The sequence below is a fragment of the Cupriavidus yeoncheonensis genome, assembly GCF_905397275.1.
In the GTDB taxonomy this organism is placed as follows: Bacteria; Pseudomonadota; Gammaproteobacteria; order Burkholderiales; family Burkholderiaceae; genus Cupriavidus; species Cupriavidus yeoncheonensis.
In genome coordinates this window covers 1-113,438 of sequence record NZ_CAJPUY010000018.1, presented here as the reverse complement: position 1 = coordinate 113,438, position 113,438 = coordinate 1, and the positions used below count along the sequence as shown (strand labels likewise).

The window sequence follows — 113,438 nt, the reverse complement described above, 5'->3', positions numbered from 1 at the left end:
GGCGCAGCCCGAGCAGGCGCGGCGCATCGCCTTCGCGGCGCCGGTAATGGACCAGCACGGTGCGCGTGCTGGTGCGCTGCGCCGACGCAACACCCGTGGCCAGCGCGCACAGGTCGATCACCGGTACCGGCTGCCCGCGCCGCGGCAGTACGCCGGCCACCCATGCGGGGCTGCCCGGAATCTGCTTGAGCGCGGTCAGCGGCAGGACCTCGGCTACCTCGGTGGCATCGAGCGCATAGTGGTCATTGCCGAGCCGGAACAGCAGGAACAGTTTCATCGGCGCGCGGCCTCCCGCCCCACGGCGCTATACCTTGAAGCGTGAGACGCCGCTGCGCAGCTCGTTGGCCACCAGCGTCAGCTCGTCGATGGCCTGGCCCGACTGGCGCAGCGATTCGACCGTCTGCTGCGCGGCTTCGGACAACTGCATCAGCGCCTGGTTGATCTGCTCGGCGCCGCCGGCCTGCGCCTGCATGCCTTCATTGACCATCTGCACGCGCGGCGCGAGCGACTGCACCTGGCCGATGATCTGCGACAGCTGGTCGCCCACCTGGGTCACGTCGGACATGCCGCGGCGCACTTCTTCCGAGAACTTGTCCATGCCCATCACGCCGGCGGCAACGGCGGACTGGATCTCGCGCACCATCTGCTCGATGTCGTAGGTGGCGACGGCGGTCTGGTCGGCCAGGCGGCGGATCTCGGTGGCGACCACCGAGAAGCCGCGTCCGTACTCGCCGGCTTTCTCGGCCTCGATCGCGGCATTGAGCGACAGCAGGTTGGTCTGGTCCGCCACCTTGGCGATGGTGGTGACCACCTGGTTGATATTGCCGGCCCGTTCGTTGAGCGTGGCAAGCTTGGCATTGACCGAGCCGGCCGCGTCCATCACGTGCTGCATGGTGGCTTCCATGCGCGACAGCCCGACCTGGCCCGTGCCCGCGAGCCCGGCGGTCTGCTCGGCCGCGTTCGAGACTTCGTTGATGGTGCGGACCAGGTCGCGCGCGGTGGCGGAAATCTCGCGCGACGTGGCGCCGATCTGCGTCGTGGTCGCGGCGGTTTCCGTGGCGGTGGCCTGTTGCTGCCGCGCCGTCGCGGCGATCTCGTTGACCGAGGTGGTGACCTGGATCGCGGAACGCTGCGCCTGGCCGACCAGCGAGGTCAGCTCGCCCGTCATCTGGTTGAAGCCTTCCTCGACATCCTGGAATTCGTCGCCGCGCCCCAGCGCCATGCGCTGGCGTAGATCGCCGCCGCGGATCCCGGCCAGCAGGCCGACGATCGAGCGCATCGGCACGGTGATGGCGCGCAGCAGCAGGTAGCCGCAGATGACCGCCGCCGCGAGCGCCACCAGCAGCGCCACCTCGATGCCGATCTTGGCCGAGCTGACCGCCGCATTGATGCCGTGCGCGGCACGCTCATTGACGGCATTGTTGTCGTCCACCATGGACTGCGCGAGCTTGCGTACATCCTGCCATGCCTGATTGGCATCGCCGCGCAGCAGCGTTTCCGCCGAGTCGTTGCCCTTCCAGCTTGCCGCCTGCAGCAGCGGCAGTGCCACCTGGTCATACCTGGCCTTGGCCGCCTTGTACTGGCTGAAGGTGGCGCGATCGTTGTCGCGGGTGATGGTGGTCTCGTACTGCTGCTCGAACCGGTCCAGCCGCTGGCGGACTTCGGCGACTTGCTGCTGGTAGCCGTGGCGCTGGCCGTCACTGGTGGCCTTGACGGTTTCCCAGGCCAGCACATAGATCTCGCCCCAGGCGCCGCGGATGCTGGTGCTGTGGTTGAGGCCAGGCAAGGCGTCCTTGAGCATCAGGGTGGTTTCCCGCTCGATCGACGACAGCCGGTTGTAGGCCACCACCCCCATCAGTGCCATGACCAGCAGGATGAAGGTAAAGCTTGCCAGGATGCGCTTGCGGATGGTCCAGTGGTTCAAGGCTCGGTTCCCGTTTCCGTTCTTCTTCAGGGGCAGCCGCGGCGCCCGGCGCCGGGCCGGCTGCGCGGCAATGCGCGGTAGGGTACTGTAACCCCGGAGCTGTTTCAACGCTGCGCGACGCTCAGGCGCCGGCCGTTGCTACGCCGCATTGGCGCGTTGGCCGGAATTCCGTAAGCGCTTGCTTTTTTCATGGTTTTCGTCACACTTCCAGAATTGCAGATCTGGTAACAATGTCGATAATTGCAAAAGAGGCAGGGATGGTGGCCAAGTCGGGGGCGAAAGCGGCTGGCGCTTCGCCAGACGGGGAGACCGATCCGCTGACCGGGGTCGGGAATCGCGGGGGATTCCTAAAGCGGCTGGAGGCGCGCCTGCATAGCGAGGCTGTGCCCCGTTGCGCATTGCTGCTGATCGGCATTGACGATTTCCGCGCCTTCAATGACATGCACGGCCATGCCGAGGGCGACCTGATCCTGCAGGGCGTGGCGCGCCGGCTGCGCGACGCATCGCCGCGCGATGCCGTGATCGGCCGCATCGGCAGCGACGAGTTCTCGGTGCTGCTGCCATCCATTTCGGATCCGACGCTGGTACGGCACGTCGGCGCGGCCATCCTTTCCATGCTTTCCGCCCCGCACGAATACAGCGGGCGCCGCCACCACGTGCTCGCCAGCGTCGGCGCCTGCGTGCTGCCCGCCGCCGGCGATCTCGCGTCGGACGCGCTCGCGGCGGCCAGCCTGGCGCTGGCCCGCGCCAAGCACGATGGCGGGCGCACCATCCGGTTCTTCAAGCCACAGATGCGGCAGGACGTGACTACACGGCTGTCGCTGGTCCAGGCACTGCACGAGGCGTACGCGCAGCGCCAGTTCGAACTGCACTACCAGCCCCAGGTCGACCTGCGCGACGGCCGCATCATGGGGGCCGAGGCGCTGCTGCGCTGGCGCCATCCGACGCGCGGCCTGCTCGCGCCAGCCAGCTTCATCGATGCGCTGGCGTCCAGCAGCGTGGCCAGCGACGTGGGCATGTGGCTGCTGCAGACCGCCTGCGCGCAGGCGCGGACCTGGGCGCTGACATTGCCGCAGGCGCCGCGCGTGGCCATCAACCTGTTCGCGGCGCAGCTGGCCGAAAGCCGCCTGGTGACCGAGGTGCGCCACGTCCTGCGCGCCCTGGAACTGCCGCCGTCCAGCCTGGAGATCGAGATCACCGAGACCATCGCCCTGCAGCAGGGCGACGAGGTGTCCGACCAGCTCCAGGCACTGCGCCGCGACGGCGTGACCCTGACCTGTGACGACTTCGGTACGGGCTATGCCTCGCTGAGCTTCCTCAAGTCGTTCCCGGTGGACCGGCTGAAGATCGACCAGTCCTTCGTGCGCAACGTGACCCAGGATCCGGTGGATGCCGCCATCGTCCGCTCGGTCATCAACGTGGGGCAGAGCCTGCGGATCGGTGTCGTGGCCGAAGGCGTCGAAACGGTCGAGCAGCGCGACTTCCTGCTGGCCAATGGCTGCTGGGAAGCGCAAGGCTACCTGTATAGCCGGCCGGTGCCCGCTGAGCGGCTTACGGAGCACTTGCGTCAGAAGTCGGGTGGCTGACGCCGGCCCCGCCGGCGCGCGTTGCTAAAAGGAAGCCGGCGGTACAGGAAGACGGCGCCGCCGGTGGAGTTGTTTCCACCTTTGACGGCCAGTTGCTCCGCCACGGGCATCTGTACCCCCATTTCCCGCCTCCATCGTGCTTCGCCAGCGCGAACCCTCCGGCCGTGCCGCGGCCAGAGGAAATAACCACTTACAAAGTCTTGTCCGCGCCCGACTCCCTGGGACGTTGCTCCATGTATGGTGACATCAGGGCGGCCGCCGGCCGCTCCGGGCCTTGCTCTCCCAGTTCCTCGAATCCATGTTTACCTCGCCTCCGCCTGACCGCAATCCCGTCATCCGCCATCGCCGACTGAAGGCCAGCGTCGTGCCCTGGCTGCCCATGCTGGCCGTGACGGCGGGCCTGGTCCTGACCTTCGCGCCATGGCCGGGGCACGCCCAGCCTTCGCCGCTTGGCGAGCCGGGCGCGCAGGTGGAGCAGACCGATCCGCCGTCGCGCGTCGCGACCTTGACCGAGGCAAAGGGCAACCTCAGCTTTGCCCCGGCCGGCTCTGACGAGTGGGCCGCGGCCGGCCTGAACCGGCCGATCACCACCGGCGACCGCCTGTGGGTCGACAATGGCGGCCGCGCCGAGATGCATGCCGGCGCCGTGGCCATCCGCCTCGGCAGCGCAACGGCCGTCAGCGTGCTCAACCTGGACGACAACGCCACGCAGGTCAAGCTCACGCAGGGCACGCTGCAGTTGCGGGTGCGCGCCTTGCCGCCGGACCAGCCGGTGGAAATCGATACGCCCAACCTGGCCTTCGTGCCGAGCGAGCCGGGCGACTACCGGCTGGACGTGTCGCCCGATGGCAGCATCACGACGGTGACGATGCGCCATGGCCACGCCGCCATTTACGGCGATAACCGCTCGCTCGAGATGAGCCGCGGCGAGCGCATGAGCTTCGCGGGGACCGACCTCGCCGATGCCGGCCCCGGCAATCTGCCGCCGGAGGACGATTTCGACCGCTGGACCGCTTCGCGCGATGCGCGCGAAGACGCTTCGCCCACGGCCCGCTATGTGCCGCGCGACATGCCCGGCTATGCCGCGCTGGACGGCTATGGCGACTGGCAGGAAGACGCCGGCTACGGCGCGGTGTGGTTCCCGCGCGCGGTGGACACAGGCTGGGCGCCATACAGCACCGGGCACTGGGCCTGGGTCGCGCCGTGGGGCTGGACCTGGATCGACGACGAGCCCTGGGGGTTTGCGCCGTTCCACTACGGGCGCTGGGCCTATATCGGCAACCGCTGGGGCTGGGTGCCGGGCCCGCGCGTGCCGCGGCCGTGCTACGCACCGGCGCTGGTCGGTTTTGTTGGGGCAGCCGGCCCGAACTGGAGCGTGCGCGTGGGCGGCGGCCCTGGCGTGGCCTGGTATCCGCTGGGCCCGCGCGACGCCTACCGGCCCGTGTACCGTGCGAGCCCTGCCTATGTCACGCGGATCAACCGCGTGAACGTCAATAACATCGCCATCGACAACCGCTTCCGGGGCGATCAGCGCCCGAACCGCGACGTGCCGGGCGCGATCCGCGGCATGCCGGCGCGCAATTTCGTCGAAGGCCGGCCGGTACCGCGCAATATGCGCGCCAACGAATGGCGCAACCTGCCGCAGGGCGAGGCCCGTGGCGCGCCGCCGGTGGCGCCGGTCAAGGGCAGCCTGCTGGGCGCGGCGCCAGCCCGGCAGCTTCCGCCGCAGGCGCGCCAGGGGTTCGACCGACAGGCGATTGCGGCACGCCCGCCCGGACAACCTGCACATGATGACCTGGCCCGCCGCTTCGCCCGCGAAGGCGGCGTGGTGTCGGGCGCCGGTCCCGTATGGCGCGGTGGCGACACGCGGCCTCGCGGCATGGACGCGCATGGCGCGCCGAACGTGCGCATGAGCCAGGCTGCCGTTTCCGCGCGGCCGGGCATGCCGCCGCAGCGCCACGACGACGATGCCGGGCGCCGCCCGCCCGCCGGCGGCGAGCGCGGCGCCCCGGCCATGAGTGGTGGCGATCCTTGGCGCGGCAATGGCCGCGGCTTCACCACGCGCCCCGACCAGGTCCAGGGGCTGGTTCAGATGCCCGACGCACAGCGCCAGGGGCAGGAACTCCAGCGCCAGCAGCAACAGGTGATGCGCCAGCAGATGGAGCAGCAACGTCAGCAACAGGAACAGCAACGGCAGGGCGCCGACAGCCGCCGCCAGCAGCAACCGGCGCAGGACCGCCAGCAATGGGAACAGCAGCGCCAGGGCCACGAAGCGCAAGACCAGGCGCAGGCGATGCAGCGCCAGCAGCAACAAGGCATGCAGCGCCAACAAATGGACCAACAGCGCCAGATGCAGGACCAGCAGCGGCAGCAGTCGGAGCAGCGCCACATGATGGAGTCGCAGCGCCAGCAGGCCGACCAGCAACGCCAGCAGGCCGACCAGCAGCGGCAGCAGTCAGAGCAGCGCCACATGATGGAGTCGCAGCGCCAGCAGGCCGACCAGCAACGCCAGCAGGCCGACCAGCAGCGGCAGCAGTCGGAGCAGCGCCACATGATGGAGTCGCAGCGCCAGCAGGCCGACCAGCAACGCCAGCAGGCCGACCAGCAGCGCCAGCAGTCAGAGCAGCGCCACATGCTGGAGTCTCAGCGCCAACAGGCCGACCAGCAGCGGCAGATGGCTGACCAGCAGCGCCAGCAGCAGGCTGCCCAGCGCCAGCAGATGGACCAACAGCGGCAGCAACAGGAGCAGCAGCGGCAGATGGCCGACCAGCAGCGCCAGCAGCAGGCTGCCCAGCGCCAGCAGATGGAGCAACAGCGGCAACAACAGGAGCAGCAACGGCAGATGGCCGACCAGCAGCGCCAGCAGCAGGCTGTCCAGCGCCAGCAGATGGAACAGCAGCGGCAGCAACAGGAGCAGCAGCGGCAGATGGCCGACCAGCAGCGCCAGGTGCAGGAGCAACAGCGGCGGGCACAGGACCAGCAACGTGCCGCGCAGGAACAGCAGCGCGCGATGCAGGAACAGCAGCGTGCCATGCAGGAGCAGCAGCGCCACCAGCAGGACCAGCAGCGGCAGATGCAGGAACGCCAGCGGCAACAGCAACAGCAGCAACAGCAGCAGATGGATCAGCAGCGCCAGCAGCAGCGCGCACACCATGATCGCGGGCAGATGGAAGCCCGCAACGGCCAGCGCGACGGCGACGGCCGCTAGTAGATCCGCGAAGGCGCAAGGCAATGCGGGCCGTCAAGGGGGGGCACCCCTGACGGCCCGCATGCTATGTCAGCTGCCTTACTTGGCCAGTTCCGACAGGCGCACCGGCGAGATCTTGCCGTTCTGCACCCAGCCCACCACGGTATCGGCGACCGACCCGCCCTTGGCATCGATGCCTTCGACCTCATTTGGATTGGCGTCCTTCGGCAGCGCCTTGACGGCGTCAGGCATCTTCGCGCGGATGGCGACGGCATCGCTGGTGGTGCCGGCCAGCTTCATCGCACCGGCCAGCGCATACACCATGGTGTAGTTCAGCGACATCTCGGTGGTGGCATCGCGTCCCTCATGCAGCTTCTTGTACCTGGCATTGAAGCTCTGCGCGGCCGGGCGGCCGTCGTTGACCAGCGGCAGCACGCCGATCGAGCCTTCCAGCATGGCCAGGCCGTTGGTGACCTTGGCCATTTCGTCCATCTTGGCCTGGTCCATGATGATGAAGCCGCCCTTGAAGCCGAGCTCGCGGGCTTGCTTGACCACCAGCGCGGTCGGCTCGGACGGGCCGCCGACGAACATCACGTCCGGCTTGTCGGTGATCGCGCGCGACACGCCGCTGTAGAAGTCGGTGGCCTTGGTGTAGGACATCGGGTTGTTGCCGACAACCTTGCCGCCGGCGCCTTCCCAGGCCGGGACAAAGGCCTGCACCCAGGCCTTGGCGTAGTCGTGGTCGGCCGGCGCGAGCGCCACGTTCTTGCCGTAGCGCTTCATCTGCGCCTTGACGAAGGGCTCGATGTAGCCGGTGTAGGCGGGCGGGATGCGGATGGTCAGCTTGTTGCCGGCGTCGGTGATGCGCGGCACGCTCGAATAGGCCATGACCAGGAACTTCTCCTGCTCGTTGAAGGCCTGCAGCGCGAAGATGCCGCCCGAGTGCGGCACGAACACGGCGGTCGTCTTGTGCTGCTGCACCAGCCGGCGCGCGTTGATGGCGGCCTCGGCGGGCGAGTACTTGTCATCGAGCGCCACGACTTCCAGCTTCACCTTCTTGCCCTTGACCTCCAGGCCGGCGGCGTTGATCTCGTCCACGGCCATCTGCACGCCGGACAGCACGTTCTTGCCATACAGCGCGGCGCCGCCCGAGAGCGGGCCGGTGTAGCCGATCTTGACGACTTCCTGCGCCAGCGCGGCGCCAGAGGCCAGCATGGCGGCGACGGCGGTGGCGGCCAGCGGGAAGAGTCGGCGGAAGGTATTGCTCTGCATGTCTGTCTCCTTGATGGATTCTTACTGCGCTTGTCCAGGTCGATAGAAGCGCGGCTCCTAGCCGCCGATATATGCCTTGCGAATGCCCTCATCCTTCAGCAGCGCATCGCGGTCGCCCTCCATCACGATGCGTCCGCTCTCGATCACATACGCGCGGTGCGCGATGCCCAGCGCCGCATAGGCGTTCTGTTCGGCCAGCAGCACCGTGGTGCCGGCGCGGTTGATGCGCTGGATGATCTCGAACATCTGCTTGACCACCAGCGGCGCCAGACCCAGCGAAGGCTCGTCGAGCAGCAGCGCGCGCGGACGGCTCATCAGCGCGCGGCCGAGCGCGACCATCTGCTGCTGTCCGCCGGACAGTGAACCCGCGAGGTCGTCCTGCTTCTGCCGCAGGATCGGGAACATCTCGTACACCTCTTCGAGCGTCTTGCGGATGCCAGCCGAATCGCGCCGATGCACGTAGGCGCCCAGCGTCAGGTTCTTCTCCACGCTCAAGGCGGGGAACAGCTTGCGGCCTTCCGGGCAATGCACAAGTCCCGCCTGCACGATCTGCGACGGCTTCATGCCCGACAGCTCGCGGCCGTCGAAGCGCATGCTGCCGCCGCTGATGCGGTGGATGGCGCTCAGCGCCAGGAAGATCGAGCTCTTGCCCGCACCGTTGGCCCCCAGCAGCACCACCAGCTCGCCGGCGCCGGCATGCAGGGTGATGTTGTCCAGGGCACGGAAGCTGCCGTACGACAGCGAGACGCGTTCAAGCTGCAACATGGTCGGCTCCCAGGTAGGCCTCGATGACATGCGGATCCTGCTGGATCTGCGCCGGCGTGCCTTCGGCGATCTTCTCGCCGTAGTTCAGCACCATGATCTTGTCGGCCAGGCGCATGATCATGTCCATCTTGTGTTCGATCAGGCAGACCGTCTTGCCGTGGCGGACCATCTTGCGGATCAGTTCGGCCAGGCCGACGGTTTCCTCCGGGTTGACGCCGCCCGCGGGCTCGTCAAGCAGCAGCAGTTCGGGGTCGGTCGCCAGCGCCAGCGCAAAGGCCACGCGCTTGCGCGCTTCCTGCGTGATGTCGGCGGCAATCTCGTGGGCCAGGTGCGTGAGGCCGACGAAGTCGAGCGCGGCTTCGGCCTTCTCGCGGCACAGTCGCTCTTCTTCGCGCAGCCGGCGCGTGTTGAACAGCACGTCGCCAAGTCCCGAGCGCGTGCGCAAACGGTGGCCGACGATCAGGTTGTCCAGCACCGTGGCGCGGTCGAACAGCGCCGTGGCCTGGAACGTGCGCGCCACGCCGAGCCGCGCGATCTGGTCGGCGCGCAGGCCGGCCACGTCCTGCCCCTTGAACAGGACCTGTCCCGAACTCGGCGCGTGCGTGCCGGCGATCAGGTTGAAGAACGTAGTCTTGCCGGCCCCGTTGGGGCCGATGATGGCGTTGATATGTCCCTGCTCGAAGGTCACGGACACATCGTTGACCGCGGTCAGGCCGCCGAATGTCTTGGTCAGGTTGCGGATTTCAAGCACGGTCGGCTCCGGCGGGGGTGGCTACGGGGGCGGTAGTGGCGGACGGGGCCGGCTGGCGGTTGCCGCGGCGCGCGGCTGCGGCCTTGCGCGCCTGCTTCTTCAGCCAGGAGCCGACGATGCCGTCCGGGAAGAAGATGATCAGCAGGATCAGCACCGGGCCGAACACCAGCATGCGGTAGTCCTGCAGGAACTGCAGCGTCTGCGTGACCCACGGCACCAGCACCGCGCCCAGCAGCGGACCGAACAGCGTGCCGGTGCCGCCGACCAGCATCGCCATCACCATGTCGAAGGTCAGGTCGGTGCGCGCGATATCGGGACCAAGGAAGCGCACCTGGCCGGCATAGAGCGCGCCCGCGAAACCGGCATAGCCGACCGACAGCACGAACGACAGCACCTTGGTGCGCATCAGGTTGATGCCGAGTGCCTCGGCCAGCGCGTCGCTGTTGCGCACGGCCATGAAGCTGCGGCCCAGCAGCGAGGTGACGATGCGGTGCATCAGGAAGGTGCCGATCACCAGGAAGGCCAGCACCAGGTAGTACTGCGCCGGTACGCTGTCGAACGTGACCGGGCCGATCGCTGCCGGCACCGGAATGCCGATCAGGCCCACTGTGCCGTGCGTCAGGCTTTCCCACTTCTCGATCAACAGGTAAATGATGTAGCCGATGCACATCGTGAAGATCGAGAAGTAATGGCCCTTCAGGCGCAGCGATACCAGGCCCACGACATAACCAACCGCCATGGACACCACGCCCGACAGCGCGAAGGCCAGCCAGAACGGCACCTGGTGGTCCACGGTCAGGATGCCCAGCGTGTAGGCGCCGATGGCCATGAAGCCGCCGTGCGCGAGGTTGAGCTGGCCCGTGTAGCCGGTGATGAGGTTGAGCCCGAGCGTGGCGATGGCGTAGATGAATGCCAGCGTCATCACGGTCAGGTAATAGCTGTTGGGGGCGATCAGCGGGAACGCAATCGCCAATGCCAGCAGCAGGATCCAGCCGGTCTTTCCTTGCAGTGCTTTCATGGTCGTATTCCTCAGGCCGCCTTGCCGGCGAACAGGCCTTGCGGCCGGATCGACAGGATCACCACCAGCAGCACGAAGGCGATGATGTCCTTGTAGTCGGTCGAAACATAGAAGCCGCCGAAACTCTCGGCCATGCCGATGATCAGCCCGCCGGCAATGGCCCCCGGTATGCTGCCCATGCCGCCCAGGATGATGATGACGAAGGCCTTGGTGATGACCAGGTTGCCCATGCTCGGGTAGACCAGGTTGATCGGCGCGTAGAGGGTGGCGGCGATGGCGGCGAGCGCGCCCGAGATGGCGAACACCAGCAGCGTCACGCGTGTCGCGTCGATGCCGACCAGCGCGGCGCCTTCGCGGTTCTGCGCCATGGCCATGATGGTGGCGCCGGTCATGGTGCGCGTGAGGAACAGGTGCAGCAGCACCATCAGTGCGAACGCGGCGACGATGATCAGCAAGCGCTGCAGCGGCGCGGTCAGGCCGAACAAGTCCACGACCTGCCCATAAGGCGTTGGCATGCGGTGGAAGTCCGCGCCCCACAGCGCCTGTGCGCCGGCTTCCAGGAATAGCAGGATGCCGATGGCCGCGATCATGTCGTGCAGCTCGGGCGCATTGCGCAGCGGATGGAACACCAGCCGGTCGGCCAGCATGGACAGCATGGCGACCACCACGGCCGCGCCGAGCATCGCCAGCCAGTAGTTCATGCCTAGCGTCGTCATCAGGTAGTACGAGACGTAGGCGCCGGCCATGTAGAACGCGCCGTGCGCGAAGTTCGGCACGTGCAGGATGCCGTAGACCAGCGTCAGGCCAAGGGCCACCAGGCTGTACACGCCGCCCAGCGTCAGGCCGTTCAGGATCTGTTGAAGGAACAATGCCACAGGCTTACCTCGCGCGGTTCACGAAACAGGGCACGCGCCGGCCGCAAGCGGGCGCGCGGATTCATGGCGACAGCCTTGGGGCCGCCGCCATGCGGAAGTGGGGATCAGTCGAGGGCGTGGAGCGCGGCGCGCGGTGCCGCGTCCGGGTTGGCGCATTGCGCCGGTCGAGCGCCGTGCTCGCGGACAGGTGCGTACTGCTGGTGTTGCATGGTTTGTCTCCTATGCGATGCGGTCTGCGCTGTAGCGCCGCGGTTCCGGTCGTGGCCGGCGACGCCGTTGCGTGGAAGTGACAATTCCCGCACGGTCGTTCGTTTTCAGCGACTTTTGCATGAGGCCAAAGGGTAGTCAAGGAAACCGGTTCAGTATTCCGCACAGCGGAATAGCGGTGCCCTGAGAGATCGACGGAAGGCGTGTGGTCTAGAGGAAATCCCTGACTGCCCTGCCCGGGGCGGGATGCGCGGGTCACAACCGGCTAACCGGGGGACGCGACCGCCCTCCATGGCGCCTAGGATTCCTATCCACTGACCGCCGGGGCTGATCATGTTCCTTGCCTATGCCTTCCTTGCTCTGCTGTCGCTGACATTCGCGGCTATGACAATGCTGCTTGCCCCGGTGTTGTCATTGACCGCCAACAGCACCGCCAACCTGCCGCACTGGCTGTCATGGTTCCAGACCTTCGATGCGGATCTGAATCAGGGTTGGCGGCAGGGCAGCTTCGATGCGCCGCGAAATGCTCTCGAACTCTGGCGGTGCGCACGTGCTGGCTATGGGGGAACTCTGGCTACACCTTTGATTGGGTGTACCTTCCGGCCCGATCAACGGCGGGTGCTCGCCTACAGGTCTGACGGCTCGCTTTTCAGGGCGGAAGATTTAACGCGTTCGGGAAGATCGGCGCCAGGTTCAAGTTCGGCTGGAAAGCCTCCAACTACTGGTTTGGCGACCATTTCAGCAATGAGGCGTGGGGGCAGGCAATGCGGGCCCCGATCTGCTGCACCCTATCTTGGCGAAGATGCAGCCGACATATCGACGCCGAGTTTTCTTTCCCTGTTCAGCCAGCCACGAACCTTCACCCTGAAGGGTTCCTCAATGAGGTAATACCCGGCCGCCGATATTGCCATGAGCGGTAGGAACAGAGATAGCGTCCACCATACGTCGTCCTTCAACAGGGGGAACCTTGCGATGATCGCGTCCCGATAGTCGACGGCGGAAAAGAGGATCAACACCTGGAAGGAGTAAAAGCAGTAGCTGATCTTTCCAGCCCACACGGCCGGCCTGACGGACAGAATCCTTGCAAGAAACGAGTCGCTGCGAGTCAGCGTTAGCAACGCTAGTCCAATGACCGGCACATTAATCCAGTTGTGACTGACATAGAGAGGGAAGCGGGGACCATACAGGGCCAAGTACCATACCCAGAACGCGCTAGCCGCCACAAGTCCAACTTCGAGAATGGCAGTCCGGATACGGACGGATCGTCCAAGATGGAACGCAGCCATGCCGGCAACAAATTCCGGAAATCGGTAGATCGGAACCGAGTAGTATGTCGCGCTTGGTCCCATCGGATCGAACAGGATATACATCGCCGCTGGCAGGAAGGAGAGCAGGTAGGCGGCGACCAGCCATCTGATCTTGTCCCGTGTGCAGGCTTTGGCAATGATTGGGGTCAGAATAGGAAACATTGCATAGAAGAACGCTTCCGCTGAGATAGACCAGCTCGCACCGTTATTCCAATACTTGAACATGGGCGGGAACCAGGCCTGAATGGCTGTCGCATCTGCCAATATCAGAGCCATCCAAGAGGCTGCAGGCAGTGACCAATCTTGGGCTGTCAGAGGCGTCAACGACATCGACGGCAACGTGACAAGCGCCGCTGCAACGTAGACCGGATAAATCCGAGCGAATCGGTTCCCAAAGTAGCTTCGCCAATCCAGGCGTTCGCCGTCGTATCTGTGAGCAAGGATATAGCCGGACAGCATGAAGAACAGCGTCATGCCAACTGCACCCTGCGACAGAAAGTTGGCTGCCAGCGGTGAGTCTTTTGCTAACGGCCACCGGATGTGAAGGTGGAACACGAAGACATAAAATGCCGCGAGAAAGCGCAGGGATGTGAGCGCGCGAATTTCAGTCATTCTTCTATATCCTGTTTGTGGCTAGTACGTCGCCCATGGCCTCTTTTTAGGCCGCCATGATGCCACACAGTATCCACGTCCCTAATCTCCCCACTCGCCAAGATTCCGCTCAGTGGTGGCCAAAACAGAGCTAAGGCATTGATTCCGAACTAGAAGCGGTGCTTCTGGCGCACATGTTTTCCCTGCATAGCCGGCTTCCGCGGTGCCGGAACTGGTATCTAGTGAAGTTCGACCATCCTCATCCCTGCATGAAGCGCTCGACCTCCATCCCGGCACCACCGCCCGACGCCGCTCACGTGAAGCCCGCCATGCCATGCGGTGCCGCGGAGCCGGCGGAAGACCGGAACTTCGTCACCGCGCTGGCGCGCGGCATGGAGCTGCTGCGCGCGTTCGGGCCGCATGACGACTACCTGGGCAATGCCGAGCTGTCCCGCCGTACCGGCATTCCGCGGCCTACCGTGTCGCGCCTGACCTTTACGCTGGCCTCGCTGGGCTACCTCGCCTATATCGAGTCGCTGGAGAAGTACCGGCTCGGGCAGGGCGCGATGGTGCTGGGGCATCGCTACATTTCCGGCGCGGGCATCCGCGAGATCGCGCAGCCGCTGATGCAGTCGCTCGCGTTCGCGACCGACTGCACCGTCGCGCTCGCCATGCCGGACCGCCATGCGATGGTCTACCTGGAATCCTGCCAGCCGCGCGGCGCGCTGGTGATCCGGCTCGCGCCCGGCGCGCGGCTGCCGATGGCCACCTCGGCCATGGGGCGCGCATGGCTGGCGGGGCTCGACGATGCGCACCGCGAAGCCGCGCTGGCCGAACTGGAGCGCCACTACGGTACGCGCTGGGCGCCGGTGCGCGGCAAGATCGACCGATCGCTGCGCGACCACGCGCGGCGCGGCTTTTGCGTGGCCCATGCCGAGTGGGACCGCACCGTCAGCGGCGCCGCGGCGCCGCTGCGGCTGGAAGGCAGCGGCGAGGTGCTGGCGCTGAATATCGGCGGTGCCGCGGCGCGGTTGTCGCCCGAAATCCTGGAAGGCAACCTGGGCCCACGCATCCGCGAACTGGCCCAGACGCTGCAGGCGCGGTTGTGGCAGGCCGGTGCCGGGCAGCAAGGATCGACACGTACCGCGCCGGCAACGCCCGACGCGCGTGAAGCCAACTGAAAAACGACTCAGACGAGGAGACAGACGCATGCAAGTCAAAGACAAGACGGTCGTCGTGACCGGCGCCGCCACAGGCATCGGCCGGGCGCTGGCCATGGCATTTGCCCGGGCCGGCGCGCGCGGCGTGGCCATCGCCGACCTCAACGCCGCCGGCGCCGCCACGGTGGCGGCCGAAGTGCAGGCGGCCGTGCCGGACTGCGCGGTGTTCGGGCAGGCGGTGGACGTGGCCGATGCCAGCGCGGTGCAGGCCCTGACGGACGAGGCGACGCGCCGCTTCGGCCAGGTCGATGTGTTCTGTTCCAACGCCGGCATCATCCTGCGCAAGGGCCTCGACGCCAGCGCCGAGGAATGGCAGCGCATCTGGGACATCAACGTCATGGCGCACATCCATGCGGCCAAGGCCGTGCTGCCGCAGATGCTGGAGCGTGGCGATGGCTACTTCGTCAATACCGTGTCGGCCGCGGGCCTGCTGTCGCAGATCGGTTCGGCGCCGTATGCGGTGACCAAGCATGCGGCCATCGGCTTCGCGGAATGGCTGTCGATCACCTACGGTGACCGCGGCATCAAGGTGAGCTGCATCTGCCCGCAGGGCGTGCAGACCAATATGCTGTTTGGCGAGAAGGGCGAGCGCAAGGGCTTCCTGCAGGAGGGATCGGTCACGCCCGAGCACGTTGCCGACGCCACGCTCGCAGGCATGGCCGACGAACGCTTCCTGATCCTGCCGCACCCCGAGGTATTGGAATACTATCGCCGCAAGGGACAGGACTACGACCGCTGGCTGCGCGGCATGCGCCGCCTGCACGAGAAGGTCATGCAGGAGTTCGGCGGTATCGCAATGTAGTCCCGGATTTTCCGACCAGAACAGCCGGCGCCCACGCAGGCGCCGGCCCGCCAGGAGACAACCGATGCGAGTCAGTTCCCTTGCCGTGGCCGCGCTTGCCGCTGCCGCCGTGTTCAGCGCACCCGCCGCGCAGGCGCAGGCGTATCCGAACAAGCCGATCCGGATGGTGGTCGGGTTTCCGAGCGGCGGCGCGCCCGACACGCTGGCGCGCATCGTTTCCGAAAAGATCTCGCCCTCGTGGGGGCAACCGGTCGTGGTGGACAACAAGCCCGGTGCCGGCGGCAATATCGGCGCCGAGGCCGTGGCCCATGCACCGGCCGACGGCTACACGCTGGCGATGGGCACCGTGGGCACGCACTCGATCAACGGCTCGCTCTACAGCAAGATGCCGTATGACATGGTCAAGGACTTCGCGCCCGTGATCCTGGTCGCGACGACGCCCAATGTGCTGGTCGTGCATCCGGACGTGCCGGCGAAGAATGTGGCCGAACTGATCGCGCTGGCCAGGACGAAGCCCGGAGGTCTGACGTTCGGTACGCCGGGCGTCGGGACCTCGCCGCATGTGGCCGGCGAGATGTTCAACGCCATGGCCGGCGTGAAGCTCACCCACGTCCCCTACAAGGGCCGGGCCATGGCGATCCCCGACCTGCTTGGCGGCCACATCACGATGATGTTCGACAACCTGCCATCGGCGCTGCCCGTGGTGAAGGAAGGCAAGCTGCGCGCGCTGGGCATCACCAGTGCGAAGCGGTCGCCTTCGGCGCCGGACATTCCCACGCTGGCCGAACAGGGCCTGCCCGGCTTCGAGGCGGATTCCTGGTTCGCGATCTTCGCGCCGGCCAATACGCCGAAGGACGTGGTGGCGAAGCTCAATGCGGAACTGAACCGCATCTATTCACTGCCGGACGTGCAGGCAAAGCTCAGGACGCTGGGGCTTGAACCGGTCCTTGGCACGTCCGAGCGGCTGGCGAACTACCAGCGCGCGGAAATTGCCAAGTGGGCGAAGGTGGTGAGGGAGTCGGGCGCGAAGGCGGAGTGAGCGATTGGCTTCGCCTCGGGCGCGCCTACTTGAGAGCGCCCACGGTGAAGCCGGCCACGAAGCGGTCAAGGAACAGGTTGTAGAGCACGGCCACCGGCACGCTGACGATCAGGCACGCCCCCATCAGCGAGCCCCAGAAATAGACGTCGCCGCGTACCAGGAAAGTCGGCACGCCTACGCTGACCGTGTACTGCGAAGAGCTGGTGATGAAGGTGAGCGCATAGACAAACTCCTGCATCACCAGCGTCAGCGTGAAGATGACCACGGTCAGGATGCCCGCGGAGGACAGCGGCACCACCACTTTCAGGAAGGCGCCGAAGCGGCTCAGTCCGTCCATCATCGCCGCCTCTTCGATGTCGCGCGGTACGGCCTTGAAGAATCCCATCATCAGCCAGGTGCAGAACGGCACGGTGAAGCCGGGATAGACCAGCACCAGCGACCATAGCGAATCCTGCAGCCCGAGCGTGCCGATGATGCGCGAGAACGGGATAAACAGGATCGTCGGCGGAATCAGGTAGGTCAGGAAGATGGCGATGGCCAGTTGCCGGCCGTGCCTGCCGGAAAGGCGTGCCAGGCTGTAGCCTGCCGGCACCGCCAGCACCAGCGTGATCAGGACGACCAGCACCCCCACCAGCAGCGTATTGAGCAGCCAGCGCAGGTACAGCGTGTCGTGGAACAGTACACGCAGGTTTTCCAGCGTGGGCGGCTGGTTGAACAGGAAGGGGTTGTTGGCGGTGTTGATCAGGTCGTGCACGTCCTTGAAGGTGGTCACCAGCATCCAGTAGAACGGGAACGCGCAGAACACGGCAAAGGCGGCCAGCGTCACGAAGGCGAGCATGCGTGCGCCGCGCGCGCGCCAGTTCGGCCCGAACCATCTGCCCGGTGCGCGGCCGGCGACGCTGTCGGGGACGCCGTTGGGGATTGAAGTGGCCATGTCAGGTCACCTCCACGCGGTGGGCCACGGTCAGCAGCAGGATCACCACGGCCACCAGCAGGGGGAACAGGAACAGCGAGATGGCGGCGCCCTCGGCCAGGTCGCCACCCTGGATGCCGGTGAAGAACGCCAGGCTCGCCAGCACCTGGGTGGTGTCATAGGGGCCGCCCCGCGTCAGCACGTAGATGATGATCATGTCGGTCAGCGTGAAGACGATGCCGAACAGCAGCGCGACCAGCATGACGGGCATCAGCAGCGGCAGGTCGATGCGGAACAGGCGCCGCCAGAAGCCGGCACCATCCATGGCCGCGGCATCGTGCAGGTCTTGCGGGATGCCCTGCATGCCGGCCAGGATGATCACGGTGGCCAGCGGCAGCAGGCGCCAGACGTCGACCACGATCACCGATGCCATGGCCAGCCCGGGCTGGCCCAGCCATACCGGCCAGACGCCGGGGCCGAACACGCCAAGCGCGCGCATGGTCCAGTTGATGATGCTGTAGACCGGGTCGAAGATCCACAGCCAGCCGATCGAGCCCAGCGAGATCGGCGCCACCCACGGCAGCAGGATCAGCAGGCGCACCAGCCATTTGCCGGGAAAGTCATGGGCCAGCGCCAGCGCCAGGATCTTGGCCAGCACGACTACCAGCGCCTGCGACACCAGCGTGAAGACCAGCGCGTTGCGCAGCGAGCGCCAGAAGGTCGCGTTGTGCACGACGCGGCGGAAATTCTCCAGTCCGACGAATTGCAGGGCGTGGCTGCCGACGGTGGCATCGGACAGGCTGTACCAGATCGACAGCAGGAACGGGAAGCCCAGCAGCAGCGCAATGTACAGCAGCGCAGGCGCCAGCATCAGTGCTCCCAGCCAGTGCTCCTCGCGCGCGGCGCGCACGGTGCTGCCATGGCCATGGGCCAGCGCGGCGGGTAGTCGGGCGTTCATGGCGTAGCAGCCTCCAGGCTCGCACCGGAGCCGGCATCGAAATGGCGCAGGTCCGCGCGCCGCACGGCGAACGGGTGGCGCGTGCCGGCCTGCAGCGCCAGGTTCACGGTGCAGGGAATCCGCGCAATGACCTTCACCGGCGGCTGCGGCGGCTCCAGCAGCCCGTACACCAGGCGGTCGGAGCCCAGGTTCTCGATGCGGACGATGTTCAACGGGTAGTCCTGCAGCGGCTCGCCCGGCGCAAAGGCCTCGCGCGGCAGGAAATGCTCGGGCCGGAAGCCGGTTTCCAGCTTGCCGTCGGCCACCAGGTTCATCGGCGGCGAGCCGATGAACGTGGCGACGAAGCGGTCGGCCGGCCATTGGTAGACCTCGGCCGGTGTGCCGAGCTGATGCATGTGCCCGCGGTCGAGCACGGCAATGCGGTCGCCCAGTGCGAGGGCCTCGATCTGGTCGTGGGTCACGTAGATGGTGGTGGTGGCCAGGCGGCGCTGGATCTGCTGGAGTTCCTCGCGCGCCGAGGTGCGCAGTTTGGCGTCGAGGTTCGAGAGCGGCTCATCCAGCAGGAAGGCCACCGGGTCGCGCACCACGGCCCGGGCCAGTGCCACGCGCTGCCGCTCGCCGCCGGACAGCTGGCGCGGCTTGCGTGCCAGCAGGTGGTCAATGCCGAACAGCGCGGCCGCCCAGCTGACCTTTTCGTCTACCTGCCTGCGCGGCATGCGCCGGGCCTCGAGCGGAAAGGCGATGTTGGCAGCCACCGTGAGGTGCGGGTAGAGCGCGTAGCTCTGGAACACCATGGCCATGTTGTGCAGGCGCGGCGGCAGGCCGGTGACGACGCTGCCGTTCACCAGCACGTCGCCGGAGGTGGGCGTCTCCAGCCCGGCGATCATGCGCAGCAGGGTGGTCTTGCCGGAGCCGGACGGTCCCAGCAGCACCAGGAACTCGCCCTCGCGCACGGCCAGGTCGATGCCGTCGACGGCGTTGTCGCCGTCAAAGCGCTTGGTGAGAGCGCGCGTTTCGACCGTAGCCATGGTGCGCTGGCGCAGAGGCGGTGCCGGCGCTCATACCAGCCCCCTGGCCCGCCATTTGGCAAAGATCCGCTTGCAGGCGGCTTCGGCATCGCGGATGGCGTCCTCCGGCGAGGCATCGCCGGTCGCGGCCCTGGCGAACATGGTGTTGAGCACCCAGGTGTTGAAGATCTCGTCGATGGCGGCGTTCGCATGGCCCGGATAGCCGACATTGGTGGCCTGCTCCATCAGCGTGCCCAGTACCCGGTACTTGTCGCGCGGCTTCGCCTTGGCATCGTCGTTGATCAGCGCCTTCAGGTCTGGCACGGTGCTGGCGAAGCACGGGAAGTTGTAGAACTCGCTGGCCAGGAAGCCCTTGCGGAAGTTGTCGATATAGTCGACCAGGAACTGTTTCGCGCCCGCGATGTTCTCGGCGAATTTCCAGATGACGTAGCAGTCCATCACGTGTTCCAGGCAAATGCGCTGCGCCGGCCCGCGCAGGGCCTGCGTCAGCCAGATGTCCGGCGTGACGGGCAGGCTCTTGTTCTCGCCCTCGCGCGTGATCGAGATGGCGTTCAGGCATAGCGCGATCTTGCCCGCCAGCATGGCGCGGTTGTTCGAGGAGGGATCCCAGGCCAGGACTTCCGGCGTCATGGTGTCGCGGTACAGCGCTCGCACGAACTTGACGGCTTCGAGCGTATGGCGCGAGTTCAGCACCACGTTGCCGCGCTCGTCCTGCTCCGAGCCGCCATACGCAAAGAGGATGGTTCGCATGGCCATGGCCGTGTCCAGTTCGGCGGACAGTCCGATGCCGACCGGAACGCCTTTCGACTGCTTGATCTTGCGCCCGGCCGCCAGCACGTCTTCCCAGCTGTCAGGCGCTGCCATGCCGGCCTCATCCCAAAGATCCTTGCGGTAGTTGACAGGATCGGGCACGAAGCTGTCGGAGAAGGCGAAGTACTTGCGTGTCTTGGGGTTGAGCGTGCTGCGGACCGCCAGTTCTACCGGCTTGCCATGCTTGCGCTGGCATTCCTCGTAGATCTCGCGGTGGTCGATGACCTGCTCCTCGTACACCGGCGGCGGCGACAGGAACATGAAGAGGTCGTGCCCTTTCTGGGCCGAGACCTCGGCCGCGGCGCGCGTCGCCAGCGCCGGGATGCCGACATGGTCGACGATGACCTCGGTGTCGTGGCGCTGTCCCCATTCCTTGACATAGGTGCCGTCGAACCAGGCGTCGTAGCCCGGCACGAAATGGTTCCATTGCAGGATCTTCAGGGTCCGCTTGCCGGCGGCGTGCACGGGGCGCGGGCTGGCCAGCGTGCCAAGTTCGGCGGCCAGGGCCGCCGCTGCCGCCGCGTGCAGGACGCGGCGCCGTGCCGGGCTGGCGAGGGTGCGGGTGCGGGCGCTAGTGGACACGGGCCGGCGCAGATAGCGGGTGGTGGCCAGGCTTGCCTCGTTCTTCATGGCTGCCTCCGTGTAATGGAAAAGAGATTCCGTGCGTCGGGTCCGTTCGGCTGCACCCGGACCACGCAAGTGCCTGCCCCGCCCGGTGAGGATGGAGACTGACAGGCCAGCGCGTTCCGTCGGCCGGCAAGGGCACGTGCCGCCGGATGCTGCGCGCATCGGAACGACGCCGGGCGCGCGATTGGTGCCGTCAGCGGTACCGTCAGCGATACACCAGCACAGGGATGCGGCTGTGCGTGAGTACCTTCTGCGTCTCGCTGCCGATCAGCACCGCTTGCAGGCCGCGCCGCCCGTGCGATGCCATCACGATCAGGTCGCAGCCCTTGTTCGCCGCGGTGTCGATGATGGCCTCGTAGGGATGGTCGTGGATGACCGCTACCGTCTCGCAGGCGACTTGCGCCGCCGCTGCCTCGTCGGCCATCGTGTCGAGGTAGTCCTCGACAGCCTTGGTGGCATCGCGCGCGTACCGGTCGCGTGTACCGCCCAGCATCTCGACCTGGTAGGTGTAGGTGTGGAAATCGGGGATCACCCGGAGCGCCGTGACACGGGCCCCGGCGTCGCGGGCGAAGGCAATGCCCTGGCGGAACGCGGATTCGGAAAGGGGCGAACCGTCAACAGGGAGCAGCAGGTGCTGGAACATAGCGGCCTCCAGTCAAGCAAGGCGGCACTCCTCCCGGTCTGGTGCCGGGCGCCGAGGTGACATAACCGGCGCCCTTGCTCCAGTATAGGGCACCTATCGGGGACGTCAGGGGGACGTCAGGGGGACGTCAGGGGGACGTCAGGCGTCAGGTTCGGCGGTTGCCTGTGTGCGCTGTGAGTGGCTGGCATCGCGCAGCCGGCTCAGGCTGATCGCCGCCCCCAGCGTAGCCATGGCCACCGCCACATAGAGCGCGAGGCGCGCGCCGCCGCTCTCGTCCAGGCTGAACAGCAGCGCCACCACGGCCGTGCCGGTGGTCTGCCCGAGCAGCCGCGTGGTGGCCTGCGCGCCGCTGGCGCCGCCGCTGCGCTCGGGCGGCGTGGCGCCGATCATGGCGCGATTGTTGGGCGACTGGAACAGGCCGAAGCCAAGCCCGCATATCGCCATGCGCCAGACGATATCGAGGCTGCCGGCATCACGCCCGAGCAACGCCAGGCCAAGCAGGCCGGCCGCAAGCAGCGCCAGCCCGATGCCCGCCAGGATGCTGGCCGGATAGCGGTCCGAGAGCCGGCCCGACAGCGCCGCCATCAGTGCCACCGTCAACGGCCAGGGCGTGATCAGCAGCCCGGTTTCGTGCAGCGAGCGGCCCAGCTGGTATTCGAAATAGAACGGCAGCGCCACGAACGCCAGCATCTGCGTCATGAACGAGCAGAACGACGTGCCGACCGCCAGCGTGAAGGCCCGGCTGGCAAACAGGTCCACGGGCACGAGCGGGGCCAGGCGGCCGTGCTGGCGCCGCACCAGGAGCCAGCCCAGCACGACCGTGACGCCTACCGCGGCGGCACCGGCGTAGCGCAGGCCGTCATGGCCGAGGCCGTCGACGCCGAGGATGAACAGGCCGAACACCAGCGCGGACAGCACGGCGCTCGGATAGTCGAAATCGCGCGGCTGCGGCGCTGTTTCCGGCAGTGCGCTGCGGCTGAGCGCCAGCGCGAAGATCGCCACGGGCACGTTCACGGCGAACAGCCACTGCCAGCTCGCCAGCGACAGGATCAGTGCCCCCAGCGAGGGACCCACCGCCGTGGTCACGCCGACCACCAGCGCATTCAGCCCGATGCCGCGGCCCAGCCGCGTCGGCGGATAGATGAAGCGCACCAGCGCCGTATTCACGCTCATGATGCCGGCCCCGCCCAGGCCCTGCAGCACGCGCGCCGCCACCAGCATGGGCAGGTTGACCGCCAGCGCGCACAGCAGCGATCCGACCAGGAAGGTGGCCAGCCCGGCGCGGTACACACGCTTGTATCCCAGGATGTCACCCAGCGATGACAGCGGCAGCAGGCATACCGTGACCGTGAGCTGATAGGCGTTCACCACCCAGATGGTGTTCGACGGCTCGGACTGCAACTGGCGAGAAATCGACGGCAGCGCGATATTGGCGATGGAACCGTCCAGCACGGCCATGACCAGGCCGCAGAAGACGGTGAGGATGGCCCAGGTGCGCTGTGGCTGGGGAAGGCCTTGATGTAACGACATGCGGAAGACATTGGCGGCTAGGGCGCGCCCGCGAGGCCGGGTGCGGCGAGTCATTATCGGCCCCCGGGGCGTTGCCCGCAAATGTGCGGAATGTGGTAGGCGCGCTCGCCCGCCGCTCGGATTCAGGGGCTGTCGGGCGCGGCGGCCGCCGGGCCTTCGCTGGCGTAGCGCAGCGCCAGCGCCTGCAAGGCTTCGCCGGCTTCGGCAATGGCCGGACTCCAGTGGGGCGAGCCGAGACAGAGCCGCTCGACTTCGCGGCAGTGGGCGTGCAGCGTCCTCTGCCGGACGATCCCGAAGCCGCTCGCGGCGCGATGCGCCCATGCCTGGAGTGCGCGCGTGTCCCTTGCGGCCAGGATTTGCGCAAGCCGGGGCAGGTCGGCTTGCAGCTGCTCGCGCAGCAGGCGCGTGTAGCGCTCGCGGTCGGCACACGCGGTCTGCCTCTTGCACGCGTGCTTGCCGCGCAGTGCCTGCAGCGCGTCGCCCAGTTCGCGCAATGACGCGGGTTTGGTGATGTAGCCGCTGAAGCCGCGCTGTTGCCAGTCATCGGCCTGCTCCTGCTGGGCAAGCGCACTGAACGCCAGCACCGGCAGGTCGGGATGCAAGGCGCGCAGGGCATCCAGCAGGGCGTAGCCGTTCATCAGCGGCATGTGGATGTCGGTCAGGACGGCATCCACATGGGTCGATTCCGCGACCGCCAGCGCCTGCTTGCCGTTGTCGGTGATGATGGGCCGGCAACCCAGGGCACGTAGCTGCTCGCCGATCAGCGTCTGGTTCAGCGGATTGTCCTCGGCCACAAGGATGGCCGGTCCGGCGGTGTCGGGCAATGGCAGCCACGCCGGCGCGACAGGCCGGTCCGCGTCGCCGGCGGTCGGTGACAGCGCAGGGTCGTCTCGCGGGCTGGCCGCGGCGGACGCCACGCAGGCGAGCAGGGCGTCGTGGCTGAAGCTCGTCACTTCGAAGATGCCGGGCGCGCGTTGCCGGGGGCGGTGGGGACCGTCCGGCGTCAGCCAGATCACCGGCGCGGAACTCAGCGCATGCAGCGCCGCGAATGCATCCGGGGGGTATTCCTCCGTGATCACGATCACCTGCGGATGGTGGCTTTCCAGGTGTTCGCGCGCGGCGGCCAGCGACGCCAGCATGTGGGTTCGCCAGCCCACCGTGGCCAGCCAGGCTTCCAGGCATTCGCCGGTCCTGGCGTCATGGCACAGAACCATCACGCTGCCGCGCCGTGCGGGCATGGCATCGGGTCCGGTGGCCATCGCCGCGTCGTCGCCGGCGGGTGGCAAGGGCACGGCAACGGTGAAGGCGCTGCCCACGTCCTGCACGCTCTTCACGCTGATGCTGCCGCCCATCAGCTCGCACAGGCGCGCGCAGATCGACAGGCCCAGGCCGGTGCCGCCGTGGCGGCTGGTCGCGACGGCATCGCCTTGCACGAAAGGCTGGAAGACGCGCTCGCTCAGCGCGGGCGGCATGCCGATTCCCGAATCGCTGACGCGGCAGGTCAGCGCAGGGCGGCCCTGTTCGTCCGGTCCGTAGCTGGCGCTGAGCGTGATGCGGCCGCTCGTGGTGAACTTGAAAGCGTTGCTCAGCAGGTTATTGACGACCTGCGTCAGGCGTATGCGGTCCCCGCACACTTCGCGGTCCAGTTCGGGTTTCAGTTGCAGGCTAAGCCGGATACCGCGTTCCATGGCCATGGGTGCGTAAGTCAGCGCCAGGCCTTCGAGCGCATGCGCGAGCCGGAATGGCTTGTTGAACAGTTGCAGCTTGCCCGCATCGATCTTCGAGAAATCCAGGATGTCGTTGACGATGCGCAGCAGCCCGTCCGCGGCGGTGCCCAGCGCCTGCAACCGTGGCGCGTGGCCTTCGAGCCCGGGGCTGCGCGCGAGCAGTTCGAGGTTGCCGATCAGGGCATTGAGTGGTGTGCGGATCTCGTGGCTCATGGACGCGAAGAAGCTCGAACGGGCGCGCATCATGGCCTCGGTGGCCTGCTGTGCCGAGCGCAGCTGCTGTTCCAGCGCCTGCTGCGTGGTGACGTCCTGCACGGCGCAGAACAGTACCTTGTCGTCGCCGTAGCGCGCGGGCGCATACGTGATCTGCAGGTAGCGCTGCCCGGCGTCGTCACCGCCGCCTGGCGTCGCAACGATGAAGCGAGCGATCGGTGCGGGCTGGCCGGCTTCCGCGGCCGGTGGCTGGCGTTCGAAGCCCTCTGTCACCGACGCGGGCAAGGTGGCGCCCTGGTCCAGCCGCAGCAGTGACTGGGCAAGCTGGTTCGATGTCAGCACGAGGTAGTCGCGCTGCCGGACGATGCACAGTCCGACAGGCGTGGCGCTGACGAGAATCTGGTTCAGGATTTCGTTTTCCAGCGCGCGCTCGGCCTCCGCATGGGTCCGGCGCAGCAGCTGGCGGTCCCAGTAGCGCGCACTCAGGACGATGGCGCCAATCAGCAGCAGCCCCACGCCGAGGATCACGGCCAGCTCCGGGGCGAGCGCCGGCACCAGCAAGCCGTACGGCAGGAAGCAGACCAGCGTGCCGAAGCCAGGCTTCAGCGGCTGCACCATCAGCACGCCGTGGCGCGTGTAGTGCGACAGGTTGCGCGGCTGGCGCCGCGCCTGCGACATGACGACGCTGACCACCGACGCTTCGACCGGCAAGGCCGGGGCGGCCACGTCGATGGCCTCGTCGGCCGGATTGAGCAAGGCCAGCGGCGCGGTGTCTGCGGGCCTCTCGAGATGCGCCAGGAAGTCCCCGACCGGCACGCACGCGGCGAGCAGGACGGTCGGTGTATCCCCCGAATATGCCGCTCCGACGCTCAGCATGACCATCGTGCCGGTCAGCGGGTCGCGGATCGGGCCGGCCCAGACCTGCTCGTTGCCAGGCGGCACCGCATGGCCGGTGCGATCCAGCATGGCCTGCGTGATGGTGTCGCGCAGGATGTCGATCAGCTCGGGCCGGATCGGCACCGTGGCTTGCGCGTCAGGGCGCTGGCGCGCGAGGATGGCGGCGCTGTCGTTCTCGAGCGACAGGACATAGACCCAGTGGTCCAGGCCAAAGGCCTGCTGCGTGGCCAGCGTGCCGAGCGCAATCTGCTGCAGGCGTGCAAGCTGCGCGGGCAGTGAAGGCCCCCAGGCGTGCCGCGTCGCGGCCGTGGCCATCAGGTAGTAGTCATGCCCGACAAGCTGCCCGGCAATGCGGGCAACGCCAGTCGCGCGGACGGACGCTACCGTGGCCGGGTCCGGCACCTGCGTGGGACCCGCTTCGCGGAAATGGCGCACGCTCAGGACGCTGCGTTTCACGAAGGCCGCCTCGCTCTCCAGGCGCTCCGAGATCGTGGCGGCATAGCGGGCAACCTGGCTTTGCTGCTGGCTCAGGTGCTTGTCTGTTTCCAGCGCCGCCAGCACGATGGCGGTGAATACCACCAGCGCGATCAGCACGGCGATGGTTGCCGAGTAAAGATGTTGCTGCCGGCGGGCATTGTCCGCGAGCGTGTCGAAGGCACTCGCCAGCGACACGCGGGTACTGTCCAGAAGCTGCTGCATGGCCGCTCAGATCAGTCCGTTCTCGTAGGCGTACCGGATCAGGCCGGTATTCGTGTGCACGCCGAGCTTGCGCATGGCAACCGTCTTCTGGCTGGATATGGTGCTGACCGAACGCCCGAGCTTGGCGGCGATTTCATTGAGCTGCATGCCCTGGGCATAGAGCCTGATCACTTCCAGTTCGCGCATCGTGAGCTCGGTCGCGGGGGCGTCTGCCATGGCCGCATTGTCGAGCGTCGCGCGTACGGAAGGCGAGTAGTAGCAGCTGTCGCTGCTCATCACATGGACGCAGGCGCGCAAGGTTTCTTCGAGCTCGTCTTCCTTGCTGACAAAGGCGCGCGCGCCAAGCCTGATGGCCCGCCGGATGATCGCCGCATTCGATTGCGCGCTGACCACGACGATGCGCGTGCCGCGATGGCGCCGCGCCAGCCGGTTGAGCAGGTTGAAGCCGTCGAGCGTGGCATTGCCGTGGCCCATGCAGAAATCGGTGATCGCGATGTCGGCCGGTTGCCTGTCGAGCGCATGGACCAGTTCGGAGCCACTCGTGCATTCGCAGGCGATCTGGAAGCGTGCGGATCGCTGCAGGCAGTCACGCAGCGCGGCGACGACCAGCGGGTGGTCATCGGCAACGGCGACGCGTATGAGCGGTTCGTTCATGGCAGGCCTCCGGCGCCTGCGCGCGGTTCATGGCGGCGCGCGCTGTTCGTGGCAAGGGGGAGGGCGGAGCAGGGGAGAACGGTGCCGCGTCGGGGCCGGCAGACAAACGCCGGCAGATGCCTACAGTCAAGAAACATTTGACGATGACCTCGGTAATTGTGGACGTCAACTGGCAATGGCCGATTGAGACGAGCTATTGCATCACCACAATCCCCGAGATTCTGGCTATCTTATATGCGCCGTTGAATCGTATTTCGGCTAGTTTATTTCGCGCTTTGCGTGTCGCCCGAGGCCGGCGCGCATGAATGCTGAGGCAGCGCAATCTTGAGGTGCCGTGGCAGGCGCTGCCGTGGTATCGGGCTTGCCACCTTGCCGCGTACGCCTAGAATGAATTCGGCAACACGAAGGATGCCTGCCGGCACGTGTTTTGCCGCCTGGAGGTGCGCCATGCCTGTCTATCAGTACCGTTGTGAAAAGTGCGGGCATATGTTCGAGCATACCGAGCATGTGGCCGAGCACGCGAGCGCACATCCCAGTTGTCCCAAGTGCGGCAGCCAGACGGTGCAGCATGCGCCCACGCCTTTCGTGGCGAAGACCATGCGCAAGAGCTGAACCCCCCGCAACAACAACTCACAGTGGGTCGATGCGTGCCACCGGCATGCACTCCTTTTTTGCGTCGCGCCTCCTGTGTGACGCACGCTCCCGCTGCGCGCATGCGGCGATCTCATGACCTGACGGAGGATGCCATGGCTACGAGACCGTTTTCCGAATTTTCCCCGGAGGAACAGCAACAGTTCGCGCAGGCTTGCAGGCAGATGGGGATGGTCCCGGACGACTTCGACATTACCGACGACATGAACGGCAACGCGCTGCGCCGCATCAGCGTGCGCCGGCTGAGCACCGAGGCCAGCAGCGCCTATGAAGCCGGCGCGGGCGGTGAATGGGTCGAGGAATTCGAGAGCGATCTCGAATGCGGCCTGTTCGGCCGGGTGACCGTATAGCGGAACGCGCTGACGCTCAGGCGGCGGAGCCCGCCGCCTTGCGGTCCAGTTCGCGGTGATACATGGTGTGGCGGTACAGGCCGTAGCAGCTGGTCGCCGTGAAGCCGAGCTGCTGCACGAACAGGCCATAGGTGCCCGTCACCAGCGCAAAGGCGCTCCAGACCAGGTTGGAGCACAGATACGCGATCCATCCCCAGCGCGACGCGCGGTTATGCAGGGCCACCAGCAGCGACCCGCTCATCGCCAGGGCGCAACCCGACCATTCGAGTCCGTTGAGCAGATTGGGAACCATTTGGGGCGCGAAGTCCATGCCGCGTGTCTCCTTATTTTGTGTTCATTTTTTGCATACAATCTGACGCGACTTTAGCCGGGAACGCAGGCGTGTGCAAGTGTTTTCAGGTTTGCATGGAAAGTTGGAATCGGCGGCCAGAGGGCTGTATCCGGCCGCGGGACCGGCTATTCGCGAACAGTCCGGTACGAAGCCGGAAGTCAGGGCCGGCCGCGTTCGGTAGCGCGTGCCACGACCGATGCGCCGGCGCTCAATTCCTTGAGCAGCGCAAGCGATGCCTGGCCGGACGTGATGAACGGGTCCAGCTCCGCGCGCGCGGAGAATTTCAGCAGGGTGGCGGTGTTGATGCGTGCAGCGTTGACGTGGCCCATGGCCCAGCCGGCGAAGTCGCGCTGGCAGATGTCTTCGAAGTGCAGCAGTACCACGTCATGGTGGCGCGGATCGCGCGTGATCGCCTGGAACAGGCCGGACACTTCCTGGCGCTCGCCCTCCAGCGCCTGCAGGAAGACGCCATTGCCATGGCACAGCACGCCGGTGATGCCGTGGCGCGGATTTCGTTCCAGGCTGGTGGCCAGGATAGCGTCGAGCATGGCGGCGTCCAGGGTCTGGCGGGCGCGGCTGGCATAAAGCAGGCGGACGAGCATGCTGCGGCTCCGGAGGGTGGCGCTATTTGCCGTTTCGGTTGAGCAGCGCGAGGAATTCCCGGCGCAGGCTGCCGTCCTTCAGGAAGGAGCCGCGCATCACGCTGTTGGTCATCTTGGCGTCGGTATCGCGCACGCCGCGCCAGTGCATGCAGAAGTGCTCGGCCTCCATCACGATGGCCAGGCCGTCCGGGTTCATCTTCTCCTGCAGCAAGTCGGCCACCTGAGCCACGGCCTCTTCCTGGATCTGCGGCCGGCACATGATCCACTCGGCCAGGCGCGCGTACTTGGACAGGCCGATCAGGTTGGAATGCTGGTTCGGCATCACGCCGACCCACAGCTTGCCGATGATCGGGCACAGGTGATGAGAACACGCGCTGCGCACGCGGATGGGCCCGACGATCATCAGCTCGCTGAGCTGCTCCACGTTGGGAAACTCCGTCACCGGGGGTGGCTTGGCGTAGCGGCCCGCGAAGATTTCCTTCAGGTACATCTTGGCCACGCGGCGCGCGGTTTCGCGCGTGTTGTGGTCCTGGTCCACGTCGATCACCAGCGCGCGCAACACGTCTTCGAGGCGGGCCTGCACTTCTTCCTGTAGCGCGTCGAGTTCGCCCGGCTCGATAAAACGGGCGATGTTGTCATTGGCGTGGAACCGTTCCCGGGCGGACAGCAGGCGGGAACGGATACGGTCCGATACGCTGGACTCGCCCCGCGTCGGATCGGCGTCGCCAGGAGTTTTCTTCGCGCCGTGATGCGCCGCGTCCTTGTCTGTCATGGAGAGCCGCTTCGGTTGAAAAAGGGGCGGACGATGCCGCCGTCCTTGCCGGACGGAGTGGTGCACCGTGCTTCACTATATGGCAGATATCAGGCCCCCACAACCTGCCGCGCAACTGGACAAGCGATGCACGGTGCACACCGCGCAAGGCCTCCGTGAATTGTTGATGACAACGCTAAAGTCCGGCACGCAAGCCGCCGACAAGCACACATAATGCCCGAACCGCCGCGCCTGACAGGCAGCGGTTCTTCCGCCCGACGGGGTATCTTCCAGGGACCACCCAGTGATCTTGCCGATTGCGTTTCCGTGCAGCAGCCTGATGTTGCTTCATGTCGCCACGGTGCCGCTGCCCCAGCCAACGATGGAAGCGGGCGTCGTAGAGCATCATAGCCGCGCCGTGCGCGTCAGCGCGCCGCGCCTGCGCTGGCAGGGCGCGCTGTCGCAGCGCGCTGGCAACCCGGTCCAGGTTGACCGCTGAAGCCGGGCAGCCGGCGGCGCTCAGCGCGCCAGTGCGAGTATCGCGAGGGTCGGCACGATGGCTGCCGGCATGACAATGGCGCCGAGCCGCAGGAACTGGCCGGCACTGACCATATGTCCGTCCCGGCGCAGGGCAGTCAGCCAGAGCAGCGTGGCCAGGGAGCCGGTCGCCGACAGGTTCGGCCCGAGGTCGATGCCCACCAGCACCGCGCCGGTCACCGCATGGGACGCATGGCCGGCCGCCAGGGCCGATGAGGCGATCAGCCCCGCCGGAAGGTTATTGGCGACGTTGCCCACCAGCGCCACCGCAGTGCCGATGCCCAGGAGTCCGGCCAGGCTGTCGCGCTGCGACGCCGCCTGGATGATTCCCGCCAGCCAGTGGATGACGCCGGTATGCTCCAGCGCCGCCACCAGCACGAACAGCCCGGCCACCATCGGCAGCACACCCCAGGAGATTTCGCGCAAGGCCGGACCCAGCAGGTCGCGCCGCGTCGCGCACACGATCAGCAGCGTGGCCATGCCTGCCGCGCACGTGGGCCAGCCAAGGTCGCTGCCACGCAGCGAGGCAATCAGCAGCGCCAGCCCGGTCAGCACGATGCCAAGCGCCGTCAGCCACGCCTGCAGGCTCAGCGGCGGCACCGGCACGTCGGAGTCGATGCGCTCGGCCAGCGCCGTGCGCTGCGTCCAGTACAGCGCTGCCAGCGTGGCCACCACGGCCACCAGCGATGGCAGCGCAAAGTGGGCCAGCCAGCCGGCCAGCGGCGGCATGCGCGTGCCGAAGATCACGAGGTTGGCCGGATTGGAGATCGGCAGCACGAAGCTGGCTGCGTTGGCGATGAAGGCGCAGGCGAACAGGTGCGGCAGCGGGTGCTTCACCCTGGCCGCGCGCGTGGCGGCCAGCACCGCGGGTGTCAGCACCACGGCGGTGGCATCGTTGGACATGAACGCGGTGACCAGCGTGCCGAAGCCATAGACCAGCAGGAACAGCCTGCGCGCCGAACCGCGCGCCCGCCGCACGGCCAGCGCCGCCACGTGGTCGAACAATCCCGTTTTGCGGGCCAGTTCCGAGATCACCATCATGCCGGCCAGGAACAGGTAGACATCCAGGCCACGCGCGACCGCGGCCAGTGCGTCGGGCACGGCCAGCAACCCGCTCAGGCACAGGAGCGCGGCGCCGGCAACGGCCCAGAACGCCTCGGGCAGGCGAAGCGGGCGTATCAGCACGCCGGCCGTGGTGAGGGCGGCGATCGACCAGATCCATAGCGCGCTGACGCTCGACATTGTGTTTCTTCTTGTTGGAGGGGTTGGAGAGGACGGGGGGCGGCGCGGCGGCCGCGGGGCTACAGGCTGGTCCGGTCGTCGCCGTGCGCGGCAGGCTGGCCAGGCAGGCCCACGGCTTCACTGGTCACCGGGGCGGAATCCTCCTGAGCCGACGCGGGCACGGGCGGTGGTGCCGGGAAGCCGAGCGAGGCGATCCCCTGATTGCCCTGGGCGTACTCGGCATACATCCAGTCACCCGCGCTGCGCACGACCCCGGACGGCGGCGCCGCGTCGACCATCGGCATGCCTGCGAGCCGGCCTTCCATATATGACGCCCAGATCGGCAGCGCGGTGGTCGCGCCGAACTCGCGGGCGCCCAGGGTGTGGTTGTCGTCAAAGCCCATCCACGCCACCGTGACCACGTTGCCGGCGTAGCCGGCGAACCAGCCGTCGGCGGCATCGTTGGTGGTGCCGGTCTTGCCCGCGACATCCTCCCGGTGCAGGTAGCGTCGCACGCCGGCGCCGGTGCCGTCGTCGACCACGCTGCGCAACAGGCTGTCCATCACGAAGGCATTGCGTTCACTGATGACGCGCGGCGCTTTCGCGTCGGCGTCGGCGTCGGCGTCCGCGGCGAACAGCACCTTGCCGTCGCTGTCGGTAATGCGCGAGATCAGGTACGGCTCGACGCGATGGCCGTGGTTGGCGAACACCGAGTAGGCGGCCGCCAGCCGCAGCGGCGATGTCGTGCCGGCGCCCAGCGCCAGCGGCAGGAAGCGCGGCAGCCGCTTGGGCGAAAAGCCGAAGCGGCTGGCGAACTCCACCGCATAAGGGATACCGATGGCCTGCAGCGTGCGGATGGCCGGCAGGTTGCGCGAGTCCGCGAGCGCCTGGCGCACCGTGACCGCGCCCAGGAAGCGGCCGTCGTCATTGGACGGCTGCCAGCGCGAGCCGTTGTCCAGCGGTGCGTCATTGATCAGCGTGCCCGGTGACACGCCGCGCTCCAGCGCCGCCGCATAGATGAACGGCTTGAAGGTCGAGCCCGGCTGGCGCAGCGCCTGCGTCGCATGGTTGAAGCGATTCGCGCCGAAGTCGGCGCCGCCGACCAGGGCTTCGATCGCCCCTGTGTCGCCCTCCAGCGAAACCAGCGCTGCCTGAGGCCCGCCGTCCGGACCGGCGAGGCGATGGCGCCGCCCGTAGCCGTCCAGCCCGCGCTGCACGGCGTCGTAGGCCATGGTCTGCCGCGCCGACGACACCGTGGTGTAGACATTGAGGCCGCGCGTGTACGCTTCATCGCCGAAACGCTCGCGTGCAAGCTGGCGCGCGAGTTCGGCGACATATTCGGCGTGTCCGGCGAACTGGCCGGCACTGTCGGTGGCAATCGCGAGCCGGGCGGACCGCGCTTCGCGGTACTGGTCCTGGCTGATCATGCCGAGCGCCAGCATCCGCCCGAGCACGTACTCCTGCCGGCGCTTGGCGCGCGTGAAATTCACCACCGGGTTCATGGTGGAAGGCGCCTTGGGCAGTCCCGCCAGCATGGCGGTCTCGGCCAGTGAAAGCCCGTCCAGCGGCTTGCCGAAATAGGCGTGGGCGGCGCTGCCAAAGCCATAGGCATGTTCGCCCAGGTAGACCTGGTTCATGTACACCTCAAGGATGCGGTCCTTGGAGAGCGTACGGTCGATCTTCCAGGCGAGCAGGATCTCGTACCATTTGCGCGCGAGCGTCTTCTCGCGCGACAAGTAGAAATTGCGCGCCACCTGCATGGTGATGGTGGAAGCGCCCTGCGCATAGCCCCGGCCCAGGTTGGCCAGCGCCGCACGGAAGATGCCCGGGACATCGATGCCGTCGTGCTGGTAGAACTGGTCGTCCTCGGCGGCAAGCAGTGCCTGCGTCATCTGGCGCGGCATCTTTTCGAACGGGATGAATTCGCGGTGCTCGCTGCCGAATTCGCCGATCTGCACGTTGTCGCTGGTGAAGATCCGCAGCGGCACGTCGGGGCGGTACTCGCGCAGGGCATCGACGGAGGGGAGTTGCCGCAGGCTGACCACCGCGGCGAAACCGGCGAGCAGCATGCCGGCAGCAGCCAGCGCCAGCGCGGCGCCACCTGCCTTGACTGCGAATTTTTTCATGCGCGCATTTTAGCGGAACCGGGCCAGCGGAAGCGGCACACCGGCCTCGTCATGGTCCGGCGGCGGCGTGCGCGGGGTATCCGGGAGCGGGGCATGCTGCACCTGGCGCGCAAAGTCGCACAGCGTCAGCCAGGTTTCCTCGCGCTCGACAATGGTGAAGTGATCCGTACCGTGCATGGTCTGCAGCGTCACCGGACCGGGCCACGCGGCGACCAGCCGTTCGGAGCAGGCATGCGGCACGACATCATCGGACTCGGCCAGCAGCACCTTGGTGCTCTGGACCACTTTCTTGCAATGTGAAATGGAATCGAAATGGTGGCGCATCAGCTGCCGCAAAGGCACGAGCGGAAAGCGCTGGCGCACCAGCTCCAGCATCGAGTCATAGGGCGTGATGAGCTGCAGGCTTTCGAAGTCCTGCAGGTCGGCCAGCTGGATGGCCACGCCGGTGCCCAGGCTGCGGCCCACGACGTGGGCCCGCGTGCCGGGAAAGACGCGGCGCAGGTGCAGCAGGAACTGGCTGGCGTCGGCGACCGCGGCGGCTTCGGAGGGCTGGCCGTCGGAATGCCCGAGTCCGCGATAGTCGAAGGTCGCAAAGCCCATGCCCGACGGCAGCCAGCGGGCGAATTGGAGGGTTTCGAGCACATCCTCGCCGCGGCCCGGCAGGTAGAACAGGAGGTCCCGCACCGTGTCGCCGGGCGCATGGTAGATGTAGCCGCGCAGCACGCCGCCAGGCACCAGGTGCGAATAGCCGACAATGCCGTCGGGCAGGTCCCGCGGAGGGCGGCGGCGCGCGTCGAACAGCAGGCGCGCCTGGTTGACCGTGAGGTAGGTCCAGTAGCAGGCAAAGCCGCTCGCGGTCACCAGTGTGGCGGCCAGCGCGCGGCGCATGAGGGATGACATGTCTGGGTTCCGAATCTGTGGCTCTCGGCGTGGCTCTCGGGGACGCAGCGGAGCCGGCCCCCGAAGGTGGAGCCTAACCGATTTTCGCGCAAGTCGAGACGCGTTCCCATGCCAGCCGGTTCAGTTCTTGTACGATACGGCTCATAACGCCGCGCCACCACGGAGCGCCGGCAGGAGCCCACGGCATGAGTGAACAGAAGCACGAACAATTGCGCGCCGAAGAGGCGCAGGCGATGCAGCGCGTGGTCGATGCGACCCGCCAGGTCCAGGTCGCCTTTGCGGCCCTGCAGTCCCAGTATCCCCCGCAAGGCAGCGGCAAGCCCTCCAAGCTGGCGCTGCAGACGTTCGACGCGGCGCTGCAGGCGCTTGAAGACGCCCAGGCGACCTTCGACGAAATCCTGAACGACCTGCTTGACGAGGAAAGATAGACCCATGCCGTGAAGGCGCAATCCCCGGGCAGCGTGTGCTATGGTTGCCGGACAACGCCGCCGCGGCCGCCGCCGGGTTATTCCGGCAACGCGCGCGCCCTGAGACGGCATGGCCCCGGCCGCACGGCACGGGCGCTGCTACCGGAGACCCGTCGCCATGCATCGTGCCGACAGCCAGGGCGCTGCCCGTTCTGTCCTTTCCCATGCCGCATCGCCGGCCGATGCCGGCGCGGCCGACGCCGACCGCTCCGGGCTGATCGCACGCGCCCACGCCCGCTCTGCGGAGTTCGGCCTGGACGAGCGCTTGCTGCCCGAATACCAGCCACTCGGCGCGCGTGCGCTGCACGCATTGGTCGACGGCAATCGCGCCCTGTACCGCCACGCCTTGCCGGTCATGGAGACGCTGCACGCGCAGATTGCCAATACCGACAGCATGGTGCTGCTCACGGACCGCGCCGGCGTGATCCTGCATAGCCTTGGCGACAGCGAGTTCGCCGCGCAGGCGCGGCGCGTGGCGCTGGCGCCGGGCGAATCCTGGTCCGAACTGAGCAAGGGCACCAATGCCATCGGCACGGCGCTGGCCGAGGCGCGTCCCACCGTCATCCATGCCGGCGAGCATTTCCTGCGTGCCAACCACCAGCTCACCTGTTCGTGCGCGCCGATCCTCGGGCCCGGCGGCGAAACCCTGGGCGCGCTCGACGTGAGCGGCGACCAGCGCGGCTTCCACAAGCACACCATGGCGCTCGTGCGCATGTCCGCGCAGATGATCGAGAACCACCTGTTCGCCAACCACTACACCGACGCCGTGCTGGTGCGTTTCCATACGCGCCCGGAATTTGTCGGCACGCTGTTCGAGGGGATGGCTGCCTTCGCGCCGGATGGCAGCTTCCTCGGCGCCAACCGCAGTGCGCTGTTCCAGTTCGGCCTGCCCCCCGACCAACTGATGGCCGGCGGCTTCGGCGGGCTGTTCGGGCAGCCGGTGGCGCGTGCCATGCAGGCGCGCGGGCTGGCTGCCGGACACCTGCAGACGCTGGCGCTGCCGAGCCGCGTGCAAGTGTTTGCCCGTATCGAGTACCTGGCATCGGCTGCGCCCGCGCCGTCGGCGGCGGCACAGGAGGCCCCGGCCGCATTGCCGCCCGCGCTGGCCAGGCTCGACACCGGCGACGCGCGCGTGGCCGCCGTCCTGCGCCGCGTGCACAAGGTCAGCGGGCGCGATATCCCGATCCTCGTGCAGGGCCGTACCGGGACCGGCAAGGAGTGGCTCGCGCGGGCCATCCATGCGGCGTCTCCGCGCAACCGGGGCCCGTTCGTGGCGGTGAACTGCGCGGCGATTCCGGAATCGCTGATCGAGGCCGAGCTGTTCGGCTACGAAGACGGCGCCTTTACCGGCGCACGCCGGCAAGGCAGCACGGGCAAGGTGACGCAGGCCGACGGCGGCACGCTGTTCCTGGATGAAATCGGCGACATGCCGCTGGCGCAGCAGGTGCGCCTGATGCGCGTGCTGCAGGAACGCGCGGTCACGCCGCTCGGCGGGTCGCGCGCGGTCGCGGTGGATGTCCGGATCGTATGCGCCACGCACCGCGACCTGCGCGCGATGATTGATGCCGGTACCTTCCGCGAAGACCTCTACTACCGCATCAACGCGCTCACGGTCACGCTGCCGGCGCTGAGCGAGCGCAGCGACCTGCCGGTGCTGGTCGCGCGCATCCTGTCGATGCAGCAGGCCGAGGCCGGGCCGCTGTGTCCGCAGCGGGTGTCCGACGAAGTCGTGGCGCGCCTGCGCGCGCATGCATGGCCCGGCAACCTGCGCCAGATGGCCAACGTGCTGCGCACGGCGGCGATCATGGCGGAGGGCGAGGAGGAAATCCGCTGCGAGCACCTGCCCGAGGAATTCGCCAGCGATGCCGCAGCACCCATGCAGGCCGCGGGCGCGGTGCCGTTGCCACAGACTCTGGCGGACGGGCGCATGCGCGACTGGGAGGCCGGCCTGATCCGCCAGGCGCTGGAACGCCATCGCGGCAACATCAGCCTGGTGGCGCGCGAACTGGGCGTGTCGCGCAACACCATCTACCGGCGCCTGCGAGGCGCGCAGTAGCCCGGTACTGCCGGGCAGTCCTACAGCGCAGGCTGCATGGCCAGTCGCGCGGCCTCTTCGTCGCTGAACAGTTCCGAGCGCGTCAGGAAACGCTGCCCGGTCCCGCTCTCCAGCGAGAACATGCCGCCCGCGCCTGCCACGACATCGATCACCAGCCGCGTGTGCTGCCAGTATTCGAACTGCGCGCGCGTCATGTAGAACGGCGCGCCGCCGATCTCGCCGAGGCGGACGTCGGCATCGCCGACGATCAGGTCGCCGGCGGCGAAGCACATCGGCGCACTGCCGTCGCAGCAGCCGCCGGACTGGTGGAACATCAGCGGACCATGACGCGCGCGCAGCTCGCCGATCAGCGCCAGCGCGGCCGGGGTGGCGACCACGCGCGGCACGGGCCCCCGGATGTCAGCGCGGGTTTGCGGCATGGTCGCTGCCTCAGTGCGAGAGGTCGAGCACCACGCGGCCCTCGACCTTGCCTTCGCGCAGGCGGCCGAGCACATCGTTGACGTCTTCCAGCTTCGCGGTCGAGACCGTGGCCTTCACGTCGCCGTGCGCGGCGAAGTCGAGCGATTCCTGCAGGTCGCTGCGCGTGCCGACGATCGAGCCCCGGATGGTGATGCCCTTGAGCACCACGTCGAAGATCGGCGTGGCGAAGTCGCCCGGCGGCAGCCCATTGAGCGCGATGGTGCCGCCGCGCCGAACCATGCCGATCGCCTGCGAGAACGCCTTGGGCGAGACCGCTGTCACCAGCACGCCGTGCGCGCCGCCGATTTCCTTCTGCAGCCACGCGGCCGGGTCCGTGTCGCGCGCGTTGACCGCCACCTCGGCACCGAGCCGCCGGGCCAGGTCGAGCTTGGTATCGTCGATGTCGACGGCGGCCACGCGCAAGCCCATGGCCCTTGCATACTGCACGGCCACATGGCCCAGCCCGCCGATGCCGGAGATCACCACCCACTGGCCGGGACGCGTGTCGGTGACCTTCAGGCCCTTGTACACGGTGACGCCGGCGCACAGGATCGGCGCGATCTCGACGAAGCCGACCTTGTCAGGCAGCAGGCCCACGTAGTTGGGATCGGCCACCACGTACTCGCCATAGCCGCCGTTGACGGAGTAGCCGGTGTTCTGCTGTTTCTCGCACAGGGTTTCCCAGCCTTGCAGGCAGTGCTCGCAATAGCCGCAGGCGCTGTACAGCCACGGAATGCCGACGCGGTCGCCTTCCTTCACGCGGCTGACGCCGCTGCCCACGGCGGATACGTAGCCCACGCCTTCATGGCCGGGGATAAAGGGCAGGGTGGGTTTGACCGGCCAGTCGCCGTCGGCGGCGTGCAGGTCAGTATGGCAGACGCCGGAGGCCTCGATCTTCACCTGGACCTGGCCCGGACCGGGTTGCGGCACGGGCACTTCATCGATCGTGAGCGGCGCGCCGAATGCGCGCACCACCGCAGCTTTCATCATCGCTGGCATATCGACTCCTTGTTGGATGCGGTGCCCGGGGAGGCGGGCACCGTTACGATCATGGCACGCGCTGCGCGGTACGAGGCGGCAAATTCACCGGCAATACGCAATGCCTTGTCCGTCGTCAGAAGAATCCGAGTGCGTTCGGGCTGTAGCTGACCAGCAGGTTCTTGGTCTGCTGGTAGTGGTCGAGCATCATGCGGTGGTTCTCGCGGCCAATGCCAGACTGCTTGTATCCCCCGAATGCGGCATGCGCGGGGTAGGCGTGGTAGCAGTTGGTCCACACACGGCCGGCCTGGATGCCGCGGCCCATGCGGAACGCGCGCGCGCCATCGCGCGTCCATACGCCCGCGCCCAGGCCATAGAGCGTGTCATTGGCAATGGCCAGCGCTTCCTCTTCATCCTTGAAGGTGGTGACCGACACCACCGGCCCGAAGATTTCCTCCTGGAAGATGCGCATCTTGTTGTGGCCCTTGAACACGGTCGGCTTCACGTAGTAGCCGCCGGCCAGGTCGCCGTCGAACTGGTTGCGTTCGCCGCCCGCCAGGCATTGCGCGCCTTCCTTGCGGCCCAGGTCGATGTAGGACAGGATCTTCTCGAGTTGCTCGGCCGATGCCTGCGCGCCGATCATGGTGCCTCGGTCGAGCGGATGCCCCTGCCGGATCGCCGCGACGCGCTTGAGCGCGCGTTCCATGAAGCGGTCGTAGATCGATTCCTGGATCAGCGCGCGCGACGGGCACGTGCACACCTCGCCCTGGTTCAGCGCGAACATGGCAAAGCCTTCCAGCGCCTTGTCGAAGTAGGCGTCGTCGGCGGCCAGCACGTCCTCGAAGAAGATATTGGGCGACTTGCCGCCCAGCTCCAGCGTGACCGGGATCAGGTTCTGCGACGCGTACTGCATGATCAGCCGGCCCGTGGTGGTCTCGCCGGTGAAGGCAACCTTGCTGATGCGCGGGCTCGAGGCCAGCGGCTTGCCCGCTTCCAGGCCAAAGCCGTTGATGACGTTGAGCACGCCCGGAGGCAGCAGGTCACCGATCACCTCCATCAGCACGAGGATGGACGCGGGCGTCTGTTCGGCGGGCTTGAGCACCACGCAGTTGCCTGCAGCGAGTGCCGGTGCGAGCTTCCATGTCGCCATCAGCAGCGGGAAGTTCCACGGAATGATCTGGCCCACCACGCCCAGCGGCTCATGGAAATGGTAGGCAATGGTCTCGGCGTCGATCTCCGAGATGCCGCCTTCCTGCGCGCGGATGCAGCCGGCAAAGTAGCGGAAATGGTCGACGGCCAGCGGCAGGTCCGCCGCGGTGGTCTCGCGCACCGGCTTGCCATTGTCGATGGATTCGGCCACGGCCAGCAGCGTCAGGTTGGCCTCGATGCGGTCGGCGATGCGGTTCAGGATATTGGCACGCTCGGTGGTCGAGGTGCGGCCCCACGCCGCCTTGGCGGCATGCGCGGCGTCGAGGGCGGCGTCAACGTCTTCCTGCTTCGAGCGCGGCACGCGCGTGAACGGCTTGCCCGTGATCGGAGTGATGGCCTCGAAGTACTCGCCGCCTGCCGGCGGCACCCAGGCGCCACCGATGTAGTTCTCGTACTGCTGCTTGTAGGGGTTGCTGACGCCCAGCTGGGCGATCTCGGCCATGTTCATGTCTCGCTCCGTCTTGTGAAGTCGTTTGTCGGCGCGGCGGTGCGCCGCGCGCCAGGCAGACATTGCAAGAGGTGTGCCGGTGCCGGGACCGGCGGCGAGACTGGCGTGGATGCGGGGCTTCGGAGGTTTCAGGCGCCGCTGCTGCGGCGCCGGCTGTGTCGGTCCGGCGGCACTGCTGTTGCGCGCTGGCGCAGCTGTTCCAAAACGGAACAGTGGTCCCGTGGCTGCGTCAGCGCGGCTGGAACACGATGATGGCCATGCCGGCAAATGCCACGCCGACGCCGGCCAGGTCCCACGCGCTGGGACGCAGGCCATCGACCAGCCACAGCCAGAGCACGGCCACGCCGATATAGACGCCGCCATAGGCCGCATACACGCGCCCGGATGCATCGGGGTGCAGCGACAGCAGCCATGAAAACAGTGCCAGCGACAGCGCGCCAGGCAGCAGCACCCACGCGCCGGCACCCTGGCGCAGCCACAGGTAGGGCAGGTAGCAGCCGACGATCTCAGCGAGAGCGGTGAGCAGGTACAGGGCGATGGTTCTCATGCGGCTGTCCGCGAACGGCCTCGTGCCAGGAGTCGGGCAAGGGAATGGCGGGGGGGCTGGACGATCATTCGCGCAGTATACGGGCGTCGCCCGCCAATCCCTCCGGCCCTGGCTCCCTGTTCTGCTCGCTTCGGCCGTCCTTGGCCTATGCTTGGATCGAAGCGGGACCGGCGCTCCCGCGCAGCTCAGACAAGGAGGCAGCATGTCGGTGAATGCTCGGGCCGCACGCCCATTGGCCATCTCCATGCCCGTTGTTGCGTGCCTGCTGGCTTCCTGTGCAACAGGCCGCGACGCGCCACCGCCCGAGTTGCGGCCAGCCGACGGGGGCCGCGTGATTGCCACACTGCGCGCCGCCGGCGTTCAGGTCTATCAATGCAAGCGCGACCAGGGCGGCCAGCTGGTGTGGACATTCAGGGCACCCGAGGCCGCTTTGTATGATGCGTATGGCCGGCCTGCCGGCAAGCATTACGCCGGGCCGACCTGGGAAGCGAGCGATGGCAGCAAGGTGACAGGCAAGGTCCTGCGGCAGGCGGCCAACGCGCGCGAGGCGGACAGCATTCCGCTGTTGCTGCTGCAGGCGACCAGCTCGGGCGGCCCCGGCCTGCTTTCGACCGCACGCTATGTCCAGCGACTCAATACGCAAGGCGGCGTGGCCCTGCCGCAGGCGTGCAGTCAGGAAGGCATCGAGAATCGCATGCCCTACCGGGCCGATTACGTCTTCATCGACTGACAAGGAGACCGTGATGCGCCTGCCTTTGCTCGGGGCGGTACTGGCTGCCGGCGTCGTGGCGGCCGCTGCCACCGTAGTCGGTGCCGAAGGCACGATGCCGCCGCGCATCCAGAGCTACCCGGTTCCGGCGGGGTCGCATCCCCACGACATCGCGCCCGCGCCCGACGGCACGGTGTGGTTCACGGCCCAGTCCACCGGCGAACTCGGGCGGCTGGATCCGGCAACCGGCAAGACCACCCGAGTGCCGCTCGGTCCGGGCGCTGCGCCGCATGGCGTGATCGTCGGGCCGGATGGCGCCGCTTGGGTCACGGACGGTGGACAGAATGCAATCCTGCGCGTCGACCCCGGGACGCATGAAGCGAAGCGTTTCCCGCTTCCGTCCGGGCAGGGCAATGCCAACCTGAACACCGCCGTGTTCGATACGCGGGGACACCTCTGGTTCACCGGACAGAACGGCGTCTACGGCGAGCTCGATCCGGTCAGCGGCCGCATGCGCATGTTCGACGCGCCTCGCGGACGGGGTCCATACGGCATTGCCGTGACGCCGGGTGGCGAGATCTATTTTGCTTCGCTGGCCGGTGATTACATTGCCCGCATCGATGCCGCCTCCGGTGCCGCGCATGTCATTGCGCCTCCCGCGCCAAGGTCCGGGCCACGCCGCATCTGGTCGGATTCGCAGGGGGTGCTCTGGGTCAGCGAATGGACCGCCGGCAAGCTTGGTGCCTACGATCCCCGCACCGGCCGCTGGCGCGAATGGACCCTGCCGGGAGAGAGTCCTCATGCCTACGCAATGTATGTGGATGAGCAGGACAAGGTATGGCTGAGCGACTGGGGCAAGAACGCCGTCCTGCGCTTCGACCCGCAGACCGGCAGGTTCGAGACCTTCGCCAGTCCGCGACCGGATGCCAATGTGCGTCAGATGCTGGGTCGTCCAGGCGAGGCCTGGGCGGCGGAATCCGGCACGGACCATCTGGTTGTGTATCGCTTCGGCGCGGGCGGGCCACTCACCGGCGCCGGCGGTCGCCGCCGTACGAATCCACAATGATCATCGTGCGATCCAGCACGCCCTGGTCGTCGAAGTAGACGCTGAAGTGGGCCGGCTGGTAGCCGGCCGCATAGAGCCGGTACGACCAGGCCTCGCGCTTCATCAGCGGGTAGTACTGGACCGGCTCGCGCGGCAGGCCGAAGCGCTCGGCCACGTCGCGCTTGGTCCATACCCCGGGCCTGGCCTCGTAGATCTCCTTCTCGGTCAACATCTGGCGGAAGTTGACGAGCCTCCCGTTCCCGTCAAAATCGGCGGCGTAGACCTCGTATCCCAGGGGCTGGTGCGAATAGATCCAGCGGGTGGTGCCATCGGCGAGCTTGTAGACCTCCGTGGGCGCGCCAAAGGTCTCGCGCACGGAGCTTTCGGGGCTACCTGCCATTTTCTGCGCGGTCTGGACGGGTTGCAGGGACGCACATGCGGACAACGCGACCGCAGTGCCTGCTACCCAACTGGCTAAGCGATATGACATGGCTGTTCTCCACTGCCGAAGCGTGCCGGTTCTTTCGGCTGGTATTCAATCCAGGCATGGTCCGCCCGCTACATTCCGGACCCGGCACCTGCTCCGCCGGTCCCGCCCGCGCTGCCCGCGCCGCCGCCGCCGCCACCAGTCCCGCCCGTGCCAGGCGTCGGCTGGAATCCGGGTGAGCTTGCGCCGACCACCGCGCCGGCCCCGGATCCGGACGCGGTGCCGGAGTCGTCCCCGTCCCCGCCGCAAGCGGCGAGCATGAATGCGGCAAGCAGTGCCGCAAGAAATCGACTCGACATGATGTTCTCCCAGCGTCGCATCGATGAAATGGCCCCGGCATTTCCAGGGCCTCAAGGACCATGCACGAACTCCACCTGGATACTCATGTGCACGGCGTCGCCCACGGCGGAAGACCATGCCGACAGGCCGAACTCCCGCCGGCTGACTTCGCCGACCGCGGTGAAGGCCAGGATGCCGCCATGCCATGGGTCTTCCTCGGCACCGCTTGGCGTCACGAGCAGGCGGACCGGGCGCGTGACGCCGTGGATGGTCAGGTCGCCGAACAGCCAACCGCTGCCTTCCCCGGTTCGGACCAGGTGGGTACTGACGAAACGTATCTCCGGGTAGCGCGCGACATCGAGCATCCCGCCGCCCCGGATGATCGCGGACAGGAAGCGCGGGTGCGCCTCGACGCTTGCCGCATCGATCGTTACCGTGACGCGTCCCGGATCCGGGTCGCCATGCGCCCGTTCCAGCTGCGCGTTCATGCGGTGAAAGCGCATCCGGATCTGCGAGTGCGAGAAAGCGTCGACAGCGAAGGTGACACTCGAGCGTTGCGGCTGCAGCACATACTGATCGGCCTGCTCGTTCGCTTCGGCAGGCTGGGCCCGGCTGACGAATCCCGCCAGCGACGCGAACGTGGCGAATAGCAAGCCGGCAATCGCGTGCCTGCGGGGTGCTCCGGCCCAGAGTGGCGAATCGCGCACGAGGCTTCCTCGACAGAAGAACTTTGGTACGTCTGACTAAACGCGTGGCGTCCGGCATTTATTCCATACGGGCTGCCGCAAATGACGAAAGGCATGACTGTGCCCTTGCTCGTCGGCATGGGTGCCGACGATGCCCGTGCCAAAAAGAAATACCCCGCACATGGCGGGGTATTCAGTTCATGTCCCGTGCGCCGGGACGACCTTACTGCGGGCCGAGCTTGCGGATCAGCGCGTCGAGCTGGGCCAGCTCTTCTTCGTTCAGGTCTGTCAGCGGCGCGCGCACCGGGCCTGCGTCGTGGCCGACCAGGCGGGCGCCGGCCTTGACGATGCTCACCGCATAGCCCTGGCGGCGGTTGCGGATGTCCAGGTAGGGCAGGAAGAAGTCGTCGATCAGGCGGCCGATGGTGGCATGGTCATCCGCGGCAACGGCGCGGTAGAAGTCCATCGCGGTGCGCGGAATGAAGTTGAACACGGCCGAGGAGTACACCGGCACGCCCAGCGCCTTGTAGGCGGCGGCATAGACTTCGGCGGTCGGCAGGCCGCCCAGGTAGGCCAGGCGGTCGCCCAGCTTGCGGCGCACGCGGACCATGGCTTCGATCTCGCCAACGCCGTCCTTGAAGCCGATCAGGTTGGGGCAGCGGTCCACCACGCGCTCCAGCAGGTCGGCGCCGATGCGCGAGTTGGCGCGGTTGTAGACGATCACGCCGATCTTGACGGCCTTGCAGACCTCTTCGATGTGGTTGGCAATGCCTTCCTCGCAAGCTTCGGTCAGGTAGTGCGGCATCAGCAGCACGCCCTTGGCGCCCAGGCGCTGGGCTTCCTGTGCGTAGGCGATGGCCATGCGGGTCGGGCCGCCGGCGCCGGCCAGGATGGGCACCTTGCCTGCGCAGGTTTCCACCGCGGTGCGGATCACGTTGGAATAGTCGTCCGGCGTCAGCGAGAAGAACTCGCCGGTGCCGCCCGCAGCGAACAGTGCCGATGCGCCGTAGGGCGCCAGCCATTCCAGGCGCTTGACATAGGTCTCAGGGCGGAAGTTGCCCTGCGCGTCGAAGTCGGTGACCGGGAAGGACAGCAGGCCTTCGGAAATAATCTGCTTCAGTTCTTGCGGTGTCGTCATGTCTCTCATCCTGGGCCGGGGTCGGCGAATGGTGATGGATCGGGCAGGGCGCTGTTCCGCGTTCCTGCAGTGGCGTTGTCAATGTACGTCATCGTACAACTAGGGATTGGAATAGACAAGGGGGAAAGTGAAGATGTCCGGGAAAACCCCGCCCTTGGACGGCAGTACAATGGCGCCCGTGGTGGCAATCATTCCCCGGAATCCTAGTAACTGTAAGGAAGACGAAAGCCCGTAGCAAAAAATTCCCGGCAATTTCAGGGTAAACGCGCACTACGTCCGGAAGGTGCTCTCCTTATAATCTCAGTCATACGACGACATATCTCAATCCGGTCATGCCAGCATCCTGGCGCCCGGCCACGAGGAGACCCGATGAACGCAAGTCCCACTCCCGCCGCCTCGGCGGCCGCTGCCGGCAGCGCTGCCACTGCGCGCCGCACCAATGTCCGCTACTGGATCCTGGCGATGATCTTCATCGTCACCACGGTCAACTATGCCGACCGTGCCACGCTGTCGATCACGGGCCCCGCCATGCGCGAGGCCTTCGGCTTCAGTGCCGTGCAGATGGGCTATATCTTCTCCGCCTTCAGCTGGGCCTACGTCATGGCGCAGATTCCGGGTGGCTGGCTGCTTGACCGCTTTGGCGCGCGCCGCATCTATGCCGCGAGCATCTGCCTGTGGTCGGTGTTCACGCTGCTGCAGGCCTGGGTGGGCGTGTTCGCCTCGATGGGTGCGGTGATGACGGTGCTGTTCATGCTGCGCTTTGCGGTGGGCCTGGCCGAGTCGCCGGCGTTCCCGGCCAACGCCAAGGTGGTGGCGAGCTGGTTCCCCACGTCGGAACGCGGCACGGCCTCGGCCATCTTCAACGCGGCCCAGTACTTTGCCGCGGTGGTGTTCACGCCGCTGATGGCGTGGGTGACGCACAGCTGGGGCTGGCACCACGTCTACATGTGGATGGGCGTGTTCGGCATGGCGCTGGCCATCGTGTGGCTGAAGGTCATGCGCAGTCCGGCCGACCATCCGGCGGTCAGCCGCGCGGAGCTGGAGCACATCGAGCAGGGCGGCGGCCTGATCCATATGAATGAAGGCGCCGCGCGCGCCAGCGGCAAGGCCGCGGCGCCGGCGGGCTGGTTCTATGCGCGCCAGCTTCTGAGCAACCGCATGCTGGCTGGCGTGTACCTGGGCCAGTACTGCATCAACGTGCTCACCTACTTCTTCCTGACCTGGTTCCCCGTGTACCTGGTGCAGGCGCGCGGCATGTCCATCCTCAAGGCGGGTTTCGTGGCGTCGCTGCCGGCGATCTGCGGTTTCCTTGGCGGCGTGCTGGGCGGCATGATCTCGGACGCGCTGCTGCGCCGCGGCCATTCGCTGACCATGGCGCGCAAGGTGCCCATCGTGGCCGGCATGCTGCTTTCGGTCAGCATGATTGCCTGCAACTATGTCGATGCCGAATGGCTGGTGGTCGGCTTCATGGCGCTGGCCTTCTTCGGCAAGGGCATCGGCGCGCTGGGCTGGGCCGTGGTGGCGGACACCGCGCCCAAGGAAGTGATCGGCCTGGCGGGCAGCATCTTCAATACGTTCGGCAATATCGCCGGCATCGTCACGCCGATCGCGATCGGCTATATCCTGAGCGTCACCGGCTCCTTCACTGGCGCCCTGGTGTTCGTCGGGGTCCACGCACTGGTCACGGTGCTGAGCTACCTGGTGATCGTCAAGGACATTCGCCGCGTGGAACTCAGGCACCCGCAATAACCGCAGGAAGCACAGCATGTCAGAACACGATTCGCGCGGCCAGGCCGCCCAGCCGGTCCAGGCTCCGCTCTATATCCGCATCCATCCGGAAGACAATGTGGCCATCGTCGCCAACGATGGCGGCCTGCCGGCCGGCACCGGGTTCCCGTGCGGGCTGGTCCTGCGCGAGGCCGTGCCCCAGGGGCACAAGGTCGCGCTGTCGGACCTGAAACAGGGCGATGCGGTGGTGCGCTACAACGTGGTGATCGGCTACGCGCTGAAGGACCTGCCGCGCGGCAGCTGGGTCAACGAGCGCGTCATCGAGATGCCCGTGGCGCCTGGCCTCACCGATCTGCCGATCGGCACGCGCGTCCCGGCGCCGCTGCCGCCGCTGGAAGGCTATACCTTCGAGGGCTTCCGCAATCCGGACGGCTCGGTCGGCACGCGCAATATCCTGGCCATCACCACGACCGTGCAGTGCGTGTCGGGCGTGGTCGAGCACGCCGTGCGGCGCATCCGCGAAGAACTGCTGCCGCGCTACCCCAACGTCGATGACGTGGTCGGACTGGAGCACACGTATGGCTGCGGCGTGGCCATCGACGCGCCCGATGCCGTCATCCCGATCCGCACGCTGCGCAATATCGCGCTCAACCCCAACTTCGGCGGCATCGCGATGATGGTCAGCCTCGGCTGCGAGAAGCTGCAGCCGGACCGCCTGATGCCGGCGGGCACCATCCCGATCCAGACCGGCGCGGGCGAAGTGCAGGTCGGCGTGGTCTGCCTGCAGGATGAGCAGCACGTCGGCTTTGCATCGATGATCGCGTCGATCATGACGATGGCCGAGGCGCACCTGGAGCGCCTGAACGCGCGCCGCCGCGAAACGTGCCCGGTATCGGACCTGGTGGTCGGCGTGCAGTGCGGCGGCAGCGATGCGTTCTCCGGCGTGACGGCGAACCCCGCCGTCGGCTTTGCCACCGACCTGCTGGTGCGTGCCGGCGCCAGCGTGATGTTCTCGGAGGTCACCGAAGTGCGCGACGGCATCGACCAGCTCACCGCGCGCGCCGCCACGCCCGAAGTGGCCGAGGCGATGATCCGCGAGATGGCCTGGTACGACCGCTACCTCGAACGCGGCCGCGTGGACCGCAGCGCCAATACCACGCCCGGCAACAAGAAGGGCGGCTTGTCGAATATCGTGGAAAAGGCGATGGGCTCGATCATCAAGTCGGGCAGTGCGCCGATCACCGGCGTGCTGTCGCCGGGCGAGAAACTCAAGCAGAAGGGGCTGATCTACGCGGCCACGCCGGCGAGCGATTTCATCTGCGGCACGCTGCAGCTTGCCGCCGGCATGAACCTGCACGTGTTCACGACCGGTCGCGGCACGCCGTACGGCCTGGCCGAGGTGCCGGTCATCAAGGTCGCGACGCGCAGCGACCTGGCTCGGCGCTGGCATGACCTGATGGACGTCAACGCGGGCCGCATCGCCACGGGCGAAGCCACCATCGAGGACGTGGGCTGGGAACTGTTCCACCTGATGATCGACGTGGCCAGCGGCCGCCGGAAGACCTGGGCCGAGCACCACAGGCTGCACAACGCGCTGGCGTTATTCAATCCGGCGCCCGTGACCTGAGGCTGTTCCCGTCTTTCATGGAGCGCCGCTGTCAGCTTTAGTTTTTCGCTGGGCAGTTCGATTATTTGTCTTTATTGCGCTCAGTCCAGCGAATTACTTTATTTTTTGTAGTGCTCAACGCACGAGCCCTTTCGAGGGCTACCTCCTGGCTCCCGGAAGATCCTCCCCGCGCAGCGTGCAGGTCGCGCGCGGGCATGAAGCGGCGGTCGGGAAGCAGCGGCTTTACCGCCAGTTAGCCGTTCAACCAGGCGTCTTAACCAGATGCTCGACGAGAAGGGCAGCTGAGCCCGACAGAGCGCGGGAGGCGCTCGTGGCAATCAGCAGTCTTCGCTCTGCCCAGCTATCCACGAGCCGGATAGCTTTCAAGCCCAGGGGCTCGAGCTTTCGAAAGCATGCTCCGAGGGGGAGTACGCCAATCCCCAGATTGGAAGCAATCATTTCGGACATGGCATCAAAGCTTCTAACTTGAACGCGCAGCCGCAAAGGGAAGCCTATGTCATGTGCCGCAGTCGAAATGGTATTGAGCAGCGAGCTTCCGCGATTCAGGCCCACGAAGTCATAAGAAAGGCAGCTTCGGAATTCGATTTCGTCTACTTCGCTCAAAGGGTGAGTCTTTGAGCAAAGTACGACTAGGCGGTCGGTCCGATAGGGAAGCACGTTCAGGCCGTGCGTCGTCGCGCCTTCGACGAAAATGCCCACGTCGGCCACCCCTTCCACCACCGCACGGACAATGTCACCGCTGAGTTGCTCCTCGACCTCGACACGTGTATCGGGGTAAAAGTGCAAGAAGCTCTCAAGTGCAGAAGGCAGAAATTCAACCAGGGCGGACATGTTCGCCCACAGCCGAACATGTCCCCGAGAGCCATTCGAGTACTCGCTGAGCTCATTGCTAAAAAGCTCGAACCCCTGGAAAAGGCGCATCGCATGCTGAAGCGCAACGTGACCAGCAGGCGTCAGCCGAATGCCGTGGACAGTCCTCTCCATGAGTACCGCCCTCGAAGCGGCCTCAAAGTCAGAAATCCGCCTGCTTGCGGCTGAAAGTGCCAAGTTACACCGCTCCGCGCCCTTGGTAATGCTGCCCATCTGCGCCACCGCGCAGAATAGGCGGAGTGTGACGAAATCAACACGTGCGGGATTGATGAGTTCCTGTGACATAGCCACATCTTAGCAGTCCCGTCAGGCCGCGGCTTCGCAAAATGCGAAGGATGTGTGCGAAATTAGGAATTCCACCCTTGCTTTCTGCGCGCATACATTCGGTTCATTCGCAAAATTGCAAGAAGGAGGCGCTGGTGATTCATCACTTGGACCATCTTGTCCTGACGACCAGCAACGAGGAAGCGTGTGTCGACTTCTACGTTGGGCTGCTCGGAATGACCCTCGAGACATTCGGCGAAGGCCGCAAAGCCTTCAAGTTCGGCGAGCAGAAAATCAATCTGCATGTGAAGGGCAAGGAGTTTGAGCCGAAAGCCCATCTGCCTGTACCAGGCGCTCTGGACCTCTGCTTCATTGCGGCGATTCCGCTGGATGAAGTCATCGCGCGACTTAATGGCCGCGGCGCTCACATCATCGAGGGGCCGGTCGCCCGCACCGGCGCCAACTACCGCATTCGTTCGATTTACCTGCGCGACCCCGACCTGAATCTGATTGAAATCTCCGAGAGGGCCGACGCATGACCGCCGCAAAATCCGACCGCACCATCGTGGGCTTCGTTGGCCTTGGCCAGATGGGCAAGCCGATGGCGCTCAATCTGATTCACGCTGACACGGACCTGCGCGTCACGTCGAAGGTACAGGACGCCTATTCCGAAATGCTGGCAGCCGGCGCCACGACGTCCGACTCTCTGGCTGGCCTGGCAGACGCCCGGATTGTGTTTCTGAGTCTGCCGGGTACCGCTGCAGTGATCGACGTGCTGTTTGGTGACGGCGGGCTGACAAGCCTGCTTCGTCCTGGCTCCATCGTTGTCGATACCAGCACCATGGAGCATGGCGCCACGCTGGATATTCATTCGCGTCTGGCCGCGGCCAATCTTGCGTTCCTGGATGCTCCGGTGTCGGGAATGCAATCGCGCGCGGAAGCCGGCACGCTCACCGTCATGTGTGGCGGCGCGAAGGAGACGTTCGAGACGGTGAGGCCATGGCTTGAGCGCATGGGTAACAACATCCTCTTCATGGGAGACGCCGGCAGTGGACAGCTGACGAAGCTCGTGAACCAGCTGCTCTTTGACATCAACTGCGCGGCGCTTGCAGAGATTCTGCCGATGGCGCGGCGAATGGGGCTTGATGCGGAGAAGATTGCGTCGGTCATCAACAGTGGAACGGGACGCAGCTATGCGTCGGAGTTCTTCCTCCCTCGCATCCTGGCGCGCCACTTCAGCGATGGCTATCCGCTCCAGGCCGCTTACAAGGACCTGGTCAGCGCCGCCGAGCTAGGCGCTCGCCATTGCATCCCGATGCCGGTGCTTGCTGCAGCCACCGCCACCTACCAAATGAGCCTTTTGGCTGGCCACGGAGCCAGCGACAAGGGCTCGATGACTCGATTCTTTGAAGACATGCTAGCCGTGCAGTTCAGCGCCGCGGCACCCCACACGGAGAAGTAACATGGCTGAACCCCTTGGCCTCGACAATGGATTGACCAACTATGGTGACCGCGACTTTGCGCGTTACCTGCGCCGCTCGATGGCGCATTCGATGGGCATTTCAAGTGAACTGCTGTCCCGACCGGTAATCGGTATTGCTGCGTCACCCAGCGATTTCAACAACTGTCATCGCTACATGCCGCAACTCGTGGAGGCCGTATCCCGTGGCGTGCTGGCTGCAGGCGGCCTGCCGCGCATGTTCCCCACGGTTTCGCTGGGTGAAGTGTTCCTCAACCCGACCAGCATGGTGTACCGCAACCTGATGTCCATGGACGTCGAGGAGATGGTTCGCGCGCAACCGATGGACGCGGTCGTGCTCATTGGTGGCTGCGACAAGACTGTGCCGGCCCAACTGATGGGCGCTGCTTCTGCCAATCGCCCCGCCATCCAACTGGTCACCGGCCCGATGTCGACAGGGCGGCACAAAGGTGAGCGACTGGGCGCATGTACGGATTGCCGCCGGTTTTGGGGCAAGTTCCGCGCTGGGGAAATCGACCAGTGCGAAATCCAGACCGTAGAGACACGTCTGGCTACTACCGCGGGCACCTGTGCTGTCATGGGCACCGCAAGCACGATGGCATGCATCGCCGAGACCCTGGGCATGTCGCTGCCGGGTACGGCTGCAATTCCTGCAGTGGATTCCCAACGCCTGGTGGCCGCTGAGGAGACCGGCAAGGCAGCCGTACGGCTTGCACATTCGCCCATCCTGCCTTCACAAATCATGACGGAACAGTCGGTCGAAAATGCCTTTCGCATCCTGATGGCGCTGGGAGGTTCGACCAACGCAATTATTCACCTGACTGCCGTCGCTGGTCGCCTCGGCATTCGCATCAGCCCGGAACGTCTCAACGAGATTTCCGATGAAACTCCGGTACTGGTCGACCTTAAACCGGTGGGTGAGGGCTACATGGAGGACTTCCATGCCGCAGGCGGTATGGGAGCGGTGCTCCGCGAACTGCGCCCCTTGCTGAACCTGGACTGCCTGAGCGTTGACGGCCGAACGCTCCGCGAACGCCTTGACGAACCAGCTGGCTGGGTTGACCGAAAAGTCATCCGGTCCTTCGACGAACCGGTAAGCAATGTGGGCGGCCTGATTGCGCTGCATGGCAGTCTTGCACCCGACGGCGCAATCTTCAAGCGCGCTGCCGCAACGCCTGCTCTTTTTGAGAAGGAAGGTCGTGCCGTGGTGTTCGAGGGTCTGGAAGACCTGGCAAACCGGGTGGATTCGCCCGACCTCGACGTCACCGCTGACGACATCCTGGTGCTGAAGAACGCTGGTCCGCTGGCCGCGGGGATGCCGGAAGCCGGCTACCTTCCCATTCCCTCGAAGCTCGCAAAGGCTGGCGTGAAGGACATGGTGCGTATCTCGGATGCACGCATGAGCGGTACCGCCTACGGAACCATCGTTCTGCACGTGTCTCCTGAAGCGGCGGCCGGTGGCCCCCTGGAAGCGGTGCGCAATGGCGACCGGATTCGCTTGTCGGTGTCTCAAAAGAGCATCGAGTTGCTGGTCGAACCTGAAGTAATCGCGCGCCGCCTTGCCGAGCGCAAGCCACTGCCTCAGAAACGCGGTGGCTATCAGGAGCTCTATCAGCGCACCGTACTGCAAGCCCCTGAAGGCTGCGACCTGGACTTCCTCGCCCAGTCCCGTAGCTGACGCATTTAGTTTCCACCTTACTGGATTGGACCATGAATTTCTATCCTCAGTTGCTCGCGCGTGCCGAGCAAGGAAAGCCCGTGCGCGTTGGCCTCATTGGCGCAGGGAAGTTTGGCTCGATGTACCTGGCGCAGGTACCTCGCACTCCAGGCGTGCACATGGTCGGGATTGCCGACCTTGTGCCGGCAAACGCCCACGCCAGCCTTGAGCGAGTTGGTTGGGAACCTGGTCGCGCTAAGGCAGCGTCGCTGGACGACGCGGTACGCACAGGCTCGACGCACGTCGGCGATGATTGGGAAGCGCTTGTGGCGCATCCTGGCGTTGACATCATCATTGAATGTACGGGTAACCCCATTGCTGCGGTCGACCACTGTCTCGCAGCGTTCAAGCACGGCAAGCACGTCATCAATGTAACGGTCGAAGCCGATGCATTTTGCGGCCCGCTGCTGGCCCACCGTGCCCGCGAGGCTGGAGTGGTGTACTCCTTGGCCTATGGTGACCAACCAGGCTTGGCTTGCGAACTGGTGGATTGGGCTCGCACTTGTGGGTTCCCTATCGTCGCCGCGGGGCGTGGCCACAAGTGGCTGCCCAAGTTCCGCGAATCGACGCCCGATACCGTCTGGGACCACTGGGGCGTGACGGCCGAGCAGGCGCGCATCGGTGGCATGAACCCGAAGATGTTCAATGCTTTCCTCGATGGCTCCAAGCCGGCTATCGAAAGCACTGCCATTGCGAATGCCACCGGTCTTCAGGTGCAGGCGGAAGGTATCACCTTTGCACCGGCTTCCGTCGAGCAGATTCCCACGGTCATGCGGCTCAAGTCGGATGGCGGTGTGCTGTCGGAGAAGGGGGTAGTCGACGTGGTGTCATCGCTGAACACCGATGGTACGTCCGTGGGCTACGACATCCGTAAGGGTGTCTGGGTCTGCATTGAGGCACCGACCGAGTACATTCGCCGCTGCTTCAAGGAATACCAGGTCTTCACCGACCCCAACGGCCAGTGCATGGTGCAGTACAAGAAATGGCACCTCATCGGCCTGGAGCTCGGCGTCTCCGTGGCGAGCGTGGGACTGCGCCGCGAGCCCACCGGCGTAGGCCAGCACTTCAATGCAGATGTTGTCGCAACCGCAAAGCGGGACTTGAAGGCAGGGGAGATGCTCGATGGCGAAGGCGGCTACACGGTATTTGGCAAGCTCTTCCCTGCAAAGGAGTCGCTCCGTGTCGGCAGTCTGCCTTTGGGTCTGGCCCATCACCTGAAGCTGCGTCGCGATGTACCCAAGGACCAGTCCCTAACGTGGGAGGACGTGTTCATCGACGCTGAGCAACCGGCGTACCGCGTTCGGAAAGAGATGGAAGCGCTGTTCCGGAAGTGACGGACAACCGGTGACACGGCCGGGATGGCAATGCCTTCCGGCATATACATCAATAGGAGACAAAAAATGAAATGGAGCGTTAAGGCCGCTGTGACGGCTCTCATACTGGCGGCTGTATGGCCGGTGTTCGCTGCGGACGCCTATCCCGGCAAGCCTGTCACGATGATTGTCCCGAGCGCACCCGCCGGGTCGACCGATATCGTTGCGCGGCTCATCGGCGAGCAGCTCGCCAAGGACTTGGGGCAGCCCATCGTGATTGAGAACCGGCCGGGCGCCAGCGGCAACATTGGCACGGAAGCTGTCGCACGAGCCAAGCCAGATGGCTACACGCTCCTGATGCAGTATTCCGGCTATCACGTGGGAAATCCGGCGCTCTTTCCCCAGGCGCGTTGGAAACCTAAGGACTTCGCATCTGTAGCGCTGGTGATGCGTGCCCCGCATGTCATCGCTGTCAGCGGCAAGATTCCAGCGCAGAACCTGCGCGACCTGATTTCCTTTGGCAAGAAGGACAATCGAGGCTTGTTCTTCGCGTCATCGGGCAATGGTTCCATCCAGCATATCGCAGGCGTCATGTTCGGCAACCAAGCGCAGGTCCCGGTAACACACGTCCCGTACAAGGGTGCCGGCCCGGTGGTGAGCGACCTCATTGGCGGCCAGGTCGACATGTTCGTGACGACACCGCCATCGGTAATCGGCCAGGTCAAGGCCGGAAAAATCAAGGCACTGGCTTACACGGGGCTTAAGCGCCATCCTTCGATGCCCGATGTCCCAACTTCTGCTGAAGCGGGCCTGCCAAGCTACAACGTGGAGTCCTGGTTCGCGGTATTCGCTCCGGCAGGCACACCGCCGGACATCGTCAAGAAGCTCTCCACATCGATTCGGAAAATCGTGGAAAGCCCCGAGTACAAGAAGAAGGTTGAGGAGCAGGGTGGCTTTGCTGCCTACATGGACCCTCCGACTCTGGACAAATTCGTGACCCAGGAACTTGCTACCTGGGCGAAGGTGATTAAGGATGGGAAAATCACAGCTGAATAACAATAACTTCTGAGGGGGCAGCAGCGATGAAGGCAACCCCTTGATACCCTCGCATTGGGGGCGTGGTTGTCAACGCCACGGTCCGATATTCGAAGGCGCGTCACTTCGACTCAGGCGGCTCCCGCTGCTTGAAATCCAACGAAACGCTTTATTTGTACATGAAAGCCAGCGAATTGGTTTAAACGAGGGACGGGTTGAGCACCCGTCCTATTAGAAAGGTCCAGGAATCAGTCTGCCGCCGCCGCCGCCGCTGGCGGCGGAAAACAGGCGCTTCATCTCCCTCCTTTGGTCGGGGTGGATTTCCGGCGGAACTTGCCGAGGTGCACCCGCGTGCCAGCGGTGTCCGGGATCGCCTTCGTTCCCGCGAACGCCCGTCCCGCGTTGCGGGGTGCTGCGCACGCCCAACTCCCTGATATTCTCGCGGTACTACTCCCCAGTCGCGACGCCTTGAAAGGTCGCGTACCCCGTGCGGGCAGGACGGGCGGATTCGCCCGGGCTGCATCGGTCCGGGGCGCAGATGACTGCCGCAAGGGGAGGGACTGGGGGAAGGGGACTTGCAGACCATCGACAATACGAACCAGAGCCGGCCCGGCGCAGTGCATTGGGTGGTGAAGATGAACCACCGCAATCGCACGGCGTCGTGGTGGATTGTCTTCCTGATTTTTGCCGTGCATTTCCATGCCACGGGCCAGGGCGCGATGGCATGGGTGCTGATGTCGCTCCAGTTCCTGGTCTATCCGCACGTGGTCTACCTGGTAGCCAGGCATGCGCGCGACCCGCTCGAAGCCGAGATCCATAACCTGCGCCTGGATGACTGGTGCTTCGGCCTGTGGACCGCTTGGCTGGGCTTTCCGCTATGGATTACCTTCCTGCTGGTCATATGCGGGTGCATCAACCTGGCGGCGTTCCGCGGCTTTCGCGGGGCGCTGCAGGCGGCCGGCTTGTCGGCGGCAGGGGCCGCCGTGTCGGTCGCCTGGTTCGGACTGAAGTTCGAACCCGATACGACGATGCCGGTCACGGCCCTGAGCATGGCGTGTCTGTCGGTCTATCTGCTGCTGTTTGCCCGAGGCGCCTATTTCCGCGCGCTGAGCCTGAGCGAGACGCGACACAAGCTGAAGCTGAGCGAGCAGGCGTTGCAGGGCCAGCTCGAGGCCGTGCAGGCGCTGCAGGCCCAGCTCACCGAGCAGGCCAACCGGGATCCGTTGACGGGCCTGTACAACCGGCGCTACCTCAACGACTCGCTCCGGCGGGAATTTGGCCCGGGCGCCAGGACGGACCAGTCCGTGGCGGTGCTGCTGCTCGATATCGACCATTTCAAGCAGATCAACGACCGCCATGGCCACTCGGCCGGGGACCAGGTACTGCGGCACGTGGCCTCGCTCCTGCAACAGCAGGCGCGCGCCGGTGACGTGGTGTGCCGCTATGGCGGCGAAGAGTTCCTGGTGCTCCTGCCCGGCATGGAAGCCGATGCCGCCATGCGCCGGGCAGAGTGGTACCGGCAGAAAGTCTGCGTGCCCGGGACGGTCATCGCCATCGACGGCGCCGTCGTGACGCTGTCGGTCGGGGTGGCGGGTACGACAGACAAGGCGGTGAGCCCGGAGCATCTGATCGACCAGGCAGACAAGGCCTTGTACCTGGCGAAATCGGGCGGACGCAATCGATCCGTGCTCTTTGCGCGGACCGATGCCAGCTGCGCATGCCCTGAGTGATGGCTCGCCGGCTGCCGCAGCGTCCGGCGCTCGCACTCGGCGGCCAGGGCGGACGCCGGGTTGTTTGCGCTGCTCGATGTGCTGTGCTGAACCTGCCCGGCAAGCTCAGGCGCGCGCCGGCTCGCCGTCCTTTAGCCGCCACAGCGCCAGCGGATTGCCGTCCTGCAGCGCGGCCGGCAGCAGTTCGGCAGGCACGTTCTGGTAGCACACCGGGCGCAGGAAGCGGTCCATTGCCGTGGTGCCGACCGAGGTCGTGCGCGTGTCGGACGTGGCCGGGAAGGGCCCGCCGTGGACCATGGCGTACGACACTTCCACACCGGTCGGATAGCCGTTGAAGAGCACGCGGCCTACCTTGCGTTCCAGCACCGGCAGCAGTTGCCCGGCCAACGCGTAGTCACCCCGGTCAGCCTGTACGGTCGCGGTCAGCTGGCCTTCCAGTTCGCGCGTGACGGCGAGCATGTCCCCGATATCGCGGCAGGCCACCAGTACGGTGGACGGCCCGAACACCTCGGCATGCATGCGCGGGTCGGCGATGAAGTGTTGCGCCGTGGTCTCGAAGACCGCCGCGCAGGCCTGGTTGGGGCCCGTGCTGGCCTGGCCGCTCGCGGTACGCGCGAGGCCATGGATGCTCGACAGCTTGCCGATGCCTTGTTCGAACGCGTGCTGGATACCCGGCGTCAGCATGGTGCCGGCCGGCTTGGCCGTCAGGGCGGCGCCGGCCGACGCGCGGAACTTGTCGAGTGCCGGGCCTTCCAGTGCGAGCAGCAGGCCGGGGTTGGTGCAGAACTGGCCGACGCCGAGCACCAGCGAATCGGCCAGGTCGCGCGCGATGGCTTCGCCGCGTGCCGCCAGCGCTTCGGGCAGCAGGAAGACCGGGTTGATGCTGCTCATCTCCGCATAGACCGGAATCGGCTGGGCGCGGTTGCTGGCGACCTGCATCAGCGCCAGGCCACCGGTGCGCGAGCCCGTGAAGCCCACGGCCTGAATCGCCGGATGGGCCACCAGTTCCGTGCCCACGGTGTGGCCGGCGCCGGTCAGCAACGAGAACACGCCTTCCGGCAGGCCCGCCTCGGCCACGGCCTTGCGGATCGCGCGGCCGACCAGTTCGGACGTGCCGGGGTGTGCGGGATGCGCCTTGGCCACCACCGGGCAGCCGGCCGCCAGGGCCGAGGCGGTATCGCCGCCGGCCACGGAGAATGCCAGCGGGAAGTTGCTGGCGCCAAACACGGCCACCGGTCCGATCGCGATTTTCTGCATGCGCAGGTCGGGCCGCGGCGGGGTGCGCTCGGGCAGGGCGCTGTCGAGCGTTGCGGCCTGCCAGCGGCCGGCGCGCAGCACCGTGGCGAACAGGCGCAGCTGGCCCGTGGTGCGGCCACGCTCGCCTTGCAGGCGGGCGATCGGCAGCGCACTCTCGGCATGGGCGCGTTCGATCAGCGCGTCGCCGAGCGCTTCGATCTGGTTGGCAATCGCTTCCAGGAAGCTCGCGCGCTGCTCCGGCGTGGTCGCGCGGAAGGTATCGAACGCCGCTTCGGCCAGTTCGCAGGCACGCGCCACGTCGGCGCTGGCGGAACCGTGGAAGACCGGTTCCAGGGTCTCGCCAGTGGCCGGGTTGATGGCATGGAAGGGTTCGTCGGTGCCGCGCACGGCGCTCGCGCCGATCAGCATTTCGCCGGTAATCGTCATGTTGGGTTTCCTGCAAAGGGAAGAAGGGTGCGGAGGTCGCCGTCAAACTGACCGGATCCGCGCCGGGGATCCGTCGCAAATCTCGTAAGACATCATATGACATGAGGCGACTGACCGCAACCGCGCCGGCCGCCAGTCGTTCAGGCGGCGGCGGAAGCCTTGCGCAGGCGCTCGCGGCTGTTGGTCAGGTGCATGCGCATGGCGGCCTTGGCGCCTTCGGGGTCGTGGCGCTCGATGGCGTCGTAGATGTTCTCGTGCTCGATATGCACGCGTTCCAGGTATTGGGCACGTTCCTGGCTATTCACCTGCAGGCGGCTGCGCGGGATCAGCATGGTGCCCAGGTGGCCCATGATGTCGGTGAAATAGCGGTTGCCGGTGGCGCGGGCGATGGACAGGTGGAATTCGAAATCCGCCCCGACGGAATCGCTGCCTTCGGTGGCGCCACGTTTCATGGCGTCGAGCGCACGGCGCATGGTGGCAAGCTGCTCGTCGCTGCGGCGCGTCGCGGCCAACCCGGCCGCCTCGGCCTCCAGGCTGACGCGGAATTCCAGCATGGCCAGCACGTCCATGGCGGTGCCCATGGTCGCGGGGTCGATGCGGAAGGGCGAGGGCGTTTCCGCCGGACGCGCCAGCACGAACGTACCGATGCCATGGCGCGTTTCCACCAGCCCGCTGGCCTGCAGGCGCGACAGCGCTTCGCGTACCACGGTGCGGCTCACGCCGAAGCTGGCCATGACCTCGGACTCGGTGGGCAGCTTGTCGCCGGGCTTGAGCTGGCCCTGGCTGATGCGCTCGGTGAGGCCGCTCACCACTTCCTCGGCCAGCGTGCGGCCGCGGCGGCGCAGGGGTGCGGGAGGAATCATCTGGGCGTCGGGCATGAGCGTGGGCAGGGCGTAGGGAAATTGCGGCCTTGACCTGGCCAGAATAGGGTCATTATACTCGGTTGTAAGTTATACGACGACTGATAACGTATGCTGCAGTCTGCGATGCGCAGCCGACGATATATGCCGCAGCCCAAGCCGCTGCGCCAACGAATACCAATCAGATTCCGGAGACAGCCCGCATGAACGCTTCGCAAGCCGCCATCCATGGCAACAACGCCGCCACGCCGGTCGTGACTGAACTGACCGTGGTGCCGGTCGCCGGCCACGACAGCATGCTGATGAACCTGTCGGGCGCGCATGGCCCGTACTTCACGCGCAATATCGTCATCCTGCGCGACAGCGCGGGCAACACCGGCGTGGGCGAAGTGCCGGGCGGTGAGGGCATCCGCCAGACGCTGGAAGATGCGCGGCAACTCGTGGTGGGGCAGCCGATTGGCCAGTACCAGGCCATGCTCAACCGCGCGCGCGCCGCCTTTGCCGGCCGCGATGCCGGCGGCCGAGGCCTGCAGACCTTCGACCTGCGCATCGCCATCCACGCCGTGACGGCGCTGGAAGCCGCGTTGCTGGACCTGCTCGGCAAGCACCTGCAGGTGCCCGTGGCGGCCCTGCTGGGCGAAGGCCAGCAGCGTGACGCGGTGGAAATGCTTGGCTACCTGTTCTATATCGGCGACCGCCGCCGCACCACGCTCGGCTACCGCACCGAACCGGGTGCCGACAACGCGTGGTTCCGCCTGCGCAATGAAGAGGCCATGACGCCCGAGGCCGTCGTGCGCCTGGCCGAGGCCGCCTACGAGCGCTATGGCTTCAACGACTTCAAGCTCAAGGGCGGCGTGCTGAGCGGCGACGAGGAAATGGAGGCGATCATCGCGCTGCACGAGCGCTTCCCGAAGGCGCGCGTCACGCTCGACCCGAACGGCGGCTGGCTGCTGAAGGACGCCATCCGCCTGTGCCGCGACAAGCACGGCGTGCTGGCCTACGCCGAAGACCCGTGCGGCGCCGAAGACGGCTACTCGGGGCGCGAGATCATGGCCGAGTTCCGCGCGGCGACCGGGCTGCCGACCGCCACCAATATGATCGCCACCGACTGGCGCCAGATGGGGCATGCGGTGCGGCTGCAGTCGGTGGACATCCCGCTGGCCGACCCGCACTTCTGGACCATGCAGGGCTCGGTGCGCGTGGCGCAGATGTGCGCCGAGTGGGGCCTGACCTGGGGTTCGCATTCCAACAACCACTTCGATATCTCGCTGGCGATGTTCACCCACGTGGCCGCCGCCGCGCCGGGCCGTGTCACCGCCATCGACACGCACTGGATCTGGCAGGACGGCGAGCACCTCACGCGCGACCCGCTGAAGATCGAAGGCGGCCTGGTGCAGGTGCCGAAGACGCCGGGCCTTGGCGTGGAGCTGGACATGGACGCCCTGGCGCGCGCTCACGCGCTCTACCAGGAAAAGGGACTAGGCGCGCGCGACGACGCCATCGCCATGCAGTTCCTGATCCCGGGCTGGAAGTTCAACAACAAGGCGCCCTGCATGGTTCGCTGAGGGATGCGTGGGTCGCGATCTCGAACAAGCAGTGCAAGACAAGAACCAATCGGAGACAACAATGATCGATCTTTCCACGCTGCTGCGCCGATGTGCCGGCGCGGGCATGGTCTTGGCGGCTGTGGCGGCCTTGACCGTGGCAGGGGGCGCTGCCATTGCGGCCAGCCCGTCCTGGCCGCAGAAGCCGGTTTCGGTGGTGGTGCCGTTCCCGGCGGGCGGCTCGACCGACACCATCGCGCGCATGCTGGCCGTGCCGCTCAATGAAAAGCTGGGCCAGCCCTTCGTCGTGGATAACCGCCCGGGCGCCACAGGCGCGATCGGCGCGACCTTCGTCAAGCGCGCGCCGGCGGATGGCTACACGATGATGGTGGCGTCGATCGGCGTCTATGCGGTGAATCCGTTCCTGCAGAAGAACCTGTCCTATGACCCGGCCAGGGACTTCGACCTGCTCACCGTGGCAGTACGGGCCCCCAATGTGCTGGTGGCCAACCCGAACTTCCCTGCCAGGACCGTGCAGGAACTGGTCGGCTACATGAAGAAGAACCCGGGCAAGGTCGCCTTCGCGACCTCGGGCGCCGGTTCGTCGGACCACCTGACCGCGGCGCTGTTCTGGCAGAAGAGCGGCACCGAAGGCCTGCACGTACCGTACAAGGGCGGTGCGCCGGCCATCTCCGACCTGCTGGCCGGACAGGTCGATGTGTCCTTCCAGAACATCAACGCGGTGCTGCAGCACATCCGCAGCGGCAAGCTGCGCGCACTGGCGGTGACGTCGGACAAGCGCGCCGCGGTGCTGCCCAACGTGCCGACCATGGCCGAAGGCGGCGTGAAGGATGTGGAGGTCTATTCGTGGCAGGGCGTGGCGGCGCCGCGCGGCCTGCCGGCCGACGTGAAGAGCCGCCTGCACGGCGCGCTGGTCGGCGCGCTCAACGAGCCGAAGATGCGCGACAAGCTGGCCGAGAGCGGCTTCGAGGTGGTGGCGAATACGCCCGAGCAGTTCGCGCAGTTCGAGAACCAGGAACTCAGGCGCTGGAAGACGGTGATCGAGCAGGGCAAGATCACCATCGAGTAAGGCGACACTGCGGCGCTGCCGGGGTGCCACGGGGCGCTACCGCGCCAGCTGCAGCGTGATGATGCCTGCCAGGACCAGCGCCGTGGCGGCAAGCCGGCGCCGGTCGAACGGCTCGCGCAGCAGGAAGTGGCCAAGCAGGGCGGCGAAGATGACGCTCGATTCGCGCAGCGCCGCCAGCTTGGCCACCGGTGCCAGCGTCATCGCCCACAGCATCAGCGCGTAGGAGCCCACGCGGTTGATGCCGCCGATCCAGGCGCGCTTCCACTCGCTGCGCAGCAGCGCCACCAGTGCCTGGCCGCGCCGGACGAAGGCGTAGGACGGCATGAATACGTGCGACATGGCCTGCAGCCAGACGATATAGGTGAAGACCTCGCCGTAGCGCTTGACGGCCGTGCCGTCGATAACCGTGCCCCCGGCCAGGCAGGCGCCCGCCAGCAGCGCGAAACCGAGCAGGTCTGGCGCCTGCTGCCGCCAGCGCACCAGGCTGACCAGCCCGCAGCAGATCAGCGCGATGCCGGCATAGCCGCCAGGCCCCAGGCGTTCGCTGCCGGTCAGCAGCAGCAGGATCGCGACCATCATCGGTGCCGAACCGCGCATCAGTGGATAGGCCTGGCTGAAATCGCCGCGGTCGTAGGCTGCCACCAGCGACAGCTTGTATCCCACCTCCAGTGCCACCGTGGCCAGCAGGAACGGCCATACCTGCGGCGCGGGCAGCGGCACGAAGAACAGCAGAGGCACCGCGACCAGCAGGCAGAACGTGTCGATCAGCGCCATCGACGAAAGCCGGTCGCCACCGACCTTGACGATGGCGTTCCAGGAGGCGTGCATCAGCGCGGAAAGCATGACGGCTGCGAACGCCATGCCTGGGAAGTCGGCGGGAAGGGGCATGTATGGGGTATGTCAGTGACGCTGGCAGGGTTCGCGCTTCACCCGCCGGAGGGGAGAAGAGCGCGCTGAAAACGAGCGGGGTCAGGCCGCCCGCACCAGCGCCCCGGGCCGCATGTCGATGCCCATTTCCCGCAGCGCCTCGCCGATCGCCGTGACGACATTGCGCATCTCGTTGTCGTCGATCGCGCCGATGCAGCCCACGCGGAACGTCTCGACCCGGGTCAGCTTGCCCGGGTACAGGATGTAGCCGCGCGCGCGCACCTTTTCATAGAAGGTCCGGAAGTCATAGCGCGCGTCGGCAGGCGCGTGGAACGTGACGATGATGGGCGCCTGCACGTCCGGCGACAGGAACGGCCGGAAGCCCAGCTCCGCCATGCCGCGCACCAGAGTTTCATAGTTGCGGCGGTAGCGCGCGCCGCGCACCGGCTGGCCGCCTTCTTCGAGGAACTGGTCCAGCGCCGCGCGGAAGGCCGCCACCACATGCGTGGGCGGCGTGAAGCGCCACTGCGTGGTCTTCTGCATATAGCTGTACTGGTCGTACAGGTCCAGCGCCAGTGAATGGCTGTTGCCTTGGCAGCCTTCCAGCACGGTCTTTCTCATCAGTACGAAACCCATGCCCGGCACGCCCTCGATGCACTTGCCGGTGGCCGCGACCAGCGCGTCGAACGGCATGGTGCGCGCGTCGATCGGAATCGCGCCGAACGAGCTCATCGCATCGACGATCAGGCCCTTGCCGAGGCGCGCGCACAGCGCGGCAATCTCGGGCAGCGGGTTGAGCACGCCTGCGCCGGTTTCGCAATGCACCTGCGCCACATGCGTGATGGACGGGTCGCGCGCCAGCGCGGCCTCGATCGCGGCCGGCGTGGCGGGCTGGTCTTCGGGGACAGGCAGTTCGACATGCTCGCGGCCGAGCACCTTGCAGATCTTCAGGATGCGCTGGCAGTAGGCGCCGTTCTGCGGCACCAGGACCTTGCCTTCGCGCGGCACCACATTGGCAATGGCGGCTTCCACCGCGAAGGTGCCGCTGCCCTGCATCGGTACGCAGACATGGGTGCCTTCACCGTGGACGATGCGCACGAGGTCCTCGCACAGGCTGCCGGTGATGGCGTTGAAGGTGGCGTCCCACGATCCCCAGTCGCGCAGCATGGCCTGCTTGGTGGCCAGCGATGTGGTGAGCGGGCCGGGGGTGAGGAGGATCGGATCGTTGCCTCGGATCATGTTCGGGCTCCTGGTTCTGGGGGAGGAAGGTTTGCTCTGGTCAGTGTCCGTGTGCGGCCGCCAGTGGCCACCACTGGAGGATTCGGGCTGGCGTAGCAGCCGGCTTCCACGGCATTGTAGTTGGCATTTTGTGTCAACATGGTGAAAATGTTGCGTTGTGTGTATGTGGTTTATAATTCTCTTAACGGGCACAAATATCTGTTTATTAAGAGATATATGTAGATTTGCGTGCGTCCACTGGTGTCCGGGTCGGCAGATTCTGTTGGCATTGCTTGTTGATTGTTGACAATAGACAAGGCGCTTGCTCTAATCGCTGCAAAGGTAATCTGCTGTGGCGCCCGAGGCGCCGAACCCGGAGTCTTCATGTCAGGCCAAGTCCCGCTTGCGAGCGAAATCTCGATCCTGCAGAGCCAGTCGCTGACCACGCTGGTCCAGCGCGAACTGGAAACGCGGATCATGTCCGGCGGGCTCGCGCCGGGCGCCAAGCTCAACGAGATCGAAGTGGCGGGGCAGCTCAGCGTATCGCGCGGGCCGGTACGCGAGGCCTTCCGGGCGCTGGAGCAGGCCGGCTTGCTGCGCATGGAGAAGAACCGCGGCGTGTTCGTGCGTGCCATCTCGTTGCAGGAAGCCGATGAGCTCTATGAGCTGCGTGCGGTGCTCGACGAGCATGTGGGCCGCACGCTGGCTGCGCGCATCACGCCCGAAGGACTGCGCGAACTGCGCGTCTTCGTGGAGGGATTGACGCAGGCGAGCGCGGCGCGCGACGTGGACGCGTACACACGCCTGAACCTGGTCTTCCACGACCGCATGGTCGAGCTGACCGGAAACGGCAAGCTGGTCGACACCTACCGGCGGCTGGTCAAGGAACTGACGTTGTTCCGCCGCGAGGCGCTTTCCGGCAACAACGCGGCCATGCCCGATTCCACGCGCGAGCACCGCGACATCGTCTCGGCCATCGCCGCGCGCGATGCCGACCTGGCCGCACGCCTGATGCGCGGGCATGCCGAAAGCGGCCGCGCGCGCATGCATGCCGCGGTCGACCCTGCCCGGGGAACGGCCTGATACCACGCGCCGGGCGGCAGCACGTGCCCAGGCGCAATGAACCCGGAACATCACCTCTGCACGCAACACCGCCATGCCCGACACCCAAGCCTCTGCCCGCACCGTCACCGTCAACCAGCGCACCTACCGCTGGATGCAGCAACCCGTCGTCGTGGTCTGCGTGGACGGCTGCGAGTACGATTACCTCGAAGCTGCCGCCGCGAGCGGCCGGGCGCCTTACCTGAAGCGCCTGCTCGCCGAAGGTTCGGCATTCCGCGCCAGGTGCGTGGTGCCGACCTTCACCAACCCGAACAACCTGTCGATCGTGTGCGGCGCGCCGCCGGCCGTGCATGGCATCTGCGGCAACTACTTCTTCGACCGCACCGCCAACGGCGGCAAGGGCGAGGAAGTGATGATGAACGACCCGAAGTACCTGCGCGCCGGCACCATCCTGGCCGCGTTTGCCGACGCCGGCGCGAGCGTGGCCGTGGTCACCGCCAAGGACAAGCTGCGCCGCCTGCTGGGCCACCGCATGCGCGGCATCTGCTTCTCGTCGGAAAAGGCGGACCAGGCCACCGTCGCAGAGAACGGCATCGATGGCGTGCTGGAACTGGTCGGCATGCCGGTGCCCGACGTGTACAGCGCCGAGCTGTCGGAATTCGTCCTTGCGGCCGGCGTGCGCCTGATGGAAACGCGCCGCCCGGACCTGATGTACCTGTCCACGACCGATTACATCCAGCACAAGTTCGCGCCCGGCACCGATGGCGCCAACGCCTTCTACGCGATGATGGACCAGTACCTGGCACGCCTGGAAGCGCTGGGCTGCGTGGTGGCCCTGACGGCCGACCACGGCATGAACGCCAAGCATGACGAAGCCACCAGGGCCCCCAATGTCGTCTACCTGCAGGACCAGCTCGACGCCTGGCTCGGCCGCGGCGTGGAAGCCGGCGGCGCCCGCGTGATCCTGCCGATCACCGACCCGTACGTGGTGCACCACGGCGCGCTCGGTTCCTACGCGACGGTCTACCTGCCCGGGGATGCCGACCTGCCGGCCATCCGCACCCGGCTCGCGGCGCTGCCCGGCGTGCAGGACGTGCTCGACAACGCCGCAGCCTGCGCCCGTTTCGAGCTGCCGCCGGACCGTGTGGGCGACCTCGTGGTGGTCAGCGACAAGCACGTGGTGCTGGGCACCGCCCGCGCGCGTCACGACCTGTCCGGGCTCGATGCGCCGCTGCGCTCGCACGGCGGCGTGTCCGAGCAGACCGTGCCGCTGGTGTTCAACCGCAGCACCGGCGGCATTCCCGGCAAGGCCGTGCTGCGCAATTTCGACATCTTCGATGTCGCGCTGAATCACCTGCACTGAACCACCTGCACTGAACCACCTGCACTGACCCTCCACCCAGTGACCGAATTCCGGAGACCGACCATGAATGCCCCCCAGTTTCCCGACAAGGCTGTCAGCCCCCATTTCCGTGCCGAAGCCCTGCGCATCGACGGCCAGAAGGTCGTTCGCGAGCGCGTGATCGAAGTGCGCAACCCGTTTGACGGCTCGCTCGTGGGCACCGTGCCCAAGGCCACGGTGGCGGACGTGCGCCGCGCCTACGATGTGGCGCAGGCCTACCGCTCGACGCTGACCCGCTATGAGCGGGCGGCCATCCTCGACCGCGCCGCCGCGCTGCTGCGCGAGCGTACCGAAGAGGCCTCGGACCTGATCACGCTGGAGTCCGGCCTGTCGAAGAAGGACTCGCTTTACGAGATCGGCCGCGTGGCCGACGTGCTGGGCTTTGCCGCCAACGAAACGCTGCGCGACGACGGCCAGATGTTCTCGTGCGACCTCACGCCGCACGGCAAGCGCCGCCGCGTGATGACGCAGCGCGAGCCGCTGCTGGGCGCGATCTGCGCCATCACGCCGTTCAACCACCCGATGAACCAGGTGGCGCACAAGGTGGCGCCGTCCATTGCGACCAACAACCGCATGGTGCTCAAGCCGTCGGAGAAGGTGCCGCTGTCGGCGTACTACCTGGCCGACCTGCTCTACGAAGCCGGCCTGCCGCCGCAGATGCTGCAGGTCGTCACCGGCGATCCGCGCGAGATTGCCGATGAGCTCATCACGCACCCGGCGGTCGACCTGGTCACGTTCACGGGCGGGGTGTCGATCGGCAAGTACATCGCCAGCAAGGCCGGCTACAAGCGCGTGGTGCTGGAACTGGGCGGCAACGATCCGCTGATCGTGCTCGATGACGCCGACCTGGACCGTGCCTCCGATCTGGCCGTGCAGGGCTCCTACAAGAACTCCGGCCAGCGTTGCACGGCCGTCAAGCGCATGCTGGTGCATGAGGCCGTGGCCGCGCGCTTCACCGAACTGGTCGTGGAGAAGACTCGCGCATGGACTTACGGCGATCCGATGGACCGCGGCGTCGACATGGGCACCGTGATCGACGCACAGGCCGCGGCGCTGTTCGAGGCGCGCGTGAACGCAGCCGTGGCGCAAGGCGCGCGCCTGCTGGTCGGCAACCAGCGCAATGGCGCCAGCTACTCGCCGACGGTGCTCGACCGTGTCGATCCGTCGATGGCCGTGGTGCTTGAAGAGACGTTCGGCCCGGTCTCGCCGATCCTCACGTTCAAGGACGTGGACGATGCCATCCGCATCTCCAACGGCACGGCCTTCGGCTTGTCGTCGGGCGTGTGCACGAATCGGATGGACGATTTCACCAGGATTGCCAATGCGCTGCACGTGGGCACCGTCAACCTGTGGGAGGTGCCGGGCTACCGGATCGAACTGACGCCGTTCGGCGGCATCAAGGATTCGGGCCTGGGCTACAAGGAGGGCGTGCAGGAGGCGGCCAAGAGCTTCACCAACCTGAAGACCGTGACGCTGCCCTGGGCCTGAACGGCACGGCCGCCGGGCGCATGCCCGGCGCCTTCGGCTAGAATCGGCGCACCTTTGCGTCCCTTCCGGAGTCAACGTGCTGGCCGAACAGCGGCAGAAACACATCCTCAACCAGCTTGCCGCGACCGGTGCGCTGGCCATCAGCGCGCTGGTGGCCGAGCTCGGCGTCTCGCGCGAGACCATCCGGCGCGACCTCAATGCGCTGGCCGAGCGCGGCCTGCTGGTGCTGACGCATGGCGGCGCGCTGGCCCCGAATCGAACCGAACCCGACACGCAGACGCGCGCCGCGATCAACGCCGAAGGCAAGCGCGCCATCGGCCTGCGCGCGGCGGAGCTGGTGCCGGATGGCGCCTCGGTGATCCTCGACTACGGCACCACGACCCACGCGCTCGCGCAGGCCCTGCAGGGCCATCACAAGCTGCTGGTCTACACCAACGACCTGTCGATCGCGCTGCTGCTCGGGCGTCGCAATGGCAACCGCGTGATCGTGCTCGGGGGGGAGCTGCAGGACAACGAGGACGCCACCCATGGATGGGACACCATCGAGCAGGTGTCGCGCTATCACGCGGACTTCGCCTTTGTCGGCATCGGCGGCGTCACGCCGCGCGGCGAGATCTGCGATTTTTCGCGCGGCGCGGCGGAACTGCGCAGCCGCATGCTGCTGGCCGCCGACGTCGCATGCGTGGTGGCCGACTACACGAAATTCGGCCGCAATACCGGGGTGGCGATCCGCCACTTCGACCAGGCCGCCTGGCTGATCACCGACATGGCGCCCGAACCCTCGCTGGCCGAGGCACTGCGGCAGGCCGGGCCGAAGCTGCTGATCGCGTGATGCGCGCGGGCAACGTCGGAATCCATGCACCATTTGCGTGATTTGCGGTGCGGTCACAGCTGTTTTGACTGTCGGGGAGCCGCCGCCGGGTGGTAAAGTGACGCCTCGTTGATACATTCATCGCGGCCCGATAATGTATTAACAATGGCGCTGGTCGGGGCTGTTCCACGGACCGCGCAATTCTTACGGCACGCAAGCCGGGCACGCATCCGGCGCGGCCGCTCTTTCCAGCACAGCAGAGACATCCCGTGAATTCACCCTCCCTTGACGCATTCCTGGCCGGCGTAGCCCGGCGCGACCCTGGCCAACCTGAGTTTCTCCAGGCCGTGAAGGAAGTCATGATGACGCTTTGGCCGTTTGTCGAGCGTCACCCGCGCTATGCCGACCAGGCGCTGCTCGAACGCCTCGTCGAACCCGAGCGCGTGATCCAGTTCCGCGTGGCGTGGACCGATGACCGGAACCGCGTGCAGGTCAACCGCGCGTTCCGCGTGCAGCACAGTTCGGCCATTGGCCCGTTCAAGGGCGGCATGCGTTTCCACCCGACGGTGAACCTGTCGGTGCTGAAGTTCCTCGGCTTCGAGCAGACCTTCAAGAACGCGCTGACCACGCTGCCGATGGGCGGTGGCAAGGGTGGTTCGGACTTCGACCCGAAGGGCAAGTCGGACGCCGAGGTCATGCGCTTCTGCCAGGCGCTGGTCACCGAACTGTTCCGCCACCTGGGACCGGACACCGACATCCCCGCCGGCGACATCGGCGTGGGCGCGCGCGAAGTCGGCTTTATGGCCGGCATGATGAAGAAGCTGTCGAACCAGTCCGCCTGCGTGTTCACGGGCAAGGGCCTGGCCTACGGCGGCAGCCTGATGCGCCCCGAAGCCACGGGCTACGGCACGGTGTACTTCGCGCAGGAAATGCTCCACCGCCGCGGCATGGGCTTCGACGGCCTGCGCGTGCTGCTCTCCGGCTCGGGCAACGTCGCGCAGTACGCGGCCGAAAAGGCCATCGAACTGGGCGCCAGGGTGCTGACGCTGTCCGACTCCGGCGGCGTGCTGCACTACCCGCAGGGCATGACCACCGAGCAGCTCGCCGAGGTCATGGCGTTCAAGAACGAAGAGCGCGGCCGCCTGTCCGACTTCGCCGCCCGCCACGACATGAAGTTCGAGGCTGGCCGCACGCCGTGGCACGTGCCCGCCGACGTGGCGCTGCCGTGCGCGACGCAGAACGAACTCGACGGCAACGACGCCGAGACCCTGCTCGGCAACGGCGTGATCTGCGTGGCCGAAGGCGCCAACATGCCTTCCACGCTGGAGGCCGTGGACCGCTTCGTCGACGCGAGGATCCTCTACGCGCCGGGCAAGGCCAGCAACGCCGGCGGCGTGGCCACGTCGGGCCTGGAGATGTCGCAGAACGCCATGCGCCTGTCGTGGCACCACGCCGAGGTCGACGAGAAGCTGCACGCGATCATGAAGGACATCCACCAGAACTGCATCCACCACGGCCAGAAGGGCGGCGGCTACGTGAACTACGTCGAAGGCGCGAATATCGCCGGCTTCGTCAAGGTGGCGGATGCCATGCTGGCGCAGGGCGTGATCTGAGGAAGCGGGGCTAGGGATAACCCGATTCTCTACCCCCGCCCACTTCCAGCTATCATTCCCATTCGGCAGGCGCACAACCTGCCGCAAAGCGGCACCGGACCACCCTCCGGCGCCGTGCGACCTCGCAGGAGAGACCGGAACGCCGCCAGGCGGGTCCGGCGCCGACGGAGCAACCGCCCCGGAAACTCTCAGGCACCGAGGACTGTGGCGTCGCAAGTAAAGATCTGGAGAGAGGCGCTTCGCGCCCACCGAAGGGGACGGCATGGCCTGGCCATGTCCAAGCTCTCAGGTACCACGGACAGATGGGGCAGGGGACCGGCAACGGTCAAATTCATCCTTGCTTCAGGACTGTCATGTCTCACATGCTCGTCATCGGCGCCGGCATTACCGGCGTCACGACCGCCTATACCCTCGCGAAACAGGGCTATCGCGTCACCGTGCTGGACCGTCACCACTATCCGGCGATGGAAACCTCGTTCGCCAACGGCGGCCAGCTATCCGCGTGCAACGCGGAGGTCTGGAACCATGCCGGCACGCTGCTCAAGGGCTTCAAATGGATGATGAGGCGCGACGCGCCGCTGCTGCTCAATCCGCGTCCGTCGTGGCACAAGTACTCGTGGCTCGGTGAATTCGTCGGCAACCTGCGCAACTACCGCGCCAACACCATCGAGACCACGCGCCTGGCCATTGCCGCGCGCCAGCACCTGTTCGAGATGGCCGAGCGCGAGCAGATCGATTTCAATCTCGAGCGTCGCGGCATCCTGCACTTCTATCACGACCGCGCCAGCTTCGAGGCTGCGGGCCGCACCAACCAGTTGCTGGTGGAAGGCGGCCTGGAGCGCTACGCCGTCACGCCGCAAGAAATCCGTTCGATCGAGCCGACGCTGCAGGGCAACTACTACGGCGGCTACTACACGCCGTCCGATTCCACCGGCGACATCCACAAGTTCACGCGCGGCCTGGCGCGCGCGTGCGAGCGGCTCGGCGTGACGTTCGTGCACGGCGTGGACGTGAAGTCCGTGGACCTGCGCAAAGATGGCGTCACGATGCGCCTGGCCGCGTCGGAAGCCGCCGTGGCTTCGGGGCAGGATGGAGGCGAACGCGAGCTTAGGGGGACCGCCGTGGTGGTATGCGCCGGCGTGGGCAGCCGCCACATCGCCGCGATGCTGGGCGACCGCATCAATGTCTATCCGGTCAAGGGCTATTCGATCACCGTGCATCTCGATGACGAGCGCAGCGTGAAGAACGCGCCGTATGTGAGCCTGCTCGACGAGAGCGCCAAGATCGTGACCAGCCGGCTTGGCGCTGACCGTTTCCGCGTGGCCGGCACCGCGGAATTCAACGGCGACAACCGCGATATCCGTGCGGACCGCATTGCGCCGCTGGTGTCATGGGTGCGGCGCAATTTCGCTATCGAGACTTCGCGTTCGGTGCCATGGGCGGGCCTGCGGCCGATGATGCCAGACATGATGCCGCGGGTCGCGCGTGGCCGCGCCACGCGCGTGTTCTACAACACCGGACACGGGCACCTGGGCTGGACGCTGTCTACCGCCACGGCGGCGATGATCGGCCAGACCATCGCCGCGAGCCATCCGGTTCACTGATCGCGCTCGCGCTTAGTCCTCGGCCGCGCCGGCCGGCGCCATGCGCCCGGCCGCGCGGTGCGCCACCAGCTTCTTGTAGAACGCCGCGCGGCTGATGCCGATGGCCGCGGCCGCGCGCGGCGCGTTGCCCCGGCTTGCGGCCAGCGCCTGGGTCAGGTATGCCGCCTCGTATTGCGCCATGGCCTCCGCGTAGCCCGGCGGCGCGGGCGGCGGCAGTGGCGCCGGCGTATCGGTCGCCACGGGCCGCGGGGCGGGCGCAGGGGCCGGTGCCGTGACCGCGCGCCGGCCCAGCAGCGGAGCCAGCATCGATGCGTCGACCTCGCCGCCGTCGTGCATCATCACCAGGCGCTCCAGCGTGTTGCGCAGTTCGCGGACATTGCCCGGCCAGTCGTGTTCGCCCATCAGCGCGAGCGCGGAGTCGGACAGCACCGGCGCATCGCGTTCGGTGCGCCTGCAGATCTCTTCCAGGATCGCGTAGGCAAGAGGCAGCAGGTCCGCCTGGCGCAGCCGCAGCGGCGGCACGCAGATCGGCACGACATTGAGCCGGTAGTAGAGATCCGCGCGGAACTTGCCCGCTTCGACCAGCGCGGGCAGGTCGGCCGACGTTGCGGCAATGATGCGCACGTCGGAACGGATGATGCGGTTCGAGCCGATCGGTTCGATCTCCTTGTCCTGCAACGCGCGCAGCAGCTTGCTCTGCAGCGAGAGCGGCATGTCGCCGATCTCGTCGAGGAACAGCGTGCCGCCATCGGCCAGTTCGAACTTGCCGACACGTCCCTTGCGCTCCGCGCCGGTATAGGCGCCGGGCGCGGCGCCGAAGAATTCCACCTCCAGCAGCGCTTCCGGAATTGCCGCCACATTGACGGTGACCAGCGGGCGGTCGGCGCGCAAGGACCCGGCATGGATGGCGTGGGCCAGCAACTCCTTGCCCGTGCCGGTCTCGCCAAGCAGCAGGACCGGCGCATCGACCTGTGCCGCGCGGCGCGCCAGGCGCTTGACCTCCAGCGTCGCGGGCGAATTGCCGACGAAGCTGGCAAAGGTGTACTTGGCGCGGCGCGTCTGCTCCAGCGTGCGGCGCGTGGCGGCCAGTTCGTCGCGGGCGCGCGTGTAGTGCGACAGCAGCGGCGTCAGGGCCTTGAGTTCGTCGAACAGGGCGAAGCCCACCGCGCCCACGGTGTTGCCTTCGTCGTCCTTGATCGGCAGGCGCATCACGATCATCGGTTCGCGCGCGGCCTCCATGATGTCGAGCAGGATCGGCTTGCCCGTGGCCACCACCTCGCGCAGCAGGCTGTTGGGAATGACCCGCTCGCAGTCGAGCCCGATCGCGTCCTGCGGATCGGCAAAGCCGAAGCGTGCGGCATAACGCTTGTTGATCCACACCACGCGGCCATGCACGTCGACCACGATCGTGCCTTCGCTGAAATTCTCGAACGTGCGGAACAGCGACTCCATCGCGCGGCGCGCCACGGAATCGTAGTTGCCCAGTACGTTGTCTCCGGCTTCGCTCAGTGTTTCCATCTTGTTCTTCTCGATTTGGAGACGAGATAGTCTCACAAGAGAGCCTGATTTCGTCGGTATCTCCTAGATCTGTCTCGAAACAAAGACAGGAAATGTCCCAATAGATCAAATAGGTGATTATCGATCACTTTGCGGCGTGGCACGCTCCGTGCAATGTCACCCGGTCCCTGATGCGCGGGCCCATGCCGCGCTGCCTGCCACAGATGTAAGTGGCCGGCGCCTTCGGGCGCCGGGACCTATATTTCCCCAGACCAAGAACAATCCTCGCGGAGACTTCATGTCCTTTGTGATCGTCGTTGCTGCTCTAGCCTTCCTGATGCTTGCCGCCTACCGCGGCTACAGCGTCATCCTGTTTGCCCCGCTGGCCGCGCTCGGCGCCGTGCTGCTGACTGACCCGTCGGCCGTGGCCCCGGCCTTTACCGGCATCTTCATGGAGAAGATGGTCGGTTTCGTGAAGCTGTACTTCCCCGTGTTCCTGCTTGGCGCCGTGTTCGGCAAGGTGATCGAGCTGTCCGGCTACTCGCGCTCGATTGTCGCGGCCGCCATCCGCTACATAGGCAGCTCGCGCGCGAACGCGGTGATCGTTGCCGTATGCGCGCTGCTGACCTATGGTGGCGTATCGCTGTTCGTGGTCGTGTTCGCGGTCTATCCGTTCGCGGCCGAGCTGTACCGGCAGAGCAATATCCCGAAGCGGCTGATGCCGGGGGCGATCGCGCTGGGCGCGTTCTCGTTCACGATGGATTCGCTGCCCGGTACGCCGCAGATCCAGAACATCATTCCGACCACCTTCTTCAAGACCACCGCCTGGGCGGCGCCCGTGCTGGGCGTGGCCGGTGCGTTGTTCATCATCGTGGTCGGCCTGAGCTATCTCGAATGGCGCCGCCGCGCCGCGATGGCGAAGGGCGAGGGCTATGGCACGTCGCTGCTGAACGAGCCGGAACCGGTGGAGACGGCCCAGTTGCCCAACCCGCTGCTGGCCCTTGCGCCGCTGGTGCTGGTGGGTGTGTCCAACTTTGTGCTGACGCGTATGATCCCGCAGTGGTACGGCGCGACCAGTTCGCTGGAGCTGCCGGGGCTGGCCAAGCCCGTGACCATCCCGACCGCCTCCGTGGTCGCGATCTGGGCCGTGGAAGGCGCGCTGCTGCTGGGTATCCTGCTGGTGGCGGTGACCGCGTTCGGCGCCGTGCGCCAGCGCTTTGCCGAAGGCAGCAAGACCGCCGTGGGCGGCGCGCTGCTGGCGGCCATGAACACCGCATCGGAGTATGGCTTCGGCGGCGTGATCGCGGCGCTGCCGGGCTTCCTGGTGGTGGGCGACGCGCTGCACGCCATTCCCAACCCGCTGGTCAACGCCGCGGTGTCGGTGAGCGCGCTGGCCGGTATCACGGGTTCGGCATCGGGCGGCATGAGCATTGCGCTGGCAGCCATGGGCGATACCTTCATCCAGGGCGCGCAGGCGGCCGGCATCCCGCTGGAGGTGCTGCACCGCGTGGTGTCGATGGCCAGCGGCGGCATGGATACGCTGCCGCACAACGGCGCGGTCATCACGCTGCTGGCCGTGACCGGCCTCACGCACCGCGAGTCCTACCGGGACATCTTCGCCGTCACCATGATCAAGACGCTGGCGGTGTTCTTCGTCATCCTGGTCTACTACATGACCGGCCTGGTCTGACCGTTTCCTGCATCTTCCGAATTCGCCTTGCCATGACTACCCTGAACGGAAAGACCGCGCTCGTGACCGGATCCACAAGCGGCATCGGCCTGGGCATTGCCCGGGCACTGGCCGAGGCCGGCGCCAAGATCGTGCTCAACGGCTTCGGTGACGCCGATGCCGCCCTCGACGCCATCCGCGCCACGGGCGCGCAGGTGGCGCACCACCCGGCCGACATGCGCAAGCCCGACGAGATCGGCGCGATGATCGCCATGGCCAATGAACGCTTCGGCGCCGTGGACATCCTGGTGAACAACGCCGGCATCCAGCATGTATCGCCGCTCGAGAGCTTCGACGCGCAGAAGTGGGATGACATCATCGCCATCAACCTGAGTTCGGGCTTTCACACCACGCGGCAGGTGTTGTCCGGCATGCGGGGGCGCAACTGGGGGCGGATCATCAACATCGCCTCGGTGCACGGACTGGTGGGCTCGGCGGGGAAGTCGGCCTATGTGGCCGCCAAGCATGGCCTGGTCGGGCTGACCAAGGTGACGGCGCTGGAGACGGCTGGCACCGGCGTGACCTGCAATGCCATCTGCCCGGGGTTTGTGCTGACGCCGCTGGTGCAGAAGCAGATTGACGACCTGGCAGTGCGGGAGGGGCTTTCGCCTGATGCCGCGCGTGCCCGCCTGCTCGGCGAGAAACAGCCATCGGCGCAGTTCGTTACGCCTGAGCAGCTTGGCGGGCTGGCGCTGATGCTGTGTTCGCCGCTGGCGGCTGAAGTGCGCGGAGCCACGTGGGTGGCCGACGGCGGCTGGACGGCGCAGTAAGGTCCGGAGCGCCTGGAGAGAATCCGTCAGGAAAGCCCCGGCACGTGCAGCGACGTGTCGGGATGCAGGATGCGCGCAAGCCGGCGGATATCGCCGGATACAGCCGGATACCGCCGGCTATTGCCGAGGCCGCGCGCTCAGCTGGACTTCGGCTTGAGCAGGCTACTGGCTTCCTGCAGGTTCTGCTGCGCGCGGTTGCCGATCACCGCCATGGCGTCGGCCTGCGACTTGCGGGCCATCTCGGCCAGTTCGCGCATATTCTCCAGCGCCTGATGCAGGGCCTTCTGCACGAACTCGTTCTGGCGGCTCATGGCTTCGGCAGGATTGCCGCCGGTGTTCAACTGCTGCGCGGCGGACTGGATCTGCTGCATGGCCTGGCCGAAGATCTCGGTCTGCTTTTGCATCATCGCCTGCATGCCTTCATAGGCGAGCTTGTTGGCCTCGCCAAGGGCCTCGATGTCCTTGCGCCGTGCTTCCATCACGGCGCCCATGTCCATGCCGGGAAGCTGGAATTGCTCCAGCATCTTGGTGAAATCCGCGAAGGGGTTGGGAGGGGTATTCATGCGGTCACTCCTTGTCATCGGGGGAAATCGGGCGGTTCATGCTGCCGGTCTGTGACTACTCTAGGTGTTGAAGGGGGCGGCCCGCAAGGAGCGGGATGGGCCTGCACGGGCAATTTGCAGTGTCTTCAGCCACACCCCTCCGTCGCCGGGTATTCGCAAAAACCCTAAAGTTTCGCCCCCCCGCTGCCGTTCCCGTCCATAGCCCGCCACTACACCCAATCCAGGTCGGTGGGTTACGAGAGCGAAAGGCGGCGTCCGCGCGCCAGCACTTCGCCGTATCGAAGTCCAGATCAGGTAGAAGAAAACAATGAAGAATTCCGGAATCGGGGTACGCCTCGGCGTAGGTTTTGGGGTGGTGCTGGTGCTTTGCGCGTTGATGTCCGCCTTTGGCATCCTGCGCCTGCAGCAGGTGGCGGAGCGCACGCATGACATGATGCAGCAGCCGCTGACCAAGGAGCGGCTGGTCAGCGACTGGTATCGCCTGATGCATACCAGCGTGCGCCGGACCACGGCGGTGGCCAAGAGTGCCGATCCGTCGCTCGGCGCCTTCTTCGCCAGGGAAACGAAGGCGTCGCTCGAAGGCATCGCGGCGCTGCGCGACAAGATGCAGCCGATGCTGACCTCCGACGCCGAGAAAGCCGCGTTCCGGAAAATCCTGGAAGTGCGCGAGCCGTACAACGCCTCGCGCGACAAGATCACCAGGCTCAAGCAGGACGGCGAGACCGAGCGCGCCAACGAAGTGCTCGAGCAAGAGTTCGTGCCGGCGGGCGATGCCTACCTGGCCGAAATCCAGAAGCTGCTCGACATCCAGCGCAGCAGCATCGACGCCACGGCCGCCGAGATCGACACCATCTATACCAATGCGCGCAACAGCCTGATCGTGCTGGGCGTGCTGGTGCTGGCAATCGGCGTTGCGTTCGCGGTGTGGCTGACGCGCGGCATCATCCGGCCGCTGGGCCATGCATTGGACATCGCGCGTACGGTGGCGTCGGGCGACCTGACCAGCCGCATCCAGGTGGACAGCCAGGACGAGACCGGCCAGCTGCTCAACGCGCTGGGCGAGATGAACACCAATATCCTGCGCATCGTGCGCGATGTGCGCACCGGCACCGAGGCCATTGCCTCGGGCACGAGCCAGATCGCGGCGGGCAATACCGACCTGTCGCAGCGTACGGAGGAGCAGGCGTCCTCGCTGCAGCAGACCGCTGCCAGCATGGAAGAGCTGACCAGCATCGTGCGCCAGAACGCGGACAACGCCAGGCAGGCCAGCTCGCTCGCGGTGAACGCATCGGAAATCGCCGCCAAGGGCGGCGATGTGGCCGACAAGGTCGCAGAGACCATGGAAGAGATCAACGGCGCGTCGAAGAAGGTGGTCGACATCATCGCGGTGATCGAAGGCATCGCCTTCCAGACCAATATCCTGGCACTGAACGCCGCGGTGGAAGCCGCGCGCGCGGGCGAGCAGGGCCGCGGCTTTGCCGTGGTGGCCGGCGAAGTGCGCAGCCTGGCCCAGCGCAGCGCCACCGCCGCCAAGGAGATCAAGTCGCTGATCGGCGATTCGGTGGATCGCGTGGAGAAGGGCTCGGCCCTGGTGGCGCAGTCGGGCCAGACCATGCAGGAGATCGTCGACGCGGTCAAGCGCGTGACCGACATCATGGGCGAGATCAGCGCCGCGTCGGCCGAGCAGAGCGCCGGCATCGAACAGGTCAACCTGGCGGTGACGCAGATGGACTCGGTCACGCAGCAGAACGCCGCGCTGGTCGAACAGGCCGCCGCCGCGGCCGGCTCGCTGGAAGAGCAGGCGCAGCGGCTCAAGCAGGCGGTGGCTACGTTCCGTATTGCTGCCTGATGCGGCAAGGCCCGGCAAGGCCGGGCCTTCCGTTCAGCGCGCCTTCAGGAACTCGCCCACCTCCAGCAGCACCAGTTCGTTGTCGTCCGCGCGGTTGGGTTCGCGGCTGCTCGAGAAGGGCAGGTTGTTGTCATTGCCCACGACGATGTGGGTGGCATCCACCACGTCCACGTTCTCGATGGTGAAGAACGGGAACGCCAGCACCCCGTCCGTCAGCGGCTTGCGCGCCAGGTGGTTCGGGTCGGCCATGCGCAGCAGGTCGATATAGCCGATCTTGCGCACCGGGGCACCGGCGTTGGCGTCGGTCAGCTCGATCTTGTAGACGCGCTTGAACTTCGCCACGTCGTCGAAGCAGTCGGCGCGCTTCTGGCCCGCGGGGCAGGCCTTGTCGGGCGTGCCTTCGCCGTTGTCGCGCTCGATGACCAGGCCGGTGGTGGCGTCGATCATGTTGAAGTCGCCGATGGCATGATGGCCGGCTTCAAGCACGTATTTCCAGTGGCGGCCGGTCCAGGCGCGCTGCTTCACGTCGAATTCCAGCACGCGCAGGTAGGGCTTGCCGTCCACGGTCTCATAGGCGCGGCTGCCTTCGTTCCACAGCGCGCCTTCGAGCAGCGCGTACAGCTTGCTGCCGTCCGGCGATGCCGCCATGCCCTCGAAGCCCTTCGAGCGGCGTACCTCGAACTTCACCGTGCCGTCGGGCGCGCCCGGCGTGCTCATGGCCGGGTGGTCGGGGGAACGCACGGCCTTGCCATCCACCTGTGTCTCGAATACGGCCAGCACCTTGCCGTCCAGGTCGGCCTGGATCAGGAAGGGGCCGAATTCGTCGCCGATCCACAGCGAGCCGCCGGCGAACTGGAAGCTCTCGGTGTCGAAATCCGAACCGGTCAGATAGCGCGCGCCGGTGCCCTCGTGCACGATGCGGAACGGCACCTTCTTGTCCGGGTCATGCAGGAACACGGTCTTCAGGCGCTGGAACTTGCCGCTGGCGAAATCCACCTTGTAGTGGTTCAGGTAAAGCATGAAGTCCGGGGAGTTGGCCTTGGCGCCGGCACCGTTGTCGGTCAGTACCCAGAAAGTCCCATCGGGCATGCGCTTGATGCCGGAGTGGCCCTGCGCGGGCTGGCCGCGGAACGGCAGCGACACGCCGGTCGGCCGGCCGTTCGACTTGCCCTCGACGGTGCCTGGCGTATCGGCACGCTGCGCGGTGGTGAACTTGCCGCTGAGCTGCAGGTCTGCAGGCGCGTCCTTGGGCACCGGCAGGTAGCTCTGAGCCGGCAGCACGGCGTGGCCGGCGAGCGTTGCGGGGTAGGCGGTCTGCGCCTGCAAAGACGGCGACAGGGCAAGGCAGGCCAGCGTGATGGCGCTGGCCAGGACGGTTTGACGGAACATCGAGCGGGCTCCTTTGCCGGGATTTTCGGTCGGCGCGGCACCACGCCGCGCCAGCGAAAGCGCGCCCCATTCTGACGGCCGAGTTTGACAACCTTGTGATGCAGCCGTCTCTGCCAGCCCGGCCAGGCGCTGCGATGCGGCCGGCTTCGGTGCGGACGGATTGGCGTCCAGGCGCCGCTATTTCCGGCTGTAACGGCCCACGACGCTGGCGCCGCCGCGCGCATGTCCCTTGAGCGCGGCCATCAGTTCTTCACGCGTCAGACCCGCGGGCAGCGCGCCGGGCTCGAGGTCGGTCGCGACCACCGTCACGATGTAGTGATGCGGGACGTCGCCGGCGGGCGGGCAAGGTCCGCGGTACGCGGCCTCGCCGGTAATGTTCTTGCCGACCGTGATCCCCGGGCCATCCTTCTGACCCTCGCCCTGCCGGAGTTCGCCGCGGTCCGCCGCAATGTTGTAGGCGACCCAGTGCGAGACGCCCAGCCCCATGGAGCCATCCGGATCGAACATGAAGATCGCGACGGAGCGTGTTCCGACCGGCAGGCCGGACCAGGCCACCGGGGGAGATACGCCCTGGCCGCCGCAGTTCGGCCCGTTGCCGCCATGCGCCGCGGGAATGACGGCGTTCTCGGAAAATGCGCTGGACGACACGGTCATCGGTGCCGCGCTGGCGATCGAAGTGCATGCCAGGCAGAGTGCCGTGGATGCGGAAAACAGCAATGGTCTTGCTCTCATTGAAGGTTCCTGTTCGAGGTTCACGGGTCAAGGCGGACAACTCGCCATGATTCCAAGTTAGGACGGAATCCATGGGATGCCTAGTTCCCGGCACCCGGCTGTTCTCGTCCTGTCGCACAAACTCGGCGCGACCTATCCTTTGGCAACGCACGGCCGACAGGCAATGGCCCGCCGGCAATGCGCGAGAGCGGGACAGGCCAGCAGATTCCCTGTGCCGCCGATACCTCTTGCACGCGTGCCTGTCCAACGTGCCAGGCCGCTCAAAGGAGCCCAAGATGAGCAAGACTTACAATCGCCTGGACAAGACCCAGGCAGCGGTGCTGATGGTGGATCACCAGGCCGGTTTGCTGTCGCTGGTGCGTGATATCGAGCCGGACCGTTTCAAGAACAACGTGCTGGCGCTGGCGGATCTCGCCAAGTACTTCAAGTTGCCCACCATCCTTACTACCAGTTTCGAGGATGGCCCGAATGGCCCGCTGGTGCCCGAACTCAGGCAGATCTTTCCCGATGCGCCGTACATCCCGCGGCCAGGGCAGATCAATGCCTGGGACAACGAGGACTTCGCCAAAGCCGTGAGGGCCACCGGCAAGAAGCAGTTGCTCATTGCCGGCGTGGTGACCGAAGTCTGCGTGGCGTTCCCGGCGCTCTCCGCGATCGAGGAAGGCTTTGACGTGTTCGTCGTCACGGATGCGTCGGGCACGTTCAACGAACTCACGCGCGATTCGGCGTGGCGGCGCATGAGCGAAGCCGGCGCGCAACTGATGTCGTGGTTCGGCGTGGCCTGCGAGCTGCACCGCGACTGGCGCAATGACATCGAAGGGCTTGGGACGCTGTTCTCCAACCACATACCGGACTACCGGAACCTGATCACCGCCTACACGACCGTGAAGGGAACGCGTTGATGCGCTGATGCGCTGACGCGCACTTTTGCGACTAGCGGGCAGCCTCGGCGTGGCTGCCCGCGCCGAAGCGCCTGCGCAGCACGCGGTTCGCGTTGATGAGGTTGCCGTCGGATACCTCTACCACCTCGCGCAGGTAGTCTTCGCTGGCGTCGAGCAGGGCCGCGTACATGTCGTGGCACAGGTCGCGCGCGGTACGACCCGGCCAGTCCGCGGGCAGCAACTGCTCCGGCAGGTTCGGGTCGCGCAGCAGCACGCGGCGGTATTCGTGCAGCAGCAGGGTGCGCACGAAGAACGCGTCCGCCGGCGCCATGCCGTGTGCGTCGGCCAGCACCGGCGAGAAGCGGTGCAGCAGCGCCTGCCACGCGGACGCCACGTCGCCCAGCTTGAAGGTCTGGTGCATCAGCGCCTGCAGCGGGCGGATCGAGAACGCCTCGATACTGGTGGCTTCCATGACCGCCACGAAATCCTGCGCCTGCGCGGCACGGATGATCTCGCCCAGCGAGCCGGCGTCGGCATTCGGGTGCGCATACACGCCCGGTGCGATCGCGCCGAAGCCTTCCCACAGCAGTTCGCGCTTCAGCCGCTGGCGGATCGTGGCGCGCGCGTCGCCGCGCACCAGCGCCAGGGTCCAGCGTCCGTCCCATTCGGGCGCATCGCCGGCATAGATGCGCTTGCCGGCGTGGATACAGCGCTGCAGGCCGGCTTCCGACAAGCCGTAGTAGCTGCGCCGCCCGATCCGCGTGGCGTCGAGCCAGTCATCCGCGCTCAGACGGAACGTCGCGGTGCGCACCAGCCGGTCATTGATGCCGAACGGCGCGGCCAGGCGGATCAGGCTGCCCAGCCATAGCGCCTGCGGCCGCGGCGCCACCACGTCGCCGAACAGCGTCACCAGCATGGAATTGGCGCCAAGCTTGAGGCCACGCGCGAGCCGCGCAACCTGCGGGGAAACGGTATTCAGCTCCGGTCGGGTGGCCATGCCTGCACCTTGAAGTGATACACAAACGTCGATTGTTTGAATCAAATTGTATCACTATGATCCACTGCAACCGAATGATTTGACGCAGGTCAAGACCCTACAGATCGGAGTACGGCATGTACGCACAGTTGGTGGAAACCGGGGCAACCAGGCTCCGCGCGATGGAAGAGATGGACCCGCAGGAACGCGAGTTCCAGGCGCGCGTGGACGCCGGCATCAAGATCGAAGCCAAGGACTGGATGCCCGAGGCTTACCGCAAGACCCTGATCCGCCAGATCTCGCAGCACGCGCATTCCGAGATCGTCGGGCAATTGCCGGAAGGCAACTGGGTCACGCGTGCCCCGACGCTGGAACGCAAGGCCGTGCTGCTGGCCAAGATCCAGGACGAAGCGGGCCACGGCCTCTACCTGTACAGCGCCGCCGAAACGCTGGGCGTGTCGCGCGACGCGTTGCTGGGCGACCTGCATTCCGGCAAGGCCAAGTACTCGAGCATCTTCAACTACCCGACGCTGAGCTGGGCGGACATCGGCGCCATCGGCTGGCTGGTCGATGGCTCGGCCATCATCAACCAGGTGCCGCTGTGCCGCTGCTCGTTCGGCCCCTATGCCCGCGCCATGGTGCGCGTGTGCAAGGAAGAGTCGTTCCACCAGCGCCAGGGCTACGACATCCTGCTCAAGCTGTGCCAGGGCACGCCCGAGCAGAAGCAGATGGCGCAGGACGCGCTGAACCGCTGGTGGTGGCCGGCGCTGATGATGTTCGGCCCGTCCGACGCGGATTCGCCCAACAGCGCGCAGTCGATGCAATGGCGCATCAAGCTGTTCTCCAATGACGAGCTGCGCCAGAAGATGGTGGACCAGACCGTGCCGCAGGCCGAGCACCTCGGCCTGACCGTTCCCGATCCGGACCTGAAGTGGAACGAGGAGCGCGGCCACTACGATTTCGGCGCCATCGACTGGGACGAGTTCTACAACGTCGTGCGCGGCAACGGCCCGTGCAACCGCGAGCGCCTGCGCACCCGCGTCAAGGCCTGGGACGACGGTGCCTGGTTCCGTGAAGCGCTGGTGGCCCACGCCGACAAGCAAGAGCGCGCCGCCGCCTGAGCATTCCTGCGCGCCGCAGCGGCGTCGCGCCCACAACCCCGCAATCTGACAGGAGAGTTGCCATGAAAGAGTGGCCGCTTTGGGAGATCTTTATCCGCAGCCAGCACGGCCTGGCCCACAAGCACGTGGGCAGCCTGCACGCGCCGGACGGCGAAATGGCGATCAACCATGCGCGTGACGTCTACACGCGCCGCAACGAGGGCGTGAGCGTCTGGGTGGTGAGGGCCGCCGACGTGGTCGCCAGCAGCCCCGGCGACAAGGGCCCGCTGTTCGAACCCGCCAACAGCAAGGTCTACCGTCACCCCACCTTCTTCCCGATGCCGGAAGAGGTCAAGCACATCTGATTTCCAGGCGCGAGGACGCATCCACCATGGACCAACACAAGTTCGAATACCTGCAGCGCCTGGGCGATACCACGCTGGTGCTCGGCCAGCGCCTGTCGGAGTGGTGCGGCCGCGGCCCCGCGCTGGAAGAAGACATCGCGCTTACCAACGTGGCGCTGGACCTGGTCGGACAGACCCGCCTGTGGCTCGGCTATGCCGCCGAAGTCGAGGGCGCCGGCCGCAGCGCCGACCAGCTTGCCTATCTGCGTGACGCACACCAGTTCCGCAACCTGCTGCTGGCGGAGCAGCCTAACGGCAGCTACGCCGATACGCTGGCACGCCAGTTCCTGTTCGATACCTGGCACTACTTCCTGCTCGAACGGTTGCAGCATTCGACCGACGCGCGCATTGCCGAGATCGCCGCCAAGTCGCTGAAGGAAGTGACCTACCACGTGCGCCGCAGCGCCGACCTGGTGGTGCGCCTGGGCGACGGTACCGAAGAGAGCCACCGCCGCATGCAGGACGCCATCGACGAGCTGTGGATGTTCACCGGCGAGCTGTTCGAGTCCGACGCCGCCGATGCCGCGCTGGTCGCGCAAGGCGTCGCGGTGGACCCGGCCACGCTGGCCGAGCCCTGGCTGCGCCACGTGAGCGAGGTGCTGGAAGAAGCCACGCTGCGCCTGCCCGCTGCCGGCTGGTCGCAGACCGGTGGCCGCCACGGCCGCCATACCGAACACCTGGGCTACCTGCTGGCCGAGATGCAGTTCCTGCAGCGCGCCTATCCCGGCGCGCAGTGGTGAGCGCCATGTCCGCGCAAGTGCTGGAGCGCGCCAGCGTGGCGCAGGTCTGGACCTGGCTTGAACAGGTGCCGGACCCCGAGATCCCCGTGATCTCCGTCGTGGACCTGGGCATTGTCCGCGACGTGGCGTGGGTGGACGGGGCCTGCGTGATCACCATCACGCCGACCTACTCGGGTTGCCCGGCCATGACGGTGATCCGCGACGATATCGAGCGCGTGCTGGCCGCGCAGGGCGTCGGCCACGTCAGCGTGCAGACACGGCTGGCGCCGGCCTGGACCACCGACTGGATGAGCGCGCGCGGCAAGGCCAGCCTGTCCGGCTACGGCATTGCCCCGCCGGCGCAGCAGGTGATCGACATCAGCGGCATCAGCCGCCGGGCGTCGCCGGCGCTGGTGGTGGCGTGCCCGCACTGCGGCTCGCGCCACACCCGCCTGGTCAGCCAGTTTGGCTCGACCGCCTGCAAGGCCCTGTACCGCTGCGGCGACTGCAAGGAACCGTTCGACTACTTCAAGGCCCATTGAGTCCCGTTGGGTCCCATTGAGCCGCCCGGAGCCGGAAATGACCAAATTCCATGAACTGACCGTGGCCAGCGTGACGCGCGAAACGCGCGACGCCGTGGCCGTGACCTTCGCCGTGCCCGATGCGCTGGCCGACACCTACCGCTACGTGCAGGGCCAGCACCTGACACTGCGCACCGGCATCGACGGCGAAGACGTGCGCCGCTCGTACTCGATCTGCTCGGCCGTACAGGACCGGCGCCTGCGCGTGGCCATCAAGCGCGTGGAGGGCGGCCTGTTCTCGAACTGGGCCAACGACGCGCTGCTCCCCGGCATGACGCTGGAAGTGATGCCGCCGTCCGGCCATTTCCATGTGCCGCTGTCGGAAACGCACAGCAAGCACTACGTGGCCTTTGCCGCGGGCAGCGGCATCACGCCGATGCTGTCGATCATCAAGACCACGCTGATGACCGAGCCGGACAGCCGCTTCACGCTGTTCTACGGCAACCGTGCATCGTCCTCGGTGCTGTTCAAGGAAGAGCTCGAAGACCTGAAGGACAGCTACCTGGAGCGCTTCAACCTGGTCTTCGTGCTGAGCCGCGAGCAGCTCGACATCGACCTGTTCAACGGCCGCATCGACGGCGACAAGGTGCGCGCGCTGCTGCGCCACTGGGTACGTCCGCAGGACATCGACGTGGCTTTTATCTGCGGCCCGCACTCGATGATGGAAGAGGTCTCGCAGGCGCTGCAGGACAGCGGCGTGGACAAGGCGCGCATCAAGCGCGAGCTGTTCGCGACCAGCATTCCCGCGGCACGTCCGGCGGCCCATGCGCACAAGCAGGTGGGCCAGCAGCAGTGCGAGGTCACCGTGATCCAGGACGGCCGCACGCGCCAGTTCACGCTGGAAAAGAACAAGGAGACCATCCTCGACGCCGCGCTGGCGCAGGGCATCGAGCTGCCTTACTCATGCAAGGGCGGGGTCTGCTCGACATGCCGCTGCAAGCGCATCGAGGGAGAGGTCGACATGGACGTCAACTTCGCGCTCGAAGACTACGAAGTCGCGCGCGGCTTCATCCTGAGCTGCCAGAGCTACGCCGTCACCGACCAGCTGGTGATCGATTTCGATCAGGAAACCTGAAGCGTTTCCCGCTACTCACGCCATTCAAGAACCCGTTTTTCCGGAGCAAGCCGTGTCCCATCCGTTTTTCACGCGTCACCAGGCCCTGCTGGACCAAGCCACCCAGGCGATTGCCGAGCGCGGCTACTGGAGCCCCTTTGCCGAATCACCCAGCCCCAAGGCCTATGGCGAGACCGCCAACGCTGACGGCAAGGCCGCTTTCGAGGCGCGGCTGAACCGGCCGTTCGCGCTGACGCAGCCGGGCACCATCGGACAGGCCGGCAAGGAAGTCTCGCCGTACGGCCCGGAACTGGGCGTCACCTATCCGAAGCCCGACCTCGACCAGCTCTTCGCCGGCGTGGCCGAGGGCATGCCCGCCTGGCGCAAGGCCGGGCCCGAGGCGTGGGTCGGCGTGTCGCTGGAGATCCTGCACCGCCTGAACCGCCGCAGTTTCGAGATTGCGTATGCGGTCATGCACACCACCGGCCAGGCCTTCATGATGGCATTCCAGGCCGGCGGCCCGCACGCGCAGGACCGCGGCCTGGAAGCCGTGGCCTATGCCTGGGACGAGATGCGCCGCATTCCGAAGCGCGCCGTCTGGGAGAAGCCGCAGGGCAAGAACGAGCCGCTGCGCATGGAAAAGCAATACACCGTGGTGCCGCGCGGCGTGGGCCTGGTGATCGGCTGCTGCACGTTCCCGACCTGGAACGGCTATCCCGGCCTGTTCGCGAGCCTGGCCACCGGCAACGCCGTGGTGGTCAAGCCGCATCCGGGAGCGATCCTGCCGCTGGCGATCACCGTGGAGGTGGCGCGTGAAGTGCTGCAGGAGGCGGGCTTCGATCCGAACCTCGTCACGCTGGTGGCCAACGACCCGACCGAGCGCATGGCGTCGACCCTGGCGCTGCGCCCGGAAGTCCGCCTGATCGACTTCACCGGCAGCACCGCCAACGGCGACTGGCTGGAGCGCAATGCGCACCAGGCGCAGGTGTACACCGAGAAGGCCGGCGTGAACCAGATCGTCATCGACTCCACCAGCGACTTCAAGGGCATGGTGCGCAATATCGCGTTCTCGCTGGCGCTGTACTCGGGCCAGATGTGCACCGCGCCGCAGAACATCTACGTGCCCAAGGATGGTATCGACACGCCGGAAGGGCACCTGAGCTTCGACCAGGTTGCCAGCGCCATCGGCGAGGCCGTGGGCAAGCTCACGGGCGATGCCGCCAGGGCGGTGGAACTGCTGGGTGCCATCCAGAACGACGGCGTGGTCCAGCGCATCGAGGCGTCGCGCACGCTGGGCGGGATCGTCATCGACAGCCGCGTGCTGCAGCATCCGGAATTCCCGGGCGCCCGCATCCATACGCCGCTGGTGCTGAAGGTCGATGCGAGCGACGAAGGCAAGATCATGCAGGAACTGTTCGGGCCGATCTCGTTCGTGGTGGCCACCGACGACACCGCGCACAGCATTGCCGTGGCGCGCCGCGGCGCCAAGCAGCATGGCGCGCTGACGCTGTCCGCCTACACCACCGACGACGGCGTGGCCGATGCCATCCGCGACGCGGCCGAAGATGCCGGCGTGGCGCTGTCGCTCAACCTGACCGGCGGCGTGTTCGTCAACCAGTCGGCGGCGTTCAGCGATTTCCACGCCACCGGCGCCAACCCGGCCGCCAACGCGTCGCTGTCGGACGCGGCGTTCGTGGCCAACCGCTTCCGCGTGGTGCAGAGCCGCTCCCATATCTGAGCCTTGCACGCAGTACCGTAGCCCCCCGCGCCGGCCCCCCAAAGCATGCGGCGCCATGATAACGATGGAGTAGACAATGGTTCAACGCACCCCCCACCCCGACGAGCTGGAGCCGATCGAGCGCGCCAGCCGCGATGAACTGCAGGCGCTGCAACTGGAACGGCTGAAATGGAGCGTGCGCCATGCCTATGACAACGTGCCGCACTACCGCAAGGCGTTCGATGCGGCGGGCGTGCATCCGGACGACCTGAAGCAGCTGTCGGACGTGTCGAAGTTCCCGTTCCTGGCCAAGCAGGACCTGCGCGACAACTACCCGTTCGGCATGTTCGCCGTGCCGCGCGAGAAGGTGGCCCGCATCCATGCGTCCAGCGGCACGACCGGCAAGCCGACCGTGGTGGGCTACACCGCGCGCGACATCGACACGTGGGCCAGCGTGGTGGCGCGTTCCATCCGCGCGGCGGGCGGGCGGGCGGGCGATCTGGTGCACGTGAGCTACGGCTACGGCCTGTTCACGGGCGGCCTGGGCGCGCACTACGGAGCCGAGAAGGCCGGCTGCACGGTGATCCCCATGTCCGGCGGCCAGACCGAGAAGCAGGTGCAGCTCATCCGCGAGTTCCAGCCGAACATCATCATGGTGACGCCGTCATACATGCTGAACCTGATCGAAGAGATGATGCGCCAGGGCATGGACCCGGCCGAAAGCTCGCTGAAGGTCGGCATCTTCGGCGCCGAGCCGTGGACCGATGCCATGCGCGCCGAGATCGAGGCGCGCGCCGGCATCGACGCGGTGGACATCTATGGCCTGTCGGAAGTCATGGGCCCCGGCGTGGCCTGCGAATGCATCGAGAGCAAGGACGGCCCGGTCATCTGGGAAGACCACTTCTACGCGGAGATCATCGACCCGGTGACCGGTGAAGTGCTGCCGGACGGCGAAGAGGGCGAGCTGGTGTTCACCTCGCTGACCAAGGAAGCGCTGCCGGTGATCCGCTACCGCACGCGCGACCTGACGCGCCTGCTGCCGCCGACGTCGCGTTCGATGCGGCGCATCGGCAAGATCACGGGCCGTTCGGACGACATGCTGATCATCCGTGGCGTGAACGTGTTCCCGTCGCAGATCGAGGAGCTGATCCTGAAGGCGCCGGCACTGGCACCGCAGTACCAGCTCGTGGTCACGCGCGACGGCCATCTTGACAAGCTCGAAGTGCGCGTCGAGGCGCGCCCGCAGGCGGGCAGCCTGGGCAGCGACGACCGCGCGACGCTGGAGCGCGAACTCAAGGACCAGATCAAGACCTACGTGGGCGTGACCACGCGCGTGCAGGTGCTGGATGCCGAGGGCATCGAACGCACCAGTGTGGGCAAGGCGCGCCGCGTGCTGGACATGCGGCCCAAGCTCACGCACGAACAGCCGGTCGGGGCGATCTGACCATCCGGGCCGGCAAGCCCTGCCGGCCCGCAATCCCTCCCGCAATCCCAATCCGATTCGACCACGACGATGGCGCCCGCCAAGAGGCGCCACGCCGACCCTCGCGCCAAAGGAGACCATATGGACGCGCAACGACTGGAGACCCTCCAGCAGCACCCCGATTTCATCCGGCTGGCCAGCAGGCGGGCACGCCTGGGCTGGACGCTCACGGTGGTGATGCTGGCCATCTACTTCGGCTTCATCCTGCTGCTGGCCTTTGTGCCGGCGGCGCTCGGCACGCCGCTGGGCGGCGGCGTCATGACGCTTGGCATCCCGGTCGGCGTGGGCATCATCGTGGCGGCCGTCGTGCTGACCGCGGTTTATGTCCGCCAGGCCAACACCGAACTCGACCCGATCAACGAACGCCTGCGCAAGGAGTGCGAAGCATGAAGCCGGCCCTCCGCAACCTCCGCAACCTCCGCAACCTGCGCCACCTGCCCGTGGTGCTCATGGGCCTGGCCGGCAGCGCCGCGCTGGCCGCCCCCGCCATCCAGGGTGAAGTCACGCGCCGGCCGCTGAACTGGAGCGCCATCGTGATGTTCATGCTGTTCGTGCTGTTCACGCTCGGCATCACGCGCTGGGCCGCGCGGCGCACGCGCTCGGCGTCGGACTTCTATGCCGCCGGCGGCGGCCTGACCGGCTTCCAGAACGGCCTGGCGATTGCCGGCGACATGGTCTCCGCCGCGTCGTTCCTCGGCATCTCGGCGATGATGTTCGACAAGGGCTATGACGGGCTGATCTATGCACTGGGCGTGGTGGCCGGCTGGCCGATCATCCTGTTCATCGTCGCCGAGCGGCTGCGCAACCTGGGCCGCTATACGTTTGCCGACGTGGTGTCCTATCGCCTGTCGCAGAAGCCCGTGCGCATCACGGCCGCATTCGGCACGCTGACCGTCGTGATCATGTACCTGGTCGCGCAGATGGTCGGCGCCGGCAAGCTGATCGAACTGCTGTTCGGCACCAGCTACGAGTCGGCCGTGGTCATCGTCGGCGCGCTGATGGTGCTGTACGTGCTGTTCGGCGGCATGCTGGCGACTACCTGGGTGCAGATCATCAAGGCCGTGCTGCTGCTGGGCGGAGTCACGTTCATGGCGATCATGGTGCTGTCCCATTTTGGCTACAGCCCGGAAGCGATGTTCGCGGGGGCCGCCAGGGTGCATGACAAGGGCCTGGCCATCCTGTCGCCGGGCGGGCTGGTATCCAACCCGATCGACGCCATTTCGCTGGGCGTCGGCATGATGTTCGGCACGGCGGGCCTGCCGCACATCCTGATGCGCTTCTTCACCGTGGCGGATGCCAGGGAAGCGCGCAAGTCCGTGCTGTATGCCACCGGCTTCATCGGCTACTTCTACGTGCTGATCCTGGTGGTGGGCTTCGGCGCCATCGTCATGGTCGGCGGCGATCCGGCATACCGCGATGCGGCGGGCAAGCTGGTCGGCGGCAGCAATATGGTTGCCGTGCATCTTGCGCATGCCATCGGCGGAGACTGGTTCCTCGGCTTTATCTCGGCCGTGGCGTTCGCCACCATTCTCGCGGTGGTGGCGGGACTGGCGCTGTCGGGCGCGTCGGCTGTGTCGCACGACCTGTATGCCAATGTGTTCCGGCAAGGGCGTGCCAACGAGAAGGACGAGATCCGGGTCTCGAAGGCAGCCACCGTGGTGATCGGCCTGCTGGCCATGGTGCTGGGCGTGCTGTTCGAGAAGCAGAACATCGCGTTCCTGTCCGGGCTGGTGCTGGCGATTGCCGCGTCGGTCAACTTCCCGGTGCTGTTCCTGTCGATGTTCTGGAAGGGACTGACGACGAAGGGCGCCGTGGCAGGCAGCCTGGCGGGGCTGGCTTCGGCGGTGGCACTGCTGGTGCTGGGCCCCACGGTGTGGGTGGGCCTGCTGCACCATGACAAGCCGGTCTTTCCGTATGCCAACCCTGCGTTGTTCTCGATGACGCTGGCGTTTGCCTGCGCATGGCTGGCGTCGGTACTGGACAAGTCGGCGCAGGCGGCGACGGAACGCCGGCGCTTCGGTGCGCAGTTCGTGCGGTCGATGACTGGCATCGGGGCGGCCGGGGCGTCGCAGCATTGAAGCCGCCGGGCCGCTTGAACCGGCCCGGCTTTGTGTTGCTCAGTTCGATGCCGCCCCGAGATCGGTGGAGACCGCTACGGCGTGCCAGGCATCCAGTTCCGCTTCCACCGTTCGGTTCTTGGCCGTGATCCGGGCCACGGTATCGGAGCCGAGCGGCAGGCGAACCGGCGGCGTGCCGCTGTCGGCCAGCTTCAGCAACGCCGCTGCCAGCCTGGCCGGATCGCCCGGCTGCTGGTGGTTGGCCGAGTCCATGTGCCCGCGCATTGCCCCCACGGTCTGCGCGTACGCCGCAATCTCGTTGCCGACGCGCACGAGCGAACTGGCATCGAGGAAGTCGGTGCGGAAGAAGCCCGGCTCGACTACGGTGGCATGGACACCCAGCGGCGCAAGTTCCGCGGCCAGCGCCTCGGTCAGGCCTTCCACGGCGAACTTGGTGGCGCCATAAACGCCCCAGCCAGGGTAGGCCGCATAGCCGCCGATCGACGAGATATTGATGACGTGGCCGCCGCGCTGGCGGCGCATATGCGGCAGCACCGCACGCGTCACGCCAAGCAAGCCGAACACATTGGTCGCGAACTGGTTCTGCACCTCCTCGCGCGAGGCCTCCTCTACCGCGCCGAGCAGGCCGTAGCCGGCGTTGTTGACCAGCACATCGATGCGGCCGAAGCGCGACACGGCGGCGTCGGCCGCGGCAAGGGCCTGCTCGTCGCTGTTGACGTCGAGCGCCACGGCAAGCAGATGGTCATGCTCGCCCAGCACATCGGTGACGGCCTGCGGCCGGCGTGCCGTGGCGACGACGCGGTCGCCGCGCGCCAGCGCGGCACGTGCGATCTCCAGGCCGAAGCCGCGCGAGGCGCCGGTGATGAACCAGACCTTGCTGGTGTTGGCGGAAGCGGTGGTGGTGATACTGGACATGGTGAATCTCCTTGCGGTGGGTCGGGTTCCTGTCGGGTGATGGCGTTGGCCACGCAGGAAATGTAGGCCAGTGGAAATGCCTGCGGTAGATCGAGCAATGGTGTTTCACTGGCAACTGCCGGTTGTCAATGCGCGCGGCGAATGCCGGCAACGACCGTCCGCTTCGATTGAGCAAAGATCAACCGTATGGCAGACTCGCCGGCATGGATCGACTTCCTCCTCTCAACGCCCTGCGGGCTTTCGAAGCCGCGGCGCGGCACCTGAGCATCACGGTCGCGGCGCAGGAACTGCACGTCACGCCCGGGGCCGTCAGCCGCCAGATACGCGCGCTGGAGGACGGCCTGGGCGTGCAGTTGCTGCACCGCGGCCATCGCCAGATCACGCTGACCCATGCCGGCGAGGACTACTACCGGGCCGTCACCCGCGCCATGGACGATCTGCGCGAAGCGACGCGCCGGCTGGGCAAGCGCGCCAGGCGCAAGCAGCTCAAGGTGCGGGCGTACACGACCTTTGCGATGCGCTGGCTGATCCCGCGGCTGTCGAGCTTCCACGCGGCCAACCCGGGAATCGAGGTGCTGCTGACCGCCACGCTCGATCCGGTCGATTTCCGCAAGGAGGACATCGACGGGGCCATCCGGCTCGGCGACGGCAAATGGCCGGGGGTCAATGCCTACCGCCTGGTGTCCAACGTGCTGGTGCCGGTGTGCAGCCCCGCGCTGCTGTCGGGCGCTCGCAAGGTCAGGAAGCCGGCCGACCTGCGGCACCACACGCTGCTGCACTCGGTCGCCCGGCCCGACGACTGGGCGCACTGGCTTCGTGCCGCAGGCGCGGACGGGGAGGTCGATGTGCGGGGTGGCATGACGTACCAGAGTTCCGCGATGGCCTACGCGGCGGCGATCGAAGGTCTGGGATTTGCCATCGCGCAGCGCTTCCTGGTGACCGGGGACCTGGCGGCGGGGACGCTGGTGGCGCCGTTCCGCCGGGTGGTGGACATGGGGGACTTCACTTATTACCTGCTGACGCCGGCGGACCGGCGGGAAAGCGCCAGCATGGCGACGTTTCGCGGGTGGTTGCTGGGGCAGTTCGAAGGCGAAGGGACCGTCGGCCGCGCTTGACCTCGGGGCGCATGCCAGGCACCCCAGACATCACCCAAGCCCCGCCCCAACGACTTCGGATGGCGCGGCCACCGCAGGCCCGTCCGCGCAACCGATGGCCTGTCGCGCCAGCAGGCCATCGATCTCCGCGCCGCTGTAGCCCGCGGCAAGCAGCACCGTGCGCGTGTCCTGCCCGCACGCAGGCGCAGGCCGCGCGGGCTGCGCGTTCTCCTGCGCGCTGTTGATCGGAAAGCCTGGCATGCGGATGTCGCCGAGCACGGGATGCGCAACGTGGCGGACCATGCGGTTCGCGACGACCTGCGGATGCCGCGCGACATCGTCATACGTCGCCACGCGCGAACACAGGATATCGGCGGCCTGCAGTTCCGCCAGCCAGGCATCGGTGCCGCGCGTCGCGAAGACGCGGGCGAGCTCCATCACCATGTCCGCACGGTTGGCCACGCGCAGCGGCGACGTCGCAAAGCGCGGGTCGTCCGCCAGCGCGGGCAGGCCGAGCACTTCGCACAGGCGTTGCCAGCGGCCGGGCATGTACGCCGCCACCATGATCCAGCCATCGGCAGTCTCGAACGCCTGGTTCGGCGCGGAGTAGGGCGCGGCGCTGCCGGCGCGTACCGGCAGTGCGCCGTCGGCAAAGTAGCTCGTGATCGACGATTGCTGCAGCGCCAGCGCGGCGTTGAGCAGGTTGACGTCGAGGTGTCCCCCTTGCCCGTCGCGGGCGCGCTGCGCGAGCCGCGCCAGCACGCCGACACATGCGACATAGCCGGTCATGACATCGACCACGGGCGCCTGCACCTTGCACGGCTCGCCGCCCGGCACGCCGATCAGGCTCATCAGGCCGGAGTCCGCCTGGATGATGCCGTCCACGCCGGCATGGCCGGCATACGGCCCTTCCTGCCCGTATGCGGAAATCGAGCAGTAGACCAGTGACGGATGATCGGCCGACAGCTGCGGATAGCCCAGCCCCAGCCGCGCCATCACGCCCGGCCGCATGCTTTCCACGACGATGTCGGCGCCGGCCACGAGGCGTTTCGCCACTGCCGCGCCGTCTTCGGACTTGAGGTCCAGCGCCACGCCGAGCTTGTTGCGGTTGAAGCCGTGGAACAGGGCGCTGTCGTCGCCGATCCAGCCGGGCCCGAGGCCGCGGCCGAGTTCGCCGGCGGGCGGCTCGATCTTGATGACCTTCGCACCCATGTCCGCCAGCAGCATGGTGCAGGTGGGGCCGGCGCCGATCTGGGTGAAATCGATGACGGTCAGGCCGTCCAGTGCGTTGCGCAGCATGTCTGTGCCTCAATTAGGAAAGAAGGGAAGAGGATTGGTGGAAGGTGTCCGATGCGGTGCCGCCAGGGGCGGTCACAGCGCCACCTTGATGCCATTGCCTTCGATCACGCGCTGCCAGCGTTGCAGCTCCTTGCCGATGTAGGCCTTGAGTTCGGCCGGCGAGGATGGCTGCGGCTCGAAGCCCTGCTGCGCGAGTTGCGCCGTCACCTCGGGGGACCTGAGCGCGGCTACCAGCGCGGCGTTGACCTTGTCGACGACGGTCCTGGGCGTCTGCGCGGGCGCGAGCAGGCTGTACCAGAGTTCGGCGTCATAGCCGGCCAGGCCCGCTTCCGCGAAGGTGGGAAGCTCGGGCATCAGCGTGGTGCGCTTGCTGCCGGCAATGCCCAGCGCACGGAGCTTGCCGGCGCGCACATACTGGATGACCGAGGCAAAGGTCGCGAAGGAGGCCTGCACCTGCCCGCCCATCAGGTCGGTGATGGAGGGTCCGGTGCCCTTGTAGGGCACATGGAGCAGCTCGGTCTTGTTCAGCCGTGCGAAGACCTCGCCGGCCAGATGCTGCGGCGTGCCGTTGCCAGGGCTGCTGTAGCTGATCTTGCCCGGGTTGGCGTGCGTGTAGCCGATGAAGTCCTTGAGCGTGCGGAACGGCTGGCCGGCGTTGACCACCAGCATGATCGGCACCGAGGCGATGCGGCCCACTGGCTCGAAATCGCGCTCGATCCGGAACGGCACTTTCGTGCCGAGGAACGGGTTCATGGTCACCTGGCTGGATGCGATCACGAGCGTGTAGCCGTCGGGCGCCGCGTGCGCGACGTAGTCGGTGCCGAGGTTGCCGCCGGCGCCTGGCTTGTTCTCGATCACGATGGTCTGGCCGAGCAGCTTGCTCATCTTCGGCGCGACCAGCCGCGCGAGGATGTCGTTGCCGCCGCCGGGGGCGAACGGCACGACCAGCGTGATCGGCTTCTGCGCCGGATATGAGGCCTGCGCGGCGGCGGGCGCCGGCATGGCGAAGCTCGCGGCCGCCAGCAGGCCGGCCAGCGCCGTGCGCGCGGATTGGGAAATGCGTGACATGCTTGTCTCCTGATGATGGTTCGTGCCTGGGTGCCGCCCTCAGCGGCCCATGTAGCGCGGCGGGCGCTTCTCGGCGAAGGCCTGCCGGCCTTCCAGCCGGTCGGCGGTATCGCGCAAGACGCCCCAATAGAGTTCGGTGAGCTGCTGCGCGTCGGACTCGCCCAGATGGGGCGTCTGGCGCGACAGCTTCTTGATGGCCTGCACCGCCAGCGGCGCGTTGCGTGCGACCCTGGTGGCCAGCGTGAGGGCGCGGTCGAGCAGGGCCTCCGGCGTGACCGCTTCGGTGACCAGGCCGATGCGCAGGGCCTGCTCCGCGTCGATGCGCTCGCCGGTCAGCGCCATCTGCATGGCGTGCGCCGACGGCACCGCCCTGAGCAGGCGGTGGAGGCCGCAGACGGCCGGAATCGACCCGACGGATGCTTCCGGCAGGCCGAATGTCGCCGCCTGCGAGGCCACGCGAAGGTCGCACTGGAGCGCGATCTCCAGGCCCGCGCCGAGGCAGTGGCCGTTGACTGCCGCAATCAGCGGCTTCCAGAGCCCGAGGTCGGACAGGTCCATCAGCCGGATGTAGAGGCCCAGGTCGGCGGCCTGCTCAGGCGCGCGGAACAGGGCCTCCGGGTACGAGGCCACCGACGTGCGCGTGCTGGACAGGTCGGCCCCCGCGCAGAACGCTCGTGTGCCGGCACCGGTAAGCACCGCGGCCCGCAGGTCGTCACGGTCGCGCACTTCGGCCAGGTGGGCGCGCAGCGCGCGCAGGGCGGACACGTCCAGCGCATTGAGCGCCTGCGGCCGGTCCAGGGTCAGGACGGCCACCGCGCCGTCGATCTCCATGCGTACGGTCATGGCGGCCTCCCTACACGCTGGGCGAGGACAGGCTGCGCCCGCCGCACACGTAGAGCGTCTGTCCGGTGACATAGGACGCGCGCGGGTCAAGGAAGAAGCCCACGGCGTTGGCGATGTCGTCCGCCGTGCCGATGCGCTGCACCGGCACCGACTTCTGCAGCCTGCCCTGCACCTCGGGCGCGAAGCCGCGGAAGAGCGGCGTGTCGACGATGCCTGGGGCCACTGCATTCACGGTGATGCCCTTGGCCGCGAACTCGATCGCGAGCGAGCGCGTCAGGCTGACCACGCCGCCCTTTGCCGCGGAATAATTGGCCTGGCCGAAGCCGCCCAGCCATGCGCGCGACGAAATATTCACGACGCGCCCGTAGCCGCGCTCGACCATGCCGGGCAGCGCCGCGCGGCAGCACAGGAACTGCGAGCGCAGGTTGGTATCGATGACCAGGTCCCAATCCTCGTCGCGCATGGACAGGAAGCGCATGTCGCGAACGGCGCCGGCGTTGTTCACCAGGCAGTCGACGCGGCCCGCTTGCGCACGCACCTGGGCAAAAGCCTCGTTGACGGCGGCGGAGTCGGTCAGGTCGGCTGCCGCGCCCATGACTTTCAGGCCTTCGACGGCCAGTGCGGAGACGGCGTCGCCGAGCGTGGCCGCGTCGCGGTCCAGCAGCGCGACGGTCAGGCCGCTGCGCGCCAAATGCGTCGCAATGCCGAGGCCGATGCCGCGCGCCGCGCCGGTGACCACGGCGACGTGGGTGGGGTCAAAGTCTTGCGTGCCCATCTCACACTCCCAGCAGGTGAACCGAGGACGCGGCGTGGTCCACGCCCGCAATACCGCCGCCGGTACATTGCGTCAGTCCGACGCGGGCGTTGGCAACCTGCCGTGCGCCGGCGCGCTCCTGCAGGTGCCACAGGATCTCCACCATCTGCGCCACGCCGGTGGCGCCGAGCGGGTGCCCCTTGGCCAGCAGGCCGCCGCTCGGGTTGACCGGCACGCGGCCGCCAAGCCGCGTGGCGCCCGACTTCAGCAGACCCACGGCTTCGCCGTGCGGGGCGAGGCCCAGCGCTTCGTAGTACAGCAACTCGGCGATGGTGAAGGCGTCGTGCAGTTCCACCACGTCGACGTCTTCCGGGCCGAGCCCGGCCTGTTCATAGGCCTGCCGCGCCGCACGCGCGGTGATCTCGGCGTCGAGGATGTCGTCGTCCGCCTGTTCGCGGAGGCCGGAGACGACCACCGAGGCCAGCACTTTCACCGGACGGTGGCGTGCCGGGCGCTTTGTGCCGACCACCAGCGCAGCCGCACCATCGACCTGTGAAGGGCAGCATTGCAGCAGCGTCAGCGGGTCGGCGATCATGCGCGAGGCCAGCACTTCTTCCACGGTGGTGGCGGTGCGCTGCTGCGCGAACGGGTTGAGCGAGCCGTTGTGGCGGTTCTTTACGGCCACTTCGGCCAGGTCGGCGCGGCTCGCGCCGCGCTCGTGCAGGAAGCGCGTACCGCGCATCGCATACACCGCCGGCAGGACCATGCCGGCCTTCGCATAGAGGTCGGTCTTGTGGTCATTGCGCTGCATCGGGATGGTGCCGCCGCCAAGCGCGGTGAGCTGCTCGATGCCGAACACCAGCACCGTGTCGTACTGGCCGGCCAGCAGCGCATGCCGCGCCAGGTGCACGCCGGTGGCGCCGCTCGCGCAAGCGTTCTCGACGTTGTAGACCGGGATGCCGCCAAAGCCCAGGTCGCGCACGATGAGCTGGCCGAGGATCATGCCGCCCAGCACATTGGCGCAGTAGATGGCCTGGATGTCGGCGGGCCGCAAGCCGGCGTCGTCCAGCGCCTGGAGGATGGCCTGCTGCGCCAGTTCCGGCGCCAGCACGCCGGTGTGGCGGCCAAACGGCGTCATGGCGCCGCCGTGGATGTAGATGTCCTGCATCGTTGCTTACCTCGTGGGAGTCAGGCCGGCACGGCCAGGAAGACGTAGCCGAATTCGGCGTCCGGCTGCGCGCTGTAGCGCTGCCCGATGGTGGGGCGGTCGGTGCCCAGCAGGCGTCCGAAGATGCGCACCGGGCCAGGGAAATCCACATAGCCGAGCGCATAAGGCGCCAATCCGCTCTTCGGGCCCGGATGGATCACGGTGAAGCTGTACACCGATCCCGTGCCGGCCACGGGCGCCACGTCATGGCGCGTGGCGAGCGGCGAGTCATCGGGCACGGCGGGGAACACGTACTCGCCGGTGGCGCGATCGCGCGAGGCGAGCAGTTGCGGCGCGGGGCCGGGGTTCCACAGTGGGTAGGGAAGGTCTGGCACGGCAGTCTCCTGTTGTCGGATATCGGCTGGCCGTGCATCGGTGAGCGCGCGGCCTTGTGCGTAATGGTTGTCGCCGGCGCGGTTCCGTACAAACGATATTTCGGGCGTGATCGATTGAGAAAATCTCAAGCGACGGACCGGAAGGCGGGACCTGCCGGTGCGGCGGACCCGGCACCGGAGGGCTGCCAGAACGACCTCAGGACACTGGCATGAACTGCAAAGTGGTTGGCGCGCGTTGCATGGCTCGGATTGCTGCAAGCGCTAGTCTTGTCATGGCCGACGGGGCGCCGCGGCTGGCCCGCCTGCGCCGCATTCCGATGTTCCCGAAGTTTCAGAAGGACGAAACCCGTATGACCTACTCGATTTCCCGTGCCGACCTGGACACCATCACCGATGCGGAACTGGCAAGCAGCACCACAAAATTCCTGCCGCAGTGGACGGATATCCCGGTGGAGTTCCGCGAGGGCAACGTCTACACGCGAATGGCGCAAGCGCGGCTGCTCGACTACCCGGTGCCGGACGTTTCCATCTCGTTCCTTCCCGGCTTTGAAGACGAAGGCGCCTGCAAGGCCATCGACCGCTGCGTCGTCGCGCACCTGAAAGCCTTTGCGCCGCGGCACGAGCACCGGATTGCCGGTGTCGGCTACATGCTGTCGAAGATCTGCAGGATCACGGCCGCCTGATTGCCCGCATGATTGCCGGCGTGATTGCCGGAAGGGGGCTGAAGCGGCCGCTGCGGAGCCTGCGCTCAGAACTTGTGCCGGACCCCCGCGACCGCGCCGAACTGGTTCGTGCCGGCAGCCCCGATCGTCGTCGACGGCCCATTGAGGCCGATGCGCGCGCCGTCGTCGTTGCTGATGTACGCAACCTGCGCATAGACGTCGGTGCGTTTCGAGAAGGCATAGTCGAGCAGCAGCGCAGCACTCCATGCGTCGCCGTTGCCGTGCCGGTCGTTCAGCAGGTATCCCGCGCCGCTCATGGTCAGGGCCGGCGTGAGCTGGTAGCTGGCGCCGATCCAGAACAGGTCGGCGCGCCGGGCGGGTAGCGCCGTGGTGGCGCCGATATCGCCATTCAGCCAGCGATATCCGGCAAACACCTTGGCCTGCGTCCACGTGTAGGTCGCGGCCACGGCCAGGCGACGATCGCGTTGCGCCGAACTCTGGCCGGCCAGGCCCCGCGTGCCCTGTTGCTCGTCGTAGATCACGGTCATGCCGATATTGCCGGTGCTGTACTCGACGCCGGCGCTCATCGCGCGGTCGCTGCCGGGATCGCCGGGGATTTCGCTGGCAAGGGCGCCGCCGCCCAGCGACGTGCCGCGCGCGAACGCGTAGAGGCCCGTGACCGTCAGGCCGCCGAACTTGCCCGTGTACTTGGCGGTGTTGTCGTAGCGCCCGGCCGTCATCGCATCCATCATGAAGATCGAATAGCGCGGCGACACCGCCATGGCGTCGTAGTTGATCAGGATGTCGTAGAGGATGTTGTTCTGATGGCCCAGCGTCACGCGGCCGTAGGACGAAGACAGGCCGGTGAATGCCTGGCGTCCGAACAGGCGCCCGCCCTGTGCCGAGGTGCCGGCATCGATGTCGAAGCCGCTTTCGAGCACGAACAGGGCCTGCAGGCCGCCGCCGAGATCTTCGGTGCCGCGCATGCCCCAGCGCGATCCCGACAGGTTGCCCGAGGCCATGCGCGTCAGGCTGTGGTTGCCGGTGTCGGCATGCGTGAGGAATTCGACCCCGACGTCGGCGACGCCGTAGAGCGTGACCGAGCCCTGTGCCTGCGCCGCGACTGTCCATGCCAGCGCCGTCACCGCCATTGCGATGCCTCGAAGGGTCTTGCTTTGCGTGAGTTTCATATTGGTCTTCTGATCTTCTGTCTTCTGGTTTGTGTGGTTCAGATCCGCGCGCAGCGCGCACGTTGCCGGCATCGGATGCCGCTGCCGGGCAGGCGGCAGGGACGAACGCACTCCCACGAGGGCTGGCGAGCGCCCGTGCGGCAACGAGGGTCTTCGGGAAGTTCGGGGCTGCCTGATGGCGTCCTGATGGCGTCAGGTGGACGCCCCAGGCGGTGTCAGTCGAGGTTCAGGTTGATCTTCGACACGAGCTTTTGCCAGCGATCGATATCACTGTTCACCAGCTTCTGGAATTCGGCCGGGGTGCTGGTCGTGGCAGCGAAGCCGAGCTGGGCCAGGGATGCCTTGATCTCGGGCTTGGCCACGGCGCGGGCGATCTCCGCGTTCAGCTTTTGCACGATTTCGGGCGGCGTGCTCGCGGGTGCGAGGATGCCGAACCACTGGTCCACGTCATAGCCGGCCACGCCAAGTTCGCTGACCGTGGGCACGTCAGGCAGCAGCGGCGAGCGGCCCTTCGAGGTCACGGCGAGCGCGCGCAGCTTGTTGCTCTTGAGATAGGGAACGGTGTTGGGCAGCGTGTTGATGCTGACTTGCGCCTGCCCGCCCAGCACGTCGGCGATGGCAGGCGCACAGCCCTTGTAGGGCACGTGCAGCATGTCGATCTTCGACGACATCTTGAGCAGCTCGCCAGCCAGGTGTTGTGGCGTGCCATTGCCGCACGAGGCATAGCTTGGCGGCGTGGCGCTCCTGCCGGCGGCCAGCAGGTCCTTGAAGGTGTGGATGCCGGAGTTCTGCGGCACGGCGATGACCGACGGGACCGACGCAAAGGTGATGACCGCGCTGAAGTCGTTCTTCGGGTCGAACTGCAGCTTCTTGAAGACGCCGGGATTGATGGCAAAGCTGCTGTTGACGATCAGCAGCGTGTAGCCATCGGCCGGGCTCTTGGCGACAAACTCCGCGCCGATGTTGCCGCTGGCGCCAGGTCGGTTGTCGACCACAACGGGCTGTCCCAGGCTCTTGCTGATGTCGTTGCCGATCAGCCGCGCCAGCGCATCCGTGCCGCCGCCGGCCGGGAATGTGACGACCATGCGGATCGGTTTTTGGGGAAATGTGCTTGCAATGTTGGCTTCGGCCCGCCCGGGCAGGGTGCCCAGGCTGCCGGCGACAAACAGCAGCGATGCCAGACTACGGACGACGGATAGGGGTCTCATTGGTATGTATGCCTCGTCGGCTAGGGTGGGGGAAAGGGAAAGCCAGGTCAATCGGGATCAACGCGCACCGCGCCCGGGCATTCGCCGGCCGGCCGCGTCATGGCGACGGCCGCGGCGAGTTCTTCGGCGCTCTCGGCATGGATGCGGTACAGCGGCTCGCCCGCCGCGACGGACTCGCCGATCGTGCACAGCAGGTCGATGCCCGCGCCCGCGCGACGCGGCGCGCCCGCCGTCCGCGCGATGCCGGAGATCTGCCAGCCGTTGATGGCGCCGACACGGCCGGCAACGGACGCGATGGCGAGATGGGTATGCGGACCCGGCGCCACCGGATCGGGGCGGATGCCCTGCGCGGCGGCAATCCGGTCGAATGCGGCCCTGGCATTGCCGTCGTCGAGTAGCGTCGTGGCAATACGCATGCCTTGCGCCGGGGACTCCACCCGCGGATCGAAGGCGATGATCTCGCCCGCGAAACGCAAGGCCTTTTCGCGCAGGTCCGCGGGGGCGTCGGGGTGGTTGTCCAGCACCAGCCGGACATCGCGGACTTCGAGCGCGGGGCCGATGCCGCGGCCGATCGGCCGGGTCCCGTCCGTGACGCATGCGCGGACGTGCAGGCCAAGCCCCTTGCCGACCTCCTCGAACAATGACGCGAGCGCCTGCGCATCGGCGCGTGTGGACAGCTTGGTCTGGGGGCCGTACGGAATATCGACGATGACGTGGGTGGCGCCGGCGGTTGCCTTCTTCGACAGGATGGAGGCCACCGCCCAGCGGCGCGAATCGAGGCCGAGCGGCCGCGTGATGGCGTTCATCACGTCGTCGATGACCGAATGGTTCATGCGTCCGTTCCAGGCAATGCATGCGCGGGCCTCGGCCACGCAGCGGCGCACGTCGTCATGGGTCAGGTCCACGCGCGCAATGGTCTCCATGGCATCCGCCGTGCCGGCTGCCGACGTGATCGCGCGGGAGGAAGTCTTCGGCATCGCCAGCCCGTAAGCGGCGACGATCGGCACCACGATCAGCGTGATGCGGCTGCCCGGTACGCCGCCCATGGAATGCTTGTCCACGACGATCGGTTCGTTCCATGCGATGCGCGGGGTAAAGCGGGTGCGCGCGCGGGCCAGCGCGACCACCTCGCCGTCGTCGAGCGAGCGCGTGGCGGCCGTCAGAAAGGCCGTGAGTTCCTGCTCGGTGTAGCGGCCGGCAATGGCATCGCGCAGGATGGCTTCGTAGGCGCCTTCGTCCAGTGACTGGCCGTCCAGCTTGGCCGCCAGGTGGCGCCGGCTCGCGGGCTGCGCGACGGAACCGGCGCCGTGCTTCAAGGCATCGGTGAAGCGCGCCACGCCCAGATCCAGCGTGCTGTCGTTCGATACCGTGACGCACCGGACGCCGTCAGGCATCGGCGCAGCCTGGCGCGCCACGCGGCGCAGCACCTCATCGCCCGATTCGCGCCCCCGCGCGGCGATCCGCTGCGCGAGCACTTCGTGCGGCGCGGTCACGTTCACCACGACGAAGCGGGGCAGTTGCCGCGCCAGCATGGCGATCACGCCGCGCGAACCGTTGGCGACCACGTGTTTCCCGGCCTCCAGCAGTCCGACCAGCCACTGGGGCAGCCCGTAGCGCAACCCGTGCGCGTTCCAGGTCACCAGGAATTCGCCGTTGCGTTCGCGTTCGGTGAACTCGGCCTCGGCAACGCCTTCGTGGTCTTCGCCGGGCGATCCGCTCGGACGCGTGATGACGCGCCGCGCGAAGACGTATTCGCTGCTGTCGAGCGCGGCGCGCGCACCATCGATGAGGGAATCCTTGCCCGCGCCGCTGGGGCCCACCACAAGGAAGAACGTGCCGGTCTCTTTCATGATTACCTTAGACGTCGAAGATATTTTCGTATGCTAGCACCGGGTCGGGTGGTGTCAAGATAAGTTCGATGTCTAAGTAAATGCAAACAGTGGGCCAGCTCCCGCAAACCGAGTGTGTACGCGGCATTTGCGGACTTCTAGGGGAAAACACCGGGATCGGCAATGCGCGGTGACGGTGCGGCATGCATCGACGTCGCGCATGCCGCACTGATGTAGTGATTGCTACATGGCGCGAACCGGATCAAGTCGCGCGCGAAGCGATGGAGGCGTGCGGGAAGCGCTATCATGTGCACCGTCCCGCTCCTGGCGCTTGCCGCAGGAACGGCTCGCACAGCTTCCCTATGTCATTACTATGGCCACGAAAAAGCAGGAATCCCCGGTCACGATCACGCCGCCCGACGAAGTCGACGAAGAGCGCCTTGCGCACCTGGTCAAGGACGCCGCGCGCGCCTATATCCGCTCGTTGCAGCTGCGGCTTGCCCAGCATTCCGTGTCGTACGGACACTGGACCATCCTGCGGATCCTGTGGCGCCATGACGGCATGTCGCAGCGCGAGTTGAGCGAGCGCGCCGGCGTGACCGAGCCCACCACCTTCGCGGCCGTCAAGGCGCTGGAAGCGCTCGGCTATGTGGAGAGGATGCACCTGCCGGGCAACAAGAAGAAGGTGCACGTGTTCCTGAGCAAGGCCGGTCGCGCGCTCAGGCGCAAACTCGAGCCGCTGGCCGAGGAGGTCAATGCGATCAGCGTGGAAGGCGTGACGGAAGAGGATGTCCTGACCACGCGCCGCGTGCTGATCTCGATTGCCGAGAAGCTGGTGGCCGACGAGGCCGCGCTGGCGGAAAGCGGCCGCAGGATGCCATCGACGCAGGAAGTCGGGCGCCTGCTGGCGGATATCTGACGCCGGAAGGCAAAAAGTCCCTCGCCGGACCGGGCCGGCGAGGGAGAAGTGCCCTCGGGTAGACGAGGAGCGTTTTCAGGCGAGATTCAGGGGAAGATTCAGACGAAGATCAGGCGTCGTCGAGCCCGATGTCGACGGCGGGCGCCGATTGCGTGATCTTGCTGGTCGAGATGTAGTCGACGCCGGTTTCCGCCACCGCGCGGATCGTTTCCAGGCGGATGCCGCCCGAAGCCTCGACCTTGGTCCGACCGTTGACGATCTGGACGGCTTCCTTCATGTCGGGCAACGACATGTTGTCGAGCATGATCACATCCACGCCGGCGTCCAGTGCCTCGCGCACCTGGTCAAGGCGATCGCACTCGACCTCGAGCTTGGTCAGTACCGGCAACTTCCTGCGCACGCGCTCCACGGCGGCGGCAATGCTGCCGCACACGGCAATATGGTTGTCCTTGACCATCACGCCGTTGTCGAGGCTCAGGCGGTGGTTCAGCCCCCCGCCACAGGTAACGGCGTGCTTTTCCAGTGCGCGCAAGCCGGGCGTCGTCTTGCGGCTATCGATCAGGCGCGCCCTGGTGTGCGCGATTTCCTCGACATACCTTGACGTGAGGTTGGCGATGCCGCACAGCCGCTGCATGATGTTGAGCGCCGTGCGCTCAGCGGTCAGCACACTGCGCGCATTGCCGCTGACGTTCAGCAGCACCGCGCCTTTGCCCACCTTGTCGCCATCGGCCACACGCACGTCGATGGAAAGGGTCGGGTCATAGCGCGCAAAAATGCGCGCGGCCACGTCGATGCCCGCGATGATCATCGGCTCGCGCGCGTTCATGCAGAACGTGCCCGTCTCGCCCGGTTCGATCATGGTCTGGACCGTCAGGTCGCAGATGCCGATGTCCTCGGTCAGCCAGAGATCGATCAGCTTGTCGGTGGAGAAAATGTCGTACATGTGTCGCTCCTGAGTGGTCGGTTGTCGTACCCGAAATATCTTAGATATCGAAGTACATGGCGCAATCCTAGCACTTACAGGAGCGGTGTCAACAATTATTCGATGTCTAAGATTATTGGATGTCAGGATGCCGTCGAGGCGGCGCCGGCCAGCCGCACCAGCGCATCTTCCGAGCCCCGGCTGGCTTCGACCACGAAATCGATGAAGCGTCGCACGCGAGCCGGCATCTGGCTGCGCCGCGGATAGTAGAGGTACAGGCCCACGTTGCTGGCGCTGAGCCCCGGCAGGATGGCCTTGAGCCGGCCCGCGAGCAGGTCCGCGTGGACCATGTACGCCCCGAGCTGGCCGATGCCGATGCCTGCGCGTACCGCTTCGACTTCGGTCTCGACATCATTGAACGTGGCCACGGCAGGCATCTCCTCGTACACGAGATTGCCCTCCACCTGCAGTTCCCACGGCACCATGCGGCCGGTCACCGGCCGCCGGAAACCCGTGCACGGGTGACGCCGCAGCGCTTCCAGCGTCGCTGGTTCTCCGTGCCTGGCGAGGTAGGCGGGCGCTGCACAGATGACCAGGGGCAGGTCGCACAGCCGCCGCGCCACGAGGTTCTGCGCGGGACTGGTGCCCGCGCGCAAGCCGATATCGATCTGCGCTTCGACGAGGTCGGTGAAGAGGTCGCTCAGCACCACGTCGAAGGTGATGCCCGGCCAGTTCTCGCGGAACGCGCGGATCAGCGGCACCAGCACGCGGCTGCCGACCGATGGTGGCGCGGTGACGCGGATCAGGCCATCGTCCTCGCTCAGGCTGCTGCGCACCTGCTCGAGCGCTTCGTCGAGCAATCGCATGCCCGGCGCGGCCAGCTCGAACAGCCGGGCGCCCTCGGTGGTCAGGCTGAGCTTGCGCGTGGTCCGGTGCAGGAGCCTGACGCCAAGCTCCGCTTCGAGCGTGCGCACGGCCTTGCTGACTGCCTGGGGCGTCACGCCTGCCTCGACGGCGGCGCTGCGGAAGCTGCCGGCGCGCACCACGCCAAGGAAGAGGGTCAGGACACGGGCCTTGTCCATGATCGGGGCAGCAGTCGGGGAAAACGGCGCCCGCTATCGTTCGCTATCGTCTACTATGTCCGCGCGGCAAGGCGGGCCGCGCGAAGGCCGCGGGCCGCCCACTGCGCACGCTATCGTGGTCAGTCGCAGTCAGCCGCCGCCATTGTCGGCCTGCGCCTTGTGCCTGGCCGCCATTTTCTCCTGCTGGCCGGGCGGCACGCCCTCGTAGTGGCTGAACTGGATGGTGTAGCTGCCATGGCCACCGGTCAGGCTGTTCAGGCGCGACTGGTAGTCGTTGAGCTCCGACAGCGGCACCTTGCCGGCCACGATCACCGAGTTGGCGGCACCCGTACGCGTGCCATGCACCTGGCCGCGCTTGGCCGAGAGGTCACCGATCACGTCGCCCATGGAGGTGTCCGGCATCATCACCTCGATGTCGACCACCGGTTCCAGCACGCTGGGCCTGGCCTTGAGCACCGCGTCGATGAACGCCTTGCGCCCGGCGGCGGCAAACGCCACTTCCTTGGAATCCACGGGATGGCTCTTGCCGTCCAGCACGGTGACGCGCACGTCCTGCATCGGGAAGCCGGCCAGCGGCCCGCTTTCCAGCGCCTGGCGGATGCCTTTTTCCACGGCCGGAATGAACTGGCCGGGAATGGCACCGCCCTTGACCGCGTCGACGAACTCGAAGCCTTCGCCGCGCGGCAGCGGATCCACGCGCAGCATCACCTCGCCGAACTGACCGGCGCCGCCGGTCTGCTTCTTGTGGCGATGATGGCCTTCGGCCGAGCCGCCGATGGTCTCGCGATACGCGATGCGCGGCGGCCGCGTGACCACCTCCAGCTTGTACTGATCGGTCAGCCGTTCCAGTACGCAACGCAGGTGGAATTCGCCCAGTCCCAGCAGCACGGTCTCGTTGGTGCCGGCCGGGTGCTCGATGCGCAGGCACGGGTCTTCCGCGGCCAGCTTGTGCAGGACTTCGGCCATGCGCTGTTCGTTGCCGCGGCGGGCCGGTTCAATGGCCAGGCCATAGATCGGCGTCGGGAATTCCAGCGGGATCAGGTGGATGTTGCCGTCCTCGGTGGCGTCATGCAGCACGGCATCAAAGCCGATCTCGTCGATCTTGGCGACCGCGCAGATATCGCCCGGCCCGGCGCGCGGCACCTCCTCGTGTTCCTTGCCTTGCAGCAGCAGCAGGTGCGCCACCTTGAACGGCTGGCGCGCATCGCCGATATAGAGCTGGCTGTCGCGCGTGACCGTGCCCTGGTGGATGCGGAACACGGCCATCTTGCCGACGTAGGGATCCATCACGATCTTGAACACGTGGGCCAGCACGTGCTTGTCGGGCACCGGTTCGGCACGCACTTCCTTCTTGCGCTCGGCGCCGTCGCTGCCTTCGCCGACGCTGCGGTAGAACATCGGCGGGTTACCTTCGGTCGGGTTCGGCAGCAGCCGCACAAAGGCGTCCAGCAGCTCGGGCACGCCCGCGCCGGTGGCGGCGGAGGTGAAGCAGATCGGCACCAGGTGGCCTTCGCGCAGCGCGCGCTCGAACGGCGCATGCAACTGCTCGGGCTGGATGGCTTCGCCTTGCTCGAGGTAAAGCTCCATCAGCTCGGGATCGATCTCGATCACCTGGTCCACCAGCGCGTCATGCGCGGCCGGCACGCTCAGGAAGTCCGATTCCCCGGCGGGGTTGAAGAAGCAGTCCACCACCTGGCTGCCACTCGCGGCCGGCAGGTTGATCGGCAGGCATTCCTTGCCGAAGGCTTCCTGGATGTCGGCCAGCAGCGCCGGCAGGTTGACCTTCTCGCCATCGATGCCGTTGACGATGATCATCCGGCACAGCTTGCGCGCCTGCGCCCAGGCCATGGCGCGCCGGGTGGTCATCTCGATCCCGGTCTGCGCATTGATCACGATGGCCGCGGTTTCCACCGCGGGCAGGGCGCTGATGGCCTGGCCGGAAAAATCGGGGTAGCCCGGGGTGTCGAGCAGGTAGATGCGGGTGTTGCGGAAATCGACGTGCAGGACTGCGGAAGTGAGGGAGTGGTGGAACTTGCGCTCGAGCGGATCAAAGTCGCTGACCGTGGAGCCCCGCTCGACGCTGCCGGGGGCATGCAGCGCGCCTCCACGGTGCAGCAGCGCCTCGGCCAGCGAGGTCTTGCCGCACCCCGCATGGCCGAGCAGGGCGATGGTACGAATTGCGTCGGGACTGTAGTGCATGGCAGCTCTCGTCCGGCAATGGCAGTCAGGCCATTATTGGCGAAAATTGCCGGAAGCACCATATGCGCGCGGGCGCCGAAGGGGTGGCAACAGACAAAGGTGTCTGTCGTCCGTCACACCGGAGCCAGGCGGCGGGACGCTGCATTGCAGCATATCCCGCCGCTGACACGCTACTGGCTCCGCTCAGATGACTTCGTCCTTCAGGTGATACCAGTGGTACAGGAAGCGCTGGCCCAGGCGGCGGAACGGGGCAAAGGCCTGGGATTCCACCATTTCGCGTACGTTCGGGAACGGCAGCGCCGAGCTGAAGATCGGCAGCGCCGGCAGCGACGCGCCTTTCCCGGCGATCAGCGCCGCCAGCCGCTTGCCGGCCTGCGCGGAATACATCACGCCGTTGCCGCCATAGCCCATCGCGTAGTAGATCGACTGCGCGGGATCCGGCTGTGTGATGCGGGGCATCATGTCGTGGCTGACGTCGACCCAGCCCCACCATGAGTAGTCGATCTGGATGCCGCGCAGCGCCGGGAATTTGCGGTACATGTCGTTGACCAGCTTCTGGCGGTACTGGTCTTGCGGCGCATCGCTGCCGGTAATGGCGCTGCGGCTGCCGATCTGCAGGCGGCCATCGGGCATCAGGCGGTAGTAGTGGCGCAGGATGCGGGTGTCGGTGATGACCTGGGTCGTGCGGAAGTTGCACGCGTCGATCTCGTCCGGCGTCAGCACGCGCGTGACGATGGAGTTCGACAGGATCGGGAACAGCCGGTTCTTCAGCTGCGGATGCAGGGACTGCGAAGTGTAGCCGCCCGTCGCCACGCCAACCGCGCGGGCGCGTACGATGCCGCCGGGCGTGCGCAGGTAGTGGACGCCATTGCGGGTCTCCCAGCCGGTCACGGGGCTGGATGGATGCACCTTGACGCCCAGCTCGCGCGCGCGGCGCAGGTAGCCGAAGGCAAGCTTGCCGGCATGGATGCCGATGCCTTCGGGTTCATGCATGGCGCCCGCGGCTTCCTTGTCGTCGACGTATTCGCGCCGCACGGTGTCGGCGTCGAAGATGCGCGCGTCGTACCTGAAGACCTCGCGCAGGATCTTCGCTTCCTTCTCCAGCGCGGGCATGGCCTTGTCGCGGTGGGCGATATACAGGTGGCCGCCCGGCTGCGGATCGCAGTCGATATCGCGGATCAGGTCCTTGAAGGTCTGCATGCCGGCGCAGACTTCTTCGTGCAGTCGCAGCGCCGTGTCCAGGCCGTAGCGCTGGATCCATTGCGAGCGCTTGAGGCGGCCCGAGGCGCACTGCGCCTGGCCGCCATTGCGCGTGCTGCAACCCCAGCTCACGCGGTTGGCTTCGAGCACGACGGCCTTGATGCCGTGTTCCTGCGCCAGGAAGATGGCGCTGGTCAGCCCGGTGAAGCCCGAGCCGATGATGGCGACGTCCACGTCGATATCGTGCGTGATCGGGCCATCGTCGGCAGGCGGCTCGCCGGCGGTGCCGATCCAGTAGGTCGGCGCGTATTCGCGGCCCTGGCCCGGCGTGGGCGTGTGCAGCGGGTCGTAGGCGGGGTCGTACGGCCGCGACGGCGCGGTGGCATTGCCGCCGTTCAGGATGTTGCGGGTGGCTACAGCTTCCATGGCGCGTCTCCGGTGCTCAGGCGGCCTTGCTTACCGGCGGACGATCCTTGCGGTAGGCGTTCTTCACCGCGATCTTGCCGTCGCGGAACGTGAACACGTCGACCATGCGTGCCTCGATGCGCGCGCCGTCGGCACGGGTGCCGCGGAAGGTCGATTCGCTCACGCCGCGGTCGCCGGATACGAAGTGCTCGCCCTCGGTCCACGAGGCATCGGGAAAGGTCTGCCAGGCCAGCACGAAGCCTTCGCGCACGGCGTCGCGGCCGACGAAGCTGCGCCCGAGCAGTTCGCCGCCGGCGACGCCGTGGAAGGCGCAGTCGTCGGCCATGAAGCCCATCAGCGCGTCGATGTCGTGGCGGTTCCAGGCGTCGTTGAAGGCTTGCAGGAGGTCGGTGCCGACCGGGTTGTTGCTGGGCTTGCTCATTTGCGTCTCCTTGGTATCGCGTGACGATGCGGCGGCGGGGACCGCGCATCGGCCATGACTTGAGGATAGGGAGAGCGCGCGTTGCGCTGTAGGACCAGTTGGCGGGAATCGCTTGGGCCAGCGATCGCCGCACGCCGGATGCACGCGCGGGCCTCGCCTGTGACGGCACGAATATGCACAAAGGGCTGCTGCCCGCCGCTACGGCCGGGCAGCAGCCCTTGTGCCCGACGTCGGGTGGAACGCCGGCTCAGGCGGCCGATGCGCCCCGCGCGGGGAGGCTGGCGTGCAGTTCGCGCGCCACGCTGGCCAGCACCCGGATGCCGGGCTCGATACGCTCCGGCGCGATCGACGAATAGCCGAGCCGGAAGCCATTGCGCGGCGCGGGCTCGCTCATGAAGAACACGCTGCCCGGCTCGATCAGCACGCCCTGCAGTTCGGCCAGGCGTGCCAGCGCATCGGCGTCCAGCCAGGGCGGGCCTTCGATCCAGCACGAGGCGCCGCCGGCAATGGGCACGGGGCGAAACTCCGGCATGTGGGCGGCCAGCGCCGCCAGCACCGTTTCGGCGCGCGCCCGGTGCGCGGCGGACAGCCGGCGCAAGTGCGCGTCATAGTGGCCCAGCGAAAGGAACAGCGAAAATGCGCGCTGGATGTAGGCGGACGGGTGGCGCAGCATCAGCCGGCGGGCGCCGCGCAGCTCGGCGATCAGCTCGGCGGGGCCGACGATGTATCCGATGCGCAGCCCCGGCGCCAGGCTCTTCGACAGGCTGCCCACATAGATCACGCGGTTGTTGCGGTCCAGGCTCTTCAGCGTGGGCGTCGGATCGCCCTCGAAGCGGCTCTCGCTTTCGTAGTCATCCTCGATCAGCACGAAGTCCGCTTCTTCCGCCTGCCGCAGCAGGGCCTGCCGGCGCGCCAGCGGCATGGTGACCGTGGTGGGGCACTGGTGGCTGGGCGTGACGTAGACGTAGTCGCAAGCGTGCAGCGCATCGGACGGGATCACCCCTTCGGCATCGATGGGCAGCGGGATCAGCTTCGAGGTATGGCGGCCGAAGATATTGCGCGCATCGGGGTAGCCTGGCTCTTCGATGCCGACGGGCGTATCGGGGCTGGCCAGCAGGTCGGACAGCAGGTAGAGGGCCTGCTGCGCGCCCACGGTGATCACGATCTCGTCGGCGCCGGCCCATACACCGCGGCGTGGCAGCACGCGCGTGCGGATCTGCTGCACCAGCGACTCGTCGTCGCGCACGATCATGTCCTGCGCCCACTCGTGGATATCGAGCACGCTCAGCGCCTTCAGGCAGCACTCGCGCCAGTCGGCGGTGGGGAACAGCACCGGGTCGTACTGGCCGTAGATGAACGGGTACGGGTAATCGCGCCAGTTATGGCGCTTGACGATATTGCGCTGGTGGGTCGGGCGGAAGACGAAGCGGCGGTCCCAGTCCGGGCGCGCGCTGCCATGCGTGTCGGGGGCCGGCGTGCCGCGCAGCGAAGCGACACCGCTCACGCGCGCACCTAGGATTTCGGGGTTGACGAAATAGCCGCTGCGTTCGCGAGAGATCAGATAGCCCTCGTCCACGAGCTGCTGGTAGGCCAGTACCACCGTATTGCGGGCCACGCGCAGCTGCGCGGACATCTCGCGGCTGCTCGGCAGCGGGATGCCCAGCGGGAGCTGTTCGTCCAGGATCGCGGAGACCAGCATCTGGCGGATCTTGCCTTGCAGGCTCAGGCCGGAGCGGGCGTGTTGCTGGAACAGCTGGTCCCACATGGGAGGGGTCAGCTTTGTTGTCATAAGGGGTTGTTTGTTTGTCGGCTGGATTCGTTGTTGGGGTGTGGTTAGGTTGTCCTGCATGGTGGCGCCGCTGTTTCGCCAGGGTTTTGATTGGTGGGTCGTTCTTGGCAGACGCTGCTGTTTCGCCGGCGTAGCCGGCAGGGTTTTGATTGGCGCGTCGTTCTTGGCCGGCGCCCCCGTTTCGCCGGCGTAGCCGGCGAGTCACTTTCTGTCCGAGCGGTGTGTGTCAAGGTAGTTGTCGCGTCCGCCGCTATGCCGCTTTCCGGTACTCCTTAGGCGCCAGCTCAGCCCGCTCGGGGTTCAGGTAGACCACTGGATCCAGCTTCCA

The 113,438-nt window shown here is 66.7% G+C and carries 101 protein-coding genes and 1 riboswitch (1 of these 102 running past the window's edge); of the genes, 46 read left to right on the top strand and 55 right to left on the bottom strand.

Going from position 1 to position 113,438, the window contains the following annotated elements:
* Both KHO22_RS23075 and KHO22_RS23070 read right to left on the bottom strand, forming a co-directional pair.
* A protein-coding gene (locus tag KHO22_RS23075) for a chemotaxis protein CheW (protein ID WP_211949501.1) crosses the window boundary here: on the bottom strand, nt 1-277 show its 5' portion. It extends 203 nt beyond the left edge of the window; 277 of the gene's 480 nt are visible here — the first part of the coding sequence; it begins with the start codon at nt 275-277; its stop codon lies off the left edge, out of view.
* A 27-nt stretch (nt 278-304) separates the two neighbouring features.
* A complete protein-coding gene (locus KHO22_RS23070) occupies nt 305-1,864 on the bottom strand; it encodes a methyl-accepting chemotaxis protein (RefSeq protein WP_420839643.1) in 1,560 nt (519 codons plus the stop codon).
* 317 nt (nt 1,865-2,181) lie between these two features.
* Between KHO22_RS23070 and KHO22_RS23065 the strand changes: the two genes are divergently transcribed.
* Entirely contained in the window at nt 2,182-3,510 is a 1,329-nt protein-coding gene (locus tag KHO22_RS23065; protein WP_211949499.1) for a putative bifunctional diguanylate cyclase/phosphodiesterase, read from the top strand.
* Between the two features lie 298 nt (nt 3,511-3,808).
* The gene (locus KHO22_RS23060) at nt 3,809-6,718 is read left to right on the top strand and encodes a DUF6600 domain-containing protein (protein ID WP_230426974.1); all 2,910 of its coding nucleotides are present in this window, start codon (nt 3,809-3,811) and stop codon (nt 6,716-6,718) included.
* 78 nt (nt 6,719-6,796) lie between these two features.
* On the opposite strand, the gene KHO22_RS23055 is transcribed toward KHO22_RS23060, so the two are convergent.
* From KHO22_RS23055 to KHO22_RS23035, 5 genes are read right to left on the bottom strand one after another with little or no spacing between them, the layout of a single operon-like run.
* Complete coding sequence (locus KHO22_RS23055) at nt 6,797-7,969, bottom strand: ABC transporter substrate-binding protein (protein WP_211949498.1); 1,173 nt, start codon at nt 7,967-7,969, stop codon at nt 6,797-6,799.
* 57 nt (nt 7,970-8,026) lie between these two features.
* Nucleotides 8,027-8,734 carry an ABC transporter ATP-binding protein gene (locus KHO22_RS23050; protein WP_211949497.1) on the bottom strand — a complete coding sequence of 236 codons (708 nt, stop codon included), beginning with the start codon at nt 8,732-8,734 and terminating at the stop codon, nt 8,027-8,029.
* Nucleotides 8,721-9,485: an ABC transporter ATP-binding protein gene (locus KHO22_RS23045; protein ID WP_211949496.1), complete on the bottom strand. Its 765-nt coding sequence runs from the start codon at nt 9,483-9,485 to the stop codon at nt 8,721-8,723. The genes KHO22_RS23050 and KHO22_RS23045 overlap by 14 nt, the downstream gene beginning before the upstream one ends.
* Entirely contained in the window at nt 9,478-10,503 is a 1,026-nt protein-coding gene (locus tag KHO22_RS23040) for a branched-chain amino acid ABC transporter permease (RefSeq protein ID WP_211949495.1), read from the bottom strand. The genes KHO22_RS23045 and KHO22_RS23040 overlap by 8 nt, the downstream gene beginning before the upstream one ends.
* Nucleotides 10,504-10,514: 11 nt before the next feature.
* Complete coding sequence (locus KHO22_RS23035; RefSeq protein ID WP_211949494.1) at nt 10,515-11,378, bottom strand: branched-chain amino acid ABC transporter permease; 864 nt, start codon at nt 11,376-11,378, stop codon at nt 10,515-10,517.
* A gap of 540 nt (nt 11,379-11,918) precedes the next feature.
* Here KHO22_RS23035 and KHO22_RS32880 point away from each other — a divergent pair.
* Nucleotides 11,919-12,473 (top strand): DUF7338 family protein, encoded by a 555-nt coding sequence (locus KHO22_RS32880; RefSeq protein ID WP_420839642.1) that lies wholly within the window; start codon nt 11,919-11,921, stop codon nt 12,471-12,473.
* Here the strand turns inward: KHO22_RS32880 and KHO22_RS23030 are convergent.
* A complete protein-coding gene (locus tag KHO22_RS23030; RefSeq protein WP_211949493.1) occupies nt 12,374-13,504 on the bottom strand; it encodes an acyltransferase family protein in 1,131 nt (376 codons plus the stop codon). The two genes, KHO22_RS32880 and KHO22_RS23030, sit on opposite strands and share 100 nt — an antisense overlap.
* A gap of 248 nt (nt 13,505-13,752) precedes the next feature.
* Between KHO22_RS23030 and KHO22_RS23025 the strand changes: the two genes are divergently transcribed.
* The 3 genes from KHO22_RS23025 to KHO22_RS23015 all read left to right on the top strand — a co-directional run bounded on the left by KHO22_RS23025 (nt 13,753) and on the right by KHO22_RS23015 (nt 16,544).
* Nucleotides 13,753-14,664, top strand: a complete 912-nt coding sequence (locus KHO22_RS23025; RefSeq protein WP_211949492.1) for an IclR family transcriptional regulator — start codon at nt 13,753-13,755, stop codon at nt 14,662-14,664.
* Between the two features lie 28 nt (nt 14,665-14,692).
* Nucleotides 14,693-15,505 (top strand): SDR family oxidoreductase, encoded by an 813-nt coding sequence (locus KHO22_RS23020; protein ID WP_211949491.1) that lies wholly within the window; start codon nt 14,693-14,695, stop codon nt 15,503-15,505.
* A gap of 64 nt (nt 15,506-15,569) precedes the next feature.
* Nucleotides 15,570-16,544, top strand: a complete 975-nt coding sequence (locus KHO22_RS23015) for a Bug family tripartite tricarboxylate transporter substrate binding protein (protein WP_211949490.1) — start codon at nt 15,570-15,572, stop codon at nt 16,542-16,544.
* Between the two features lie 25 nt (nt 16,545-16,569).
* On the opposite strand, the gene KHO22_RS23010 is transcribed toward KHO22_RS23015, so the two are convergent.
* The 8 genes from KHO22_RS23010 to KHO22_RS22975 all read right to left on the bottom strand — a co-directional run bounded on the left by KHO22_RS23010 (nt 16,570) and on the right by KHO22_RS22975 (nt 27,243).
* A complete protein-coding gene (locus KHO22_RS23010; protein ID WP_211949546.1) occupies nt 16,570-17,382 on the bottom strand; it encodes a carbohydrate ABC transporter permease in 813 nt (270 codons plus the stop codon).
* 97 nt (nt 17,383-17,479) lie between these two features.
* On the bottom strand, nt 17,480-18,415 hold the full coding sequence (locus KHO22_RS23005) for a carbohydrate ABC transporter permease (protein ID WP_230426972.1): 936 nt from the start codon (nt 18,413-18,415) through the stop codon (nt 17,480-17,482).
* On the bottom strand, nt 18,412-19,443 hold the full coding sequence (locus tag KHO22_RS23000; protein WP_211949489.1) for an ABC transporter ATP-binding protein: 1,032 nt from the start codon (nt 19,441-19,443) through the stop codon (nt 18,412-18,414). The genes KHO22_RS23005 and KHO22_RS23000 overlap by 4 nt, the downstream gene beginning before the upstream one ends.
* A gap of 30 nt (nt 19,444-19,473) precedes the next feature.
* On the bottom strand, nt 19,474-20,883 hold the full coding sequence (locus KHO22_RS22995; RefSeq protein ID WP_211949488.1) for an ABC transporter substrate-binding protein: 1,410 nt from the start codon (nt 20,881-20,883) through the stop codon (nt 19,474-19,476).
* 202 nt (nt 20,884-21,085) lie between these two features.
* Nucleotides 21,086-21,523 (bottom strand): universal stress protein, encoded by a 438-nt coding sequence (locus KHO22_RS22990; RefSeq protein WP_211949487.1) that lies wholly within the window; start codon nt 21,521-21,523, stop codon nt 21,086-21,088.
* A 138-nt stretch (nt 21,524-21,661) separates the two neighbouring features.
* Nucleotides 21,662-23,053: an MFS transporter gene (locus KHO22_RS22985; RefSeq protein ID WP_211949486.1), complete on the bottom strand. Its 1,392-nt coding sequence runs from the start codon at nt 23,051-23,053 to the stop codon at nt 21,662-21,664.
* A gap of 122 nt (nt 23,054-23,175) precedes the next feature.
* Nucleotides 23,176-26,589, bottom strand: a complete 3,414-nt coding sequence (locus tag KHO22_RS22980; protein ID WP_211949485.1) for an ATP-binding protein — start codon at nt 26,587-26,589, stop codon at nt 23,176-23,178.
* 6 nt (nt 26,590-26,595) lie between these two features.
* A complete protein-coding gene (locus KHO22_RS22975; protein ID WP_211949484.1) occupies nt 26,596-27,243 on the bottom strand; it encodes a response regulator in 648 nt (215 codons plus the stop codon).
* Nucleotides 27,244-27,690: 447 nt separating this feature from the next.
* Here KHO22_RS22975 and KHO22_RS22970 point away from each other — a divergent pair, with 447 nt between their 5' ends.
* Entirely contained in the window at nt 27,691-27,855 is a 165-nt protein-coding gene (locus KHO22_RS22970; RefSeq protein ID WP_211949483.1) for an FmdB family zinc ribbon protein, read from the top strand.
* Nucleotides 27,856-27,989: 134 nt separating this feature from the next.
* The gene (locus KHO22_RS22965; protein WP_211949482.1) at nt 27,990-28,244 is read left to right on the top strand and encodes a hypothetical protein; all 255 of its coding nucleotides are present in this window, start codon (nt 27,990-27,992) and stop codon (nt 28,242-28,244) included.
* A 16-nt stretch (nt 28,245-28,260) separates the two neighbouring features.
* On the opposite strand, the gene KHO22_RS22960 is transcribed toward KHO22_RS22965, so the two are convergent.
* From KHO22_RS22960 to folE, 3 genes are all read right to left on the bottom strand, one after another.
* Entirely contained in the window at nt 28,261-28,554 is a 294-nt protein-coding gene (locus KHO22_RS22960) for a nicotinamide mononucleotide transporter (protein WP_211949481.1), read from the bottom strand.
* 179 nt (nt 28,555-28,733) lie between these two features.
* Nucleotides 28,734-29,177 (bottom strand): BLUF domain-containing protein, encoded by a 444-nt coding sequence (locus KHO22_RS22955; protein WP_211949480.1) that lies wholly within the window; start codon nt 29,175-29,177, stop codon nt 28,734-28,736.
* Between the two features lie 22 nt (nt 29,178-29,199).
* A complete protein-coding gene (folE, locus tag KHO22_RS22950; RefSeq protein ID WP_211949479.1) occupies nt 29,200-29,949 on the bottom strand; it encodes a GTP cyclohydrolase I in 750 nt (249 codons plus the stop codon).
* A gap of 319 nt (nt 29,950-30,268) precedes the next feature.
* On the opposite strand from folE, the gene KHO22_RS32565 reads away from it, so the two are divergent.
* Entirely contained in the window at nt 30,269-30,427 is a 159-nt protein-coding gene (locus KHO22_RS32565) for an arsenite efflux pump ArsB (protein WP_230426971.1), read from the top strand.
* A 20-nt stretch (nt 30,428-30,447) separates the two neighbouring features.
* On the opposite strand, the gene KHO22_RS22940 is transcribed toward KHO22_RS32565, so the two are convergent.
* Genes KHO22_RS22940 through KHO22_RS22930 form a run of 3 tightly spaced genes read right to left on the bottom strand, consistent with a single transcriptional unit; the run spans nt 30,448 to nt 34,712 of the window.
* Nucleotides 30,448-31,707 carry an arsenic transporter gene (locus KHO22_RS22940; RefSeq protein WP_211949478.1) on the bottom strand — a complete coding sequence of 420 codons (1,260 nt, stop codon included), beginning with the start codon at nt 31,705-31,707 and terminating at the stop codon, nt 30,448-30,450.
* A 59-nt stretch (nt 31,708-31,766) separates the two neighbouring features.
* The gene (locus KHO22_RS22935) at nt 31,767-33,812 is read right to left on the bottom strand and encodes a penicillin-binding protein 1A (RefSeq protein ID WP_211949477.1); all 2,046 of its coding nucleotides are present in this window, start codon (nt 33,810-33,812) and stop codon (nt 31,767-31,769) included.
* 9 nt (nt 33,813-33,821) lie between these two features.
* On the bottom strand, nt 33,822-34,712 hold the full coding sequence (locus KHO22_RS22930; RefSeq protein WP_211949476.1) for an alpha/beta hydrolase: 891 nt from the start codon (nt 34,710-34,712) through the stop codon (nt 33,822-33,824).
* Nucleotides 34,713-34,897: 185 nt separating this feature from the next.
* On the opposite strand from KHO22_RS22930, the gene KHO22_RS22925 reads away from it, so the two are divergent.
* Both KHO22_RS22925 and KHO22_RS22920 read left to right on the top strand, forming a co-directional pair.
* Entirely contained in the window at nt 34,898-35,140 is a 243-nt protein-coding gene (locus KHO22_RS22925; RefSeq protein WP_211949475.1) for a hypothetical protein, read from the top strand.
* Between the two features lie 157 nt (nt 35,141-35,297).
* Entirely contained in the window at nt 35,298-37,235 is a 1,938-nt protein-coding gene (locus tag KHO22_RS22920; protein ID WP_211949474.1) for a sigma-54-dependent Fis family transcriptional regulator, read from the top strand.
* 20 nt (nt 37,236-37,255) lie between these two features.
* On the opposite strand, the gene KHO22_RS22915 is transcribed toward KHO22_RS22920, so the two are convergent.
* The 4 genes from KHO22_RS22915 to KHO22_RS22900 form a co-directional block, all read right to left on the bottom strand.
* Nucleotides 37,256-37,654: a DUF779 domain-containing protein gene (locus tag KHO22_RS22915; RefSeq protein WP_211949473.1), complete on the bottom strand. Its 399-nt coding sequence runs from the start codon at nt 37,652-37,654 to the stop codon at nt 37,256-37,258.
* 10 nt (nt 37,655-37,664) lie between these two features.
* Nucleotides 37,665-38,693 (bottom strand): alcohol dehydrogenase AdhP, encoded by a 1,029-nt coding sequence (adhP, locus tag KHO22_RS22910; RefSeq protein ID WP_211949472.1) that lies wholly within the window; start codon nt 38,691-38,693, stop codon nt 37,665-37,667.
* Between the two features lie 115 nt (nt 38,694-38,808).
* Nucleotides 38,809-40,329, bottom strand: coding sequence for an aldehyde dehydrogenase (gene adh, locus KHO22_RS22905; RefSeq protein WP_211949471.1), 1,521 nt, complete (start codon nt 40,327-40,329; stop codon nt 38,809-38,811).
* Between the two features lie 229 nt (nt 40,330-40,558).
* The gene (locus KHO22_RS22900; protein ID WP_211949470.1) at nt 40,559-40,876 is read right to left on the bottom strand and encodes a YnfA family protein; all 318 of its coding nucleotides are present in this window, start codon (nt 40,874-40,876) and stop codon (nt 40,559-40,561) included.
* Between the two features lie 244 nt (nt 40,877-41,120).
* Here KHO22_RS22900 and KHO22_RS22895 point away from each other — a divergent pair, with 244 nt between their 5' ends.
* Nucleotides 41,121-41,606, top strand: a complete 486-nt coding sequence (locus KHO22_RS22895) for a DUF3455 domain-containing protein (protein WP_211949469.1) — start codon at nt 41,121-41,123, stop codon at nt 41,604-41,606.
* A gap of 13 nt (nt 41,607-41,619) precedes the next feature.
* Nucleotides 41,620-42,651 carry a Vgb family protein gene (locus tag KHO22_RS22890; protein WP_211949468.1) on the top strand — a complete coding sequence of 344 codons (1,032 nt, stop codon included), beginning with the start codon at nt 41,620-41,622 and terminating at the stop codon, nt 42,649-42,651.
* Here the strand turns inward: KHO22_RS22890 and KHO22_RS22885 are convergent.
* From KHO22_RS22885 to kdgD, 3 genes are all read right to left on the bottom strand, one after another.
* Complete coding sequence (locus tag KHO22_RS22885; RefSeq protein WP_211949467.1) at nt 42,611-43,120, bottom strand: hypothetical protein; 510 nt, start codon at nt 43,118-43,120, stop codon at nt 42,611-42,613. The genes KHO22_RS22890 and KHO22_RS22885 overlap by 41 nt on opposite strands.
* A gap of 347 nt (nt 43,121-43,467) precedes the next feature.
* On the bottom strand, nt 43,468-44,103 hold the full coding sequence (locus KHO22_RS22880) for a YceI family protein (protein ID WP_211949466.1): 636 nt from the start codon (nt 44,101-44,103) through the stop codon (nt 43,468-43,470).
* A gap of 202 nt (nt 44,104-44,305) precedes the next feature.
* Entirely contained in the window at nt 44,306-45,220 is a 915-nt protein-coding gene (kdgD, locus tag KHO22_RS22875) for a 5-dehydro-4-deoxyglucarate dehydratase (RefSeq protein ID WP_211949465.1), read from the bottom strand.
* 369 nt (nt 45,221-45,589) lie between these two features.
* Between kdgD and KHO22_RS22870 the strand changes: the two genes are divergently transcribed.
* Both KHO22_RS22870 and garD read left to right on the top strand, forming a co-directional pair.
* Nucleotides 45,590-46,969, top strand: a complete 1,380-nt coding sequence (locus KHO22_RS22870) for an MFS transporter (RefSeq protein ID WP_211949464.1) — start codon at nt 45,590-45,592, stop codon at nt 46,967-46,969.
* Between the two features lie 16 nt (nt 46,970-46,985).
* Entirely contained in the window at nt 46,986-48,575 is a 1,590-nt protein-coding gene (garD, locus tag KHO22_RS22865) for a galactarate dehydratase (RefSeq protein WP_211949463.1), read from the top strand.
* Nucleotides 48,576-48,815: 240 nt separating this feature from the next.
* On the opposite strand, the gene KHO22_RS22860 is transcribed toward garD, so the two are convergent.
* A complete protein-coding gene (locus tag KHO22_RS22860) occupies nt 48,816-49,730 on the bottom strand; it encodes a LysR family transcriptional regulator (RefSeq protein ID WP_211949462.1) in 915 nt (304 codons plus the stop codon).
* A gap of 134 nt (nt 49,731-49,864) precedes the next feature.
* Between KHO22_RS22860 and KHO22_RS22855 the strand changes: the two genes are divergently transcribed.
* The 6 genes from KHO22_RS22855 (at nt 49,865) to KHO22_RS22830 (ending at nt 56,984) form a co-directional block, all read left to right on the top strand.
* Nucleotides 49,865-50,248, top strand: a complete 384-nt coding sequence (locus tag KHO22_RS22855) for a VOC family protein (protein WP_211949461.1) — start codon at nt 49,865-49,867, stop codon at nt 50,246-50,248.
* Nucleotides 50,245-51,171, top strand: a complete 927-nt coding sequence (locus KHO22_RS22850) for an NAD(P)-dependent oxidoreductase (protein WP_211949460.1) — start codon at nt 50,245-50,247, stop codon at nt 51,169-51,171. Before KHO22_RS22855 ends, KHO22_RS22850 begins: the two co-directional genes overlap by 4 nt.
* A 1-nt stretch (nt 51,172) precedes the next feature.
* On the top strand, nt 51,173-52,867 hold the full coding sequence (locus tag KHO22_RS22845; protein ID WP_211949459.1) for an IlvD/Edd family dehydratase: 1,695 nt from the start codon (nt 51,173-51,175) through the stop codon (nt 52,865-52,867).
* Nucleotides 52,868-52,899: 32 nt separating this feature from the next.
* Complete coding sequence (locus KHO22_RS22840; protein WP_211949458.1) at nt 52,900-54,240, top strand: NAD(P)H-dependent oxidoreductase; 1,341 nt, start codon at nt 52,900-52,902, stop codon at nt 54,238-54,240.
* 66 nt (nt 54,241-54,306) lie between these two features.
* On the top strand, nt 54,307-55,275 hold the full coding sequence (locus KHO22_RS22835) for a Bug family tripartite tricarboxylate transporter substrate binding protein (RefSeq protein WP_211949457.1): 969 nt from the start codon (nt 54,307-54,309) through the stop codon (nt 55,273-55,275).
* 554 nt (nt 55,276-55,829) lie between these two features.
* Nucleotides 55,830-56,984, top strand: a complete 1,155-nt coding sequence (locus KHO22_RS22830) for a sensor domain-containing diguanylate cyclase (RefSeq protein WP_230426970.1) — start codon at nt 55,830-55,832, stop codon at nt 56,982-56,984.
* Nucleotides 56,985-57,089: 105 nt separating this feature from the next.
* Here the strand turns inward: KHO22_RS22830 and KHO22_RS22825 are convergent, their stop codons facing one another.
* Both KHO22_RS22825 and KHO22_RS22820 read right to left on the bottom strand, forming a co-directional pair.
* Nucleotides 57,090-58,667, bottom strand: coding sequence for an aldehyde dehydrogenase (NADP(+)) (locus KHO22_RS22825; RefSeq protein ID WP_211949456.1), 1,578 nt, complete (start codon nt 58,665-58,667; stop codon nt 57,090-57,092).
* Nucleotides 58,668-58,807: 140 nt separating this feature from the next.
* Nucleotides 58,808-59,545, bottom strand: a complete 738-nt coding sequence (locus KHO22_RS22820) for a FadR/GntR family transcriptional regulator (RefSeq protein ID WP_211949455.1) — start codon at nt 59,543-59,545, stop codon at nt 58,808-58,810.
* 185 nt (nt 59,546-59,730) lie between these two features.
* Between KHO22_RS22820 and gudD the strand changes: the two genes are divergently transcribed.
* A complete protein-coding gene (gene gudD, locus KHO22_RS22815) occupies nt 59,731-61,092 on the top strand; it encodes a glucarate dehydratase (protein WP_211949454.1) in 1,362 nt (453 codons plus the stop codon).
* A 61-nt stretch (nt 61,093-61,153) separates the two neighbouring features.
* Nucleotides 61,154-62,161, top strand: a complete 1,008-nt coding sequence (locus KHO22_RS22810; RefSeq protein ID WP_211949453.1) for a Bug family tripartite tricarboxylate transporter substrate binding protein — start codon at nt 61,154-61,156, stop codon at nt 62,159-62,161.
* A gap of 36 nt (nt 62,162-62,197) precedes the next feature.
* On the opposite strand, the gene KHO22_RS22805 is transcribed toward KHO22_RS22810, so the two are convergent.
* Both KHO22_RS22805 and KHO22_RS22800 read right to left on the bottom strand, forming a co-directional pair.
* A complete protein-coding gene (locus KHO22_RS22805) occupies nt 62,198-63,049 on the bottom strand; it encodes an EamA family transporter (RefSeq protein WP_211949452.1) in 852 nt (283 codons plus the stop codon).
* Between the two features lie 81 nt (nt 63,050-63,130).
* A complete protein-coding gene (locus KHO22_RS22800; RefSeq protein WP_211949451.1) occupies nt 63,131-64,267 on the bottom strand; it encodes a 2-aminoethylphosphonate--pyruvate transaminase in 1,137 nt (378 codons plus the stop codon).
* A gap of 363 nt (nt 64,268-64,630) precedes the next feature.
* Between KHO22_RS22800 and KHO22_RS22795 the strand changes: the two genes are divergently transcribed.
* From KHO22_RS22795 to KHO22_RS22770, 6 genes are all read left to right on the top strand, one after another.
* A complete protein-coding gene (locus tag KHO22_RS22795) occupies nt 64,631-65,329 on the top strand; it encodes a phosphonate utilization associated transcriptional regulator (protein ID WP_211949450.1) in 699 nt (232 codons plus the stop codon).
* 73 nt (nt 65,330-65,402) lie between these two features.
* On the top strand, nt 65,403-66,671 hold the full coding sequence (phnA, locus tag KHO22_RS22790) for a phosphonoacetate hydrolase (RefSeq protein ID WP_211949449.1): 1,269 nt from the start codon (nt 65,403-65,405) through the stop codon (nt 66,669-66,671).
* 63 nt (nt 66,672-66,734) lie between these two features.
* Nucleotides 66,735-68,198 (top strand): phosphonoacetaldehyde dehydrogenase, encoded by a 1,464-nt coding sequence (phnY, locus tag KHO22_RS22785; protein WP_211949448.1) that lies wholly within the window; start codon nt 66,735-66,737, stop codon nt 68,196-68,198.
* A gap of 76 nt (nt 68,199-68,274) precedes the next feature.
* Nucleotides 68,275-69,030: a DeoR/GlpR family DNA-binding transcription regulator gene (locus KHO22_RS22780; protein ID WP_211949447.1), complete on the top strand. Its 756-nt coding sequence runs from the start codon at nt 68,275-68,277 to the stop codon at nt 69,028-69,030.
* A 248-nt stretch (nt 69,031-69,278) separates the two neighbouring features.
* Complete coding sequence (gene gdhA, locus KHO22_RS22775; protein ID WP_211949446.1) at nt 69,279-70,622, top strand: NADP-specific glutamate dehydrogenase; 1,344 nt, start codon at nt 69,279-69,281, stop codon at nt 70,620-70,622.
* A gap of 115 nt (nt 70,623-70,737) precedes the next feature.
* Nucleotides 70,738-70,837, top strand: a riboswitch (glycine riboswitch).
* Between the two features lie 138 nt (nt 70,838-70,975).
* Nucleotides 70,976-72,226 (top strand): D-amino acid dehydrogenase, encoded by a 1,251-nt coding sequence (locus tag KHO22_RS22770; RefSeq protein WP_211949445.1) that lies wholly within the window; start codon nt 70,976-70,978, stop codon nt 72,224-72,226.
* A 12-nt stretch (nt 72,227-72,238) separates the two neighbouring features.
* Here KHO22_RS22770 and KHO22_RS22765 read toward each other — a convergent pair whose 3' ends face one another.
* Nucleotides 72,239-73,744, bottom strand: a complete 1,506-nt coding sequence (locus KHO22_RS22765) for a sigma-54 interaction domain-containing protein (protein ID WP_275950845.1) — start codon at nt 73,742-73,744, stop codon at nt 72,239-72,241.
* A gap of 277 nt (nt 73,745-74,021) precedes the next feature.
* Here KHO22_RS22765 and KHO22_RS22760 point away from each other — a divergent pair, with 277 nt between their 5' ends.
* Nucleotides 74,022-75,413, top strand: a complete 1,392-nt coding sequence (locus KHO22_RS22760; protein WP_211949444.1) for a GntP family permease — start codon at nt 74,022-74,024, stop codon at nt 75,411-75,413.
* A gap of 32 nt (nt 75,414-75,445) precedes the next feature.
* Nucleotides 75,446-76,222 carry a 3-hydroxybutyrate dehydrogenase gene (locus KHO22_RS22755; protein ID WP_211949443.1) on the top strand — a complete coding sequence of 259 codons (777 nt, stop codon included), beginning with the start codon at nt 75,446-75,448 and terminating at the stop codon, nt 76,220-76,222.
* Nucleotides 76,223-76,359: 137 nt separating this feature from the next.
* Here KHO22_RS22755 and KHO22_RS22750 read toward each other — a convergent pair whose 3' ends face one another.
* Nucleotides 76,360-76,785 carry a phasin family protein gene (locus tag KHO22_RS22750; protein WP_211949442.1) on the bottom strand — a complete coding sequence of 142 codons (426 nt, stop codon included), beginning with the start codon at nt 76,783-76,785 and terminating at the stop codon, nt 76,360-76,362.
* 307 nt (nt 76,786-77,092) lie between these two features.
* Here KHO22_RS22750 and KHO22_RS22745 point away from each other — a divergent pair, with 307 nt between their 5' ends.
* Complete coding sequence (locus tag KHO22_RS22745; protein ID WP_211949441.1) at nt 77,093-78,634, top strand: methyl-accepting chemotaxis protein; 1,542 nt, start codon at nt 77,093-77,095, stop codon at nt 78,632-78,634.
* Between the two features lie 33 nt (nt 78,635-78,667).
* On the opposite strand, the gene KHO22_RS22740 is transcribed toward KHO22_RS22745, so the two are convergent.
* The gene (locus KHO22_RS22740; protein WP_211949440.1) at nt 78,668-80,023 is read right to left on the bottom strand and encodes an esterase-like activity of phytase family protein; all 1,356 of its coding nucleotides are present in this window, start codon (nt 80,021-80,023) and stop codon (nt 78,668-78,670) included.
* Nucleotides 80,024-80,200: 177 nt separating this feature from the next.
* Complete coding sequence (locus tag KHO22_RS22735) at nt 80,201-80,578, bottom strand: YbhB/YbcL family Raf kinase inhibitor-like protein (protein ID WP_338031361.1); 378 nt, start codon at nt 80,576-80,578, stop codon at nt 80,201-80,203.
* On the opposite strand from KHO22_RS22735, the gene KHO22_RS32560 reads away from it, so the two are divergent.
* Both KHO22_RS32560 and ycaC read left to right on the top strand, forming a co-directional pair.
* Entirely contained in the window at nt 80,529-80,816 is a 288-nt protein-coding gene (locus KHO22_RS32560) for a hypothetical protein (protein WP_230426981.1), read from the top strand. The genes KHO22_RS22735 and KHO22_RS32560 overlap by 50 nt on opposite strands.
* Nucleotides 80,817-81,030: 214 nt before the next feature.
* Nucleotides 81,031-81,657 carry an isochorismate family cysteine hydrolase YcaC gene (ycaC, locus tag KHO22_RS22730; protein WP_211949439.1) on the top strand — a complete coding sequence of 209 codons (627 nt, stop codon included), beginning with the start codon at nt 81,031-81,033 and terminating at the stop codon, nt 81,655-81,657.
* A gap of 31 nt (nt 81,658-81,688) precedes the next feature.
* Here the strand turns inward: ycaC and paaX are convergent, their stop codons facing one another.
* Nucleotides 81,689-82,633, bottom strand: coding sequence for a phenylacetic acid degradation operon negative regulatory protein PaaX (gene paaX / locus KHO22_RS22725; protein ID WP_211949438.1), 945 nt, complete (start codon nt 82,631-82,633; stop codon nt 81,689-81,691).
* 116 nt (nt 82,634-82,749) lie between these two features.
* On the opposite strand from paaX, the gene paaA reads away from it, so the two are divergent.
* The 9 genes from paaA to KHO22_RS22680 all read left to right on the top strand — a co-directional run bounded on the left by paaA (nt 82,750) and on the right by KHO22_RS22680 (nt 91,748).
* The gene (gene paaA, locus KHO22_RS22720) at nt 82,750-83,733 is read left to right on the top strand and encodes a 1,2-phenylacetyl-CoA epoxidase subunit PaaA (protein WP_211949437.1); all 984 of its coding nucleotides are present in this window, start codon (nt 82,750-82,752) and stop codon (nt 83,731-83,733) included.
* 62 nt (nt 83,734-83,795) lie between these two features.
* Entirely contained in the window at nt 83,796-84,077 is a 282-nt protein-coding gene (paaB, locus tag KHO22_RS22715; protein ID WP_211949436.1) for a 1,2-phenylacetyl-CoA epoxidase subunit PaaB, read from the top strand.
* Nucleotides 84,078-84,103: 26 nt separating this feature from the next.
* Entirely contained in the window at nt 84,104-84,856 is a 753-nt protein-coding gene (gene paaC / locus KHO22_RS22710) for a 1,2-phenylacetyl-CoA epoxidase subunit PaaC (RefSeq protein WP_211949435.1), read from the top strand.
* Nucleotides 84,857-84,861: 5 nt separating this feature from the next.
* Nucleotides 84,862-85,377 (top strand): 1,2-phenylacetyl-CoA epoxidase subunit PaaD, encoded by a 516-nt coding sequence (gene paaD / locus KHO22_RS22705; RefSeq protein ID WP_211949434.1) that lies wholly within the window; start codon nt 84,862-84,864, stop codon nt 85,375-85,377.
* A gap of 37 nt (nt 85,378-85,414) precedes the next feature.
* On the top strand, nt 85,415-86,491 hold the full coding sequence (paaE, locus tag KHO22_RS22700; protein WP_211949433.1) for a 1,2-phenylacetyl-CoA epoxidase subunit PaaE: 1,077 nt from the start codon (nt 85,415-85,417) through the stop codon (nt 86,489-86,491).
* A 52-nt stretch (nt 86,492-86,543) separates the two neighbouring features.
* The gene (gene paaN / locus KHO22_RS22695; protein ID WP_211949432.1) at nt 86,544-88,208 is read left to right on the top strand and encodes a phenylacetic acid degradation protein PaaN; all 1,665 of its coding nucleotides are present in this window, start codon (nt 86,544-86,546) and stop codon (nt 88,206-88,208) included.
* A 76-nt stretch (nt 88,209-88,284) separates the two neighbouring features.
* Complete coding sequence (paaK, locus tag KHO22_RS22690; RefSeq protein ID WP_211949431.1) at nt 88,285-89,631, top strand: phenylacetate--CoA ligase PaaK; 1,347 nt, start codon at nt 88,285-88,287, stop codon at nt 89,629-89,631.
* Nucleotides 89,632-89,751: 120 nt separating this feature from the next.
* The gene (locus tag KHO22_RS22685; RefSeq protein WP_211949430.1) at nt 89,752-90,060 is read left to right on the top strand and encodes a DUF485 domain-containing protein; all 309 of its coding nucleotides are present in this window, start codon (nt 89,752-89,754) and stop codon (nt 90,058-90,060) included.
* A 59-nt stretch (nt 90,061-90,119) separates the two neighbouring features.
* Nucleotides 90,120-91,748, top strand: coding sequence for a cation acetate symporter (locus KHO22_RS22680; RefSeq protein ID WP_211949541.1), 1,629 nt, complete (start codon nt 90,120-90,122; stop codon nt 91,746-91,748).
* A gap of 39 nt (nt 91,749-91,787) precedes the next feature.
* On the opposite strand, the gene KHO22_RS22675 is transcribed toward KHO22_RS22680, so the two are convergent.
* Nucleotides 91,788-92,663 carry an oxidoreductase gene (locus KHO22_RS22675; RefSeq protein WP_211949429.1) on the bottom strand — a complete coding sequence of 292 codons (876 nt, stop codon included), beginning with the start codon at nt 92,661-92,663 and terminating at the stop codon, nt 91,788-91,790.
* A gap of 203 nt (nt 92,664-92,866) precedes the next feature.
* Here KHO22_RS22675 and gcvA point away from each other — a divergent pair, with 203 nt between their 5' ends.
* Nucleotides 92,867-93,778, top strand: a complete 912-nt coding sequence (gene gcvA, locus KHO22_RS22670) for a transcriptional regulator GcvA (RefSeq protein WP_211949428.1) — start codon at nt 92,867-92,869, stop codon at nt 93,776-93,778.
* A 30-nt stretch (nt 93,779-93,808) separates the two neighbouring features.
* Here gcvA and KHO22_RS22665 read toward each other — a convergent pair whose 3' ends face one another.
* The 6 genes from KHO22_RS22665 to KHO22_RS22640 form a co-directional block, all read right to left on the bottom strand.
* Nucleotides 93,809-95,056, bottom strand: coding sequence for a CaiB/BaiF CoA transferase family protein (locus KHO22_RS22665; protein ID WP_211949427.1), 1,248 nt, complete (start codon nt 95,054-95,056; stop codon nt 93,809-93,811).
* A 72-nt stretch (nt 95,057-95,128) separates the two neighbouring features.
* The gene (locus KHO22_RS22660; RefSeq protein ID WP_211949426.1) at nt 95,129-96,124 is read right to left on the bottom strand and encodes a tripartite tricarboxylate transporter substrate binding protein; all 996 of its coding nucleotides are present in this window, start codon (nt 96,122-96,124) and stop codon (nt 95,129-95,131) included.
* A gap of 39 nt (nt 96,125-96,163) precedes the next feature.
* On the bottom strand, nt 96,164-96,967 hold the full coding sequence (locus tag KHO22_RS22655) for an enoyl-CoA hydratase/isomerase family protein (RefSeq protein WP_211949425.1): 804 nt from the start codon (nt 96,965-96,967) through the stop codon (nt 96,164-96,166).
* 10 nt (nt 96,968-96,977) lie between these two features.
* Nucleotides 96,978-97,742: an SDR family NAD(P)-dependent oxidoreductase gene (locus KHO22_RS22650; protein ID WP_211949424.1), complete on the bottom strand. Its 765-nt coding sequence runs from the start codon at nt 97,740-97,742 to the stop codon at nt 96,978-96,980.
* Nucleotide 97,743: 1 nt separating this feature from the next.
* Nucleotides 97,744-98,889 (bottom strand): thiolase family protein, encoded by a 1,146-nt coding sequence (locus tag KHO22_RS22645; protein WP_211949423.1) that lies wholly within the window; start codon nt 98,887-98,889, stop codon nt 97,744-97,746.
* 20 nt (nt 98,890-98,909) lie between these two features.
* Nucleotides 98,910-99,263: a Zn-ribbon domain-containing OB-fold protein gene (locus tag KHO22_RS22640; RefSeq protein ID WP_211949422.1), complete on the bottom strand. Its 354-nt coding sequence runs from the start codon at nt 99,261-99,263 to the stop codon at nt 98,910-98,912.
* Between the two features lie 209 nt (nt 99,264-99,472).
* Between KHO22_RS22640 and KHO22_RS22635 the strand changes: the two genes are divergently transcribed.
* A complete protein-coding gene (locus KHO22_RS22635; protein ID WP_211949421.1) occupies nt 99,473-99,946 on the top strand; it encodes a hypothetical protein in 474 nt (157 codons plus the stop codon).
* A gap of 65 nt (nt 99,947-100,011) precedes the next feature.
* On the opposite strand, the gene KHO22_RS22630 is transcribed toward KHO22_RS22635, so the two are convergent.
* The 3 genes from KHO22_RS22630 to phnN all read right to left on the bottom strand — a co-directional run bounded on the left by KHO22_RS22630 (nt 100,012) and on the right by phnN (nt 104,173).
* Nucleotides 100,012-101,115 (bottom strand): porin, encoded by a 1,104-nt coding sequence (locus tag KHO22_RS22630; protein WP_211949420.1) that lies wholly within the window; start codon nt 101,113-101,115, stop codon nt 100,012-100,014.
* A 215-nt stretch (nt 101,116-101,330) separates the two neighbouring features.
* The gene (locus KHO22_RS22625) at nt 101,331-102,323 is read right to left on the bottom strand and encodes a tripartite tricarboxylate transporter substrate binding protein (RefSeq protein ID WP_211949419.1); all 993 of its coding nucleotides are present in this window, start codon (nt 102,321-102,323) and stop codon (nt 101,331-101,333) included.
* Between the two features lie 47 nt (nt 102,324-102,370).
* On the bottom strand, nt 102,371-104,173 hold the full coding sequence (gene phnN / locus KHO22_RS22620) for a phosphonate metabolism protein/1,5-bisphosphokinase (PRPP-forming) PhnN (RefSeq protein WP_211949418.1): 1,803 nt from the start codon (nt 104,171-104,173) through the stop codon (nt 102,371-102,373).
* Nucleotides 104,174-104,525: 352 nt separating this feature from the next.
* Between phnN and KHO22_RS22615 the strand changes: the two genes are divergently transcribed.
* Nucleotides 104,526-105,071 carry a MarR family winged helix-turn-helix transcriptional regulator gene (locus KHO22_RS22615; RefSeq protein ID WP_211949417.1) on the top strand — a complete coding sequence of 182 codons (546 nt, stop codon included), beginning with the start codon at nt 104,526-104,528 and terminating at the stop codon, nt 105,069-105,071.
* 109 nt (nt 105,072-105,180) lie between these two features.
* Here KHO22_RS22615 and nadC read toward each other — a convergent pair whose 3' ends face one another.
* The 6 genes from nadC to pdxR all read right to left on the bottom strand — a co-directional run bounded on the left by nadC (nt 105,181) and on the right by pdxR (nt 113,110).
* Nucleotides 105,181-106,014: a carboxylating nicotinate-nucleotide diphosphorylase gene (gene nadC / locus KHO22_RS22610; protein WP_211949416.1), complete on the bottom strand. Its 834-nt coding sequence runs from the start codon at nt 106,012-106,014 to the stop codon at nt 105,181-105,183.
* 122 nt (nt 106,015-106,136) lie between these two features.
* Complete coding sequence (locus tag KHO22_RS22605) at nt 106,137-107,075, bottom strand: LysR family transcriptional regulator (RefSeq protein ID WP_211949415.1); 939 nt, start codon at nt 107,073-107,075, stop codon at nt 106,137-106,139.
* A gap of 129 nt (nt 107,076-107,204) precedes the next feature.
* Complete coding sequence (gene fusA / locus KHO22_RS22600) at nt 107,205-109,274, bottom strand: elongation factor G (protein ID WP_211949414.1); 2,070 nt, start codon at nt 109,272-109,274, stop codon at nt 107,205-107,207.
* A gap of 183 nt (nt 109,275-109,457) precedes the next feature.
* Nucleotides 109,458-110,900, bottom strand: coding sequence for an NAD(P)/FAD-dependent oxidoreductase (locus tag KHO22_RS22595; RefSeq protein ID WP_211949413.1), 1,443 nt, complete (start codon nt 110,898-110,900; stop codon nt 109,458-109,460).
* A 16-nt stretch (nt 110,901-110,916) separates the two neighbouring features.
* Nucleotides 110,917-111,321, bottom strand: coding sequence for a nuclear transport factor 2 family protein (locus KHO22_RS22590; protein ID WP_211949412.1), 405 nt, complete (start codon nt 111,319-111,321; stop codon nt 110,917-110,919).
* A gap of 247 nt (nt 111,322-111,568) precedes the next feature.
* Nucleotides 111,569-113,110, bottom strand: a complete 1,542-nt coding sequence (pdxR, locus tag KHO22_RS22585; RefSeq protein WP_211949411.1) for a MocR-like pyridoxine biosynthesis transcription factor PdxR — start codon at nt 113,108-113,110, stop codon at nt 111,569-111,571.
* Between the last annotated feature and the right edge of the window lie 328 nt (nt 113,111-113,438).

Excerpts from the sequence above, each read along its gene's own strand:
- KHO22_RS23070 (WP_420839643.1), bottom strand. The coding sequence starts at position 1,864 with ATGGCACTGATGGGGGTGGTGGCCTACAACCGGCTGTCGTCGATCGAG.
- KHO22_RS23065 (WP_211949499.1), top strand. The coding sequence starts at position 2,182 with ATGGTGGCCAAGTCGGGGGCGAAAGCGGCTGGCGCTTCGCCAGACGGG.
- KHO22_RS23060 (WP_230426974.1), top strand. The coding sequence starts at position 3,809 with ATGTTTACCTCGCCTCCGCCTGACCGCAATCCCGTCATCCGCCATCGC.
- KHO22_RS23055 (WP_211949498.1), bottom strand. The coding sequence starts at position 7,969 with ATGCAGAGCAATACCTTCCGCCGACTCTTCCCGCTGGCCGCCACCGCC.
- KHO22_RS23050 (WP_211949497.1), bottom strand. The coding sequence starts at position 8,734 with ATGTTGCAGCTTGAACGCGTCTCGCTGTCGTACGGCAGCTTCCGTGCC.
- KHO22_RS23040 (WP_211949495.1), bottom strand. The coding sequence starts at position 10,503 with ATGAAAGCACTGCAAGGAAAGACCGGCTGGATCCTGCTGCTGGCATTG.
- KHO22_RS32880 (WP_420839642.1), top strand. The coding sequence starts at position 11,919 with ATGTTCCTTGCCTATGCCTTCCTTGCTCTGCTGTCGCTGACATTCGCG.
- KHO22_RS23030 (WP_211949493.1), bottom strand. The coding sequence starts at position 13,504 with ATGACTGAAATTCGCGCGCTCACATCCCTGCGCTTTCTCGCGGCATTT.
- KHO22_RS23025 (WP_211949492.1), top strand. The coding sequence starts at position 13,753 with ATGAAGCGCTCGACCTCCATCCCGGCACCACCGCCCGACGCCGCTCAC.
- KHO22_RS23020 (WP_211949491.1), top strand. The coding sequence starts at position 14,693 with ATGCAAGTCAAAGACAAGACGGTCGTCGTGACCGGCGCCGCCACAGGC.
- KHO22_RS23015 (WP_211949490.1), top strand. The coding sequence starts at position 15,570 with ATGCGAGTCAGTTCCCTTGCCGTGGCCGCGCTTGCCGCTGCCGCCGTG.
- KHO22_RS23010 (WP_211949546.1), bottom strand. The coding sequence starts at position 17,382 with ATGCTCGCCTTCGTGACGCTGGCCGCCTTTGCCGTGTTCTGCGCGTTC.
- KHO22_RS23005 (WP_230426972.1), bottom strand. The coding sequence starts at position 18,415 with ATGAACGCCCGACTACCCGCCGCGCTGGCCCATGGCCATGGCAGCACC.
- KHO22_RS23000 (WP_211949489.1), bottom strand. The coding sequence starts at position 19,443 with ATGGCTACGGTCGAAACGCGCGCTCTCACCAAGCGCTTTGACGGCGAC.
- KHO22_RS22995 (WP_211949488.1), bottom strand. The coding sequence starts at position 20,883 with ATGAAGAACGAGGCAAGCCTGGCCACCACCCGCTATCTGCGCCGGCCC.
- KHO22_RS22990 (WP_211949487.1), bottom strand. The coding sequence starts at position 21,523 with ATGTTCCAGCACCTGCTGCTCCCTGTTGACGGTTCGCCCCTTTCCGAA.
- KHO22_RS22985 (WP_211949486.1), bottom strand. The coding sequence starts at position 23,053 with ATGTCGTTACATCAAGGCCTTCCCCAGCCACAGCGCACCTGGGCCATC.
- KHO22_RS22980 (WP_211949485.1), bottom strand. The coding sequence starts at position 26,589 with ATGCAGCAGCTTCTGGACAGTACCCGCGTGTCGCTGGCGAGTGCCTTC.
- KHO22_RS22975 (WP_211949484.1), bottom strand. The coding sequence starts at position 27,243 with ATGAACGAACCGCTCATACGCGTCGCCGTTGCCGATGACCACCCGCTG.
- KHO22_RS22970 (WP_211949483.1), top strand. The coding sequence starts at position 27,691 with ATGCCTGTCTATCAGTACCGTTGTGAAAAGTGCGGGCATATGTTCGAG.
- KHO22_RS22965 (WP_211949482.1), top strand. The coding sequence starts at position 27,990 with ATGGCTACGAGACCGTTTTCCGAATTTTCCCCGGAGGAACAGCAACAG.
- KHO22_RS22960 (WP_211949481.1), bottom strand. The coding sequence starts at position 28,554 with ATGGACTTCGCGCCCCAAATGGTTCCCAATCTGCTCAACGGACTCGAA.
- KHO22_RS22955 (WP_211949480.1), bottom strand. The coding sequence starts at position 29,177 with ATGCTCGTCCGCCTGCTTTATGCCAGCCGCGCCCGCCAGACCCTGGAC.
- folE (WP_211949479.1), bottom strand. The coding sequence starts at position 29,949 with ATGACAGACAAGGACGCGGCGCATCACGGCGCGAAGAAAACTCCTGGC.
- KHO22_RS32565 (WP_230426971.1), top strand. The coding sequence starts at position 30,269 with ATGTTGCTTCATGTCGCCACGGTGCCGCTGCCCCAGCCAACGATGGAA.
- KHO22_RS22940 (WP_211949478.1), bottom strand. The coding sequence starts at position 31,707 with ATGTCGAGCGTCAGCGCGCTATGGATCTGGTCGATCGCCGCCCTCACC.
- KHO22_RS22935 (WP_211949477.1), bottom strand. The coding sequence starts at position 33,812 with ATGAAAAAATTCGCAGTCAAGGCAGGTGGCGCCGCGCTGGCGCTGGCT.
- KHO22_RS22930 (WP_211949476.1), bottom strand. The coding sequence starts at position 34,712 with ATGTCATCCCTCATGCGCCGCGCGCTGGCCGCCACACTGGTGACCGCG.
- KHO22_RS22925 (WP_211949475.1), top strand. The coding sequence starts at position 34,898 with ATGAGTGAACAGAAGCACGAACAATTGCGCGCCGAAGAGGCGCAGGCG.
- KHO22_RS22920 (WP_211949474.1), top strand. The coding sequence starts at position 35,298 with ATGCATCGTGCCGACAGCCAGGGCGCTGCCCGTTCTGTCCTTTCCCAT.
- KHO22_RS22915 (WP_211949473.1), bottom strand. The coding sequence starts at position 37,654 with ATGCCGCAAACCCGCGCTGACATCCGGGGGCCCGTGCCGCGCGTGGTC.
- adhP (WP_211949472.1), bottom strand. The coding sequence starts at position 38,693 with ATGCCAGCGATGATGAAAGCTGCGGTGGTGCGCGCATTCGGCGCGCCG.
- adh (WP_211949471.1), bottom strand. The coding sequence starts at position 40,329 with ATGAACATGGCCGAGATCGCCCAGCTGGGCGTCAGCAACCCCTACAAG.
- KHO22_RS22900 (WP_211949470.1), bottom strand. The coding sequence starts at position 40,876 with ATGAGAACCATCGCCCTGTACCTGCTCACCGCTCTCGCTGAGATCGTC.
- KHO22_RS22895 (WP_211949469.1), top strand. The coding sequence starts at position 41,121 with ATGCCCGTTGTTGCGTGCCTGCTGGCTTCCTGTGCAACAGGCCGCGAC.
- KHO22_RS22890 (WP_211949468.1), top strand. The coding sequence starts at position 41,620 with ATGCGCCTGCCTTTGCTCGGGGCGGTACTGGCTGCCGGCGTCGTGGCG.
- KHO22_RS22885 (WP_211949467.1), bottom strand. The coding sequence starts at position 43,120 with ATGTCATATCGCTTAGCCAGTTGGGTAGCAGGCACTGCGGTCGCGTTG.
- kdgD (WP_211949465.1), bottom strand. The coding sequence starts at position 45,220 with ATGACGACACCGCAAGAACTGAAGCAGATTATTTCCGAAGGCCTGCTG.
- KHO22_RS22870 (WP_211949464.1), top strand. The coding sequence starts at position 45,590 with ATGAACGCAAGTCCCACTCCCGCCGCCTCGGCGGCCGCTGCCGGCAGC.
- garD (WP_211949463.1), top strand. The coding sequence starts at position 46,986 with ATGTCAGAACACGATTCGCGCGGCCAGGCCGCCCAGCCGGTCCAGGCT.
- KHO22_RS22860 (WP_211949462.1), bottom strand. The coding sequence starts at position 49,730 with ATGTCACAGGAACTCATCAATCCCGCACGTGTTGATTTCGTCACACTC.
- KHO22_RS22850 (WP_211949460.1), top strand. The coding sequence starts at position 50,245 with ATGACCGCCGCAAAATCCGACCGCACCATCGTGGGCTTCGTTGGCCTT.
- KHO22_RS22845 (WP_211949459.1), top strand. The coding sequence starts at position 51,173 with ATGGCTGAACCCCTTGGCCTCGACAATGGATTGACCAACTATGGTGAC.
- KHO22_RS22840 (WP_211949458.1), top strand. The coding sequence starts at position 52,900 with ATGAATTTCTATCCTCAGTTGCTCGCGCGTGCCGAGCAAGGAAAGCCC.
- KHO22_RS22835 (WP_211949457.1), top strand. The coding sequence starts at position 54,307 with ATGAAATGGAGCGTTAAGGCCGCTGTGACGGCTCTCATACTGGCGGCT.
- KHO22_RS22825 (WP_211949456.1), bottom strand. The coding sequence starts at position 58,667 with ATGACGATTACCGGCGAAATGCTGATCGGCGCGAGCGCCGTGCGCGGC.
- KHO22_RS22820 (WP_211949455.1), bottom strand. The coding sequence starts at position 59,545 with ATGCCCGACGCCCAGATGATTCCTCCCGCACCCCTGCGCCGCCGCGGC.
- gudD (WP_211949454.1), top strand. The coding sequence starts at position 59,731 with ATGAACGCTTCGCAAGCCGCCATCCATGGCAACAACGCCGCCACGCCG.
- KHO22_RS22810 (WP_211949453.1), top strand. The coding sequence starts at position 61,154 with ATGATCGATCTTTCCACGCTGCTGCGCCGATGTGCCGGCGCGGGCATG.
- KHO22_RS22805 (WP_211949452.1), bottom strand. The coding sequence starts at position 63,049 with ATGCCCCTTCCCGCCGACTTCCCAGGCATGGCGTTCGCAGCCGTCATG.
- KHO22_RS22800 (WP_211949451.1), bottom strand. The coding sequence starts at position 64,267 with ATGATCCGAGGCAACGATCCGATCCTCCTCACCCCCGGCCCGCTCACC.
- KHO22_RS22795 (WP_211949450.1), top strand. The coding sequence starts at position 64,631 with ATGTCAGGCCAAGTCCCGCTTGCGAGCGAAATCTCGATCCTGCAGAGC.
- phnA (WP_211949449.1), top strand. The coding sequence starts at position 65,403 with ATGCCCGACACCCAAGCCTCTGCCCGCACCGTCACCGTCAACCAGCGC.
- phnY (WP_211949448.1), top strand. The coding sequence starts at position 66,735 with ATGAATGCCCCCCAGTTTCCCGACAAGGCTGTCAGCCCCCATTTCCGT.
- KHO22_RS22770 (WP_211949445.1), top strand. The coding sequence starts at position 70,976 with ATGTCTCACATGCTCGTCATCGGCGCCGGCATTACCGGCGTCACGACC.
- KHO22_RS22765 (WP_275950845.1), bottom strand. The coding sequence starts at position 73,744 with ATGGAAACACTGAGCGAAGCCGGAGACAACGTACTGGGCAACTACGAT.
- KHO22_RS22760 (WP_211949444.1), top strand. The coding sequence starts at position 74,022 with ATGTCCTTTGTGATCGTCGTTGCTGCTCTAGCCTTCCTGATGCTTGCC.
- KHO22_RS22755 (WP_211949443.1), top strand. The coding sequence starts at position 75,446 with ATGACTACCCTGAACGGAAAGACCGCGCTCGTGACCGGATCCACAAGC.
- KHO22_RS22750 (WP_211949442.1), bottom strand. The coding sequence starts at position 76,785 with ATGAATACCCCTCCCAACCCCTTCGCGGATTTCACCAAGATGCTGGAG.
- KHO22_RS22745 (WP_211949441.1), top strand. The coding sequence starts at position 77,093 with ATGAAGAATTCCGGAATCGGGGTACGCCTCGGCGTAGGTTTTGGGGTG.
- KHO22_RS22740 (WP_211949440.1), bottom strand. The coding sequence starts at position 80,023 with ATGTTCCGTCAAACCGTCCTGGCCAGCGCCATCACGCTGGCCTGCCTT.
- KHO22_RS32560 (WP_230426981.1), top strand. The coding sequence starts at position 80,529 with ATGAAGATCGCGACGGAGCGTGTTCCGACCGGCAGGCCGGACCAGGCC.
- ycaC (WP_211949439.1), top strand. The coding sequence starts at position 81,031 with ATGAGCAAGACTTACAATCGCCTGGACAAGACCCAGGCAGCGGTGCTG.
- paaX (WP_211949438.1), bottom strand. The coding sequence starts at position 82,633 with ATGGCCACCCGACCGGAGCTGAATACCGTTTCCCCGCAGGTTGCGCGG.
- paaA (WP_211949437.1), top strand. The coding sequence starts at position 82,750 with ATGTACGCACAGTTGGTGGAAACCGGGGCAACCAGGCTCCGCGCGATG.
- paaB (WP_211949436.1), top strand. The coding sequence starts at position 83,796 with ATGAAAGAGTGGCCGCTTTGGGAGATCTTTATCCGCAGCCAGCACGGC.
- paaC (WP_211949435.1), top strand. The coding sequence starts at position 84,104 with ATGGACCAACACAAGTTCGAATACCTGCAGCGCCTGGGCGATACCACG.
- paaD (WP_211949434.1), top strand. The coding sequence starts at position 84,862 with ATGTCCGCGCAAGTGCTGGAGCGCGCCAGCGTGGCGCAGGTCTGGACC.
- paaE (WP_211949433.1), top strand. The coding sequence starts at position 85,415 with ATGACCAAATTCCATGAACTGACCGTGGCCAGCGTGACGCGCGAAACG.
- paaK (WP_211949431.1), top strand. The coding sequence starts at position 88,285 with ATGGTTCAACGCACCCCCCACCCCGACGAGCTGGAGCCGATCGAGCGC.
- KHO22_RS22685 (WP_211949430.1), top strand. The coding sequence starts at position 89,752 with ATGGACGCGCAACGACTGGAGACCCTCCAGCAGCACCCCGATTTCATC.
- KHO22_RS22680 (WP_211949541.1), top strand. The coding sequence starts at position 90,120 with ATGGGCCTGGCCGGCAGCGCCGCGCTGGCCGCCCCCGCCATCCAGGGT.
- KHO22_RS22675 (WP_211949429.1), bottom strand. The coding sequence starts at position 92,663 with ATGTCCAGTATCACCACCACCGCTTCCGCCAACACCAGCAAGGTCTGG.
- gcvA (WP_211949428.1), top strand. The coding sequence starts at position 92,867 with ATGGATCGACTTCCTCCTCTCAACGCCCTGCGGGCTTTCGAAGCCGCG.
- KHO22_RS22665 (WP_211949427.1), bottom strand. The coding sequence starts at position 95,056 with ATGCTGCGCAACGCACTGGACGGCCTGACCGTCATCGATTTCACCCAG.
- KHO22_RS22660 (WP_211949426.1), bottom strand. The coding sequence starts at position 96,124 with ATGTCACGCATTTCCCAATCCGCGCGCACGGCGCTGGCCGGCCTGCTG.
- KHO22_RS22655 (WP_211949425.1), bottom strand. The coding sequence starts at position 96,967 with ATGACCGTACGCATGGAGATCGACGGCGCGGTGGCCGTCCTGACCCTG.
- KHO22_RS22650 (WP_211949424.1), bottom strand. The coding sequence starts at position 97,742 with ATGGGCACGCAAGACTTTGACCCCACCCACGTCGCCGTGGTCACCGGC.
- KHO22_RS22645 (WP_211949423.1), bottom strand. The coding sequence starts at position 98,889 with ATGCAGGACATCTACATCCACGGCGGCGCCATGACGCCGTTTGGCCGC.
- KHO22_RS22635 (WP_211949421.1), top strand. The coding sequence starts at position 99,473 with ATGAACTGCAAAGTGGTTGGCGCGCGTTGCATGGCTCGGATTGCTGCA.
- KHO22_RS22630 (WP_211949420.1), bottom strand. The coding sequence starts at position 101,115 with ATGAAACTCACGCAAAGCAAGACCCTTCGAGGCATCGCAATGGCGGTG.
- KHO22_RS22625 (WP_211949419.1), bottom strand. The coding sequence starts at position 102,323 with ATGAGACCCCTATCCGTCGTCCGTAGTCTGGCATCGCTGCTGTTTGTC.
- phnN (WP_211949418.1), bottom strand. The coding sequence starts at position 104,173 with ATGAAAGAGACCGGCACGTTCTTCCTTGTGGTGGGCCCCAGCGGCGCG.
- KHO22_RS22615 (WP_211949417.1), top strand. The coding sequence starts at position 104,526 with ATGGCCACGAAAAAGCAGGAATCCCCGGTCACGATCACGCCGCCCGAC.
- nadC (WP_211949416.1), bottom strand. The coding sequence starts at position 106,014 with ATGTACGACATTTTCTCCACCGACAAGCTGATCGATCTCTGGCTGACC.
- KHO22_RS22605 (WP_211949415.1), bottom strand. The coding sequence starts at position 107,075 with ATGGACAAGGCCCGTGTCCTGACCCTCTTCCTTGGCGTGGTGCGCGCC.
- fusA (WP_211949414.1), bottom strand. The coding sequence starts at position 109,274 with ATGCACTACAGTCCCGACGCAATTCGTACCATCGCCCTGCTCGGCCAT.
- KHO22_RS22595 (WP_211949413.1), bottom strand. The coding sequence starts at position 110,900 with ATGGAAGCTGTAGCCACCCGCAACATCCTGAACGGCGGCAATGCCACC.
- KHO22_RS22590 (WP_211949412.1), bottom strand. The coding sequence starts at position 111,321 with ATGAGCAAGCCCAGCAACAACCCGGTCGGCACCGACCTCCTGCAAGCC.
- pdxR (WP_211949411.1), bottom strand. The coding sequence starts at position 113,110 with ATGACAACAAAGCTGACCCCTCCCATGTGGGACCAGCTGTTCCAGCAA.